This is a genomic window from Pusillimonas sp. SM2304 (assembly GCF_031628915.1).
Lineage (GTDB): Bacteria > Pseudomonadota > Gammaproteobacteria > Burkholderiales > Burkholderiaceae_B > Pusillimonas_C.
The window spans coordinates 1,439,389-1,550,406 of the sequence record NZ_JAVLUJ010000001.1 but is presented as its reverse complement, the minus strand read 5'-3'; the positions used below and the strand labels follow the sequence as shown (position 1 = coordinate 1,550,406).

117 protein-coding genes and 1 riboswitch (1 of these 118 only partly in view) are annotated in these 111,018 nt (G+C 61.0%); of the genes, 46 read left to right on the top strand and 71 right to left on the bottom strand.

Going from position 1 to position 111,018, the window contains the following annotated elements:
• Positions 1-97: 97 nt before the first annotated feature.
• Entirely contained in the window at positions 98-1,801 is a 1,704-nt protein-coding gene (locus tag RE432_RS07180; protein ID WP_310932609.1) for a DEAD/DEAH box helicase, read from the top strand.
• A 130-nt stretch (positions 1,802-1,931) separates the two neighbouring features.
• Here the strand turns inward: RE432_RS07180 and RE432_RS07175 are convergent, their stop codons facing one another.
• Positions 1,932-2,261 carry a DHCW motif cupin fold protein gene (locus RE432_RS07175; RefSeq protein ID WP_310932607.1) on the bottom strand — a complete coding sequence of 110 codons (330 nt, stop codon included), beginning with the start codon at positions 2,259-2,261 and terminating at the stop codon, positions 1,932-1,934.
• 155 nt (positions 2,262-2,416) lie between these two features.
• Between RE432_RS07175 and RE432_RS07170 the strand changes: the two genes are divergently transcribed.
• Genes RE432_RS07170 through RE432_RS07160 form a run of 3 tightly spaced genes read left to right on the top strand, consistent with a single transcriptional unit; the run spans position 2,417 to position 4,649 of the window.
• Entirely contained in the window at positions 2,417-3,199 is a 783-nt protein-coding gene (locus RE432_RS07170) for a fumarylacetoacetate hydrolase family protein (protein WP_310932606.1), read from the top strand.
• Between the two features lie 56 nt (positions 3,200-3,255).
• The gene (locus RE432_RS07165; protein ID WP_310932605.1) at positions 3,256-3,423 is read left to right on the top strand and encodes a hypothetical protein; all 168 of its coding nucleotides are present in this window, start codon (positions 3,256-3,258) and stop codon (positions 3,421-3,423) included.
• The gene (locus tag RE432_RS07160; RefSeq protein ID WP_310932604.1) at positions 3,420-4,649 is read left to right on the top strand and encodes an SAM-dependent methyltransferase; all 1,230 of its coding nucleotides are present in this window, start codon (positions 3,420-3,422) and stop codon (positions 4,647-4,649) included. Before RE432_RS07165 ends, RE432_RS07160 begins: the two co-directional genes overlap by 4 nt.
• Here RE432_RS07160 and RE432_RS07155 read toward each other — a convergent pair.
• Positions 4,644-5,552, bottom strand: a complete 909-nt coding sequence (locus RE432_RS07155; protein ID WP_310932603.1) for a LysR family transcriptional regulator — start codon at positions 5,550-5,552, stop codon at positions 4,644-4,646. The two genes, RE432_RS07160 and RE432_RS07155, sit on opposite strands and share 6 nt — an antisense overlap.
• Before the next feature lie 72 nt (positions 5,553-5,624).
• On the opposite strand from RE432_RS07155, the gene RE432_RS07150 reads away from it, so the two are divergent.
• Genes RE432_RS07150 through RE432_RS07140 form a run of 3 tightly spaced genes read left to right on the top strand, consistent with a single transcriptional unit; the run spans position 5,625 to position 8,405 of the window.
• Positions 5,625-6,884 (top strand): CoA transferase, encoded by a 1,260-nt coding sequence (locus tag RE432_RS07150; protein ID WP_310932601.1) that lies wholly within the window; start codon positions 5,625-5,627, stop codon positions 6,882-6,884.
• Between the two features lie 23 nt (positions 6,885-6,907).
• Positions 6,908-7,372 carry a MaoC family dehydratase N-terminal domain-containing protein gene (locus RE432_RS07145; RefSeq protein WP_310932599.1) on the top strand — a complete coding sequence of 155 codons (465 nt, stop codon included), beginning with the start codon at positions 6,908-6,910 and terminating at the stop codon, positions 7,370-7,372.
• Positions 7,373-7,418: 46 nt separating this feature from the next.
• Positions 7,419-8,405: a tripartite tricarboxylate transporter substrate binding protein gene (locus RE432_RS07140; RefSeq protein ID WP_310932597.1), complete on the top strand. Its 987-nt coding sequence runs from the start codon at positions 7,419-7,421 to the stop codon at positions 8,403-8,405.
• Here RE432_RS07140 and RE432_RS07135 read toward each other — a convergent pair.
• Together RE432_RS07135 and RE432_RS07130 are read right to left on the bottom strand one after the other, a co-directional pair.
• On the bottom strand, positions 8,402-9,577 hold the full coding sequence (locus RE432_RS07135; RefSeq protein ID WP_310932596.1) for a tRNA CCA-pyrophosphorylase: 1,176 nt from the start codon (positions 9,575-9,577) through the stop codon (positions 8,402-8,404). The genes RE432_RS07140 and RE432_RS07135 overlap by 4 nt on opposite strands.
• Positions 9,574-11,712 (bottom strand): transglycosylase SLT domain-containing protein, encoded by a 2,139-nt coding sequence (locus tag RE432_RS07130; RefSeq protein WP_310932595.1) that lies wholly within the window; start codon positions 11,710-11,712, stop codon positions 9,574-9,576. Before RE432_RS07130 ends, RE432_RS07135 begins: the two co-directional genes overlap by 4 nt.
• A gap of 67 nt (positions 11,713-11,779) precedes the next feature.
• Between RE432_RS07130 and RE432_RS07125 the strand changes: the two genes are divergently transcribed.
• On the top strand, positions 11,780-12,418 hold the full coding sequence (locus RE432_RS07125; protein WP_310932594.1) for a 5-formyltetrahydrofolate cyclo-ligase: 639 nt from the start codon (positions 11,780-11,782) through the stop codon (positions 12,416-12,418).
• 69 nt (positions 12,419-12,487) lie between these two features.
• Here the strand turns inward: RE432_RS07125 and RE432_RS07120 are convergent, their stop codons facing one another.
• Complete coding sequence (locus RE432_RS07120) at positions 12,488-13,279, bottom strand: IclR family transcriptional regulator (protein ID WP_310932593.1); 792 nt, start codon at positions 13,277-13,279, stop codon at positions 12,488-12,490.
• Positions 13,280-13,361: 82 nt separating this feature from the next.
• Here RE432_RS07120 and RE432_RS07115 point away from each other — a divergent pair, with 82 nt between their 5' ends.
• From RE432_RS07115 to RE432_RS07100, 4 genes are read left to right on the top strand one after another with little or no spacing between them, the layout of a single operon-like run.
• Positions 13,362-14,786, top strand: a complete 1,425-nt coding sequence (locus tag RE432_RS07115; protein ID WP_310932592.1) for an amidase — start codon at positions 13,362-13,364, stop codon at positions 14,784-14,786.
• Positions 14,787-14,834: 48 nt separating this feature from the next.
• Positions 14,835-15,788 (top strand): tripartite tricarboxylate transporter substrate binding protein, encoded by a 954-nt coding sequence (locus RE432_RS07110; protein WP_310932591.1) that lies wholly within the window; start codon positions 14,835-14,837, stop codon positions 15,786-15,788.
• Positions 15,789-15,794: 6 nt separating this feature from the next.
• The gene (locus tag RE432_RS07105) at positions 15,795-16,721 is read left to right on the top strand and encodes a glyoxylate/hydroxypyruvate reductase A (protein ID WP_310932590.1); all 927 of its coding nucleotides are present in this window, start codon (positions 15,795-15,797) and stop codon (positions 16,719-16,721) included.
• A 30-nt stretch (positions 16,722-16,751) separates the two neighbouring features.
• A complete protein-coding gene (locus RE432_RS07100) occupies positions 16,752-17,498 on the top strand; it encodes an FMN-binding negative transcriptional regulator (RefSeq protein ID WP_310932589.1) in 747 nt (248 codons plus the stop codon).
• On the opposite strand, the gene metF is transcribed toward RE432_RS07100, so the two are convergent.
• The 5 genes from metF to metK all read right to left on the bottom strand — a co-directional run bounded on the left by metF (position 17,383) and on the right by metK (position 21,663).
• Complete coding sequence (metF, locus tag RE432_RS07095) at positions 17,383-18,222, bottom strand: methylenetetrahydrofolate reductase [NAD(P)H] (protein WP_310932588.1); 840 nt, start codon at positions 18,220-18,222, stop codon at positions 17,383-17,385. The two genes, RE432_RS07100 and metF, sit on opposite strands and share 116 nt — an antisense overlap.
• Positions 18,219-18,557, bottom strand: a complete 339-nt coding sequence (locus RE432_RS07090; protein ID WP_310932587.1) for a phage holin family protein — start codon at positions 18,555-18,557, stop codon at positions 18,219-18,221. Before RE432_RS07090 ends, metF begins: the two co-directional genes overlap by 4 nt.
• A gap of 81 nt (positions 18,558-18,638) precedes the next feature.
• The gene (gene ahcY, locus RE432_RS07085) at positions 18,639-20,057 is read right to left on the bottom strand and encodes an adenosylhomocysteinase (RefSeq protein ID WP_310932585.1); all 1,419 of its coding nucleotides are present in this window, start codon (positions 20,055-20,057) and stop codon (positions 18,639-18,641) included.
• Between the two features lie 72 nt (positions 20,058-20,129).
• Positions 20,130-20,230, bottom strand: a riboswitch (S-adenosyl-L-homocysteine riboswitch).
• A 46-nt stretch (positions 20,231-20,276) separates the two neighbouring features.
• Positions 20,277-20,492 carry a DUF1289 domain-containing protein gene (locus RE432_RS07080; protein ID WP_310932584.1) on the bottom strand — a complete coding sequence of 72 codons (216 nt, stop codon included), beginning with the start codon at positions 20,490-20,492 and terminating at the stop codon, positions 20,277-20,279.
• A gap of 7 nt (positions 20,493-20,499) precedes the next feature.
• A complete protein-coding gene (metK, locus tag RE432_RS07075; protein ID WP_310932583.1) occupies positions 20,500-21,663 on the bottom strand; it encodes a methionine adenosyltransferase in 1,164 nt (387 codons plus the stop codon).
• Between the two features lie 246 nt (positions 21,664-21,909).
• On the opposite strand from metK, the gene RE432_RS07070 reads away from it, so the two are divergent.
• From RE432_RS07070 to xerC, 5 genes are all read left to right on the top strand, one after another.
• Positions 21,910-22,764, top strand: a complete 855-nt coding sequence (locus RE432_RS07070; protein WP_310932581.1) for a lysophospholipid acyltransferase family protein — start codon at positions 21,910-21,912, stop codon at positions 22,762-22,764.
• Positions 22,761-23,651, top strand: a complete 891-nt coding sequence (locus RE432_RS07065) for a lysophospholipid acyltransferase family protein (protein WP_310932579.1) — start codon at positions 22,761-22,763, stop codon at positions 23,649-23,651. Before RE432_RS07070 ends, RE432_RS07065 begins: the two co-directional genes overlap by 4 nt.
• A 721-nt stretch (positions 23,652-24,372) precedes the next feature.
• Positions 24,373-25,284, top strand: a complete 912-nt coding sequence (gene dapF, locus RE432_RS07060) for a diaminopimelate epimerase (RefSeq protein ID WP_310933051.1) — start codon at positions 24,373-24,375, stop codon at positions 25,282-25,284.
• The gene (locus RE432_RS07055; protein ID WP_310932578.1) at positions 25,281-25,967 is read left to right on the top strand and encodes a DUF484 family protein; all 687 of its coding nucleotides are present in this window, start codon (positions 25,281-25,283) and stop codon (positions 25,965-25,967) included. The genes dapF and RE432_RS07055 overlap by 4 nt, the downstream gene beginning before the upstream one ends.
• Before the next feature lie 9 nt (positions 25,968-25,976).
• Complete coding sequence (gene xerC, locus RE432_RS07050) at positions 25,977-26,927, top strand: tyrosine recombinase XerC (RefSeq protein WP_310932577.1); 951 nt, start codon at positions 25,977-25,979, stop codon at positions 26,925-26,927.
• 23 nt (positions 26,928-26,950) lie between these two features.
• Here xerC and RE432_RS07045 read toward each other — a convergent pair whose 3' ends face one another.
• From RE432_RS07045 to RE432_RS07030, 4 genes are read right to left on the bottom strand one after another with little or no spacing between them, the layout of a single operon-like run.
• Complete coding sequence (locus tag RE432_RS07045; protein ID WP_310932576.1) at positions 26,951-27,934, bottom strand: metal ABC transporter substrate-binding protein; 984 nt, start codon at positions 27,932-27,934, stop codon at positions 26,951-26,953.
• The gene (locus tag RE432_RS07040) at positions 27,934-28,833 is read right to left on the bottom strand and encodes a metal ABC transporter permease (RefSeq protein ID WP_310933049.1); all 900 of its coding nucleotides are present in this window, start codon (positions 28,831-28,833) and stop codon (positions 27,934-27,936) included. Before RE432_RS07040 ends, RE432_RS07045 begins: the two co-directional genes overlap by 1 nt.
• On the bottom strand, positions 28,833-29,549 hold the full coding sequence (locus tag RE432_RS07035; protein ID WP_310932575.1) for an ABC transporter ATP-binding protein: 717 nt from the start codon (positions 29,547-29,549) through the stop codon (positions 28,833-28,835). Before RE432_RS07035 ends, RE432_RS07040 begins: the two co-directional genes overlap by 1 nt.
• Positions 29,550-29,559: 10 nt before the next feature.
• Complete coding sequence (locus RE432_RS07030; RefSeq protein ID WP_310932574.1) at positions 29,560-29,709, bottom strand: hypothetical protein; 150 nt, start codon at positions 29,707-29,709, stop codon at positions 29,560-29,562.
• 132 nt (positions 29,710-29,841) lie between these two features.
• Between RE432_RS07030 and RE432_RS07025 the strand changes: the two genes are divergently transcribed.
• The 4 genes from RE432_RS07025 to RE432_RS07010 all read left to right on the top strand — a co-directional run bounded on the left by RE432_RS07025 (position 29,842) and on the right by RE432_RS07010 (position 32,642).
• A complete protein-coding gene (locus RE432_RS07025) occupies positions 29,842-30,312 on the top strand; it encodes a Fur family transcriptional regulator (protein ID WP_310932573.1) in 471 nt (156 codons plus the stop codon).
• A 135-nt stretch (positions 30,313-30,447) separates the two neighbouring features.
• A complete protein-coding gene (locus tag RE432_RS07020) occupies positions 30,448-31,575 on the top strand; it encodes a GTP-binding protein (protein WP_310932572.1) in 1,128 nt (375 codons plus the stop codon).
• 75 nt (positions 31,576-31,650) lie between these two features.
• Positions 31,651-32,094 (top strand): RNA polymerase-binding protein DksA, encoded by a 444-nt coding sequence (gene dksA / locus RE432_RS07015; protein ID WP_310932571.1) that lies wholly within the window; start codon positions 31,651-31,653, stop codon positions 32,092-32,094.
• A 104-nt stretch (positions 32,095-32,198) separates the two neighbouring features.
• The gene (locus tag RE432_RS07010) at positions 32,199-32,642 is read left to right on the top strand and encodes a PaaI family thioesterase (RefSeq protein WP_310932570.1); all 444 of its coding nucleotides are present in this window, start codon (positions 32,199-32,201) and stop codon (positions 32,640-32,642) included.
• Positions 32,643-32,703: 61 nt separating this feature from the next.
• On the opposite strand, the gene RE432_RS07005 is transcribed toward RE432_RS07010, so the two are convergent.
• The 6 genes from RE432_RS07005 to RE432_RS06980 are packed head-to-tail and all read right to left on the bottom strand — an operon-like array spanning position 32,704 to position 37,366.
• The gene (locus RE432_RS07005) at positions 32,704-33,471 is read right to left on the bottom strand and encodes an aldolase/citrate lyase family protein (protein WP_310932569.1); all 768 of its coding nucleotides are present in this window, start codon (positions 33,469-33,471) and stop codon (positions 32,704-32,706) included.
• Positions 33,468-34,268, bottom strand: coding sequence for a 2-oxo-hept-4-ene-1,7-dioate hydratase (hpaH, locus tag RE432_RS07000; RefSeq protein WP_310932568.1), 801 nt, complete (start codon positions 34,266-34,268; stop codon positions 33,468-33,470). The genes RE432_RS07005 and hpaH overlap by 4 nt, the downstream gene beginning before the upstream one ends.
• 4 nt (positions 34,269-34,272) lie before the next feature.
• On the bottom strand, positions 34,273-35,127 hold the full coding sequence (locus RE432_RS06995; RefSeq protein WP_310932567.1) for a fumarylacetoacetate hydrolase family protein: 855 nt from the start codon (positions 35,125-35,127) through the stop codon (positions 34,273-34,275).
• Positions 35,124-35,996, bottom strand: a complete 873-nt coding sequence (locus RE432_RS06990; RefSeq protein WP_310932566.1) for an amidohydrolase family protein — start codon at positions 35,994-35,996, stop codon at positions 35,124-35,126. Before RE432_RS06990 ends, RE432_RS06995 begins: the two co-directional genes overlap by 4 nt.
• A gap of 11 nt (positions 35,997-36,007) precedes the next feature.
• Complete coding sequence (locus RE432_RS06985; protein WP_310932565.1) at positions 36,008-36,388, bottom strand: RidA family protein; 381 nt, start codon at positions 36,386-36,388, stop codon at positions 36,008-36,010.
• A gap of 36 nt (positions 36,389-36,424) precedes the next feature.
• Positions 36,425-37,366, bottom strand: a complete 942-nt coding sequence (locus tag RE432_RS06980; RefSeq protein WP_310933048.1) for a tripartite tricarboxylate transporter substrate binding protein — start codon at positions 37,364-37,366, stop codon at positions 36,425-36,427.
• Positions 37,367-37,652: 286 nt separating this feature from the next.
• Here RE432_RS06980 and RE432_RS06975 point away from each other — a divergent pair, with 286 nt between their 5' ends.
• Positions 37,653-38,291, top strand: coding sequence for a flavin reductase family protein (locus tag RE432_RS06975; protein WP_310932564.1), 639 nt, complete (start codon positions 37,653-37,655; stop codon positions 38,289-38,291).
• Complete coding sequence (locus tag RE432_RS06970) at positions 38,288-39,094, top strand: IclR family transcriptional regulator (protein ID WP_310932563.1); 807 nt, start codon at positions 38,288-38,290, stop codon at positions 39,092-39,094. Before RE432_RS06975 ends, RE432_RS06970 begins: the two co-directional genes overlap by 4 nt.
• Here RE432_RS06970 and RE432_RS06965 read toward each other — a convergent pair.
• On the bottom strand, positions 39,091-39,816 hold the full coding sequence (locus RE432_RS06965; RefSeq protein WP_409079821.1) for an RNA polymerase sigma factor: 726 nt from the start codon (positions 39,814-39,816) through the stop codon (positions 39,091-39,093). The genes RE432_RS06970 and RE432_RS06965 overlap by 4 nt on opposite strands.
• A 198-nt stretch (positions 39,817-40,014) precedes the next feature.
• On the opposite strand from RE432_RS06965, the gene RE432_RS06960 reads away from it, so the two are divergent.
• Both RE432_RS06960 and RE432_RS06955 read left to right on the top strand, forming a co-directional pair.
• Positions 40,015-40,821 (top strand): arylamine N-acetyltransferase, encoded by an 807-nt coding sequence (locus RE432_RS06960; RefSeq protein ID WP_310932562.1) that lies wholly within the window; start codon positions 40,015-40,017, stop codon positions 40,819-40,821.
• A 198-nt stretch (positions 40,822-41,019) separates the two neighbouring features.
• Positions 41,020-42,069 (top strand): asparaginase, encoded by a 1,050-nt coding sequence (locus tag RE432_RS06955; protein ID WP_310932561.1) that lies wholly within the window; start codon positions 41,020-41,022, stop codon positions 42,067-42,069.
• A gap of 12 nt (positions 42,070-42,081) precedes the next feature.
• Here RE432_RS06955 and RE432_RS06950 read toward each other — a convergent pair whose 3' ends face one another.
• The 5 genes from RE432_RS06950 to RE432_RS06930 all read right to left on the bottom strand — a co-directional run bounded on the left by RE432_RS06950 (position 42,082) and on the right by RE432_RS06930 (position 46,962).
• Positions 42,082-43,755 carry an ATP-binding cassette domain-containing protein gene (locus RE432_RS06950; RefSeq protein WP_310932560.1) on the bottom strand — a complete coding sequence of 558 codons (1,674 nt, stop codon included), beginning with the start codon at positions 43,753-43,755 and terminating at the stop codon, positions 42,082-42,084.
• A gap of 71 nt (positions 43,756-43,826) precedes the next feature.
• Positions 43,827-44,819 carry a tripartite tricarboxylate transporter substrate binding protein gene (locus RE432_RS06945; protein WP_310932559.1) on the bottom strand — a complete coding sequence of 331 codons (993 nt, stop codon included), beginning with the start codon at positions 44,817-44,819 and terminating at the stop codon, positions 43,827-43,829.
• A gap of 87 nt (positions 44,820-44,906) precedes the next feature.
• Positions 44,907-45,608: a VOC family protein gene (locus RE432_RS06940; protein ID WP_409079836.1), complete on the bottom strand. Its 702-nt coding sequence runs from the start codon at positions 45,606-45,608 to the stop codon at positions 44,907-44,909.
• A 23-nt stretch (positions 45,609-45,631) separates the two neighbouring features.
• Positions 45,632-46,627: a TRAP transporter substrate-binding protein gene (locus RE432_RS06935; RefSeq protein WP_310932557.1), complete on the bottom strand. Its 996-nt coding sequence runs from the start codon at positions 46,625-46,627 to the stop codon at positions 45,632-45,634.
• A 113-nt stretch (positions 46,628-46,740) separates the two neighbouring features.
• A complete protein-coding gene (locus RE432_RS06930) occupies positions 46,741-46,962 on the bottom strand; it encodes a hypothetical protein (RefSeq protein WP_310932556.1) in 222 nt (73 codons plus the stop codon).
• A gap of 237 nt (positions 46,963-47,199) precedes the next feature.
• On the opposite strand from RE432_RS06930, the gene RE432_RS06925 reads away from it, so the two are divergent.
• The 4 genes from RE432_RS06925 to hslU all read left to right on the top strand — a co-directional run bounded on the left by RE432_RS06925 (position 47,200) and on the right by hslU (position 50,994).
• On the top strand, positions 47,200-48,036 hold the full coding sequence (locus RE432_RS06925; protein ID WP_310932555.1) for an SDR family NAD(P)-dependent oxidoreductase: 837 nt from the start codon (positions 47,200-47,202) through the stop codon (positions 48,034-48,036).
• A 26-nt stretch (positions 48,037-48,062) separates the two neighbouring features.
• Positions 48,063-49,025, top strand: a complete 963-nt coding sequence (locus RE432_RS06920; protein ID WP_310932553.1) for an AraC family transcriptional regulator — start codon at positions 48,063-48,065, stop codon at positions 49,023-49,025.
• Positions 49,026-49,116: 91 nt separating this feature from the next.
• The gene (gene hslV, locus RE432_RS06915; protein ID WP_310932552.1) at positions 49,117-49,650 is read left to right on the top strand and encodes an ATP-dependent protease subunit HslV; all 534 of its coding nucleotides are present in this window, start codon (positions 49,117-49,119) and stop codon (positions 49,648-49,650) included.
• Between the two features lie 12 nt (positions 49,651-49,662).
• Complete coding sequence (hslU, locus tag RE432_RS06910; protein ID WP_310932551.1) at positions 49,663-50,994, top strand: ATP-dependent protease ATPase subunit HslU; 1,332 nt, start codon at positions 49,663-49,665, stop codon at positions 50,992-50,994.
• A 144-nt stretch (positions 50,995-51,138) separates the two neighbouring features.
• Here the strand turns inward: hslU and RE432_RS06905 are convergent, their stop codons facing one another.
• The gene (locus RE432_RS06905; RefSeq protein WP_310932550.1) at positions 51,139-51,441 is read right to left on the bottom strand and encodes a copper-binding protein; all 303 of its coding nucleotides are present in this window, start codon (positions 51,439-51,441) and stop codon (positions 51,139-51,141) included.
• Between the two features lie 126 nt (positions 51,442-51,567).
• On the opposite strand from RE432_RS06905, the gene RE432_RS06900 reads away from it, so the two are divergent.
• Together RE432_RS06900 and RE432_RS06895 are read left to right on the top strand one after the other, a co-directional pair.
• Entirely contained in the window at positions 51,568-51,999 is a 432-nt protein-coding gene (locus RE432_RS06900) for a GNAT family N-acetyltransferase (protein ID WP_310933045.1), read from the top strand.
• 22 nt (positions 52,000-52,021) lie between these two features.
• Positions 52,022-52,564 carry a cob(I)yrinic acid a,c-diamide adenosyltransferase gene (locus RE432_RS06895; RefSeq protein ID WP_310932549.1) on the top strand — a complete coding sequence of 181 codons (543 nt, stop codon included), beginning with the start codon at positions 52,022-52,024 and terminating at the stop codon, positions 52,562-52,564.
• Positions 52,565-52,618: 54 nt separating this feature from the next.
• On the opposite strand, the gene RE432_RS06890 is transcribed toward RE432_RS06895, so the two are convergent.
• Complete coding sequence (locus tag RE432_RS06890; RefSeq protein ID WP_310932548.1) at positions 52,619-53,143, bottom strand: carboxymuconolactone decarboxylase family protein; 525 nt, start codon at positions 53,141-53,143, stop codon at positions 52,619-52,621.
• Positions 53,144-53,215: 72 nt separating this feature from the next.
• Positions 53,216-54,541 carry an aspartate aminotransferase family protein gene (locus RE432_RS06885; RefSeq protein WP_310932547.1) on the bottom strand — a complete coding sequence of 442 codons (1,326 nt, stop codon included), beginning with the start codon at positions 54,539-54,541 and terminating at the stop codon, positions 53,216-53,218.
• 114 nt (positions 54,542-54,655) lie between these two features.
• Here RE432_RS06885 and RE432_RS06880 point away from each other — a divergent pair, with 114 nt between their 5' ends.
• Together RE432_RS06880 and RE432_RS06875 are read left to right on the top strand one after the other, a co-directional pair.
• Entirely contained in the window at positions 54,656-55,579 is a 924-nt protein-coding gene (locus RE432_RS06880) for a MurR/RpiR family transcriptional regulator (RefSeq protein WP_310932546.1), read from the top strand.
• A gap of 12 nt (positions 55,580-55,591) precedes the next feature.
• Positions 55,592-56,608, top strand: coding sequence for a C45 family peptidase (locus tag RE432_RS06875; protein WP_310932545.1), 1,017 nt, complete (start codon positions 55,592-55,594; stop codon positions 56,606-56,608).
• Here the strand turns inward: RE432_RS06875 and RE432_RS06870 are convergent.
• The 7 genes from RE432_RS06870 to nirK form a co-directional block, all read right to left on the bottom strand.
• Positions 56,605-57,465: an N-formylglutamate amidohydrolase gene (locus RE432_RS06870; RefSeq protein ID WP_310932543.1), complete on the bottom strand. Its 861-nt coding sequence runs from the start codon at positions 57,463-57,465 to the stop codon at positions 56,605-56,607. The two genes, RE432_RS06875 and RE432_RS06870, sit on opposite strands and share 4 nt — an antisense overlap.
• Positions 57,462-58,511 carry an oligopeptide/dipeptide ABC transporter ATP-binding protein gene (locus tag RE432_RS06865; protein ID WP_310932542.1) on the bottom strand — a complete coding sequence of 350 codons (1,050 nt, stop codon included), beginning with the start codon at positions 58,509-58,511 and terminating at the stop codon, positions 57,462-57,464. The genes RE432_RS06870 and RE432_RS06865 overlap by 4 nt, the downstream gene beginning before the upstream one ends.
• Positions 58,508-59,485, bottom strand: a complete 978-nt coding sequence (locus tag RE432_RS06860; protein ID WP_310932541.1) for an ABC transporter ATP-binding protein — start codon at positions 59,483-59,485, stop codon at positions 58,508-58,510. Before RE432_RS06860 ends, RE432_RS06865 begins: the two co-directional genes overlap by 4 nt.
• 8 nt (positions 59,486-59,493) lie before the next feature.
• Positions 59,494-60,384, bottom strand: a complete 891-nt coding sequence (locus RE432_RS06855) for an ABC transporter permease (RefSeq protein ID WP_310933044.1) — start codon at positions 60,382-60,384, stop codon at positions 59,494-59,496.
• 53 nt (positions 60,385-60,437) lie between these two features.
• Positions 60,438-61,412 (bottom strand): ABC transporter permease, encoded by a 975-nt coding sequence (locus tag RE432_RS06850; protein WP_310932540.1) that lies wholly within the window; start codon positions 61,410-61,412, stop codon positions 60,438-60,440.
• 15 nt (positions 61,413-61,427) lie between these two features.
• Complete coding sequence (locus RE432_RS06845) at positions 61,428-63,011, bottom strand: ABC transporter substrate-binding protein (protein WP_409079820.1); 1,584 nt, start codon at positions 63,009-63,011, stop codon at positions 61,428-61,430.
• 169 nt (positions 63,012-63,180) lie between these two features.
• A complete protein-coding gene (gene nirK / locus RE432_RS06840; protein WP_310932539.1) occupies positions 63,181-64,659 on the bottom strand; it encodes a copper-containing nitrite reductase in 1,479 nt (492 codons plus the stop codon).
• 241 nt (positions 64,660-64,900) lie between these two features.
• Here nirK and RE432_RS06835 point away from each other — a divergent pair, with 241 nt between their 5' ends.
• Complete coding sequence (locus tag RE432_RS06835; protein ID WP_310932538.1) at positions 64,901-65,632, top strand: Crp/Fnr family transcriptional regulator; 732 nt, start codon at positions 64,901-64,903, stop codon at positions 65,630-65,632.
• Between the two features lie 69 nt (positions 65,633-65,701).
• Here the strand turns inward: RE432_RS06835 and RE432_RS06830 are convergent, their stop codons facing one another.
• The 7 genes from RE432_RS06830 to RE432_RS06800 form a co-directional block, all read right to left on the bottom strand.
• A complete protein-coding gene (locus RE432_RS06830) occupies positions 65,702-66,604 on the bottom strand; it encodes an SUMF1/EgtB/PvdO family nonheme iron enzyme (RefSeq protein WP_310932537.1) in 903 nt (300 codons plus the stop codon).
• A gap of 178 nt (positions 66,605-66,782) precedes the next feature.
• Positions 66,783-67,916 carry a M20 family metallopeptidase gene (locus RE432_RS06825; protein WP_310932536.1) on the bottom strand — a complete coding sequence of 378 codons (1,134 nt, stop codon included), beginning with the start codon at positions 67,914-67,916 and terminating at the stop codon, positions 66,783-66,785.
• Positions 67,913-68,947 (bottom strand): ABC transporter ATP-binding protein, encoded by a 1,035-nt coding sequence (locus RE432_RS06820; protein WP_310932535.1) that lies wholly within the window; start codon positions 68,945-68,947, stop codon positions 67,913-67,915. The genes RE432_RS06825 and RE432_RS06820 overlap by 4 nt, the downstream gene beginning before the upstream one ends.
• On the bottom strand, positions 68,944-69,927 hold the full coding sequence (locus RE432_RS06815; protein WP_310932534.1) for an ABC transporter ATP-binding protein: 984 nt from the start codon (positions 69,925-69,927) through the stop codon (positions 68,944-68,946). Before RE432_RS06815 ends, RE432_RS06820 begins: the two co-directional genes overlap by 4 nt.
• A complete protein-coding gene (locus RE432_RS06810) occupies positions 69,927-70,865 on the bottom strand; it encodes an ABC transporter permease (RefSeq protein WP_310932533.1) in 939 nt (312 codons plus the stop codon). The genes RE432_RS06815 and RE432_RS06810 overlap by 1 nt, the downstream gene beginning before the upstream one ends.
• Positions 70,866-70,875: 10 nt before the next feature.
• Complete coding sequence (locus RE432_RS06805) at positions 70,876-71,853, bottom strand: ABC transporter permease (protein WP_310932532.1); 978 nt, start codon at positions 71,851-71,853, stop codon at positions 70,876-70,878.
• 30 nt (positions 71,854-71,883) lie between these two features.
• Entirely contained in the window at positions 71,884-73,500 is a 1,617-nt protein-coding gene (locus RE432_RS06800) for an ABC transporter substrate-binding protein (protein ID WP_310932531.1), read from the bottom strand.
• Between the two features lie 228 nt (positions 73,501-73,728).
• Here RE432_RS06800 and RE432_RS06795 point away from each other — a divergent pair, with 228 nt between their 5' ends.
• A complete protein-coding gene (locus tag RE432_RS06795; RefSeq protein ID WP_310932529.1) occupies positions 73,729-74,649 on the top strand; it encodes a LysR family transcriptional regulator in 921 nt (306 codons plus the stop codon).
• Positions 74,650-74,701: 52 nt separating this feature from the next.
• On the opposite strand, the gene lipA is transcribed toward RE432_RS06795, so the two are convergent.
• From lipA to RE432_RS06760, 7 genes are all read right to left on the bottom strand, one after another.
• On the bottom strand, positions 74,702-75,697 hold the full coding sequence (gene lipA / locus RE432_RS06790) for a lipoyl synthase (RefSeq protein WP_310932528.1): 996 nt from the start codon (positions 75,695-75,697) through the stop codon (positions 74,702-74,704).
• Positions 75,698-75,892: 195 nt separating this feature from the next.
• Positions 75,893-76,678: an enoyl-CoA hydratase gene (locus tag RE432_RS06785; protein ID WP_310932527.1), complete on the bottom strand. Its 786-nt coding sequence runs from the start codon at positions 76,676-76,678 to the stop codon at positions 75,893-75,895.
• Positions 76,679-76,700: 22 nt separating this feature from the next.
• Positions 76,701-77,417 carry a lipoyl(octanoyl) transferase LipB gene (gene lipB / locus RE432_RS06780; RefSeq protein WP_310932526.1) on the bottom strand — a complete coding sequence of 239 codons (717 nt, stop codon included), beginning with the start codon at positions 77,415-77,417 and terminating at the stop codon, positions 76,701-76,703.
• Between the two features lie 2 nt (positions 77,418-77,419).
• On the bottom strand, positions 77,420-77,695 hold the full coding sequence (locus tag RE432_RS06775) for a DUF493 family protein (protein ID WP_310933041.1): 276 nt from the start codon (positions 77,693-77,695) through the stop codon (positions 77,420-77,422).
• Positions 77,696-77,752: 57 nt separating this feature from the next.
• A complete protein-coding gene (locus RE432_RS06770) occupies positions 77,753-78,616 on the bottom strand; it encodes a D-amino acid aminotransferase (RefSeq protein WP_310932525.1) in 864 nt (287 codons plus the stop codon).
• A gap of 10 nt (positions 78,617-78,626) precedes the next feature.
• The gene (locus RE432_RS06765; RefSeq protein WP_310932524.1) at positions 78,627-79,871 is read right to left on the bottom strand and encodes a D-alanyl-D-alanine carboxypeptidase family protein; all 1,245 of its coding nucleotides are present in this window, start codon (positions 79,869-79,871) and stop codon (positions 78,627-78,629) included.
• A gap of 31 nt (positions 79,872-79,902) precedes the next feature.
• Positions 79,903-80,547 carry an alpha/beta hydrolase gene (locus RE432_RS06760; protein WP_310932523.1) on the bottom strand — a complete coding sequence of 215 codons (645 nt, stop codon included), beginning with the start codon at positions 80,545-80,547 and terminating at the stop codon, positions 79,903-79,905.
• 65 nt (positions 80,548-80,612) lie between these two features.
• Between RE432_RS06760 and RE432_RS06755 the strand changes: the two genes are divergently transcribed.
• Together RE432_RS06755 and RE432_RS06750 are read left to right on the top strand one after the other, a co-directional pair.
• Positions 80,613-81,491, top strand: coding sequence for a biotin--[acetyl-CoA-carboxylase] ligase (locus RE432_RS06755; RefSeq protein WP_310932522.1), 879 nt, complete (start codon positions 80,613-80,615; stop codon positions 81,489-81,491).
• Complete coding sequence (locus RE432_RS06750; RefSeq protein ID WP_310932521.1) at positions 81,488-82,303, top strand: type III pantothenate kinase; 816 nt, start codon at positions 81,488-81,490, stop codon at positions 82,301-82,303. The genes RE432_RS06755 and RE432_RS06750 overlap by 4 nt, the downstream gene beginning before the upstream one ends.
• An 81-nt stretch (positions 82,304-82,384) precedes the next feature.
• On the opposite strand, the gene RE432_RS06745 is transcribed toward RE432_RS06750, so the two are convergent.
• Together RE432_RS06745 and RE432_RS06740 are read right to left on the bottom strand one after the other, a co-directional pair.
• Complete coding sequence (locus tag RE432_RS06745; protein ID WP_310932520.1) at positions 82,385-82,558, bottom strand: hypothetical protein; 174 nt, start codon at positions 82,556-82,558, stop codon at positions 82,385-82,387.
• A gap of 112 nt (positions 82,559-82,670) precedes the next feature.
• The gene (locus RE432_RS06740) at positions 82,671-83,420 is read right to left on the bottom strand and encodes a GntR family transcriptional regulator (protein ID WP_310932519.1); all 750 of its coding nucleotides are present in this window, start codon (positions 83,418-83,420) and stop codon (positions 82,671-82,673) included.
• 250 nt (positions 83,421-83,670) lie between these two features.
• On the opposite strand from RE432_RS06740, the gene galU reads away from it, so the two are divergent.
• The gene (galU, locus tag RE432_RS06735) at positions 83,671-84,510 is read left to right on the top strand and encodes a UTP--glucose-1-phosphate uridylyltransferase GalU (RefSeq protein WP_310932518.1); all 840 of its coding nucleotides are present in this window, start codon (positions 83,671-83,673) and stop codon (positions 84,508-84,510) included.
• A gap of 974 nt (positions 84,511-85,484) precedes the next feature.
• On the opposite strand, the gene RE432_RS06730 is transcribed toward galU, so the two are convergent.
• From RE432_RS06730 to RE432_RS06715, 4 genes are all read right to left on the bottom strand, one after another.
• On the bottom strand, positions 85,485-86,807 hold the full coding sequence (locus RE432_RS06730) for a 3-deoxy-D-manno-octulosonic acid transferase (RefSeq protein WP_310932517.1): 1,323 nt from the start codon (positions 86,805-86,807) through the stop codon (positions 85,485-85,487).
• 97 nt (positions 86,808-86,904) lie between these two features.
• On the bottom strand, positions 86,905-88,893 hold the full coding sequence (locus RE432_RS06725; RefSeq protein ID WP_310932516.1) for a choline BCCT transporter BetT: 1,989 nt from the start codon (positions 88,891-88,893) through the stop codon (positions 86,905-86,907).
• A gap of 94 nt (positions 88,894-88,987) precedes the next feature.
• Complete coding sequence (gene waaC / locus RE432_RS06720; protein WP_310932514.1) at positions 88,988-89,986, bottom strand: lipopolysaccharide heptosyltransferase I; 999 nt, start codon at positions 89,984-89,986, stop codon at positions 88,988-88,990.
• Positions 89,987-89,994: 8 nt separating this feature from the next.
• On the bottom strand, positions 89,995-90,921 hold the full coding sequence (locus tag RE432_RS06715) for a DMT family transporter (protein ID WP_310933040.1): 927 nt from the start codon (positions 90,919-90,921) through the stop codon (positions 89,995-89,997).
• Between the two features lie 91 nt (positions 90,922-91,012).
• Between RE432_RS06715 and RE432_RS06710 the strand changes: the two genes are divergently transcribed.
• Entirely contained in the window at positions 91,013-91,258 is a 246-nt protein-coding gene (locus tag RE432_RS06710) for a hypothetical protein (protein WP_310932512.1), read from the top strand.
• Positions 91,259-91,295: 37 nt separating this feature from the next.
• On the opposite strand, the gene RE432_RS06705 is transcribed toward RE432_RS06710, so the two are convergent.
• From RE432_RS06705 to RE432_RS06660, 10 genes are all read right to left on the bottom strand, one after another.
• A complete protein-coding gene (locus RE432_RS06705) occupies positions 91,296-91,817 on the bottom strand; it encodes a gamma carbonic anhydrase family protein (protein ID WP_310932511.1) in 522 nt (173 codons plus the stop codon).
• A gap of 105 nt (positions 91,818-91,922) precedes the next feature.
• Positions 91,923-92,210 carry a helix-turn-helix transcriptional regulator gene (locus tag RE432_RS06700; protein WP_310932509.1) on the bottom strand — a complete coding sequence of 96 codons (288 nt, stop codon included), beginning with the start codon at positions 92,208-92,210 and terminating at the stop codon, positions 91,923-91,925.
• Positions 92,197-92,529 (bottom strand): type II toxin-antitoxin system RelE/ParE family toxin, encoded by a 333-nt coding sequence (locus tag RE432_RS06695; RefSeq protein WP_310932508.1) that lies wholly within the window; start codon positions 92,527-92,529, stop codon positions 92,197-92,199. Before RE432_RS06695 ends, RE432_RS06700 begins: the two co-directional genes overlap by 14 nt.
• A 362-nt stretch (positions 92,530-92,891) precedes the next feature.
• A complete protein-coding gene (locus tag RE432_RS06690) occupies positions 92,892-94,418 on the bottom strand; it encodes an ABC transporter substrate-binding protein (protein ID WP_310932507.1) in 1,527 nt (508 codons plus the stop codon).
• A gap of 57 nt (positions 94,419-94,475) precedes the next feature.
• Positions 94,476-95,465 carry an oligopeptide/dipeptide ABC transporter ATP-binding protein gene (locus RE432_RS06685; RefSeq protein ID WP_310932506.1) on the bottom strand — a complete coding sequence of 330 codons (990 nt, stop codon included), beginning with the start codon at positions 95,463-95,465 and terminating at the stop codon, positions 94,476-94,478.
• On the bottom strand, positions 95,462-96,469 hold the full coding sequence (locus tag RE432_RS06680) for an ABC transporter ATP-binding protein (RefSeq protein WP_310932505.1): 1,008 nt from the start codon (positions 96,467-96,469) through the stop codon (positions 95,462-95,464). Before RE432_RS06680 ends, RE432_RS06685 begins: the two co-directional genes overlap by 4 nt.
• 50 nt (positions 96,470-96,519) lie before the next feature.
• Entirely contained in the window at positions 96,520-97,350 is an 831-nt protein-coding gene (locus tag RE432_RS06675; RefSeq protein WP_310932504.1) for an ABC transporter permease, read from the bottom strand.
• Positions 97,350-98,291, bottom strand: a complete 942-nt coding sequence (locus RE432_RS06670) for an ABC transporter permease (RefSeq protein ID WP_310932503.1) — start codon at positions 98,289-98,291, stop codon at positions 97,350-97,352. The genes RE432_RS06675 and RE432_RS06670 overlap by 1 nt, the downstream gene beginning before the upstream one ends.
• A 30-nt stretch (positions 98,292-98,321) precedes the next feature.
• Positions 98,322-99,182: an oxaloacetate decarboxylase gene (locus RE432_RS06665; protein ID WP_310932502.1), complete on the bottom strand. Its 861-nt coding sequence runs from the start codon at positions 99,180-99,182 to the stop codon at positions 98,322-98,324.
• Positions 99,183-99,352: 170 nt separating this feature from the next.
• Positions 99,353-100,114, bottom strand: a complete 762-nt coding sequence (locus tag RE432_RS06660; RefSeq protein WP_310932501.1) for an acetoacetate decarboxylase family protein — start codon at positions 100,112-100,114, stop codon at positions 99,353-99,355.
• A 115-nt stretch (positions 100,115-100,229) separates the two neighbouring features.
• Here RE432_RS06660 and RE432_RS06655 point away from each other — a divergent pair, with 115 nt between their 5' ends.
• Entirely contained in the window at positions 100,230-101,018 is a 789-nt protein-coding gene (locus RE432_RS06655) for a helix-turn-helix domain-containing protein (RefSeq protein WP_310932500.1), read from the top strand.
• Positions 101,019-101,056: 38 nt separating this feature from the next.
• Here the strand turns inward: RE432_RS06655 and RE432_RS06650 are convergent, their stop codons facing one another.
• The 3 genes from RE432_RS06650 to RE432_RS06640 all read right to left on the bottom strand — a co-directional run bounded on the left by RE432_RS06650 (position 101,057) and on the right by RE432_RS06640 (position 103,772).
• The gene (locus RE432_RS06650) at positions 101,057-101,842 is read right to left on the bottom strand and encodes an SDR family oxidoreductase (protein ID WP_310932499.1); all 786 of its coding nucleotides are present in this window, start codon (positions 101,840-101,842) and stop codon (positions 101,057-101,059) included.
• Positions 101,843-101,891: 49 nt separating this feature from the next.
• Positions 101,892-102,698 (bottom strand): aspartate dehydrogenase, encoded by an 807-nt coding sequence (locus RE432_RS06645; protein WP_310932497.1) that lies wholly within the window; start codon positions 102,696-102,698, stop codon positions 101,892-101,894.
• Positions 102,699-102,812: 114 nt separating this feature from the next.
• A complete protein-coding gene (locus RE432_RS06640; protein WP_310932496.1) occupies positions 102,813-103,772 on the bottom strand; it encodes a LysR substrate-binding domain-containing protein in 960 nt (319 codons plus the stop codon).
• Between the two features lie 172 nt (positions 103,773-103,944).
• On the opposite strand from RE432_RS06640, the gene RE432_RS06635 reads away from it, so the two are divergent.
• The 6 genes from RE432_RS06635 (at position 103,945) to RE432_RS06610 (ending at position 109,230) form a co-directional block, all read left to right on the top strand.
• A complete protein-coding gene (locus RE432_RS06635) occupies positions 103,945-104,619 on the top strand; it encodes an RraA family protein (RefSeq protein ID WP_310932495.1) in 675 nt (224 codons plus the stop codon).
• A gap of 86 nt (positions 104,620-104,705) precedes the next feature.
• On the top strand, positions 104,706-105,692 hold the full coding sequence (locus RE432_RS06630; RefSeq protein WP_310932494.1) for a tripartite tricarboxylate transporter substrate binding protein: 987 nt from the start codon (positions 104,706-104,708) through the stop codon (positions 105,690-105,692).
• A 43-nt stretch (positions 105,693-105,735) separates the two neighbouring features.
• Positions 105,736-106,716, top strand: coding sequence for a TRAP transporter substrate-binding protein (locus RE432_RS06625; protein ID WP_310932492.1), 981 nt, complete (start codon positions 105,736-105,738; stop codon positions 106,714-106,716).
• Positions 106,713-107,252, top strand: coding sequence for a TRAP transporter small permease (locus RE432_RS06620; RefSeq protein WP_310932490.1), 540 nt, complete (start codon positions 106,713-106,715; stop codon positions 107,250-107,252). The genes RE432_RS06625 and RE432_RS06620 overlap by 4 nt, the downstream gene beginning before the upstream one ends.
• Complete coding sequence (locus RE432_RS06615; protein ID WP_310932489.1) at positions 107,246-108,523, top strand: TRAP transporter large permease; 1,278 nt, start codon at positions 107,246-107,248, stop codon at positions 108,521-108,523. Before RE432_RS06620 ends, RE432_RS06615 begins: the two co-directional genes overlap by 7 nt.
• Positions 108,524-108,525: 2 nt before the next feature.
• Positions 108,526-109,230, top strand: coding sequence for a cysteine hydrolase (locus RE432_RS06610; protein WP_310932488.1), 705 nt, complete (start codon positions 108,526-108,528; stop codon positions 109,228-109,230).
• Here RE432_RS06610 and RE432_RS06605 read toward each other — a convergent pair.
• Together RE432_RS06605 and RE432_RS06600 are read right to left on the bottom strand one after the other, a co-directional pair.
• On the bottom strand, positions 109,227-110,807 hold the full coding sequence (locus RE432_RS06605) for an FAD/NAD(P)-binding protein (protein WP_310932487.1): 1,581 nt from the start codon (positions 110,805-110,807) through the stop codon (positions 109,227-109,229). The genes RE432_RS06610 and RE432_RS06605 overlap by 4 nt on opposite strands.
• Before the next feature lie 165 nt (positions 110,808-110,972).
• Positions 110,973-111,018, bottom strand: the end of a protein-coding gene (locus RE432_RS06600; protein WP_310932486.1) for a tripartite tricarboxylate transporter substrate binding protein. 923 nt of this gene lie beyond the right edge of the window; only the last 46 of its 969 coding nucleotides appear in the window; the start codon falls outside the window, past its right edge — the gene reads right to left on this strand; the stop codon is at positions 110,973-110,975.

Sequence of the window (111,018 nt, the reverse complement as noted above, 5' to 3'; positions counted from 1 at the left end):
TTGATTCGGTCGGCACGATGCTCCAATCAACCAGCGCTCCGGGCTCACTTCCATCGCCCCCGCTATGTGTATGCCGTTCGTTCGGCAAAGGATACTCATGTCTTTCGATACTTTAGGTCTCGCGCCTTCCCTGTTGTCCGCCGTTCTGAAAGCCGGCTTTACCGAGCCCACTTCCGTCCAGGCCGCAGCCATCCCCAAGGCCCTGGAAGGCCACGACCTGATGGTTTCTTCGCAGACCGGCAGCGGCAAGACCGCCGCCTTCATGCTGCCCGCCCTGAACCGTATTTCCCACATGCCTCCCAACAAGGGCTCGGGCGTGCAGGTGCTGGTTCTGACCCCCACGCGTGAACTGGCCATGCAAGTGGCCGACGCCACCAAGCAATACGGCGCCCACATCAAAGACCTGCGCATCGCCGTGGTCGTGGGCGGCATGCCTTACGGCGCCCAGCTCAAGGCCCTGTCGCGCCGTGTGGACGTACTGGTTGCCACCCCCGGCCGCCTGATCGACCACCTGCAAGCCAAACGCGTCAACCTGTCTACCGTACACACCCTGGTGCTGGACGAAGCCGACCGCATGCTGGACATGGGCTTCATTGAAGACATTGAAACCATTGTCGGCCGCACACCGGACGACCGGCAAACCCTGCTGTTCTCGGCAACCCTGGACGGCACTATTGCCCGCCTGGCCGCCAAGATGATGCGCGATCCGCTGCAGATCGAGATCTCGGGCCAGAAGCAGAAGCACACCAACATCACCCAAAGCCTGCTGTACGCCGACGATAACGGCCACAAAATGCGTCTGCTGGACCATCTGCTGCGCGACGCCAGCCTGGATCAGGCCATTGTATTTACCTCGACCAAGCGCGGCGCCGACGATCTGGCCGACCGCCTGGCCGACCAAGGCTTTGCCGCAGCCGCGCTGCATGGCGACATGAACCAACGCCAGCGCACCCGTACCCTGGGCATGCTGCAGAAAGGCCAATTGCGCATCCTGGTCGCCACCGATGTCGCCGCCCGCGGCATCGACGTGCAAGGCATCAGCCACGCCGTCAACTACGACCTGCCCATGCAGGCCGAAGACTATGTGCACCGCATCGGCCGCACCGGCCGCGCCGGCCGCAGCGGGCTGGCCTTCACCCTGGCTGTGCACTCCGAACGCCACAAAGTACGCCGCATCGAGCATTTCATCGGCCAACCCATTCCGGCTGAAGTCATCGAAGGCCTGGAACCCAAGAAAACGGTGCGCCCCACTTACACCGACCGCAAGGGCGGTGGCGGCAAGAGCTTTGGTCCCCGCGGCGGCTTCGGCGGCGGCAAGCCTGGCTACGGCCGCAAGCCGGGCGGCGACCGCGCGCCCTACGGCGACAAGCCCGCTTTCGAAGGCAAGCCCCGTTTTGGCGACAAGCCCGCCTACGAGGGCCGTCCGGCCCGCAACGGCGACCGTCCCGCCTATGAAGGCCGTCCTGCCTACGATCGTTCCGGCGACAGCCGCAAGAGCTTCGGCGGCGAAGAGCGCGGTGGCTACAAGGGCCGCAGCGAGCGCCCAGCGTTTGGCGGCGACCGCCCTACGTTTGGCGACCGTCCCCCGCGCAGCGAACGCCCGGCTTTCGGCGATCGGCCCGCGCGCAGTGATCGTCCAGCCTTCGGCGATCGTCCGGCCCGCGCCGCCCGCCCCGAGTTTTCGCACAAAGGCCCTGGCAAGCCCGCAAGCAGCCGTCCTGCGGCACGCCCCGGCTTTTCCAGCGGCAAGCCCACGTCGACCCGCGGCAAAAGCGCCGCCCGCCGCGGCGACTTTGCCTGATCAGCCCTGAAAAAGCCGGGCTCGCGCCCGGCTGTGCACATGCCCTGATGTCTATTCAGCGGCACCCGTCAGCCCCGCCCTTGATGCGGGGCTTTTTCTTGCCGGTTTGGCCTGGTTTGGCTTGGCGCCGTTAATCGACAATAAACAGCCGTGCGCCCACCGCCGTGCTGGAGCGATGCGCCTCGGCATGATCGGCCACCTGGTAGCTCATGCCCGGCTTGAGCACGAAGCTGCGGCCATCATCCAGCTCGGTATGCAGTTCGCCATCCAGGCACAGCAATATATGCCCCTTCGAACACCAATGATCGGCCAGGTAGCCCGCGGAATATTCAACCATCCGGACTCGCACATCGCCGAACATGCACGTGCGCCAGAACGCAACGCCGCTTTGGCCTTTATGTTCTGATTTTTCTATGGCAGACCAGTCGGTAATCCCGAACGGGATGTCGTGCATGTGCATTCGTTGTCCTTTCAATTGCCTGTGACCATCATATTACGCCGCATGCAAGCGCGCACGCGTGTTGGCAAAAATACTCAGCGGCAAGCATGGCATTAGGACGGGTCCGATTAAGCTGGTAGCATCCTGCTGAATCCGATCACCCACAAAGATAAATAATGCCCAACAAAAAGAAAACGATGTCCGACAAGAAGATAGCAGCCGCAGCGAAACTGCTGCTGGATGCCCGTGCCCGCCAAACCACCATCGCCGGCCTGCCCGACGCATGCAGGCCCGCCACCGCCGAGCAAGCCTATGCCATACAAGATGCGGTCGCCTTCGAGCTGGGCCCCATCGGCGGCTGGAAGGTCGGCGCGAAAGGCATCAGCGACGAACCCACCTGCGCGCCCCTGCCCGCGGCAACCGTCATGGCAGGCCCCGGCAAGCTTGCCTCCGGCCTGTATCCTTTGCGGGGCATCGAAGCTGAAATCGCCTTTCGCCTGCAACATGACCTGCCTTCCAGAGCGCAGCCCTACACCCTGGCCGAGGTGCTGGACGCGGTAGGTTCCGTCCACCCCGCGATTGAAGTCGTCGAATCACGCTATACAGACCGAACGCAGGCCGATCCCTTATCGGGGCTGGCCGATGCAGCCAGCCATGGCGCCCTGATTTACGGCGAAGGACGCAGCACAGATCTTGCCATCAAGCAGCCTGAACAGACCGCCGAGCTGTATTTCGACGCGCAGCAAGTCGTGCATGAAACTGGCGCCAACCCGGCCGTGGATGTATTAAGACTGCTGGTCTGGCTGGCAAACCATGTGGCATCAAGGCACGGCGGCTTGAAGGCGGGCCAGATCGTCACGACGGGATCATGTACCGGGCTGCTCTTCGTGGGCCCCACAGCCCAGGTCAGCGCCCTGCTGCCCGGCCTGGGGCAAGCCGACTTGTCATTCTACGCCTAGGCGGGCGCATCGCCGGCGACTGACGTTGCGCCGTCGGTCGCCGCTACAATAACGGGATGAAACAGCTCCTGCGCAAGCCGCTATTTTTTGCGATCCTGTTGTCGCTGCCCTTGTGGATCGTCTTCAATAACTACATCGTTGCCATCACCGTGGCATTGCTGGTGGCCTTTCTTGCGTCCATGTGCCATACCCTGTACCTGATGACCAGGAAGAAAAAACCATGAAAGCCGCCAGTACGCTGCCTGCCGGGCTGCCTGCGCCGGATGCCGACGCCCGGGCGCACCAGCAAGCCGTTGAACAGTATCTAAGCCAGCGGATTGCCGCGGCCGACGGCGGCTTCCTGCCATTCGAGCAATGGATGGACCATGCCTTGTATGCGCCCGGCCTGGGCTATTACGCCGCCGGCAATACCAAGTTCGGCGCCACGCTGCCTACTGGCGACTTCACCACCGCGCCTGAACTCACACCTCTTTTTGCCCAAACGCTGGCCAACCAGGTGGCACAGGTACTGCGAGCCAGCGATTCATGCACGGTGCTGGAATTCGGCGCGGGCTCAGGCGCCATGGCCGAGGCCATGATTCCGGCATTGCGGGAACACGGCCTGCAACCCGAGTATCAAATACTGGAAGTCTCCGCCGACCTGCGGCACCGCCAGCAAGAGCGGCTGTCCCCCTTCGGGGACGCGGTGCAGTGGCTGACGGCATTGCCGACGGCCTTTTCCGGCTGTGTCCTGGCCAACGAAGTGCTGGACGCCATGCCTGTCACCCTGTTCTGCTGGGACGGCCAGGGCGAGCTGCAGGAACTGGGCGTACGCATGACGCAGGCGGCAGCGGCCGGCGCCCCCTTCGAACTCGCGCAACGCGCAGCGCCGGCAAGCCTGCGGCAGATTTTGGCCCAGCGCATGCCGCCCCTGCCCGGCTATCAGTCAGAGGTCAACCTGCGGGCCGAAGCCTGGGTCAGGCAAATGGGCGACTGGCTGAAACGCGGCGCAGCCCTGCTGATCGACTACGGATTTCCACAGCGCGAGTACTACCACCCGCAACGAACCGAAGGCACCTTGATGTGCCACTTTCGCCACCACGCCCATGCGCAGCCGCTGATCTATGCCGGCCTGCAGGACATCACCACCCATGTGGACTTCACCGCCATGGCGGATGCGGCGCTGGAAGGCGGCCTGGATGTCATGGGCTACACCTCGCAGGCCCGCTTCCTGATGAGCGCCGGCCTGCCGCAGTTGCTGTCGTCCATGAGCAGGCCGCAGGCACATGAAGAAAAGGCCGCCGACAGCGCCACCCTGGCCTCCCAGGCCCAGACCCAGACCCTGTCGGCTGTGCAGAAGCTGCTGTCGGAGGCCGAAATGGGCGAACTGTTCAAAGTGCTGGCGATTGGCCGCGGTATCGACCCGCCCTTGATGGGCTTTATCGGCGGCGACCGCCGCGACCGGTTATAAGGGCGGATTGCCCGTGGTTTCCAGCATGCTGTCGCGCAGATGCGCAACCAGGGGCGAGCTGGTATCCCGCCGGGCCACCAGAGACAACGACAGGCAGTTTTGCGCCCCTTCATCCGACAGCTCGATAAAACGAACATGCTCGGACACATATGAACGCGTCACACCCGGCACCAATGCAATGCCCATGCCGCTGGCCACCAAGCTGACTTGAGTCTGCACCTGGATGGCCTCTTGGTTGATCTTTGGTGTAAACCCCGCCGCGTGGCACAAGGCCAGCGCAACACTGTGCAATCCTGGAACAATGGTGGAGGCATACAACACGAAATCATCGCCACGGCATTCGTTCAGGCCGATTTTCTTGCGTGACGAAAAACGGTGTTGGACTGGTACGGCCAAGACGAGATCGTCCCGCTGAATAATCCATGACTCCAATGCCGGATCATCAGCGATAGGCCCCCGGACAACACCTGCATCAATATGATGATTGCGCACCAGCTCCATCAGCCCCACCGAACTATCTTCGCGCAATTCCAGTTTGACATGAGGATACCGGGCACGAAAAGCATTCAGCGACAAAGGCAGCAGGGAATAGGTGGCCGAGCCGACAAACCCCAAGCGCAAGCTGCCCCACTCGCCCAGCGCAACCAGGCGTGCGGTACGGCAGGCTTGGTCGGCATAGAAAACGGACGCCCTGGCATCTTCAAGCATCGCCTCGCCGGCGGGTGTCAAAGTAACACCTCTTGCACCGCGCTCCAGCAACTGAGTGCCTACCTCTTGCTCAAGCTTTTGGATGGACACAGACAGCGCAGGCTGCGCAATAAAGAGTTTTTCCGCCGCGCGCCGGTAGCCGCCCAACTCGGCAATGGCGATCAATTGCTGGAATTGGCGCAGACTTGCAGACATAATTTTTATATATCACTCAATAGACAAACAATATTAGACCATTATAGATGGCTTGGCTAAGCTCTTTGGACCATGAGCCTACCTTCTTCTACTCAAGCCGCACTAGGCGGCATTCGCGTCCTTGACCTGACCTCTGTTGTCTTTGGACCGTATGCCTCGCAAATTCTGGCTGACTACGGCGCCGACATCATCAAGATCGAATCGCCCACCGGCGACTCTACGCGCCACACCGGGCCTGCCTTGGAAGCGGGGCTTTCAGCCATCTTCCTGGGCATCAACAGAAACAAACGCAGCGTCGTCCTGGACCTGAAACAGGCGTCCGCCAGGGAAGCCTTGCTTGCCCTGGTAGATCAGGCCGACGTATTCATGCACAGCGTACGCCCGCAGAAGCTGGCCCGGCTGGGACTGGACGCCGACACGCTATGCGCGCGCAACCCACGCTTGGTCTATGCAGGCCTGCATGGCTTCGGCAACAAGGGGGCGTATGAAGGGCGCCCTGCCTATGACGATACGATACAAGGGCTAAGCGGCGTTGCCGACCTGATGGCACGCCAGACCGGCACCCCACGCTACCTGCCCACCATCGCGGCCGACAAAACCTGCGGCTTGATTGCCGCTCATGCCATCTTGGCAGCGCTATTTCAACGCGAACGCAGCGGACAGGGGCAATTCGTTGAAATCCCCATGTTCGAAGCCATGACGTCCTATACCCTGGTCGAGCATTTCTACGGCCGCCATCTCCCGGGTAGCGGGGAATCGGCCGGCTACCCACGCATTCTGACCTCCTGGCGCAAGCCGTACCAGACCACGGATGGTTTTATCTGCATCATGCCCTACACCGACGCCCACTGGAAAAGATTTTTCGAGGGCAGTGGCCAGGAAGCGTTAGCAGGCGACCCCCGTTTCAAGGACATCTCGGCACGCACCGACCATATCGACCAGCTTTACCAGGTTGTCGGCATCATCATGCTGCAGCGCTCCACTCAATCATGGCTGGACTTCTGCAGCCAGCATGAAATCCCGGCTACCCGCATCAACTCGCTTGACGACCTGGAGCGCGACGAACATTTGCGCAGCGTAAATTTTTTCACTGATGTGCAGGATGCCAGCAACAACACCTACCGCTTTACGCGCAATCCTGTGCGCATGGAAAAATCCCAAGTTGTTCCCGCTATGCCACCCAAGCTGGGAGAACATACCCGCGAGGTACTCCTTCAAGCCGGCCTGTCGAACCAACAGTTAGCCAGCATGCTTGCTACAGGCGCCATCAGAACACATGGCCCGCAAGATGTATCAACAGCTCAGGCTGAACACCCCGTAGAACACCCATAAAACCAACGATCAAAGGAGACATAATGAGCCATCCCCTTCCCACTCTGGGCCGCGGCTACTACTGGCAGGAGCTGACCGTAGGACAACGCTTCCAGACCTTTCGCCGCACGATTACTGAAACAGACCTTGTCAATTTCATCAGCACCACCGGCATGCTGGAAACTATCTTCATCGACAGCACCTTCGAACGCGGCGCGATCAAGGGCCGTCCCGTACCAGGCGCCCTGACCTATGGACTGATTGAAGGACTGCTTATGCAGGGTATGGTCCAGGGCACGGGCCTGGCCTTGCTGGAAGTACACAAGAAAATGCTGGCGCCCGTTGTAGTGGGCGATACGGTCTGGGCCGAGGTCGAGGTGACTTCCCTGCGTCCAACCTCTACTCAGAACCGCGCCATCGTCGGGTCGCGCATCGACGTAAAAAACCAGCGCAACGAAGACGTCATTACCTACACCGCCACGCGCATGCTGGCGGGCAAACCGGAATAAGCCGGTCTTACAACAATCATAAACAAACACCCAAGGAGAAAACTGTATGTACGCTACTCGACGCAAAATCTGCACCGCCCTGATGATGCTGCCACTGACCCTGGCAGCCGGCGCCCAGGCCAACGCCAAGACAGACGCGTGGCCGGAACGCCCCATCACAATGATTGTTCCATTCCCCCCCGGAGGCCCCACAGACCTGATCGCACGAGTAATCGCCAAGCAGTTGTCCGAGCAAGTTGGACAAGCTGTCGTGGTCGACAACCGTGGCGGCGCAAACGGCACCATCGGCATGACCGCCGCCGCCAACGCGAAAGCGGATGGCTACACCCTTCTTTACAATACCTCGTCGATAGCATTAAGCCCCAACCTGTACAGCAAGCTGGCATTCGATCCCACCAAGGACTTTGATGCGGTGACATCAACCGCCGTCATCCCGATGGTGTTGCTGGTGCACCCATCGGTGCCGGTCGACAATGTCCAGCAATTCATCGACTATGCCAAGAAGAAGCCGGGAGAACTTTCCTACGGCAGCGCGGGCGCTGGCAATGTGACGCACCTTAGCGCGTTCCTGTTCAACCAGTCCACTGGCATCGAAGCCGAACATATACCTTATCGGGGCAGCGCACCGGCCATGACCGATCTGGTCGGCGGCCAAGTGCAGTTCATGACGAATACGCTGAACGATTCCCTGCCCTATATCCATGAAAAACGGCTGAAAGCCCTGGCCATCACCAGCGCAAAACGCAGCGACACCTTGCCGGATGTACCTACCGTGGCAGAGAGCGCGGTGTCGGGTTTCGACATGGGTGCCTGGCAAGGGATCGTCGTGCCCGCAGGCACACCGCCCGCCATCGTAGCGCGCTTGAACACGGAGGTCCGTGCCGCATTGAAATCACAAACCATTCTTGATCAGCTTGCCGCGCAAGGAGCGCAGCCCCTGGGTTCCAGCGCCGAAGAATACGATGCCTATATCCACAGCGAAATCAAACGCTGGGGGGATGTCATTACCGCGGCGGGCGTCAAGCTGGATTAAACTGCACCGCCAGCACGACCCAACTGCTCCAAGCGGGCTTCACGCATAGCTTGCTTGATGCGGGCGGGGTCGCCCTGCTGAGCGCGGGCGATAGCGCCCGCATCAATGGCGCGAACGGCGGCCACGCGCGCGCGCCACGCGGCCTGATCCACATCGCGCACGCATGCAGCGGCGGCGATCAGATCCAGGAACCGTTCGGGCTTGCGCAGGGCGTCGCAACGCTCCATTACATCCAGATGACGGACTCGGCGCCGGGCGGCGGCATCGCCCGCCGATTCGGCCTGCTCCGCCTGTCCGTGCGTGGCGGCCGCTTGCGCATCCACCGCAATCACGGCCAGGACCACCGGCAGCAGCCGCGCATAATCCTGGCACTCACTGGGTGCCTTGACGTGCCGCGCCAGGCCTTGAGGGTCGTCCGATAAGCGGCAGGCCAGCGCAAAACGCGCGGCCAGGCCCAAGCCGGCCTGCGCCGCACGCGCCAGCTCCGGCATCAGCACCTGCTCATCCCAGCACAAGCCCGGCAGCACGCGAGGCAGCGCCCCTGTCTGGGCAAGCACCTGGAACATGCGTCCGGGTTGCGCCACCATCAGGCCCTTGGCCACCTCGCGCCAGACACGCTCGGGAACCAGTGCGTCGACTTCGCCGTCGTCGACCAGTTGCCGCGCCAGGCGCAGGGTTTCAGGCGCGATGGAAAAATCGGAAAAGCGCGCCGCAAAGCGGGCCAGCCGCAGCAGGCGAACCGGGTCCTCGATAAAGGCCTGGCCCACATGGCGCAGCACCTTGGCGCGCACATCGGCCTGCCCATTCAAGGGGTCGACCAGGCGGCCGTCGGGCACCTGCGCAATCGCATTCACGGTCAGGTCGCGCCGCCGCAGATCATCTTCCAGGGTGACATCGGCGCCGGTGTAGAAGGTGAAACCCTTGTAGCCGCGCCCCGACTTGCGCTCGGTGCGGGCCAGTGCGTACTCTTCTTTGGTCTTGGGGTGCAGGAAGACCGGGAAGTCGCCCCCTACCGGAATGAAGCCCTTTTCCGCCATCTGTTCAGGCGTCGCGCCCACCACCACCCAGTCGCGGTCACCGGCAGGCAGCCCCAGCAGGGCATCGCGCACCGCGCCGCCCACAATATAGACATCCAGCCCGGCCACCGCCGGATCATGCGCGCCGTGGGTCAAGGCAAGTCGACCCGCTTGTTGGGCGAAGGCGACACCGTGCCCAGCCGCTTCTTCAGCGAGTGAGGTTGGCCCGAGAACATCATGGCGTAATAGGTGGCATTGGACATGACATTCTTCACGTACAAGCGGGTTTCAGTAAAGGGGATGGTTTCCGCGAAGATCGCGCCCTCGACCGGCGCGGCCAGTTTGGAGCGCCATTGCACCGGCCGGCGCGGCCCGGCGTTATAGCCCGCGGTCGCCAGCACTTCGGAACCATTCAAGTCGTTCAGCACCATGCTCAGATAGCTGGTACCCAGGACCGTATTGGTATCGAAATCGTTCACGGACGACGGCTTGAAATCGGCCATGCCGATTTTCTTGGCCACCCAGCGGGCGGTCGCCGGCATCAGTTGCATCAGGCCCGACGCCCCCACGCGCGAGCGCGCATCGGTGATAAAGCGCGATTCCTGTCGGATCAGCCCATACACCCAGGCCGGGTCCAGATTGATCAGCCGCGCTTTCTCGGTCACACGGCCTTCGAAGGGCGCAATGAAGCGCTGGGAAAAATCGATTTCCTTTTCGGTTTGCAAAGACGTGTTCACGACACGGTCGTAAATGTGCTCCTCGCGCGCCAGTTCGGCGGCCGCCAGCAACTGGCGGTCGGTCATGCCGCGCAAGGCATAATTCCATTCCGGCACCGCTTCCGGGCGCCAACCCAGGTCGAACAGTGCAATCGCACGGCGCAGGCCCGGGTTTTCACGCGCCTGCTTCAGCTCGCCCGCCGTGACCGGCACGGGCGCGGGAGGCAGGGAAGGCGTCTGCCCCAGCTCTTCGCTGGCCAACTGGCCATAAAAATTCAGTTCGCCCGCAATCGATTGATAATGCTGGGTGGCCGCCTGCTGATTGCCTTGGGCCGCCAGGGACCGGGCGTACCAATAGACCCACACGGGTTCGGCCGCCTGCTGCGATGACATCCGCCGTATGGATTTGGCGACCCAATCCCAATCGATGCGGGGCTGACGCAACTCGGACCGCACCTGCCAGGCATGGTTGTAGTCTGTCAGGCGCGCATTGCCCGATTTCCGATACCAGTCAACGGCATTCAGTTCGACGTTCAGCGCGGCCACCAGGCCGAACTGGCTCCAGACCCATTCAATGTCGGCCTTGGGCAGCGTCTTGGCCCACTGGCGTTCAATATAGGCCGCATTCGCTTCGCGCTCTTTGCCATAGGCCAGGCGCGACAAGGCAATCGTGACCAATTCTATGTCGGCACGCGAGCGGGGCGCCGGGCGCCCCGCCAGCCATTTTTTGGGATCCTTCATAAGCGCCGCATAATGCACCATCTGGGCGCCGTCGAACATAATGGCCGCCACCCGCTGCGCATTCGACGTCTTGTTGGTTTCAAGCGTGGCGCGCAGCAGCGTGTCGAGCTCTTTCCAGCCCACGACCTTGCTGTCGGCAAGCTGGTCAAGCATGCTCCAGCACGCCGAGTTGGGCTGGAATGCCTCCATGGCTTGCGCCGCCCTGACCCGCTCGCCCGTCATGTGCAGCGACAGCAGCCGGGAACAACGCTCTTGGGCATTGCTGTTGACCACCGGCCCCAGCTTGACGGCCAAGGGGTAATTGCCAGCGCGTGTCGCCGCAATAATCCAGTCGCCCCTGAGCCGATCGGCTAGATAGCCATCAGGATGCGTCTGCATGAACAACTGCATTTCGGCGTCGGGTACCGGCCGGGTGCGATCTTGCAGTTTCTGGCGCAACGACCAGTACTCGGCATAGGTCCCCAGAACGGGGTCCGTCTTGGCGAGCGGCAGCAGGCTTTCCAGCGCCGTCCATTGTTTCTTCTGCATGGCATCGCGCGCATTGATCACGGCTTCGCGCGCCCTGGGCGGCGTGATCAGTTGAATCGAATCCGCCTTGCCCTGCGCAGGCAAGCTTGCCTGCAGCGACGCCACCTGCACCGCGCCGCCTACGTCGGGGCCGGCCGGCGCCAGGGCGGACGCGGACGCCGGATCAGCCGCAGCACTGGCTGCCGGGGGTGTCGGGCGGTCGGCCGATGCCGCGGTACGGTCCGCGCCGGCACAGCCAGCCAGGCCCACCGACAGCGCCAGCCACAGGCTCATGCGCGAGCGCACGAACGACGGCTCGCCAGACATACTCTGGGTTTTCTGATACCGTTGTCGATTGGTTAACATCTTGACTTGATCCCACATAACATCGCCCATGAATAACAATACAGAGAATAACGCAGTCTCGGTACGCGCACGACTCAAAGAGCTCAGGGCCGCGCAGGCCCCTGTTGATCGCAATCGGGGTGCGCTATTGATCCGGGGCCGTTTGTTCACCTGGCTGGCCACCACGCGCACCGCCTTGCGTGATGCCGGGAAGCCCGTGCCGCAAAATATTGCAGCCTTCTGGCCGACCAGCGACGAGCCCGTGCTGCAGCCACTGCTCGAGCAATGGGTCGAAGAAGAAGGATACCAAGTATCCCTGCCTGTCGTCACCGCTCCCGACGCACCTTTACAATTCAAATTATGGACACCCGGCGCCCCGCTGCAGGCTGGCGCCTACGGCATACAGGAACCTGTCGGCGAGGCCGCCCCGCTACCCGATATCGTGCTGGTGCCGACCCTGGGCTATACCCGCCAGGGCGACCGCATCGGCTACGGCAAGGGCTACTACGACCGCACGCTGGCAGCGCTGAAAGCCCAAGGCCACCGCTTCACCACCATAGGCATCGCCTGGGCCGCGGGCGATCTGGCCGCGGCGGGTATTGCCCATACGCCGGCAGCGCATGATTTTCGCCTGGACGCCATTCTGACCGACAAGGGGTGGGCGGTGCCGGCGCCGGTGTTGGTCTGAGACGTCCGAAAAATCCATGACTCTGACAGTGCCTTCGACGCATGCGGTCTCAGTCTCTGACAATGAATCTCAGCGCAGCGCTGCTGCCGTACGGAAAAGAGCGGGCACCAGTTCCGCCTCGGCACGCGCTGGCGAGTAATCGTCCAGTGATGTAGCAATGCCGATCGCCACTTGCGCGCCGGAAGACACCGTCGCCAGGATCGCCACCGCGATCTGATGCATATGCACCTGATGCTGGGTGATGACATAACCGCTTACCCGGGCTTTTGCGATCTCGCCGAGCAGTGTTTCCAGATCAACAGTCGTGCGCGGCGTGAAGACCAGCGGGGGCTGGCGCAGAAACATGGCCCGCAACTCATCCTCGCTGCATTGGGTCAGCAGCATGCGGCCACTGGCATTCGACCACGCGGGCAAGCGGCGGCCCGGCAGCATCTCGGCCAGCGCGAGTTGCCGGCTGGGCAGGCGCAACAGATAAATCATGTCATCGCCCCTGCGCATGCTCAGGTTGACGGCCAGCCCGCATTGGTCGCGCAGCACCGCCAGATGCGGCGCCACCTGCGCGATCAGCGCATCCCCTTTCAGATAAGAATGGCCCAGTTCGATGGCTTTGGGCGTCAAGCGCAGCCGGCGCGATGCCTGGTCGCGCGCCAAATAGCCCAGTTTCTCCCAGGTGAACACAAAGCGCTGGGCAGCGCTTTTGCCCAGGCCGGTCATCTCTGCAAGTTCGGACAAACCCAGATCGCCAGGCTTGGCCGCAAAAGCTTCCAGCACACGCATCGCGCGTTCGACTGCGGCCACGTATAAGAACTCCTTCTTCCCGGGCGTGGCGCTATCCCTATCCTCTTGTGGAGCATCGCTCATTGGTTTTCCTCCATTGCCGAGCACGGATTTAACTGATAGTATTTTATATTGATAATATGTATTGTATAGCAATACTTCAAATATGACCAAACCTGAACTCTGCGACCGACCTGCAACCGAACTTCGCCAGGAAATCCTGGCTGGCCACCTCAGTGCCCGCGAACTGCTGACTGCTCACATTGAACGTATCGCGCGTTGCAATCCGCAGGTCAATGCGCTGGTGACCCTGGACCTTGACGCCGCCATGGAGCAGGCATGCCGCGCAGACGACATGCAGGCGCGGGGCGAACCACTAGGCCTGTTGCACGGCCTGCCCATCGTTCACAAGGATTGTTTTCTAACGCGCGGTATGCGCACCACCCAAGGCTCTCCACTGTATCGCAACCATGTTCCCACTGTCAGCAGCCTGCTGGTGCAACGCGAACAGGCGGCTGGCGCCATCACGTTGGGCAAGAGCAATATTCCCGAGTTCTGCGCAGGCTCGCATACCGTCAATACCCTTTTTGGCGCGACACGCAATCCCTACGATCTGACCCGGTCGGCCGGCGGCAGCAGCGGCGGCGCCGCTGCTGCCCTGGCCTGCGGCATGTCGGCACTGGCCGACGGAAGCGATATGGGCGGGTCGCTGCGCAATCCTGCCTCGTTCTGCAATGTGGTGGGGCTCAGGCCCTCGCCAGGGCGTGTGCCCCAATGGCCCACCGCCAACCCGTTCAATACATTGACGGTGGTGGGCCCCATGGGACGAACAGTCGGCGACGTGGCCCTGTTGCTGGCGGCGATGGCGGGCCCGGATGCGCGGGATCCTTTGTCCATTGATCAAGATCCGGCGCGTTTCCTGGGTTCGCTGGAGCGTCATGTCGCGGGCAGCCGGGTCGCCTTTGCGCCGACTTGGGGCGGCCTGCCCATCGACCCGGCCGTGTTGCAGGCGATGGAGGCGCAACTGAACGTACTGGATGGCCTGGGCGCCCAGGTGACGGCCATCTGTCCCGATTTTTCGCAGGCTGACGAGGCTTTCCAAACCTTGCGCGGCGTCGCATTCGAGCTGGCCTATGGTGAACTCGCTACACGCCATCCCGAAGCGTTCAAGTCGTCCATCCACTGGAATATCCGCGTTGGCCGCGGCGCCAGCGGCAACGCAGTCGCCATGGCCGACAAGGCGCGCGCCGCGCTTTTCCAGCAGATGCACGACTTCATGCAGTCCTACGACTTCCTGGTCGGACCGGTCAGCCAGGTCCCGCCATTTCCAATCGAGTGGGACTACGTTCAGCGCATCGCGGGCACCCCGATGGCGCACTACATCGATTGGATGCGCTCAGGCTACTACCTGTCTGTCACCGGCCATCCCGCGATCTCCGTGCCTTGCGGATTCACCGAGGACGGCCTGCCGATCGGTTTGCAGATCGTGGGCCGCTATCGCGAGGAACGCGCCCTCCTGGAGTTTGCCCATGCATTCGAGCAAACCGTGCCTTACCACCGCCGCAGGCCCGCGCTACTGGCCGGACATTGACCAAGCCGCTTTTCCCCACCCTAGACCCTGGAGCTTCGTATGAAACGCATGATTAGACTCGCTGTAGCCACCCTTGCTATTCTGTGCAGCACCACCGCACTGTCGCAAACCTACCCATCCAAGCCGTTGACACTGGTCGCGCCTTTCCCGCCGGGCGGCTCGACCGACGTGATCGCACGCCTGTTCGCATCACATCTGTCAGACCGGCTGGGCCAGCCTGTCGTGGTTGAAAACAAGCCCGGTTCCAATGGCGCCATAGGCGCAGCGTCGGTCGCGCGCGCCAAGCCCGACGGCTATACCCTTCTTGTGATGGGGGCTTCGTCCTTCACCATCAATCCGCTGCTCTACAAGAACCTGAACTACGATCCGGTCGACAGCTACGACTATCTGGGTATCGCCGGAGGCACCCAGCTCGTGTTCCTGACCACGGCGGCGACCGGCATTGGCAGCGTGGCCGACATCGTGACCAAGTCCGCCAGCGAGCCCCTGAGCTATGGCTCTTTTGGCACCGGTTCGCTACCCCAGATCGCCGGCGAATACCTGGCGCAGAAGACTGGCGCGCAACTGTTGCATGTGCCTTACAGGGGCAGTTCCCCGGCGATGACGGACCTTATCGGCAACCAGATCCCCCTGTCCATCGACACGGTGGTGGCCGCCATGCCGCAGATTCAGGGCGGCAGGGTCATCCCCCTGGCCGTATCCAGCGGCCAGCGATCGGCCCGGCTGCCTGACGTGCCGAGCGTGCAAGAGACCGGTATCGCAAACTACGACTTCGAAACCTGGTTTGGCATCGTCAGCCCCAAAGGCACACCGCCCGAGATCGTGGAACGGCTATCCCGCGAGATCCGGGAGATGATGAATGAAAAGTCCACGCGCGAAGCGCTGGAAGCCATCGGTTTCGACGCCCGCTATTCGGATCCCCATCAATTCAAAGAACAGGTGACCATGGAGCTCAAGCGCAATGCCGGCATCATCAAGGCAGCCAACATCAAGGTGGATTAAGGAACCATGACGCATATCGCCCTGCTCAGCCAGACGTCGAAACTCGATTACCTGGGCCCGATGCTGCAAGAAGCAGTGCCGGCGCTGCGGTATTCGGTCTGGCCGGACCCCGCCTGCCTGGATGCCGACGTCGCCGTATGCTGGAATACGCCACCCGGCCTATACGAGCGCATGCCCCGCCTGCGGCTGGTGCACAGTATTGCAGCAGGGGTCGACAACATATTGCCGGGAACGGCAAGCGCCGGCTTGCCGGTATGCCGGGTGGTGGATGAGGGCCTGACACGCGGCATGGTCGAGTACGTGTTGTGGGCCGTGTTGTACTTCCATCGATCCTTCGACACCGCCTTGCGCCAGCAACGCACGCGCACCTGGCACCGGCCCACGCTGCGCCTGGCATGCGACTGCCGCGTGGGCGTCATGGGCATGGGCCGCCTGGGCCGCAGCGTCGCGGCGGCGCTTCGAAACCAGGGTTACCGGGTCAGCGGCTGGGCTCGCAGCGCCCACGCCATCGAGGGCGTTCAGGTCCATACCGGCCAAGAGGCGCTGGATGGCTTCCTGGCCCACACAGACATCCTTGTCAATCTACTGCCCCTGACAGCCGACACCCGCGGCATATTGAATGAATCGCTGTTCTCCCGCCTGCCCGCAGGCGCCGCCCTGGTGGGCTGCGGCCGGGGCGAACACCTGGTCGTGGAAGCGCTCGTGGCAGCCCTGCGGCGCCGCCACCTGCGCGGTGCCGTGCTTGATGTGTTTCCGCAGGAGCCGCTGACAGGCGACAGCCCTTTGTGGGCAATGCCCGAGGTCGTGATCACGCCGCACATGGCCACCATGGCCTCGCCCCAGGCCGTGGTGCAGCAAGTATCCGAGAACATTCGCCGCCTGCAGCAAGGGCAGCCGTTGATCAACCTGGTCGATGTGGCCCGAGGCTACTGATACCAGCCGCGCATACTTTCCGAGAGTCTTATGTACACACCCAAGCCCTATCAAAACCACGACCAGGCTGAACTGCATGCCTGCATGCGCCAGTGGAGCTTCGCCACACTCATCACGCATGGCCCGAAGGGCAGTCAAGCCACCCACCTGCCATTCCTGGTCGATGCCGAGAGCGGCCCCCATGGAACGCTCGTCACGCATATTGCGCGGGCCAATCCTCAGTTAGCCGACCTGCTGGCCGGCAGCCCGGCCTTGGTGATTTTCCAAGGGCCTCACGCTTTTATCTCGCCAAGCTGGTATGAGAATCAACAAACCTTTCCTACTTGGAACTACGCTGCGATACATGCGCGTGGCACGCCAGTCTGTATAGAAGAAGCCGAGTCAGTGCGCAGGATACTTGACCGCACGGTGCAGGTGTACGACACGCCCTTGGGGGGTAGCTGGCGATTTGATGCCATGCAGGAAGAACTCATCCTGCCCCGGCTCAAAGCCATCGTGGCGATTCGCATCCCCCTTGACGCGCTGGAAGGCAAGTTCAAGTTCAACCAGGACAAATCGCCCGCCGATCGTCTGGGCGTGATCACGGCGCTAGAGAAATCCAACGACGCCGGCAACCACGCCGTTGCCACGCTGATGCGCCGGCGGGAGCCCCAACCAGCCGCTAGCTCAAATCCAGCCGCTTCCAAAGCGCCATCGTTACATCAGCATTATTCAGCGTATAAAAATGCAGCCCCGGCGCCCCGTTATCCAGCAAATCCTGGGACAAACGCGAAATGACATCTACCCCGAAAGCCTTGATCGACGCCTTGTCATCGCCATAATCCGCTAACCGCAACCGTATCCAGCGCGGGATCTCGGCCCCGCACATATTTGAAAAACGCGACAGCTGCGCATAATTCGTAATCGGCATGATCCCCGGCACAATCGGCACCGCCACACCCTTGGCCTGGGCCCGGTCCACAAAATCATAATAGGCGTCGGCGTTGAAAAAATACTGCGTGATCGCACTATTCGCCCCCGCCCGCACCTTCGTCACGAAATGGTCCAGATCGGCCTCGGCATGGGTGGCCTGCGGATGCATCTCGGGATAGGCCGCCACTTCGATGTGGAACCAATCGCCGCTATGCTCGCGAATGAAGGCGACCAGCTCGCTGGCATAATGCAGCTCGCCGCTATCGCCCCCCATGCCCGACGGCAAATCACCGCGCAAGGCAACAATCCGCTTGATGCCCTGTTCGCGGTACCTGTCCAGGATATCGGCCAGCATCGGCCTGGTCGCACCGATGCACGACAGATGCGGGGCCGCATCGCAGCCCAGATTCTGCATCAGGCGCACGGTATCGGCCGTACCGGCGCGGGTCGAACCGCCTGCGCCGAACGTGACACTGACATAGGCCGGATGCAAGGCCAGCAACTGCTTGGCCGAACGCACCAGCTTTTCTTGCGCCGCAATATCACGGGGCGGAAAAAACTCCAGACTGATCGCTTGCTTACCGCTCATGAAGTCAACAACCTCGACAATAGACCCGACACAATGCTGTAGACGAAGGCGCCCAGCAAGGCCCACCAGAACCCGTTGACCTGAAAGCCCTTGAGCACCGATCCGGCAAACCAGAAGACCAGTGCATTGAGCACCAGCAGGAACAAGCCAAGCGTGACGATCGTAATCGGCAAGGTCAGTAGAATAAGTACGGGCTTGACCAGCGTGTTAAGCAAACCCAGCACCAGGGCGGCGATCAGGGCCGAGCCGAAAGACGCCACCGTAATACCTGGCAAGATATACGCCACGATCAACAAAGCAACAGCGTTCAGAATCCAGACAAGAATAAGTTCCATGGTTGACGCTCCTTTGATTAGCACTGCTCTGAATCGCCGGGCCCAACCGGGCCGCGGCGCACTGCGTTAAAAACGGACGGCTCAGTAGCGGTAGTGCTCGGGCTTGTAAGGCCCGGCCACCGGCACGTTGATATAGTCGGCCTGATCCTGGCGCAGCTCAGTCAACTGCACGCCCAGCTTCTTCAGGTGCAGGCGCGCCACTTTTTCGTCCAGGTGCTTGGGCAGTACATAGACCTGCCCCTTTTCGTAGGCGTCGCCGCGGGTATACAGCTCGATCTGCGCAATGGTCTGGTTGGTGAATGAGGCCGACATCACGAAAGAGGGGTGCCCCGTGGCGCAACCCAGGTTGACCAGCCGCCCCTTGGCCAGCAGGATGATGCGCTTGCCATCGGGAAAAATAATGTGGTCGACCTGAGGCTTGATTTCTTCCCACTGCAGGTCTTCCACCGCAGCAACGTCGATCTCGTTGTCGAAGTGGCCGATATTGCAGACAATGGCCTGATCCTTCATGCGCTCCATGTGGGCCCGGGTGATCACGTGGTAGTTGCCGGTGGCTGTCACGAAAATATCGGCCTTGTCGGCGGCCTCGTCCAGCGTGACCACTTTGTAGCCTTCCATGGACGCCTGCAAGGCGCAGATGGGGTCCACTTCCGTTACCCAGACCTGGGCGCGCAGTGCCGCCAGCGCCTGGGCGCAGCCCTTGCCCACGTCGCCAAAGCCGCAGACCACGGCGACCTTGCCCGCTACCATGACGTCGGTGGCGCGCTTGATGCCGTCGACCAGCGATTCGCGGCAGCCGTACAGGTTGTCGAACTTGGACTTGGTGACCGAGTCGTTGACGTTGATGGCGGGGAAAGCCAGCTCGCCCTTCTTGGACATCTGGTACAGGCGATGCACCCCCGTGGTGGTTTCTTCCGTCACGCCGCGAACCTGCGCCAGGCGCGTGGAATACCACTTGCCGTCGCGCGCCAGCTGGGCCTTGATCGCGGCGAACAGCACGCGCTCTTCTTCGCTGCCCGGCTTGTCGAGCACGGCAATGTCGTTTTCGGCCTTGGCGCCCAGATGCAGCAAGGTAGTGGCGTCGCCACCGTCATCCAGAATCATGTTGGCATGCTGGCCGTTGGGCCATTCAAAAATCTGGTGCGTATATTGCCAGTAGTCTTCCAGCGTTTCGCCCTTCACGGCGAATACCGCTGTTCCGCCCGCGGCAATCGCGGCGGCGGCGTGGTCTTGTGTCGAAAAGATATTGCACGAGGCCCAGCGCACTTCGGCGCCCAGCGCTTTCAGGGTTTCGATCAGCACGGCGGTCTGGATCGTCATGTGCAGGCTGCCGGCAATGCGTGCGCCCTTCAGGGGCTGCGCAGCCGCGTATTCTTCACGCGTGGCCATCAGGCCCGGCATTTCGGTTTCGGCAACGGCGATTTCACGGCGGCCCCAGCCCGCCAGGGCGATGTCGGCAATCTTGTAATCGGTAAAGGTGGCGTCTGTGACAGTATTCATGGGTAATCATCCAATAAACCTGTACCAGACTATGCGCCGAATGCAATAAGCGCTCATCTTCGCCTGGCAAGGGAACGATGAGCGCCGTTGAAACGGAAAAGACATCCTGAGCCTAGCGGGTGGTGGCTGCGGCATATGCCGGCCCCGACGCCGTTGCAGCGCTCCTCAGGAAGCCTAGATTGTAGCGTAATTAGTGTGACAGTTGATGCGGCAAAGGCCTTAGCCTTTGCGCTTGGGATAGCCCTGGGCGGTGATGCGCTGCCATATGCTGCGCTTCTCGTCATCGTCCAGGAATACCCAGTTGGCCACCTCCATGGCGGTGCGTCCGCAACCCCGGCAGATTTCGTCGTACAGCGTGGAACACACCGCCACGCAAGGCGAGTCGGTGGTTTTCAGGCTGTGCGCGTCATCGCGCCGGATGTCGGACGTTTCCATGAAGCAGTCAGGCGGCCTTTTCGAGTACTTGCACCTTGTCGGCGGCTTCCCAGCTGAACTCGGGCTCGGCGCGGCCGAAGTGGCCATATGCCGCCGTCTTGCTGTAGATGGGACGCAACAAGTCCAGCATGTTGATGATGCCTTTGGGGCGGAGGTCGAAGTTTTCACGCACCAGACGGGCGATTTGCTCGTCCGGAATGACGCCGGTGCCCTCGGTGTACACCGTGATGTTGATGGGCTCGGCCACGCCGATGGCGTAGCTGACCTGCACCTGGCACTGGCGGGCAAGGCCGGCCGCCACGATATTCTTGGCCACGTAGCGCGCCGCGTAGGCGGCGGAGCGATCGACCTTGGAGGGGTCTTTGCCCGAAAATGCGCCGCCGCCGTGCGGGCATGCGCCGCCATAGGTGTCGACGATGATCTTGCGCCCCGTCAGGCCGCAGTCGCCCTGCGGGCCGCCAATGACGAACACCCCGGTGGGATTGATCATGAATTTGGTCTTGGGCGTCAGCAGGCCATCGGGAAAGCTGGGCTTGATAATGTGTTCGATCACCGCTTCCTTAATGTCGCTTTGCGATATTTCGGGCGCATGCTGGGTCGACAGCACCACGGTATCGACCTCGACCGGCTTGCCGTCGACATAACGGAACGTAACTTGTGATTTGGCATCGGGGCGCAGCCAGGGCAGGCGGCCATCCTTGCGCAATTCGCTTTGGCGCTGCACCAAGCGGTGGGCATACCAGATGGGCGCGGGCATGAGATCGGGGGTTTCGTCGCACGCATAGCCGAACATCAGGCCCTGATCGCCGGCGCCCTGGTTCAGGATTTCTTCGCTGGTGCGATCCACGCCCTGGGCGATATCAGGCGACTGCTTGTCGTAGGCGACCAGCACGGCGCAACCCTTGTAATCGATGCCGTAGTCGGTGTTGTCGTAGCCGATGCGTTTGATCGTATCGCGCGCGACCTGGATGTAGTCGACGTTGGCAGTGGTGGTGATTTCACCGGCCAGGACGACCAGGCCCGTGTTGCACAGCGTTTCAGCCGCAACGCGGGCATTAGGGTCTTGTTCGAGGATGGCGTCCAGGATGGAGTCGGATATTTGGTCAGCGACCTTGTCGGGATGACCTTCGGAAACAGATTCGGATGTAAACAGGAAATCGTTATTTGCCACAGCGATGCGTCCTTTAAAACACTGGTTGCCCAGCAGGAGGTTGAACGAAACGCGTTGCACCTCGGACGTCTGCTAAGCAGTTGCTATCAGGGCGCGACGCTTTAGCGGATTTTTTGGCGCGATGCCTGAACAGACCGCGCCATCGCCCCGCAAGTTGTCGGTTAACTCAGCGATAAAGATCATTTTAAGCGAAAATACGCCTGCATTTCTTTTTTTCACTTCTTGCGCAAGGGTTATTGCCCGTCTATGTTTCTGGCTTTGTTTCGTTTTCTGGCCTGGTTGCCGCTGCCCATGCTGCACGCCATCGGCCGATTCGCGGGGACGCTGGTCTATATGTGGCCAGGCAAGTACCGCAAAAGACTGCAAGCCAATGCCCGCCAAGCGGGCTACCCGGGCGCCGCGTTCGCGCGCCGCGCCTCCGCCGAAACAGGCGCGATGATCATGGAAACCCCAAAGATCTGGCTGCGCACACGCCAATGCCTGGGCAAAACACACAGCGACGACAACGCAGTGGTGCGCGATGCGCTGGCCGAGGGCCGGGGCATTCTGTATCTGACCCCGCACCTGGGCTGCTTCGAGATCACCGCCCGCTACTTGATACAGCATGGTCCGATTACGGTGATGTATCGTCCGCCGCGCCAGGCGTTTCTGGAGCCGGTCATGGAGCAGGCGCGCAATACATCGGGCCTGAAAGCGGTGCCGGCCACGATGCAGGGGGTGCGCGAGTTCGTCCGTGCGCTCAAGCGCGGCGAGGCGGTAGGCATGCTGCCCGACCAGGTCCCGGGCAGTGGCGAGGGGGTATGGGCGCCTTTTTTCGGCAAACAGGCCCTGACGATGACGCTGGCGGGCCGGTTGGCCCTTCAAACAGGCGTGGCGATTATTTTGACGGCCGGCGAGCGCCTGGCCGATGGCAAAGGCTGGCGCATTCATTACGTACGGCTGCCCGAGCCGCTGCCCACCGATCCGCAAGCGCTGGCTACGGCCATTAACCATGCCATGGAGCAACTGATCAGGCGTTTTCCGCAGCAGTATCTATGGAGCTACAACCGATACAAAATCCCGAAGGATGCGCCGCCGCGTCCAGAGGACACGCTGCCATGACTTTCCACAAGCTGCCTTTGCTTCGTTCCGTTTTTGCTTACTTCGGCCGCGCCTCGGCGGCCACGCGCCGGCGCTGGGCGCGCGTGCTGGGCTGGCTGGCGCCGCGCCTGCTGCGCTCGCGTGCGCATGTGGTGCGCACGAATCTGGCTTTGTGTTTTCCGGACCGCACGCCTGAACAGCGAGAGGCCTGGCTGCGTCGGCATTTTCATTTACTGGCGCGGTCGGTGGTGGATCGCGGGCTGTGCTGGTTTGGCCCGGCGCCGGCGATCATGGAAGCCACGCCAATTACGGGCCTGGAGCATCTGGATGCGCTCTTGAAGGCCAAACGCCGGATCATTATGCTGGCGCCGCACTTTATTGGCCTGGATGCGGCGGCGACCCGCCTGACGCTGTTCCTGAAGGAATCCGCCACGATGTACACGCCGCAAAGCGATGCGGATGTGGATACGCTGGTGCGCGAGGGACGGGGCCGTTTCAACACGGTACATCTGGTCAGCCGCAGCGCCGGCGTGCGAGGGCTGATCCGGCATTTGCGCAATGGGGTGCCGGTTTACTATTTGCCGGACATGGATTTCCGGCGCGCTGGCTCGGTATTTGTGCCTTTTTTTGGGGTGCAGGCGGCGACGCTGCTGGCGACGGCGCAGATTGCGAAGTCATGGGATGCGGCGGTGGTGCCGATTATCAGCCGGCTGGATGAGGAAACAGGACGCTATGCGGTCGAGGTTTTGCCCCCGCTAGAGGATTTTCCGGGCGAGCAGTCGGCTGAAGAGGCGACGGCGCGGCTGAATGCGCTGGTTGAAAGCTGGGTACGGGTGGATCCGCCGCAATATTATTGGGTGCACCGGCGGTTCAAGACGCGGCCCGAGGGCGAGGCGCGGATTTATTGATGCATGGCCGGGGCCGTGTCTTGTGTTGTCGGCCTGGTTTCGATTTTGACCCCTTTGGTTCTTAATGGCCCCTTTGGTTCTTAAGAAAGGCCCTGGCGGCGGGGGCTGTTACGGCTTCGCGCGCTACGACCCTGGCTACGCCAGGGTTGCCCGTTTTTGACGGGTAAATCGGGGCGGGTGCGGAACTCGACCGGTCGGGCCAATGGCCCGACACCCGCCGGTCTCGAGCAGCCGCCCCCTTGCATCCCCGTTTTACCCGTCAAAAACGGCGTGCGCGAGGCGCCTGCACAGCCCCCGCCGCCAGGGCCTTTTTAGGATATGTCGAAGGTGGCCCATCAATGGTTTCTGTGCGCAGTGTCCGCAATGCTGGCACAGACACATGAAGCGCAACATGCTGCTTTCCTACAACGCACAAATTGGCAGCCTGGTCCAATGCTCATCACCACAGTTGTGCTGGGCGGGTGGCGCAGGGCCGGCGGTTAGGCGTGCGCCGCAGGCTTCCGAAGGGAGGCCGGGGGCTTTCGTCGGGCGCTGTCTGAACGAGCGCAGCGAGTGAGTTCGCCCGACGCCCGGCTGGACGAGGAAGATGCGGAAACAAGCACGCCGTAGCCGGTCCTGCGCCACCCGCCCAGCACAACGTCCTCAAGTACATTGACCCGCCAATAAAGCGTACCGAACCACGCCATTCAACCCAAAAATTGCGCCGGACAAACCGCCCGTAATCCGGGATAATGACACCATGATCTGGAATTTCGTGAAAATGCACGGCGCCGGCAACGACTTTGTCGTGCTTGACGGCGTGCGGCAAACTATCGACATGACGCCCGAACGGGCGCGGGCATTGGCTGACCGGCACTTTGGCGTCGGGGCCGATCAGATCCTGCTGGTCGAAACACCCCTGCACCCCGAAGCCGACTTCCGCTACCGCATTTTCAATGCCGACGGCAGCGAGGTCGAGCATTGCGGCAATGGGGCGCGCTGTTTTGTGCGTTTTGTGCACGAACAGGGCCTGTCGCGCCGCAATCCCCTGCGCGCCGAGATCAAGACCGGGATCATCACACTGGACAACACCGGGGCCGACGGCGTGTCGGTCGAGATGGGCCAGACGCGCTTCGAGCCCGAAGCCCTGGCCTTCGATGTGCGGGGCCTGCGGTCCGCCCCCTGCGCGGACGATACGCTCTGGACCCTGCCGCTGGCCAGCCACGACGAGGTCCAGCTTTCGCTGGTGGCCATCTCCAATCCCCATGCGGTACAAGTGGTCGACAACGTCCTGACGGCGCCCGTGGGCGTTGTGGGGCCATTGATCGAGTCGCACCCGCGCTTTGGGCAACGGGTGAACGCCGGCTTCATGCAAGTTGTGGATCGCCACACCATCAAGCTGCGCGTGTACGAACGCGGAGCCGGCGAAACGCTGGCCTGCGGCACAGGCGCCTGCGCCGCCGTGGTCGCGGGCATCCGGCGCGGGCTGCTGGACAGCCCGGTGCGGGTGCATACACGGGGCGGGCCGCTGACGGTGTCCTGGAACGGCACGCACTTGCGCATGAGCGGGCCGGCGGCTACGGTATTTGCCGGCCAGGTCGATATCGACGCCCTTACCGAACAGTTCAATACCAAGGATTTCCTACAACCATGACTGCCGAGAGTCTTTCCGCCGATCAAATCGCACATTTCCTGCAGAACAACCCGTCTTTCTTCCAGGATCACGCTGATCTGTTCGCCAACTTGCGCGTACCCCATCCCAACGAAACGCGCGCCATTTCATTGGGCGAGCGGCAAATCATGACCTTGCGCGCGCGCACCAAAGATCTGGAATGGAAGTTATCCGGACTGGTACACAACGCCAGCGGCAACGAACGGATCAGCAAGACGCTCACCGACTGGTGCTGCCGCATGCTGGCCGAAGACGACGCCACGCAGATTCCCGGCCACATCGTGCGCAGCCTGGGCGACCTGTTCGACCTTCCCACCATTGCGCTGCGCCTGTGGGATCTGTCGCGCCTGCAGGGCAGCGAATTCAATGAAGACGTGACCGACAGCATCCGGACCTATGCCCGCGAGCTGACCGTCCCTTATTGCGGGCCGTTCAAGGACCAGGAGGCCGCAAGCTGGCTGGGCATGCCGCCGGCCTCGCTGGCCATGATCGCCTTGCGGGCGCCGGGGCTGAACGAGCCCATTGGCTTGCTGGTGCTGGGTTCCGACGATGCCGAGCGCTTCACCCCGGACATGGGCACCGCCTTCCTGGATACGATCAATCAACTGGCCAGCGCCAGTCTGTTGCGCCTGCAGGGCCCCGCCAAACCCGACGACTACGCATAACGACCGGCCATGCATGCCCTGCCCGCCCCTATGGAGCAATGGCTTGCGCATCTGCAAGGCCACCGCCGCTATTCGGCGCACACGCTGGCGGGTTACCGGCAAGACCTGCATCATCTGGTGCAGTGCCACGATTCCGTGGCGCTTGACCGCTATACCGAAAGCCACATACGCCAGGCCATCGGCCGGCTGCATGGGCAAGGGCTGAAGCCGCGCAGCCTGGCGCGGGCGCTGGCTGCCTGGCGCGGCTTCTACCAGTGGTGGGCGCCTCAGGCGGGCATGGAATCGAATCCGGCTGCCGGGGTGCGGGCGCCCAAAGCGCCGCGCAGCCTGCCCAAGGCCTTGTCGGTGGAACAGACCCAGGCCCTGCTGGACCGCCCGGGCTTGCCGGAACCCGATACCGCGATCGACTGCCGTGACCAAGCCATGTTCGAAGTGCTGTATTCCAGCGGATTGCGCCTGGCTGAGCTGGTCAGCCTGGATTGGCGCTATACCCGCACAGGCGACTATGAATCGCAAAGCTGGGTTCAATTGAACGAGCAGGAAGCCATCGTGAAGGGCAAAGGCGGAAAGACGCGCAGCGTGCCCCTAGGCGGCCAGGCCATCGCCGCCGTGGCGCGCTGGCTGCACGAGCGCGACCCCCTGGTCGATGGCAGTGCCGGGCCTGATGCCGCCGCGGCCCTGTTTCTTGGCGCGCGCGGCAAACGCATTACCCCGCGCGTGGTCCAGTTGCAGTTGAACAAGCTCGCCATGCGGGTCGGGTTGCCGGTCCATGTTCACCCCCACAGCCTGCGCCACAGCTTTGCCAGCCATATGCTGCAGTCGGCGCAAGACCTACGCGCGGTACAGGAGCTGCTGGGCCATGCCAATATTTCGACCACGCAAATCTACACGCGCCTGGATTTCCAGCATCTGGCCCAGGCCTACGATCAGGCCCACCCGCGCGCCAGCCGCAAGCGCTAGCCGGGCCGACGGCACCGGCCCGCTCAGGGTTTGACGACGCTGTCTTTCAACACATAAATAAGCTGGCCCGCATTCCAGGTGAACATGCCCAGATAGGTCGAGGCGGGCTGATCCGATGGCGCCAGAGCATCGGAATATAAGGCGCCGCCCACCCGGGCGCCTGTTTCGCGTGCAATCTGGCTCACCAGCTTCGGGCTGGCGGAATGCTCGATAAACACGCCTGCAACCTCCATCTTCTTGACGGTGTCGATGAGCGCAGCCATCTCTTTGGCCGACGGTTCGGCCTGGTTGGACAAACCCGCCACCGAGAAAAACCGGATGTTGTAGGCCTGGGCGAAGTAGCCGAACGCGTCATGCGAGGAAATGACCTTGCGCTTGTCGTCCGGGATGTCGGCCAGCGCCAGCTTGATTTCCGTATCGAGCTTTTTCATCTGCTCGGTATACAGCTTGGTCCGGTTCTTGTAGTAGGCACGATGCATCGGCGCCGCCTTGGACAGGCCTTCGGCGATATTCTGCGCGTAGACCATGCCGTTTTCCAGGCTCTGCCAAGCATGCGGATCAACGTCGCCTTCCCGATGGCCGTGATTCTGCTGCGCCTCGCCGGCGCGCAGATGGCGCACCGCCACACCCTCAGACGCCAGCACCCGCGCACCCTTGAAACCGGCGGCTTCCGTCAGGCGCGGCAGCCAGCCCTCGAAATCCAGGCCATTCAACACCAGCACTTCCGCCGCGGCCAAGGCCTTGATATCGGCGGGCGTGGGCTCGAAGGTATGCGCATCGGCATTGGGACCGACGATAGTGACGACTGAAACGTGCTCGCCGCCAATCTCTTTGACCATATCGCCCAGGATCGAGAACGTGGCCACCACCTGCAGCGGCTTGACCGCCGCGGCGGGGCCGATCGCCTGCGCAGCGGAGGCGGAAAGGCCTAAGGCGGCCGCCATCATGGTGCCCAGGACCACCCGGCGGAACCGGTTGAAAGGCCGGATACGAACACTGTTCAACATCAAAGATGCTCCGAAATCCTGGACAGGCGCTGATGACGTGCCCGCGCTTGGCGCGCGGCTTGCATCAGCCCCCCTTGGGGGCCAAAGAAAATAGACAGGAAGTAGATACATCCTGCCGCAATTATGATCGCCGGGGAAGCCGGTACGTTAGCGTAATACGAAAATAGTAGGCCGACGTAAGACACAAAGGCGCCGATACCCGCAGCCAGCACCATTTGCCTGCCCGCCGACCCGGCCCAGAACCGGGCAGCCGTGGCCGGCAGCATCATGATCCCCACCACCATCAGCGTGCCCAGCACCTGGAATCCGGCCACCAGCGTCATGACCAGCAACAGCAGAAACAGCATGTGGATCAGCGAGCCGGCCGCGCCCTGACTGCGCAAAAACAGCGGGTCCATGCACTCGAGCACCAGCGGCCTGAAAATCAGTGCCAGCGACAGCAGCGTAATACTGGATGCGGCCGTCACCAGCAGCAAAGCGCCGTCGTCCAGCCCCAGCACGGTGCCGAACAGCACGTGGATCAGGTCCATATTCGAGCCGCGCAACGAGACCAGCAGCACCCCCAAACCCAGCGACACCAGATAAAACGCGGCAAAACTGGCATCTTCGCGCTGCGGCGTGAGCCGCGCCACGGCCCCCGCAAGCATGGCCACCACCAGGCCGGTAATCATCCCGCCTATCGTCATCGCGCTTAAAGACAGGCCGGCCGTCAGAAAACCCACGGCCACGCCCGGCAAAATGGCATGCGCCATGGCATCGCCCATCAGGCTCATGCGGCGCAGCACCAGAAAAACGCCCAGCGGGCCGGCGGCAAACGCCAGCGCCAGCGAACCAGCCAGGGCGCGGCGCATGAAACCATAATCAATAAAGGGGCCGAACAGCAGGTCGACAAGCCACATCACAGGTAGTCCCCCGCGCACAAATGGCGTGCCAGGTGCAGGTTCTCGGGTGTCAATACGTCGTGGGTGGCCCCCCAGGCCACGGCCTGCCCCGCCAGCAGCAGCGCGCGCGGAAAACAGGCGCGCACCAGTTCCAGATCGTGCAGCACGGCAATGACCGTGCGCCCTTCTCCGTGCCATGCCTGCAACAGTTGCATTAAATCTTCGGTGGTGTCCCGATCAACCGCCGCGAACGGCTCATCAAGCAGCAAAGTGCCGGCATCGTGCAGCAATAGCCTTGCAAACAGCGCCCGCTGCAACTGGCCGCCCGACAGCGTACCGATAATGCGCGAACCGAAATCCGCCAGTCCCACGGCGTCAAGGGCCGACTGGACGCGATCATGCTCAGAGGGGGAAAAACGCTTCCAGGGGCCTACCCGCTGCCAAGCGCCCATGGCCACCAGATCGTAGGCCGTAAGGGGAAAGCTGCGATCAAGCTCGCCTTGCTGCGGCAGGCAAGCCATGTGGGTACGCGCATCGCCTGCCAGGCGAATTCGCCCCCGCAACGGACTGACCAGGCCCATGATGCCCTTGATCAGCGTCGACTTGCCGGCCCCGTTCGGCCCTACGATCGCCGTGAGCGAACCCCGCGCAAATGAGCCCGAAACGTCGCGCACCGCTACCCGGTCGCGCCAACCCAGCGACACCTGATCCAGTTCTATGACGGCGCTTGTCATTTTGCGGCCCCTACCACCAACCCATGGCCCAACCGGTCAGCATCCACAAGAACAGCACGGCCAGCAGCACCCGCGCCATGCGCTGGACGCTGGACGAAAGCAATGCCGAGCCACGGTATCGGCGCGAGCCACCGGCGGTAGAAGAAGGAGAGCGGTGCATGAAAGCAAAAAGGGGGACGGTAGAATAGCGTCCTTGCCGCGCCATTATAGCATTCGCTATGTTATAACATCACCAGGGGTGGCCCAATCCGTCTATGCGGGCCAACCTGATTTTTGCACGAGAGCCAATGCCATGTCTGCCAAACATTCGACACAGCCATCCGCCCTGGCGGCCAAGCTGCTTACTGCCGAATCGCTGTGCGCACAGCGGGGCAAGCGGCTGACCCCGATTCGCCGCAAGGTGCTGGAAATCCTGCTGGCCCAGCACCGCAGCGTCAAAGCCTACGAGCTTCTGGACCTGATCCGCGGCGTTCAGCCCGGCGCCGCCCCCCCCACGGTGTATCGCGCCCTGGACTTCCTGGTCGACGAAGGGCTGGTACACCGGCTTGACGCCATCAACGCCTGGACAGCCTGCCTGGATGCCGCCGGCGAGCCTCATGACCTGCTGATCGTCTGTACCCAGTGCGGCGCCGTCGCCGAACTGAGCGATCCCGCACTGAGCCGCCAGCTTGCCGACAAGGTCGCGGACGCCGGCTTTGCCCTGTCCGGACACGAAACCGAGCTGCGCGCTCTGTGCGCCAACTGCAGGACGCATACGCATTAAAAGCACGGGTTTGCTCTAAAGCGTATGCTGTGCTGTAATCGCACGTTAAGTTTTTTTGCGCGGTACGAATAATTGCCCCTTGGCCGCCAGTCGTATTCCGGTCGCATTATTCAGGCCGTGCTCGCGAGGCACACGATGAAAGCCGCTGTTCAAGCAAACAAAATGGTTCCGGTAACCATACTTACCGGTTTTCTGGGCGCAGGCAAAACCACCCTGCTCAAGCGCATTCTTACCGAGTATCACGGACGGCGCATTGCCGTCATCGAAAACGAGTTCGGGCCCGAAAGCATCGACAACGACCTGCTCGTGCAAGACAGCGAAGAAGAGATCGTCGAACTGAGCAACGGCTGCGTCTGCTGCACCGTCCGCGGCGACCTGATGCGCACGCTGAACGAGCTGCGCGTCAAGCGCCAGGCCGGGCAACTGAACTTCGAGCGCGTCATCATCGAAACCACCGGCATGGCCAATCCCGGCCCCGTGTGCCAGACCTTCTTCATGGATGACGAAATCGCCGACTACTATCGGCTCGATGCCGTCATTACCGTGGTCGATGCCAAGCACGGCATGGAAACACTGGACAAACAGGAAGAAGCCCAGAAACAGGTCGGCTTTGCCGACCGCCTGCTCATTTCCAAGAAAGACCTGGTCAACGACGTCGACTACCAGGCGCTGCGTGCCCGCCTGGTGCGCATCAATCCGCGCGCCACGATCACCCCCGTCAATTTTGGCGAAACCGACCTGGCCGCGCTCCTGGACATCAGCGGCTTCAACCTGAATACCATCCTGGACATCGACCCCGATTTCCTGGCTGACGAACATCCCGACGCCGCGCACGACCATGAACATGGGCATGACCACGGCCACGGCCACGGCCACGGCCATGACCACGATCACGATCATGATCACGCGGGCGAGTGCGGTGCGCATTGTGGGCACCATCACGATCACCACCACGCCCACCACGACGACGAAATCGGCGCCTTTGTCTTCCGCTCCAACAAGGCCTTCGATCCCGAACGGCTCGAAGAGTTCCTGGGCGGCATCGTCCAGGTATACGGCCCCGATCTGCTGCGCTACAAGGGTATTCTGTATCTGAAAGGAATCAATCGCCGCATGCTCTTTCAGGGCGTGCACATGATGATGGGAGCCGAACCTGGCAAGCCCTGGCTAGGCAGTGAAAAGCCCAATACCAAAATGGTGTTCATCGGACGTAAACTCCCCCAAGAGATTTTCACTAGGGGCCTGGAACAATGCTTGGTCTGATCGTGAACCGAACCGCGCGGCATCCGTAGCGCGGTATCGGCTCCAAGCACCAACACTACAAAAAGAGGAAACATCATGGCAAGCAAATCAGCCGCCGCAAAGAATCAAGGTCGTTTGCTGACAGAAAAAGAGTTGTTGGCAATGCCCGAATCTGATTACATGAATCAGGACCAACTGGCCTTCTTCAGGAACCGCCTGAAGGAACTCGAACAGGAAATCCTGAACAACGCCGACGCCACCACCGAAAACCTGCGCGAAACCCAGTTCGTCCCCGATCCGGCCGACCGCGCCACTATCGAAGAAGAGCACGCCCTGGAACTGCGCACCCGCGACCGCGAGCGCAAGCTGCTTAAAAAAGTCCAGCAGTCCATTACGCTGATCGACTCGGGCGAATACGGCTGGTGCGAAGAAACCGGTGAACCTATCGGCATCCCACGCCTGCTGGCGCGTCCAACGGCCACCTTGTCGCTCGAAGCGCAAGAACGCCGCGAAATGCGCCAGAAGCTGTACGGGGACTAGGCAATAGCATAGCCCGGCGCCCTGCCCGGGCGCCGAATCCTGGCGCTCCCCCCGAACCAGCCTGCGTTCGGGCGGCACCTATTTTGTGCAGCCCAAGACAGACAATGCGTCCTATTGCCAACCCCAATTTTGCCGAAAGCGTTGCCGCCAGCTTCCAGAAGCAGGGGGCGATGCACTTGATTCGGGCCACCTTGCCTGTTGTCGAGCACGGGCTGACGGAAATCCACGTCCCGCACTGGGACGGCGTTGAACAACAGCACGGCTTTGTCCACGGCGGGATCGTCGGGATGATTGCCGACTCGGCGGCCGGCTACGCCGCCATGACCATGGCGCCGGCCGGCGCATCGGTCTTGTCGGTAGAATACAAAATAAATATGGTGGCGCCCGCCGACGGCCAGAAGCTGATCGCCCGAGGACGGGTGATACGCCCTGGCAAAACGCTGATCATCACCACAGCGGAAGTCTTTGCCGTGAACGACAGCAAAGAAACCCTGTGCGCCCTGATGCAGCAGACCATTATGGTCATGCACGGCAAAGCCGAGAAATAAACAGCCTTTTTGCCCCGCAGCACACGCAGGGCGCCCTTAACGCTCGGCAGCCTGATACGCGCTAGCCTTTAAAGCGCTTGGCCAGCGCCTCTGCCCCACGCGCCAGCATCGCCATGTCGATACCCACCGCGGTAAACAGGCATCCCAGCTCGATATAGCGATTGGCCAAGCCTTCGTCCGCTGTCAAAATGCCGGGCGCTTTACCGCAGGCAAGAATACGGGCGATGGCATCCTCGATGGCGGTTTGTACGTCCCTGTGGCCCGGATTGCCGGGATAGCCCATATTGGCCGATAAATCTGCCGGCCCGATAAACACACCATCTACACCGTCGACGTTCGCAATGGCTTCCAGGTTCTTCAAGCCCAGGGGCGATTCAATCTGCACCAGCAGACAAAGCTGCTCTTCGCACACCTGCATGTAATCCTTCACTTGCCCGAACCCGCTTGCGCGGCTGGTGCCCCCCACGCCACGAATACCCCGTGGCGGGTAGCGCATGCCCGCCACAGCCAGCGCCGCCTCTTCCGCCGTTTCCACGTAGGGGATCAGTATCGTCTGCGCGCCAATATCGAGCAGGCGCTTTTGCTGTACGACATCCTTCCACATGGGGCGCACAACCGGCGTCACCGGATACGGCGCCGCAGCCTGCAATTGACCGAGCACGGTCGTGATTTCGCTGGGAGAATGCTCCATGTCGAACAGCAGCCAGTCAAAACCGGCGCGCGCGACGATCTCGGCGGCATACGCATTGGAAAGCGTGCACCATAGCCCGAGTTGCGGCGCTTTGTTCTGCAAAGCCTGTTTGAACCGGTTGACGGCCACCTGCGTCATGATCCGACTCCCTCTGCCTTGAAGTACGCCGACACACTGCCAAGCTCGCCAAAGTCGGCATGAATGGTATCGCCCGATGCCACCGGCACAGTGCGGGTAAATGAACCGGCCAAGATGACACTGCCCGCCTCCAGCGATGTACCGAACGCCGCCAGTTTCTTTGCCAACCACTCCACCCCGCGCGCCGGATGGCCCATGACACCGGCTGACACGCCGGTTTCTTCGATAACGCCGTTGCGATACAGAAGGCAGCCCACCCAGCGCAGATCGATGTCCAGCGGGCGAACGGGGCGCCCGCCAAGAATAATGCCCGCCGATGCCGCGTTATCGGCAATGTTGTCGACAATACGCCGTGGATACATGGTTCGCCCATCTACAATTTCCAGCGCAGGCTGCACATACTCGGTGGCGCGCAAAACGTCCTGCAGCGTGACGTCCGGCCCCGCCAAAGGCTTGTCGAGGATAAAGGCGAGCTCTACTTCCACGCGGGGGACGATGAAGCGATCGACGGCAATAGTCTCGCCATCCGGGAAGAACATGCTATCGAGCAGGTAGCCATAATCGGGCTCGTTGATTCCCTGAATGGCCTGCATGGCCTTGGACGTCAGGCCGATCTTGTGGCCGCGAAGCTTCAAGCCCATTGCCAGCTTGGCCGCCAGGACCTCCTTCTGGATAGCGTAGGAGTCACTGATGTCCATTTCGGGAAACGTTGCATCCAGTTGGGGTACAGGCTTTACTTCACGCTCGGCCTTCAGCAGCAGTTGAGCCGCTTTCTTATGTTGTTCGGTGGTGAGCATGGTGCTATCCGTTCTTGACAGGGTTGCGCAAAATACCGATACCGGGCACTTCTACCTCGACCACATCGCCTTCAGACAGAAAGCGCGGGGGATCAAAGCGCACGCCGGCCCCGGTGGGCGTGCCGGTTGAAATGACATCGCCGGGTTCCAGCGTTGTCCATCGCGAAATGTAGTGGATCAAGAAAGCGAAAGAAAACATAAGGTGGGCGGTGGTGTCGCGCTGACGCTCCTCACCGTTTACACGTGTGATCACTTCCAGCTTGTCGAAGCCGCTGAACTCGTCGGCGGTCACCATCCACGGACCGATCGCGCCGCTTTCGTCAAAATTCTTGCCCTGCGTGACATTGAATTTGCCATGCCTGATCCAGTCGCGCACGGTACCTTCGTTCATGCACGTCAGCCCGGCGATGTGGCTTTCTGCATCTTGTAGGGCTATGCGCCGCCCCCGCTTGCCGATGATGATCGCGATCTCGCCTTCGTAATCGAGCTGGGTCGATTCCGGCACCGGGCAGATCAGGGGCCGGCCATGGCCGACCAGGGTCGATGGGAAGCGCGGGAATACGCTGGGATACTGCGGAGGGGCGGTTCCGTCTTTGTATTCTTCGTTGCGGTGGTTGTAATTGACGCCAACGCAAATAATCTTGCCCGGTACAGGCACCGGAGACATAAGTTGCACCGCATCCAGCGCATGATCGGCAGCGGCATCCCGTGCCATCGACCCAAGCTGGCCCAGCGCCCCCTGCTCCAGGACCTCGCGTACCGACTTTGCCTGCACTTTGTCTGTCAGGTCGACAATACCGTCCTCACGCGCAACGCCAAAACGCTGCGCACCCTTGAGCTCAAAAGAAACTATTTTCATGCGCCAAAACCAAAAAAGTCAGAGGGGTTATCCACCAGGATTCTGCGGGCGTTCTCGGCACTGCCCGCATAGCGATACAACTGATTCATTAAATCGCCTTCGTTGGGAGGCTGCTTGACCGATACCGGATGCGGCCAATCGCTTCCCCATACCACCCGGTCAGGCGCGGCCTGGATGCAAGCCTGGGCAATAGGCAGAACATCGTCCCAGGGGAAGCCCGCCCGCGACACCTTTTCGGTGAGCGAGAGCATCACCCAGAAATTGCCGCGCGCCAGCAAACGCAGCAAGGCCTGCAGGCTGGGATCGTCGGCGCCGGCCTCGGGATTGGCGCGCGCCATGTGGTCGATCATCACAGGGATATCAAGCGATTCCATCATGGGCAGTTGGCTTTGGATGCCGCCCGCTTCGGGCTGGAACTTGGCATACCAGCCCATTTCTTTCATTCGGGCGATACAGCGCAGAAAATCCTGCTCTGACATGCTGACGCCCAGCCCCTGGCGGTTGAAGCGGGCCCCGCGCACGCCGGCGGCATGCAGCGTCTGGAGATAGGCATCGCCGGCCTCGAGCAGCACCAGGGCGTTGGCGCAAGCCTTATACTCCGGCCCGGCCACCGCCAGCGCATCAAGCACAACTTGGTGATCGGCGCCATAGGTCGTGGCCTGTACGATAATGCCGCGCTCGATACCCAGCGTCTTGTGCATGCGCAGGGCGGTTTCGATTGTTGCCGTCGGCATTTCGTAGGCCGCCCCCTTTCGGACGGGGTATACGCTGGGTGAACCGAACACGTGGAACTGGCTATCACAGCTGCCTGCCGGCAAGATGTGATCCGGCGCGCGCGGGCTTGGGTCAAATGGCAAGTATTCAGGCATGGGGGTCTCGTTTAATCCAGAATTGCAATAAAGCTGCACTCGATCAGCTTGTCGCCGTCAAGCGGCGCGTCCATCGTGTGGCGGGCAGGCCGCGATTGCGCATCCGGAAACATCTTCAGCCACTCGGCATTCACCGCTTGGCGTTGAGTACGGTCTTTCATCCAGACCGTCATCTTGATGATGTTTTCCGGTGTCCCCCCTGCCGCACGAATAATGCGATCAATATGCGCAAACATCAGTTGGCACTGCGCTTCGAGCGTTTCACCGTACTGGCCGGTTTCCACATCCGTGCCCAAAATACTGCCGGTGTGCACCGTGTTGCCGATACGGCAAGCCGCCGGTATCGGGTTCTTGTGACTGAAGCCTTCTGTGTAAATGCTCGTTCGTTTCATGGCCTGCTCGTTATCAAGGGAATATGTCGATGATTTCTACTTGGCGTTGATGCCCGCCTCTTTAATGATCGGCACCCAGCGCGCGTCCTCTTTCTCGAGATAGGCCTGAAATTCCTGCGGTGTCGCACTGCGTGCCTCGGCCCCCAGCTTCTGGAATTTTTCGATCACATCGGGTTGCGCCAGAATGTCGTGCAATGCCGCGCTCACACGCTGGACAATGTCATCGGGCGTGCCCTTGGGGGCCAGCAGGCCAGTAAAGGTGTACGCCACCAGGCCTTTCAAGCCGGCCTCTTCCAGGGTGGGCACATTCGGCAAAGCCGGGACGCGCTTTTCAGACGTCACGGCCAAAGGCTTGAGCTTGCCCTCTTGGATGAAAGGCAATGCAACGGACACCTGGTCGAAATTGAAGTCGACCTGGCCGCCGATCAAATCCGTCGTGGCAGGCGCATTGCCTTTGTAGTGCACCGTCATCCAGCTTGCCCCGGTTTCTTTCTGGAGCATCTCGCTCATCAGGTGGTTGGACGTCCCCGCCCCGGGCGAAGCCATGTTCAAGGTTTCAGGATGCTTCTTGGCAAAATCGATCAATGCTTCAAAGCTGTCCGCTTCCAGCGAAGGACGCGCCTGCATGACCATGGGCGTCAGCGAAACGGTGCTGATGGGCTCGAAATCCTTCTTCCAGTGATAGGCCGGACGATTGAAGATAATGGGGCTGAACAGCAATGGGCCGTTGGCGGCCAAGAACAAGGTGTTGCCATCGGGCTTTGCGCGGGCTACGTATTCGCCCGCAATCAGCCCGCCAGCGCCGGCCCGGTTGTCAACCACGAATGGCTGCCCAAACGCCTTTTCCAGGCCAGGCGCAATAATGCGTGCCGCCACGTCCACGTTGCCGCCGGGCGGATAGGGCACAACTATTTGCACGGGCCGTGTCGGCCAATCGGCCGCCTGTGCGGATACGGCAGCAAAGGCAAGCATGGCCATGGCTAGTCTACGAATGTTCACGTTACTCCTCCTTAAAAGAATTCTTCTTTATCAAGGTATCAATCGCTTGCGCCGCCGCCAATCCGGACAAGACGAAAAAGTCCAACTATCGGACTTAATGCCAGCAATGCCGTAAGCCCGGGATATATCGGGATGGCAACACAGCACTAATGCACTCATAATTTTCAATGCGCACCCATGCTTTATAGTTCTGTATATGGACGCCGATATCCAGGCCATCCGGCCAGGCCGTATCCCTATCTATTTATTCTTCAGCCCGGAAAACATGAAAATCCTGACTGCATCGCTGAGCCCCGAGCAAACCTACAAACTCATGACCGGCATCGTGGTGCCGCGCCCCATTGCATGGATCACCACGCAATCAGAAAACGGCGTGATCAATGTCGCCCCCTTCAGCTGCTACACCATCGTGTCCAACAAGCCGCCCATGATCGGCGTGAATATCGGCCGAAAGGCCGGCGCCCGCAAGGACACGGGCAAGAACATCCACGACGCGAAGGAATTCGTGGTCAATATCGCCAGCGAGGATTTATTGCTGCCCATGCACCAAAGCGCCATCGAGTATGACGCCGATGTCAGCGAAGTAGACCTGCTTGGGCTGCATACCCTGCCCTCGGAACAAGTCGCCACCCCCCGTTTGGCGGCCGTTCCCGTCAGCATGGAGTGCCTGCTTCATTCGATCACGCCGTTTGGCCAAACCGGCGCGGAGTTTTACGTTGGCGAAGTGGTCGCGCTGCATATACAAGACGACATCATTCGCGACGGGAAAATCGAAACCACCCGCCTTCGCCCTATCTGCCGGCTGGGCGGACCCAATTATGCACATTTGGGGGAAATCATCACCCTGCAGCGCATACAGCAAACTGAAAAAGCGGTCATGCAAGGCACCGCTTCTGGAAAATGAAAACCGACCCGGAAGAGATCAAGGCGGCCAGTGGCAGCCAGACCGTCGCACGCGCCATACAGGTGCTGCGCCTGGTCGCCTGCGGGCAGGAATTGGGGGTGCGCCTGACCGACCTCGTGCAGATGTCCGGCCTGAACCGGCCAACCGTGCACCGCATCCTGAAGACATTGCAGGCCGAGGGGGCTGTCGAACAAGATGCGCTCTCACGCCGCTACCGCATCGGACCCGAGATTACCCTGCTGGGTATCGCCCGCACCCGCAGGTTCCCGTTGATGTCCGTGGCCGGCACCAGCCTGGTGCAATTAGCCCAAAGCGTGGGCGATACCGCCTTTATCAGTATCCGCCACGGGCTGGACTCGATCTGCATCGGCAGGCAAACCGGTCACCATCCGATTCAGGTGCTGTCCATTGATGTGGGCGCGCGCAGGCCATTGGGCGTGGGTGTTTCCGGCGTGGCCCTGCTGTCTTGCCTGTCGGAAGATGAAGCCGCGGCCCTCACGCTGGCCAACAACAAACGACTGGCTTTCCACGGCTTGACGGTGGATGCGCTATCGGAACGCATCATCGACGCACGCAGAACCGGCTACGCCTACACCAGCGTCGGCGTGATGTCGCGCACCCGAGCCGTTGCCGTGCCTGTGCTCAGCGATGCGGGTGAGCCGCTGGCGGCGCTGACGATTACCGCCATGGCCGAGCGGCTGACCGCTGAACGCCTGCCGAGTGTCGTACAGATCATGCAAGGCCAGGCGCAAAGCATCGGTCACCAGTATTCAGAGCAAAGCCGCTTGAGCCAGGGATGCTAGCTGTCTGGGCCTGACGGCATACTACCCAACCGCGCCAGCGTAGCCGCCACCAGGCGATCGCAGTTATCTCCGTCGAAATCAAAGATATCTTTTGCGGTCAGGTCCATATCGCGCGAGAGCCATTCGCGCAGTAAGGCATTGGCGCGGAAATGCCGGCTGCGCACGGTTGCTTGCGGGATATCCAGGCATAGCGCGGTTTCCTCGACCGTCATTTCCTCGACCGAGCGAAGCATGAATACCACGCGAAACGGCTCGGGCAGTTGATCCAGCCGCGCCTCCAGCAGCGCCCGCAGTTCGGTGCGCGTTGCGGCATGATAAGGCGGGTTTGCATCGTCGGCCATCATCACGTCAACCTCGCTCTCTATGTCGTCGGCCATGGGGAACAATCTGTCGCGGCGCTCATGCTTGCGCAGGCGGCCGAAGCATTCGTTAAGCACTAATCGCGACAACCACGTGAGCAGCGCGGCATCGCCGCGAAACTTGCCAATGGACCGATAGGCCTGTAAGTAGGCTTCCTGCAACGCATCTTCCGCCTCGGCATCGCAGCGCAGCGTCGCGCGCGCAAGCCGGTAAAGACGGCGGTTATGCCGGCGCATCATCAGCTCAAACGCCGCCGTGTCGCCGGCTGCGATGCGCTGTGCAAGCTCGGCATCGCCTGCCACGGCGGGCGCATTTTTCGATGCCGCTGAATTCATCATGGACAAGGTCTCCCGCTTCGTCATTCCATTTCCGGACCAAACGCAACAACGGCCGTCCGAGGGGCAGGCGGCGCCGCGTGCATAAAAGGTTAGATGCCGCCGGTGCAGCGTGCGTTCCCGGCACCGTCTGCGCCACCCTTGACCTAAAGTTAACTTAAGGTTTTACATTATTCCCAATTCAACCTTCCATCGAAATGACCGGCCATACCGCCAGGAGATTGCATGACTGATATCGCTTCCTATCTGGAACTCATCCAGTACAAAGGACCGCGCCAACCGACGCTGGAGGTGCTGCACACCCTGCACGTACGGCATACCCATTCCATTTCTTTCGAGGGCCTCTCGCCCTTAACCGGTATGGCGATGAAGCTGGACATCGATTCATTGATGGCCAAGTTCATAAAGCAAAGACGGGGCGGCTACTGCTACGAGCACAATTCCTTGTTCCAGTATGTCTTGCGGGATATAGGCTTTGCGGTAGAGGGGCTAGCCGCGCGCATCCGGATGAACGTTCCGGACGACGTCATGACACCGCGCAGCCACATGCTTCTGCTTGTAGAGGTGGAAGGCGAACAGTTTATTGCCGATACGGGATTCGGCCGCCTAACCCTGACCGCGCCGATCCGGCTTATACCGGATATCGTCCAGGACACCCCGCATGGACCGTACCGCTTGCTACGCCAGGGCGACGAATTTCGCCTGCAGACCAAAGCGACAACTGGCTGGCAGGATCTATATGACTTCAACCTGATGCCGCACTACCCTGAGGATTACGAACTCTACAACTGGTATGCGTCAGCGCATCCAGACTCTATCTTCGTCAACGAACTGATTGCGGCGCGCCCAGACCCGGACGGCCGCCATGTGCTGCATAACAGGCAGTATTCGTTCTACCACCTGGACGGCAGGGTCGAAAGAAGGCTGCTCGACTCAGTCGGCGCCATCAAGGATGTGCTTGAAAATCAGTTTCGGATCGCCACCGCGAACGTGCCCAAACTGGACGCCAGGCTCTTGACGATGCTTGCATAGCGAATCCATGTGCAGGGGACGCTCACCCAAGCACGCGCAAAAACATTTTTAGTATCAATATGTTATGAAGTGAAATTCCCCGTACAAACCCTGATTTACCCCTTTATAAGAAGCGGCAAGACTAGACCGATTTGTCCTATGGACCGCCTGGCTTGGCGAGCCATAGGACTTGGATTTGTCACTGAAAAAGGGATCAAGATGACGCTTAACAAACTGATTTCGGGCCTGCTGTTCATGACGGCCGCCACGACCGCGGCTGCCCAAGGGAAACCGGTCGTACAGTTCATTGCGACAGGCGGCACCATTGCCATGAAGATCGACCCGGTCAAGGGGGCGCCTGTGCCCGCCATTTCCGGAGAAGACCTGCTCGCCACCGTGCCCGACGTGGGCAAATATGCCGACATCCGCGTCAACAGCCTTTCCAATGTGCCTTCGGACTATATGGATCCCCCTCGCTGGGTGGAACTGACCAAGGCGGTGCAGCAGGCGCTGGACCAGCCTGAAGTCGCAGGCGTGATTGTCTCGCACGGTACCGATACGCTCGAGGAAACGGCCTTCTGGCTGGACCTGACCGTCAAGTCCGACAAGCCGGTCACCCTGATCGGCGCCCAGCGCAATGCGTCCTCGCCCGACTTTGATGGCCCCCGCAATCTGTTGAATGCCGTGCGTATTTCCGTGGACGAGCAATCCCGGGGCAAGGGCGTGCTGCTTGCGATGAACAATCAAATCAACGCCGCCCGCTATGTCAGGAAAACGCACACCGCGAATGTGGAAACCTTCAACTCCGGCGATTTCGGTTTCATCGGCGAAGTCTACCCGGATCGCGTGATGTACGCCTATACGCCTGTGCGCAGGCAACACCTGCCGCTCCAGGCGGACGACATGCCGGCGGTCGAACTGGTGGCGATGTATGGCGGCGCGGATGGCGTCGCGCTGCGCAATGCGGTGGATCGGGGCGTCAAGGGCATCGTGGTCCAGGCACTGGGCATGGGCAATATGAACCAGCCCATGTTCGAAGCGGTGAAGTACGCGATCTCGAAGAACGTGCCTGTGGTCATCGCCACGCGTGTCTATAACGGCCGGGTGCTGCCCAACTATGGCTTTGAAGGCGGCGGCAAGACGCTGGCGGACGCCGGCGCCGTCATGGCCGACGACCTGAGCCCGCCCAAAGCGCGCATCCTGCTGATGCTGGCGCTCCAGGGCGGCGTGCAGGACCGGGCCGCCCTGCAGGCGCTCTTCGATAAGTAAGCCGCCTGCTGCTCAGGCCGCCTTGCGGGACGCCGCGGCTTCCCGCTGGCGCTTGGCTTCTTCCAGAAGATAAACCTGGTAGTCGTCCAGGTCGCCGTCGAAGTCCTTCATGCCGCCGCGCGATACCAGCCAGAATTCATCGCATACTGAGCGGAGCAACGCCCGGTCATGGCTCACCAGCATGACCGAGCCTTCGAATTCGTTCAAGGCGACGCTCAGCGCCTCGCGGGTGGCAAGGTCCAGATGGTTGGTGGGTTCGTCCAGCAGCAGCAAGTTGGGGCGCTGCCAGACAATCATGCACAACACCAGGCGCGCCTTTTCGCCCCCGCTCATGCTGCCCACGCTTTGCTTGACCATGTCGCCGCTGAAATTGAACGTGCCCAGGAAGTTGCGCAGGCCCTGCTCACGGCAATCCATGGCGCTTGGGCGCACGCCGGCGGGGGTATCGCGCGCCAGCCGTATCATGTGCTCCAGCGGGTTATCGGCGGGCCGCAGGACGTCGAGTTCCTGCTGCGAGAAATAGCCGATGTTCAAGCCCTTGCCCGTGATGATTTCCCCTGCCGTGGCACGCAACGCGCCGGCGATGGTCTTGACCAGGGTGGACTTCCCCTGGCCGTTGGCGCCCAAGATGCCGATGCGTTGGCCGGCCAATACCGAACGATTGATTTTTTGCACGATCACCGTCGGCGGCGTCCCGGCCGGGGCATCGTCGGCCGGGGGATAGCCGAAGCTGGCATCGGACATAACCAGCATGGGATTGGGCAGGCTGAGCGGCTCTTTGAACTGGAACTGGAAATCGGCGTCGGCCAGCATGGGCGCCACCTTCTCCATCCGTTCCAGGGCCTTGACCCGGCTTTGCGCCTGCTTGGCTTTGCTGGCCTTCGCCTTGAAGCGGTCGATGAACTTTTGCAGATGGGCGACTTTTTCCTGCTGTTTGGCATGCGCGGCCTGCTGCAGCAGCATTTGCTCCGCGCGCATGTCTTCGAACTTGCTGTAATTGCCGCCGTAGCGCACCAGCTTGCCCTGGTCGATATGCAGCGTCACCTGGGTGACGGCATCCAGGAACTCGCGGTCATGGCTGATCACCACCATGGTGCCGGCATAATGCTTGAGCCAGGCTTCGAGCCAGACCAGGGCGTCCAGGTCCAGGTGATTGGTGGGCTCATCGAGCAAGAGCAAATCGGACGGGCACATCAAGGCGCGCGCCAGTTGAAGGCGCATGCGCCAACCGCCCGAAAAGCTGTTCACCGGCCGGTCCAGCTCTGCCGTGCTGAAGCCCAGCCCCAGGATCAGCGCTTGCGCCCGCGCCGGCGCATCGTGGGCGCCGGCGTCATGCAGCGCCATATAGGCGTGCGCCATGCGCATGCCGTCGCCGCTGTCTTCTGAAGCGCTGACTTCGGCCTGGGCGGCCATCAGGGTCGCATCGCCTTCGATCACGAAGTCGGTGGCGCTTTGCTCGGTCTCGGGCATGTCCTGCGCAACTTGCGACATACGCCATTGCGCGGGCATGGACAGTTCGCCGCCATCCTCGGCCAGGCTGCCGTTGAGCATGGCGAACAGGGACGACTTGCCGGCGCCATTGCGCCCGACCAGGCCTACTTTTTCACCGGGGTTAAGCGAGACGGATGTTTTGTCCAGCAATACTTTGCTGCCGCGACGCAAGGTCACGCTTTTGAAGATGATCATGGGGAAAGCCGGGGGGAACTGCGCGAGAACGAGGCCGCCAGTGTAGCATTTCCGCCCCTGCCCAGCCCGCCCTACTTCGTCAAGGACAGCCCCGTCTCTTGCACGAACTTGTTCCAGCGCTGGTATTGCTCGACCGCGTACCGGTCGACCGCGGGCCCGTCCGTTGCCATGACCTCGAAGCCCAGGTCGGCCAGCTTGGCTTTGACCTCGCCATCATTCAGCGCTTGCTGGAAGGCGCCGGTCAACCGGTCGGCGACATCGTCGGGCGTTTCCGCCGGCGCGAATATGCCTATCCACGAATAGGCTTCAAAACCAGGATAGCCGGATTCCTGTACCGTAGGCACATCAGGCAGATCGGGAATGCGCGCGGTGCCGGTAACCGCCAGGGGTTTGATCTGGCCGGCGGCAATCTGCGACTTGAGCGCCGCGTAGCTTAGAAAAGTGACATGGGTGATGTTGCCCAGCAAGGACTGCATGGCGGGGCCGCCGCCGGCGAAGGGCACGTGCAGCATTTCAATGCCGGCCATGCGCTTGAGTTCTTCGGGCGCCAGGTGGTTCAGCGAACCCAGCCCCGTCGACGCATAACTGTACTTTTCGGGCTTTGCCTTGGCGTCCGCAATGAACGCATCAAGCGTGTTTGCCGCGACGTGGCGAGATACCCCGATCACCAGCGGGAAACGCAGCGCAAACGTAATGCCGCGAAAATCCTTGAAGGTGTCGTAAGGCATGGGACGCACAATGGGATTCAGCGAATGGCTGTCGAAGCTGACCAGCAAGGTATTCCCATCGGGCTTGGCCCGCAGCACGGTCTGGCTGGCAATCTGCGTAGCGGCGCCCGGCTTGTTTTCAATGACGATGTTGCGGTCCAGGATCTGGGCAAGCTTGGGCTGAATAATGCGTGCGGCAATATCGGTGCTGCCGCCGGGCGGAAAAGGCACCACAAGCCGAATGGGCTGGTCGTCGGCGGCGTGAGCAGTGCTCAAGGCCGACAGGGCCAGCAGCCCGGCGGCTGCCGCGCTTAAAAGGGCCTTTGCGGCATGGCGTAACGGGGCATGGCGTAGCATCAGATTTCCAGTATAAGGATGACAATTGGACACCCTTTCAATCATAACGCCGTCAGGCGCTCCGCCTTATAACTATGGCTTCCAAGCTTATAACGGCGGAGTGAAGGCGCGTGCGGCGCCATCACGGTATCCGAGCGTCGCCTGCGCGATGGTGGCCATCGGCAGGCCTGGCTCCGGCTGGACCAGCAACTGCAGGTTGGGCAGATCAAGCCTGTAGCCGCCATCATCCAGGGCATGCGCCTGTCCACCGGCAAGCGTGGCCAATGTTGCCGATACGCCCTGCGCATCGGGTGCCTTGATCACAATCCGGTCCAGCGATTTTGCGCCATTGTCATGATGCATGACCGCCGGGTCCCAAACATATTCCGGCGTCAAGTGCTCGCAATAGTAAATACGCAGCCCCGGCACAGGCTGCCGGGCAAAGCGCACGGTATCGAATCGCGCCGTCTGCATCCGGCCCTGAACCTGCAGCGGCCGCTCCAGCCGTTGCACCGGGTTGACGTCGAAACCGCCGCGGCGCAAATGGTCATAGGCCTGGCCTGCATTCTGCGGCCTGAAAACCAAGGCGTCCAGACCAAGCGGCTGCTCGGCGATTTCCTTGCGCGCGGGCGGCTGGCCCGCAGGCCAGCCCAGCAGCTCTATATACGACGACTCGAGCGTAATAAGCCGGTTGATGGACCCCAGGTTATGCACAGACACATCCGTCAGGTGGAACCCGTCCTGCTGCAGGACCTGGGCGCCCTGTGCAAGCTGATCGCGCATCATCAGGACCAGGTGATCAAAATGCATGGACATAGGCGTTGTCGGAGCCCTTAGCTGCCTGTTTTCAGCAGGCAGGCGGCATCCTTGTCGGTCAGCTTGTTTGCTTCCAGCCACGCCTTGGTTTCGTCCGCGCCCGCTTTTTTCAAGGCCGCCATGATCGTGTCGGACGGCGTGGTGTCAAGTGTCATTTTATGCTCGCGCATCCGGGTGTAGTTGGCATTGATGCGTTCTTCCACGCCCGCCCAGGATGCCTGCGAGACGGCATCCGCCGCACTCGTCAACATTGCCTGCTGTGCCTGGCTCAGGCTATTCCAGGCCTCGTTATTGATGATGGTGTAGCTCAGGGGAATCGAATAGCTGACCGCCGTAAAATTGGGCAAGTGGTCCCACAGGCTGCGTCCCGCACCGCCATCGCCCGAGGTCAGTACCGCATTCACTTCATCAGCGGCCAGTTTTTCAGCCAGTGCGGAATAAGGCAGTTGCACGCTTTGCGCGCCCAGGCGCTCGAATACCGATTTGCTGGTGGCGTCATAAGTTCGAATCTTCAGCGCCTTGACGTCGGCCTGGCTGGCCAGCGGCTTGACCGACCAGATGCCTGAAGGCGGCCAGGGCGTTACATAGAGCAGGTGTGCGCCCAGCGCCTTCACACGCTCTTCCAGCGCCGGCTTGGCGCAGGTGTACAAGGCTTTGGCCTGCTCGAAATCCTTGGCGGCGAATGGCAGCGACGACAGCAGGAACAGCGAATCCTTATTGCCAAGCACACCGCCAAACAGCGTACCCATTTGGGTTTTGCCCTGACTGATGGCATCGACCTGATCCCCGCCTTTATAGGGGTTGTTCTTTTCCTGCAGCGTTTCGATCTTGATTTCGCCGCCGGAGCGCTCATTCACAGCCGCGGCGAACTGCAGATCGGCCGCCGCCGTAATCGATGTGGCGGGGTACTCGTTGATCAACTGCAGCGTGGTCTGCGCCCACACTGGCGGCAGCGCGGCGGCCTGCAACAACATGGCACCGGCAAGCACATAGCAATATTGGCTGATTTTCATGCTGGCTTCCTTGGGGTTTTGAACGTTACCGCACTTGTTTTTACCACCCCCGCGCGCATAGCGGTGGGGGTGGAAACCCGTATAAAGCCATCGACCGCTGTGATGACAGGGTTTTATCCGCGTGACGGATAGTTGTCACGCTGCATGCCCTGCACCACCAGGAATACTGCGGTGCCGATCGCCAGCGGGATCCAGGAAGCGGTCACGAGTGAAACCAGGCCCAGCGCGATCGCGACCAGCGAGCCCGCAAAAAGCGCCTTGTTGCGCGGACCGAGCACGGCACCGATAGCGGTGCCAATGAGTATGGCAGCAAGAAGCTGAATGATGTAGTGCATGGATGCCCCCAATTCTGTTTTGATATTCAAGGCGCCAGGCGGCACGAGCCCCGCCTCGCGTCGTCGTCCATACAGGACGGCCCGAGTGTAGCATCGTTCAACCCGGTGACGGGCTGCAGGTCAAAAGGAATGCGATAACTTCCCGGACTTTTAGGCAAGCCCGGCAAGCCGCCGAAACATAAGATTCTCTTCACCGGCCATCTTCACGGCCGGCTTCAACATTCAACGGAGAGATTCATGAGTCAAGTATGGTTCATCACCGGCTCTGGCCGCGGCATCGGCGCCGAAGTCGTACGGGCTGCACTGCAGGCAGGACACCAAGTCGTCGCAACGGGACGAAACCTTGCCCAGTTGCAGGCGTCCTTCCCGGACGCACCCGCCGGCCGCATTGCCTTTGTGGAACTGGACGTCGCCCAGGAAGCGCAGGCCGAAGCGGCCGTTTCCGCCGTGCTGGAACGATTCGGCCGTATCGATGTCTTGGTCAACAATGCCGGTTACGGCTTAATGGCCAACTTCGAAGAGGTAACCTCGCCGCAGATCGAGCATCAGTTCGCAACCAATGTATTCGGCTTGATGCACGTGATGCGTGCCGTGCTGCCGGTCATGCGCCGCCAGCGCTCAGGGCGGATATTCAATATTTCGTCAGTCGGGGGGGCGCTGGGCTTCAAGGGCGCCTCGGTTTATTGTGCAACGAAGTACGCGGTGGAAGGCCTGTCGGCGTCCGTCGCCATGGAAGTCGCACCGTTCGGCATCAAGGTCACCGCCGTTGAGCCGGGCTTTTTCCGCACCGACTTCCTGGATGCCAAATCAGTCAAATACAGTGACCGCCTGATCGAGGATTACTCAGCGGAAGGCACCGTCCAGGATACCTATGAGCATTACAACCATCAGCAGGCCGGGGACCCGGCCAAGCTGGGTGCGGCGCTGGTCAAGCTTGCCGGCATGCCCAACCCGCCTAAGCAGTTCCTGGCAGGCAGCGACGCCGTCGCGATGGTCACCCAATCGCTGGATGCCCGCCTTGGCGAGGTTCATGCCTTCGCAGAGCTGTCCCGCTCGACAGACGGTGTGTTCTGAACCAAGAACTTGTATGCTGGAGTGCTATGAACAAAGCGTTGGTTCCCGTACGGGCGTCAGGCCAAGCGCAAGCCGGCCGGTCTGATATCGCCAGGCTGGCCCGCCTGCTCAGCGTCCATGCGCCCCATGACGGCAGTTTCGAACTGTGCGTCCCCGGGGTGCATGCGCTTCGCGCCTCTCGCCCAAACACAGAGCTGGTGCACGGCTTGCACCGGCCGGCTTTGTGCATCATCGCCCAAGGCGCAAAAACCGTGCTGCTTGGCGAGGATATCTACGAATACGACCCCACACGCATGTTAATCTTTTCCGTCGACTTGCCGATTGCGGCCCAGGTCAAGCTTGCAAGCCCATCGGCGCCCTACCTGTGCTTCCGGCTGGACCTGGACACGCACAGGGTCGCCGAACTGGTGACGAAGGTGTATCCGAATGGGACGCCGCGCGTGCATGACAGCCGCGCGGCCTATCTTGCCCAGGCCAGCGAAGCCATTATCGACGCGTCGGCGCGGCTGCTGGAGCTGATGGCGCAACCCGTCGAGGCCCCCCTGCTGGCGCCGCTGGTCGTGGATGAAATCCTGATCCGGCTGCTGCGCAGCTCGGTGGGCGGACGGCTGGCGCAGTTCGGGCATACGGAATCGAACGCCCACAGAGTGGCCAGGGCGGTCTCGTGGGTGCGCGACAATTTCACCCAGCCTCTGCGGGTGGAAGCCCTGGCCGAACTGGCGCACATGAGCGCATCATCGCTGCACCAGCATTTCAAGTCGGTGACATCCATGAGCCCTTTGCAGTACCAGAAGGCGCTGCGGCTGCAGGAAGCCCGGATGCTGATGATCTCCACAGGCATGGACGCCAATCTGGCCAGCCGGCGCGTGGGCTATTTAAGCGCTTCGCAGTTCAGCCGCGAATATGCGCGATTTTTCGGGGATGCCCCCACCCGGGATATCTCCCGGCTGCGCGGCGCAGATCCGGCCAATGTCAGCTTCGTCCAGTAGGCGGCCCGACGCCGTGCAGTAACATTCCTTCCTGTTTGGCCCCTTGAACTTCCGGCCTTCATCCCCAGCTATAAAGCTCAAAGGAAGATCCATGGAACAATTTCACGCCACCACCATCATCTGCGTTCGCCGAGGCGAAAACGTCGCCCTGGGCGGCGATGGCCAGGTTACCCTGGGCAATATCGTCATCAAAGGCACCGCGCGCAAAATACGCCGCCTTTACAACGACAAGATCCTTGCCGGCTTTGCCGGCGCCACCGCCGACGCCTTCACCTTGCAGGAACGGTTCGAAGCCAAGCTTGAAAAGCACCAGGGCAACCTGATGCGCGCCGCTGTCGAGCTCACCAAGGACTGGCGCACCGACCGCGTGCTGCGGCGCCTTGAAGCCATGCTCATTGTCGCCGACAAAGAGCACACCCTGGTCCTGACCGGCAACGGCGACGTCCTTGAGCCCGAAAACGGCCTGGCCGCGATTGGCTCCGGCGGCGCTTACGCCCAGTCCGCCGCGCTGGCCCTGCTGCAAAATACCGACATCCCCCCTGCCGAGATCGTCAAGAAATCCCTTGAAATCGCAGGCGACCTGTGTATTTACACAAACCAGAACCACATCGTCGAAACACTTTAAGCACCGCCTATTATGTCCGCTACTACTATGACCCCCGGCGAAATCGTCTCTGAGCTCGACAAGAACATTGTCGGACAGAACCGCGCCAAACGCTCTGTCGCCGTTGCGCTGCGCAACCGTTGGCGCCGCCAGCAGGTACCCGAGCCCCTGCGCAACGAAATCGTACCCAAGAACATCCTGATGATCGGGCCCACCGGCGTGGGCAAGACCGAAATTGCCCGGCGCCTGGCCAAGCTGGCCAATGCCCCCTTCATCAAGATCGAGGCCACCAAGTTCACCGAAGTGGGCTACGTGGGCCGCGACGTCGACACCATCATCCGCGACCTGGTCGAAATCTCGGTCAAGCAGGCGCGCGACATCCAGATCCGCCGCGTGCGCACCCAGGCCGAAGACGCCGCCGAAGACCGCATCCTGGATGTCCTGATCTCGCCCGCCCGCAATGCGCAGGGCGAACCCGAGCGCGAAGAAAACACCGCCCGCCAGACCTTTCGCAAGCGTCTGCGCGAAGGCAAGCTGGACGATATGGAAATCGAAATCGAAGTCGCCCAGATGGCGCCGCAGATGGAGATCATGGCGCCCCCCGGCATGGAAGAAATGACCGAACAGCTCAAGGGCATGTTCGCCGGGCTGGGCCGCGACAAGAAAAAAACGAAGAAAATGTCGGTCAAGGAAGCCTTCAAGCTGCTGACCGAAGAAGAAGCCAGCCGCCGCATCAACGAAGATGACCTGCGCGCCACCGCCGTGGCCAATGCCGAACAGAACGGCATCGTTTTCCTGGATGAGATCGACAAAATCGCCACCCGCCAGGAACACTCGGGCGGCGACGTATCGCGCCAAGGGGTGCAGCGCGACCTGCTGCCGCTGGTCGAAGGCACGACCGTCAACACCAAGTACGGTGTCGTACGCACCGATCACATCTTGTTCATCGCCTCCGGCGCCTTCCACCTGTCCCGGCCGTCTGACCTGATCCCTGAACTGCAGGGCCGCTTTCCCATCCGCGTGGAGCTCGATTCGCTCACTGCACAAGATTTCGTGCGCATCCTGTGCGACACCGATTCCTCGCTGACCAAGCAATATCACGCTTTGCTGGCGACTGAAGATGTCATACTGAACTTTACCGACGAAGGCATCCAGCGCCTGGCGGAACTGGCCTTCGACGTCAACGAGCGCACCGAAAACATCGGCGCCCGCCGCCTGTATACGGTCATGGAAAAATTGCTGGAAGATCTATCGTTCGATGCCACGGCCAGCAGCGGCCACACCGTCACCATCGACGCCGCCTACGTAAACGACAAGCTGGAAGAAACCGCCAGCAGCCAGGACTTGGCCCGCTACGTGCTATAAACGGCGAGCACAAGGCGGGCTCAGTCAGTCCGCCTTGTTGAAATTTTGCGCCTGCACGTGCGTGGCAGGCTTCAAGCGAGCTTGGGGAAGCTAGGTGCTGCCTTTGCAGCCGGGCTACCGGCATCAAGGCTTACCCCGGCGGAGCTACTTCGAAATCGCCGTCACCACATACTGCCCGTTTTCACGCTTGGCGGTGAATTTGACCTTATCGCCGGGCTTGATGCCGGCCAGCAGGGCGGGATCGGCCTTGTAGACCAGCGTCATGGCCGGCAGCTCCAGGTCGGAAATGGCGCCATGCTTGATGGTGACTTTGCCGCCCTCGGCATCGACGCGGCGCACCTCTCCTGACGCACTGGCTTCCTGCGCCACGGCATTGACGGAATAGAACGAGGTAAAAGCCAGCGCGGCCGCCAGGGCCTGCGCAACGCGGTGATTCATTACAGGCATAAGCTAAACTCCAAAAAACACCATTCCAGCATAACGCCAAACCAAGGAATACGCTTGTCCAGCGCAACAGAACGTTACCAGCTACGCCCGGCCCACCGTGAAGACATCCCATACATACTGGGCCTGATGCGCGAGATGGCTGAATTCGAAAAGCTCACCGATATTTTCAAAGCGACCGAGGAAACGCTGTGTAACAGCTTTTTCGGCGAACCGCCGGCGGCGCACTGCCTGGTGGCCCACACCGAGAGCCAGCCGGGCGTACCGGTCGCCTACATCATGTGGTTTCACAATTACTCCAGCTTCCTGGACAAACGCGGACTGTATCTGGAAGACCTGTACGTACAGCCCGCCCATCGCGGCCAAGGCCTGGGCAAGATGGCGCTCAAGCATCTGGCCGGACTGGCCATAGAACAGGGCTGCGGCCGCTTCGAATGGGTCGTGCTGGACTGGAACCAGAACGCCATCGACTTCTACAAACACCTGGGCGCCGACGTCTTGCCCGAATGGCGCATCGTCCGCGTCACCGGCGACGCGCTGCAGCGCCTGGCATCACGATAAATCAGCATAGGACATCACCGCCATGGCCACACGTCTTTCCGTCATCACCACTCGCACCGGCGATAAAGGCACCACCGGCCTGGGCGACGGCAGCCGCATCGACAAAGACGCGCCGCGTATTGCCGCGATGGGCGATGTCGACGAACTGAACAGCACCCTGGGCCTGCTGCGCACCGAAGCCCTGCCCCCCGCGATCGACACCGTGCTGGCGCGCGTGCAAAACGACCTGTTCGACCTGGGCGCCGAACTGTGCATCCCTGGCCATGCGGCACTGTCTAAAAACCACGTGCTATTTCTGGAAGAAGCCCTAGCCGAACACAATGCGGCGCTGGGCAAATTGCAAGAATTCATCTTGCCCGGCGGCACCCGCGCCGCCGCACTGGCTCACATCGCGCGCACAGTATGCCGGCGCGCAGAACGTTCAGTCATCACCCTGGATAAAGCCGGGCCCAGCGTCAATGCGCCCGTCAAGCAATACCTCAACCGCCTTTCCGACCTGTGCTTCGTGCTGGCCCGCGCCCTTAACCGCGCCGCCGGCCAGCAAGATGTATTGTGGGGCCGCTAGCCCCATAGCACGAGGCAAGCGGTTCAAGAAGGGCTCAAAAAAAGCACTGCTCAGTTACCTCGCATCATGCGAATGAATCTGCAGCGCCTCCAGGAACCGCGACACCATGTTGTACGTCGCAATCGTCGCCGTCAACTCCACCAGCTCGCGCGGCTCAAAATAAGGCTTCACCGCATCAAAAACAGCATCCGGCACCTGCACGTCGCGCGTCATCGTGTCCGTATACGCCAGCACCGCCTTTTCCTTGTCGCTGAACAGACTCGAACCTTCCCATCCATCCAAGGCATCCAACTGAGCCTGCGTCATCCCCTCTTTCAGGGCGATGGGCGCATGCTGCTCGGCCTCGTACGGCGCCCCGTTCAAATAGGCAATGCGCATAATCACCATTTCGCGCACAGCGCCATTCAACGAACTGTTATGCCGGATACCGGTCAGGTGATTCAGCCAGCCGCGCGCAACCGGCGGGCTTTGCAGCAGCATCTGATACAAATGCAGCACACTGCCGCGCTCGGCAACAATCTGGTCGACCAGCGGGCTGACCTCGGGGTGGGTCAGATCGGCATAGGGTAAACGGGCCATGGTCAAGCTTCCTTAAAACGAAAACAAAAATATACCCCCACGCCGCAGGGCGCGGGGGTATGCAATAGTAAATTAAGCGGGCAGTACCTGGTTCACGGTGCCGGCAAAGCGCGATACGATTTCGCTGATATCGGCCGGGCTGCAGATGAATGGCGGGGCCAGCAATACATGGTCGCCCTGCACGCCGTCTATGGTGCCCCCCATGGGATACATCATCAGGCCATTTTGCATGGCCTGCTTTTTAAGCTTGACGTGGGTCTTTTGCGCGGGGTCCAGCGTGGCCTTGCTGGCCCTGTCCTGCACAAATTCAACGCCTACGAACAGGCCGCGGCCGCGCACATCGCCCACATTGGGATGCCCGCCCAGCACCTGGCGCAGTTCGCTACGCAACTGCTCGCCACGCTGCTTGACGTTGTCCAGCAGGTTTTCATCTTCGATCACGCGCTGCACGGCCAGCGCGGCGGCGCACGCCGTGGCGTGACCCATATAGGTATGCCCGTGCTGGAAGAAGCCGCTGCCCGCGACGATGGCGTTGTAGATTCGTTCGCTGGCCACCATGGCGCCGATAGGTTGGTAGCCCGCACCCAGCCCTTTGGCAATGGCGATGATGTCGGGCGCGACGCCGTCTTCGGCGCAGGCGAACAAGTGGCCGGTGCGGCCCATGCCTGACATGACCTCATCCAGGATCAGCAGGACGCCATGCCGATCGCATACTTCGCGAATGCGCTTCAGATAGGTCTGCACCGGCGCCAGTGCGCCCGCCGTGGCGCCCACGACCGTTTCGGCCACGAAGGCGGCCACGTTTTCAGCACCCAGGTCTTGTATTTGCTGGTCGAGCTCTTGCGCCAGGCGTTCAGCGTACTGCGCTTCGGTTTCACCCGGCAACTGGTCGCGGTAGGCGTAGCAGGGCGACACATGGTGCGCCGGCACCAGCAAAGGCAGGAAAGGTTCGCGGCGCCAGGCGTTGCCGCCGATGGCCAGCGCCCCCAGCGTATTGCCATGGTAGCTCTGGCGGCGCGCAATGAAATGGCGGCGTGTGGGCTGGCCGATCTCGACGAAATACTGGCGGGCCAGCTTCAGCGCGGCCTCGACCGCTTCCGAGCCCCCCGAGACAAAATAGATGCGATTCAGGTCGCCAGGCGCGCGCTCGGCCAGGAAGTCGGCCAGTTCTTCAGCGGGCTGGGTCGTGAAGAAGGACGAATGCGCATAGGCAAGCTGATCGAGCTGATCCTTGGTGGCCTGGATGACCGCAGGGTAGCCGTGCCCCAGGCACGACACCGCGGCGCCGCCCGAAGCGTCGATATACGACTTGTTGTTCTGGTCGAACAGTTCTATACCCTGGCCGCGAACGGCAAAATCGAGCTGCTGTTTGGGATTGCGATGGAATACGTGTGTCATGACGGGCCTGATTCAACAAATGTTTCTTTAATCATATACCGCTCAACAAATAAATCAATATAATCATGTCATCCGCCGCATTACGGGGCTTGCTACGTTGCTGTTTCCTCACACATGACTCAATCGGCCTCCTACCCCCGCTCCCCCCATGCCGCCAGCCCGCGGCCAGGGCCAGATACCGCTCCCGCCAGCCTGGACGCCCTGACCGCCCGCATTCAGCGCGACTTCGCCGGCATGACACCACAATTTCAGGTGGGCGCACGCTATCTGCTGGATTTTCCCGCCGACATTCCAGTGGCGTCCATGCGCAGGATTGCCGAGCAGGCCGGTGTGCAGCCCGCCACGCTGGTGCGGCTGGCCAAGTCGCTGGGCTACCCAGGCTGGCAGGCATTGAAAGACGTCTTTGTGCTGTCCTTGCAACAGCGCCCCAAACGCTACGCGGACCAGGCCCGCAAGCTGATCCGCGGCAAGCACCCGCGCAACGCCCTGAGCCGGGCCGTATCGGCGCAAGCCGACAATATCCGCCTGCTGGAAGAACTGAACGCCGGCCGCCTGCCGCAAGCGGCCCAGTTGCTGTCCCGGGCCCGCCAAGTCCATGTCGCCGGCTTCCGGGCTTCGTTCGCGCCGGCCTTCGTCTTTCAGTACCAATACCGCCTGTTCCGTTCGTCGGTCACGGTACTGCGGGGCGACGCGGGCACGCTGGAAATGGAGTTGCGGGCGATTGCCAAAGACGATATCGTGGTCATCATCGGCTTTGCACCCTACTCCAACGAAGCCATGCGGGTGGCCAAGGCAGCGCATCAGGCAGGCAGCCGTGTGCTGGCGATCTGCGACAGCATCGTGGCGCCGATCGCGCTGGATGCCGACTGCGTCCTGCTGTTCACCACCGACACACCTTCCTTTTTTCCGTCCAGCGCCGCCGCCATTGCGCTGATCGAACTGCTGATCGAACAACTATTGGCCAAGGCGGGAAAACAGGCCATCGCAGGTATTGAACGCGCCGAGAACCAGCTGCACCAGACCGGCGCCTATCTATAAACAGGATGATTCATGTTGTCACTCGTCGAACTCTCGGGCACGCCGTTTCAGCTTGGCTCCACCCTGGGCAAATTCGGGGCACAGGCTGCGCACACTTATCTGATCCACTCCCCTTCCTGGGCTAGCGTCATGGCCTGGCGCGGCAGCAGCGCCGCCAGCGCCATGCTGGCCCTGACCGAACAGCATTTCCCCCTGATCAAGCAAGAAATCGAGGGCCTGGCCGATGGGCTGGAGCTGCCGTTCGATGATGTCTTCCTATGGAATTGCCGGGGCGATCTGTGGTCCATGTCGCCCGATGGCTGCACCACGGTGCAGTTGCCCCAGGACGGGCAGCCGCGCATCACCCACAACGAAGACGGCGACCCCGGGTTTGCCGGGTACTGCGGCATCGGCCTGTTCAGTCCCGACGGCGGCCCCGCCTTCGCCTCCTTCGTTTATCCGGCCTCTATTCCAGGCCATACTTTTGCGGTGACCGCGCACGGCCTGGCCTGCACGGTCAACAACCTGCGTTCACGCCAAGTGGCAGCGGGTGTTCCCCGCATGGCGATCACCCGCGCCCTGCTGAACCAGTCCAGGCTGGACGATGCCCTGGCCCTGCTGCACGACACCCCGAAATCAGGCGGATTCCACCTGACGCTGGCGCAGCGCGGCCGGCCCGATCTGCTGAGCGTGGAGTTCAACGCGGAAGGCGTTTCGGTCCAGCCCGTCGTGGCGCCTTCACTGCATGCCAACCATGTCATCCACGACGCCCTGCGCAAGCATCCGCAACTCGTCACCTCGTCATCGCAATATCGCCAGGAACGCGGCGACGCCCTGCTGGCCGCCGGCGAACGCGACCCCCTGGCCATCCTGTCGGATCAATCGAATCCGGTGTTCCCGATATACCGCTGCGCGCCCGACGACAGCGACCATGAAAACACCATGGCCACCGCCGATATCCGCGTGTCGGCGGAACAAGTCGACTGGCAGGTGTACGAACGGCCAGGCCAATCGGCGCGCTTCAGCCTGGTCGATGCCCGCCTGGGCTAGATCACCGATTTCACAAACTCAGCCACCCTGGCGCTCAACAGCGTCAGGTCGGTTTGCAGCTTACCGAAATTGGCGCTTTTTTCGTAGGTGTCCTCGTCCATGTACAAGGCCCGGTTCACCTCGATCTGCAGGCTGTGCCGGTTCTCGCGCGGACGGCCAATGCGCGCAATCAAGGCAACCCCCTTGAAGGGATCATTGCGCGCCACGGTGTAGCCGCGTTCCAGCAGGAAGTCTTCAATAATGCCGATCAGCGTGGGATCGCAGGTGGTGCCGTCCCGGTCGCCCAGCACAAAGTCGGCCAGCGGCTTGTCAGTATCGATCTCCAGGACCTCGTAGGAGTTCGAGGGCATGGAGTGCAGGTTCAGGTGCCACACCACCCCGAAGCGCTCGTGCGCCGCCTCGATCTGCCGGGCCAGTGCCTGATGATACGGCTGATGGTAGGTGCCAATGCGGTTCTCTACTTCGGCCACCCACAGCTTGCGGTCATAGATGGGCTGCTTGCGTGCCTTGCTCCAGATCAATCCATGGCCCAGCCGTGATTTCTCGCTGGGATGCAGATCGGTCGTCCAGGGTTCGGCCAGGATATTGGGGTCGATATCATCCACTTCCCGGTTCGGGTCGATGTAAGAACGCGGGAAATTAGCCGCCAGCAAGCTGCCCCCGATCGATGGAATCGCCTGCCAGAGCTCGTCGACATAGGTGTCTTCGGCCGAACGCAGCTCCGCCACCGGAATGCAGTACTGAAAGTCGGCCGGATAGATGACCCCGCTATGCGGCGAATCGCACACCAATGGTATGGCGCTGCTGGTGGGCAGCGCCAAGAAGTAGGGATCAAATTCCGAGTCGGCGAATTTCATGATGTCTCCTGAAAAGAGGGGCTGTTTGCCTGAAGGGGGCCGGGCGGCAAATGGCAGGCGCTCAGATGCTGCCTGCCCCCAACGTTGATGTCTTTCAGCAAGGGGCGTTCCACCTTGCACCGATCCATGACGTGCGGGCAGCGCGGATGGAAGGGGCAGCCCGAAGGCGGATCGATGGGCGATGGCAGTTCGCCCTTGATGGGATCGAACTGGCGCTGGCCGGTGCGCAGCACGGGCAATTCCTTGATCAGCGCCTGGGTATACGGGTGGTGGGCACGGCTGAAGATGGTGTCCGTATCAGCCAGCTCTACAACCCGGCCCAGATACATAATCGCCACCCGGTCGGAAATGTGGCTGACCACACCCAGGTTGTGGCTGATGAAGAAGTAAGTCAGGTCGAATTCGCGGCGCAACTGGATAAACAGGTTAAGCACCTGGGCCTGAATGGATACATCCAGCGCCGCCACCGCCTCGTCGCACACGATGACGGCCGGCTGCAGCGCCAGGGCGCGGGCTACGCCTATGCGTTGGCGCTGCCCGCCGGAAAACTGATGCGGATAGCGAAAGCGGTAGGCCGGGTCCAGGCCGACTTTTTGCATCAGCTCGGCCACATAGGCCTCTTTGCCCGACCGCTTCACCAGGCCGTGCACCACCGGCCCTTCGCCGATGATGTCCAGCACGCGCATGCGCGGGTTCAACGAGGAAAAGGGGTCCTGAAAGATCATCTGCACGCCCAGTTCGTACTCGCGCCGTGCCGCGCCGGACAGCTTGTGCACCGGCTTGCCCTTGTACTGGATTTCCCCCGCGCTGGTGGGCAGAATGCCGGTCAGCATGCGGCCCAGGGTGGATTTTCCGCAGCCCGACTCGCCCACCAGCCCGATGACCTCGCCCGCCCTGACATCCAGGTCCACGCCCGCCACCGCCAGCACAGATCGCGGCGGCCCGCCGCCTTTCAGCATGCGCCCCAGGCGTTCGATCAAGTCCACCGGCTGGCTATAGCGGCGCTGCACATCGCGCAGGCTCAGGATAATGTCGGCGTGGCTCATTCCTGCACCCCCTTATGCCAGCAGCTGACCCAATGTCCCGGCGCGGTTTCCTCCAGCACGGGATCGTTGACGCACTGGGCGGTGGCGCGGTAGCAGCGCGCCTGGAACGGACAGCCCGGCGGCAGGTCCAGCAGCGACGGCGTGGAGCCCGGTATCTGGAACAGTTTCTGCCCGCGCGTGGCCGTAGAGGGAATCGAGGAAATCAGCCCGTGCGTATACGGATGCTGGGCAGCGCCGACAATCTGGTCCGTAGGGGCGGTTTCAACGATGCGCCCGGCGTACATGACGGCCAGCCTGTCGGCCAGCCCCGACACAATCGCCAGATCGTGCGTGATCCAGATCAGCGCGGTGCCCATCTCGCGGCACAGCTTTTGCACCTCGTACAGAATCTGCCCCTGTATGGTGACGTCCAGCGCGGTGGTGGGCTCGTCGGCAATGATCAGCTTGGGCTCGTTCAGCAAGGCAATGGCGATCGCAATGCGCTGGCGCATGCCGCCCGATAACTGATGCGGATACACCAGCAGGCGGTCAGCCGGCGACGGAATGCCCACCATGCCCAACACCTGTATGGCACGCGCGCGCGCCGCCTTGCGCGACACCGGGTTATGCGCGCGTATGGCCTCGATCATCTGCGTATCCACCCGCAAGGTGGGGTTCAGCGTCATCATCGGGTCCTGGAAAATCATGGCCATATCGCGTCCGCGCAATTGGCGGTATGCTTCGGCCGACAGGGCCTGCAAGTCTTGCCCATTGAAGTGCAGGCGCTCGGCCTGCATGCGGCCGGGCTCATCGACCAGCTTCATCAGCGAAAACCCGGTAATGCTTTTGCCTGAACCCGACTCGCCCACCAGCCCCAGGATTTCGCCGTGCCGCAATTGCAGCGATACGCCGTCCACCGCCTTGACGATCCCATCGCGCGTGTGGAACCAGGTTCTAAGCCCTTGTACATCCAGTAATAGCGGTGTCGTCGTCATCGCAGGCCCTAGACTTCGTTGCGCGGATTAAGGATGTCGCGCAGATGGTCGCCGACCAGGTTGATGGCCACCACGACCAAGGCCAGCGCAATGCCCGGGAAGAAAGAAATCCAGTAATTGCCCGACAGCAGGAATTCAAAACCGTTGGAGATCAGCATGCCCAGCGAGGGTTCGGTCACCGGCACGCCAACCCCCAGGAAAGACAGCGTGGCTTCCAGCGCAATCGCGTGCGCCAGGTCGATGGTGGCGATCACCATGAGCGGCGGAATACAGTTGGGGAATACATGGCGCCACAAGATGCGGTGCCACGACAGCGACATGCAACGCGCGGCTTCGACATATTCCTTGTTGCGCTCGACGATGGCCGCGCCCCGGGCCGCGCGCGCAAAATAAGCCCATTGCACGGCGATCAGCGCATAGATGACCTTGTCGACGCCCTTGCCCAGCACCGCCAGCAAGACCAGCGCCAGCAGAATGGATGGAAAAGACAGCTGGATGTCGACGATGCGCATCAGCAGCGCATCAATGCGCCCGCCGAAATAAGCCGAAATCAGCCCGACCGCCGCGCCGATCAGGAAGGCCACCGACACCGACACAAACCCCACGAACAGACTGATGCGCAAGCCGTACAGAATGGCCGAGAACACATCGCGCGCCTGCCCGTCGGTGCCCAGCCAATAGGTCAGGCTGCCATCCATGTTGACGCTGCCGGGCGGCATCTTCGAATCCATGATGTCCAGCGTGCCGATATCAAACGGGTTCTGCGGCGCAATCCAGGGCGCAAAAATGGCCAGCGCGAGGCACGCCACCAACAGTATCAGCCCCAGCACCGCCAGCTTGCTGGAACAAAACTGCGCCACAAACACCCGCGCCCGGCTTTCATGCGCCGGCAACACCATGCCAGACCTGTCGGCTGACGGTCCAGCGTTCAGAACTACTTCCTTATCTTTGGTCATGCTGACGCCCCCATCCTTACCCGCGGGTCCAGCACCGTATAGGCAATATCCACCAGCAAATTCAAGGTGGCCAGGAACACAACGGTCAGCATCAGGTAGGCCACCACCACAGGCCGGTCCAGCGTAATAATGGAATCGATCAGCAACTTGCCCATGCCCGGCCACGAGAACACCGTTTCGGTGACCACGGCAAACGCAAATACCTGCCCATATTCCAGCCCGCCGATGGTCACAATGGGGATCAGGATGTTCTTGAGCAAATGCACACCCAGCACCCGCCGTTCACGCAGCCCCTTGGCCCGCGCAAACTTGATGTAGTCTTGCGGCAGGCATTCCCGCGTGGCGGCGCGGGTCACCCTGATGATCAAGGCGCATTTTGCCGTGGCGATGGTGGCGGCCGGCAGAATCAAGTTCTTGAAACCGGCCCAGTTGAAAATACTGAGCTGTATGGGCCCGTAGGTTTCCACCGCCCCGCGCCCACCCGCCGGCAACCAGCCCAGCATGACGGCAAACAGCATGATCAGCATCAGCCCCACCCAGAAATTGGGCAGCGAAAACCCCAGCACAGAGCCGGCCATGACGCTGCGCGCCCCTTTGCTGTTGGGCGTGAGCCCGGCATACACGCCCAGCGGGACGCCGATCACCAGCGACAGGAACATGGCCAGCGTGGCCAGTTCCAGCGTGGCCGGCATGCGTTCCAGAATCAGGTGCATGGCCGACTCGCCGGTCAGGAAGCTGCTGCCGAAATCCAGGTGGGCCGCCTTGCCCAGGAAAATTCCGTACTGCTGCCACAAGGGCAGGTCCAGCCCCAAAGACTGACGGATCAGCTCGCGCTCGGCGTCAGTGGCTTCAGGGCTGGCCAGCATGTTGACCGGGTCGCCCACCACATACAGGCCCGCAAAAACCAGGGCCGACATGACCAGCACCACGACCAGCGTCTGCAGTAACCGACGGACAATAGTCGCTAGCACAGGTTCCGCTGCCCCTTATTGGGCCAGTGTCATGTCTTGGGCCAAGGTCATCTGGTCGGCACGGCCCCCGTAGCGGATATCTTTTTTCATGGCCCATACCGATAGCTCGAACTGCAGCGGCAGAATGCCGTAGTCTTCCATGGCCATGTCGCCGGCCTGTTGCAGCAGTTGCGAGCGCTTGTCGTCGTCGAGCGTTTTAGAGGCTTCGGCCACGAGCTTGTCCATCTCGGGGTTGGAGTATTTGCTCCAGTTGGTGGTACCCAGGCCTTTGGTCGGATCTTTGGTGACGACCAGTGAATTCAGCGGATTGAGCATTTCGCCCGAACTGGCCGCCCAGCCCGCCAGATAGGTGCTGAATGCAAACGCATTGCGCTGCTTGAAGAACACAGGCGGCGCCATGGTTTCGACATCGGTCTTGACCCCGATGCGCGCCCACATGGATGCCACTACCTGCGCAATGCGCTTGTCGTTGGTGTAGCGGCCGTCGGGCGAACCCAGCGACAGCGTAAAGCCTTTCGGATAGCCCGCTTCGGCCATCAGCTTCTTGGCCTGCTCGGGGTCCGCCGGCGCCACCTTGGAATGCTTTTCAGACGTGCCGAAGGCTGGATAGGCCAGCAGATTGGCCGCGGGCAAGCCCACGCCGTCCATAATGCGCTCTACAATGGCCTGGCGATCGATAGCCAGCGACAGGGCCTGGCGCACGCGCTTGTCGGTCAGCGGGTTCTTGCCATCGGTGCCCGACATGCCGGGCGGGACTTCCTGCCCCTGGTTCAGCGCCAGGTAAATCACCCGGACCGAAGGTGTTTCCTGCACGTACAGATTCTTGTCGTTCTTGAGCTTGGGCAGGTCATCGGTGGGCGGGTCTTCGATCACGTCGACATCGCCTGCCAATAGCGCCGCCACACGCGCCGCTGAATTGGAAATGGGCCGATAAATGACCTTGTCCCAGGCGGGTTTCTCGCCCCAGTAGTGCTCGTTGCGTTCGAAGACGATTTCAGCGCCGCGCTTCCAGGACACGAACTTGTAGGGGCCCGTGCCCACCAGGCCGTCGCCGCGATTGAGCTCGACCGTGGTCTTGCCTTCAGGGGCGGGGCCGGCCGCCGCCTTGTGCGACATGATGGGCACCATGGACAGGTTGGCCAGCAGGACCGGCGAAGGGCCTTTGGTGGTGATCTTGATGGTATGCGGGTCGGGCGCTTCGACCTTGTCGACACTGCTCAGATACAGCGAATACGACGACGGGCTGTTGGGCACCTTGGGGACACGGTCATAGGTAAAGATCACGTCCTGGGCGGTGAAGGGCGAGCCATCGGCAAATTTGACGTCGGGACGCAGCTTGAACGTCCAGACGTCGCCGTCGACGGTCCAGGATTCCGCCAGCGAGGGAATGGGCTTGGCGGTACCGTCGGTGCGCACCAGCGGATCGAACAGCGTTTCAGACAGTTGCGTATTGGGCGTCAGCGAGTGGAATTGCGGGTCCATGGAGCTGGGCTCGGAACGCAATGCAATCGTCAGGTCGCGCGCTTGCGCCATGCCGGCAGCGCCCAGAAAACAGGCGGCCATGGCCGACAGAAGGAGGGTTTTTCGAATTGACTTCATGTGTGCTGCCCTTTATACGATGTAGTTAAACGGGTAAGCCAAACACTAAAAAAGCAAAAAGCTCCATGCCAAAGACATGGAGCGAGTGTAGCGAGCTATAGGGTTTTAAATGATCCGTGTTTTCCCGATGAAAAGTAATAGGGATTGTCAGAATCGTTTTACACTTTCCTTACTGCACCGAGCCGATCATATATTCCACGGCGGCGCGCAAGGTCGCATCGTCGGCCGATGACGCCCCCCGCGGCGGCATGGCGCCCTTACCCTTGATGGCCACCTCGAGGATCGAGTCCATCCCTTTCTCGATCAGCGGCGCCCAGGCCGTCTTGTCGCCCAGCTTGGGGGCATTCGCGACACCCGTGCTGTGGCAGGCCACACAAGCCGTCTTGTACAGCTTCTCGCCATCGGGGTGGGTCGACGCCACCTTCTTGGCTGCCGGCTTGGCAGGCGCGGCGGCGGCTTGCTTGGCCGGGGCCGCCGCGGCGGCCGCCTGTTTGGGCGCCGGTGTCAAAGCCGACTTGGCCGTCGCCAGTTTCTTGGCCCGCGCTTCCAGCATGGCGGCGGTTTCCTTGGTGATGGGACCGGTGGCTTTGATTTGCTTCATCAAATCATCGTTCCACTTGCCCTCGACCACAAAGTGGCCGGCCGCGCCCAGCTCGAAGGCCTCGATCAGGTTGTGATTGACATAGGCATACACACCGGGCTGCTTGAAGGTATACAAGGCCGCGCCCGCCGAACCGCCGCGTATGAACCAGGTTTCCAGGTTCTTTTCAGGCGCGTTGGCGAACTTGCCTGTTTCCCAGACCCAGTCGCCGTGCCCGCCGATCAGGTGGGGACGCGTGTCGCGGTTGGCCTGCGAATGGATCATCAAGACGGTTTCGCCCACATTGGCCTTCATGGCGCCTTCGCCGGTCAGGGCGCCGACCTTGCCGTTGAAGACCACGTGCGTGGGGATCAGCTTGCGCATGGCTTCAACCGTGTCGGCGTAGCTGTCGGCCAGTGACGCGTAGTCTTTGTACGTGCCGTCTTCGTTCTTGGGAATGTACAGGTCGAACTCGCCGATGGTGTAGGCGCGGTCGTACTTCAGTTCATTGCCCTCCGGGTCTTTCAGGCCGTCGCGCGGCAACACCATCAAGGTGCCGCTCATGCCCGACACCACGTGCCAGGGCACCATGCCCTCGGGCGCGCAGTGATACACGAAGACGCCGCTGCGGTCGGCCTTGAAGCGCATGGTCGCCTGTTCGCCGGGGGCCACATCGGTCAGCTTGGCGCCACCCAGCGCGCCGGTGGCGGCGTGGAAGTCCACGTTGTGCGGCATGGCATTGCTGGCCGGATTGACCAGCGTGATTTCCACGTAGTCGCCTTCATGCACCACCATGGTCGGGCCCGGCATGGAACCGTCAAAGGTCATGGCCTGCAGCGTGGTTCCTTTGTCGTCGATGACGATTTTCTTTTCCTCTATCGTCATCGTGAATTCGAGCACTTTGGGACCCGTGGTGGCTTTTTGCTCGTGTGCATGCACCATGGGCGGGGCAACCAGATCCACTTTGACGCGGTCCAGCTTATCGGCCAAGTCTGCGGCCCAGGCAGGCGCGCCCACCATCAAGGCGGTCATCATCGCGGCAATCAAGGTCGGACGGAACGCTTTCATTTTGCAACTCCCTTCTAGTCAGTGACTTCATTAATGTCCACAGCTCCATTTGACCTTCCGGAAGGGGTTCCTTCTTTGTTGCAGCGCAAACTCGCGCGTAGATAAATAGGGGTTTATGCGTAGATACAACGTAAGCCGCATCTTGCCATCCTGAAACTGTTGCGAAGAATCAAGGATGTAGACAAATGCCTGCCACACGCCGATGGTAGAATCGAAAGATTGCCAACCGCAGAGGTTTCCAATGCCTTCACAGCTTAGCCGGTCGTTGATCAAGAACCTTGATCTATTCAAAGCCTTGCCCGACGCCGACCTGGACGCGGCCCTGCAAAATGCCCAAGTCTGCCGCCTGGCCGACGGCGATGCCGCTTTCCACCAAGGTGAAGAAGCCACGCGATTTTTCGTCCTGCTGCACGGCCACCTTAAAGTGGTGCAAGTCACCCCCGACGGCGAACAAGTCGTGGTGCGCTACGTCAACCCCGGCGATGTGTTCGGCATTGCGCGCGCCATGCGGCGCAGCCACTACCCCGCCTCGACCGTGGCCGTACAGGAAAGCATTGCCCTGGCCTGGCCATCGTCCGAATGGGATCAGTTCGTATCGGGCAACCCGCACTTTGCCTCCAATGCCCTGCAGACCGTGGGACAGCGCCTGCAGGACGCCCACTCGCGCATCCGTGAACTGTCGACTGAAGAGGTCGAACAGCGTGTTGCCCGGGCCATCTTGCGTCTGGCCGACGAGTCAGGCGAAAAGACCGACGAAGGCATACTGATCAATTTCCCCATTACCCGGCAAGACATCGCCGAAATGACCGGCACGACACTGCACACGGTCAGCCGCCTGCTCAGCGCCTGGAAAGAGCGCGGCCTAGTCAGCAGCGGCCGCAAGCGCATCGTGGTGTCCGACCTGAACGAACTGATCCGCCTGGCCGAAGGGGCGCACCCCGCCGCCAAAGCCTCTGAAAAGCAGGCGGGTTAAGCCCCTTTTCCTCCATGCCGGGGCAGGCATGGCCGCGCCCGGCAAGTCTGCCCCATCACTCCCCCCGGTTTAGCCGATACCCAGCTTCTGCCGCAGGCTCGGCTCGGCCACGCCTGCGCTATCGTCGCGCACCAGCCGGAAACCCAGGTTGCTGGGCGGGATGCCCACCGAGCAGGCCCCGCCCTTGGGGTCCCGGATGAAGTCGGTAATCACACTGCGGTGCGGGCCGGCCACGACGCGCAGGCCGCAGTTCCGCCCTGCCGCCGTATCGCCGTCTTCGGCGATATCCAGGTTTGTGCGGCTATGGCAGGTATCGGTCCAGTCCCACACATTGCCCACCATATCTTGCACGCCCGCCTCATTCTGGCCGAAACTGCCAAAAGGACGGGGGACGGCGTCCACCACCGTGCGGCGCTGCGTTTCCAGTTTGTATTCCGCCAGCCAGCGCTGGGCCGGATCGGCCGGATCGAAGGCCTGCAGCACCACGTCTTCCTGGTAGTCCGGCCCGGCGGCATGCACCCATTCGGCAAATGTCGGCAGGCGGTAGTGATGCCCTGTTTTCCGGGACAGCCACGTGGCATAGTCGGTGGCATCGCGCCAACTGACGCCCACCACCGGCATGTCGGGCGCCACCGCGCCGCGCTGATCCTTGCCCAGCTGCTTGCAGGCTTTGTCCCGCACACACTCGGCGTATTCGGCCTGGCTGACCTGGCGCTTCATGATGAGCAACGCGCGGTCGAATCGCACCCGTGTTTCCGGGGGATTGGCCGGGTAGCCGCCTTTCAGGTATTCGCCGGGCGGGTAGTAATGCAGCTCGCCCGGCTGAATGGACGCCAGTCCGCTTGTCCCGGCCTGCTCAGTCGCGGCCTTATCGATCAGGGCCTGGTCGCCGCCCCGACTGCACCCGCCTGCCAGGGCAGCCATCATGGCAAGTAGAACGATCCTGGAAACGAATCTGGCGGGGAAACGCATGGGGCTAACCTTTCAGTGCTTGCCGGAGACCCGGCGCTACACCTCTATTGAACGCGCCTTCCCCCACCCCGTCTTTGCGGCAGCGCAAAGAGCAATGCACCCAATACAACAAAGCCGCCTTCTTTATGGGCGGCTTTGCAAACCACGGCTGCGGCCCGACGCAACTCAGGCAGCCTGGCTATTGCAGGCCCTGCAGCGTATTCACCCAGAACTGCTGGCGCTGCGCCAGCGTCGAAACCAGAATGTGCTCGTACAGGGTGTGGGCGCCATCGCCATCGGCGCCCAGCCCGTCCAGCGTGGGCAGGCCCAGCGCGGCGGTAAAGTTGGCATCGCTGGCGCCGCCGGTCATGGGGGCTTCGTTCAAGGCCAGGCCTGCCGCGGCGGCATACGCCTGACAGCGTTGGAGCAAGTCCGCGGTGCCCTCGGTACGCGGCATGGGCGGCCGGTTCAGCTCGAAATTGACATCCAGGGCCACATCGGGAACGCGTGCGCGCAGCCCTTCCACTTTGGCACGCAGTTCGTCGGCGGCCTGGGGGTCGGGCAGGCGGAAATCGGCACGTATCTCGCAATGCTCGGGCACCACGTTGACGGTGGTGCCGCCGCTGATTACCCCCACGTTCACGGTCACGCCGCGCTCATAGTCCGTCATGGCCTGCAGGGCCAACACCTGATGCGCAATCTCTTCGATGGCATTGCGGCCTTTCTGATGCTGCATGCCGGCGTGCGCCGGGCGGCCATGGGCTTTCACCGTCACAAAACCGGTGCCCTTGCGCGCGGTCACGCAGCGCCCTTCTTCGGCCCGCGCCGGCTCGCATACCAGGGCATAGCGCGACTTGCGGGCAAAATCCTCGATGTGGGCGCGTGAGCGGTGGCTGCCGGTTTCCTCGTCGGGCAGAATCACCAAATCCACCGGCAAGGGCGTGCCGCCCTGCTCCTGCGCCCGCGCCAGGCCTATCAGGGCCAGGCAGATACCGGCCTTCATGTCGTAGATGCCCGGGCCATACAGCTTGTCGCCCTCGCGGCGCAAGGCATTCTTTTCCAAGGTGCCAATGGGGTGCACGGTGTCGTAGTGGCCCAGCACCAGGATGCCGGGGCGCTCGTCGCCCGCCTGGCGGTTATGGATATGCACCAGCGGCGCACCCTCGGAGCCCATGGAACTGGTTTGCGCATTCAGCTTCAGGGCGCGCGCATCGTCCACAATCAGTTGCGCCATGCCCTGCAGGGCCCCCTGGCTGTATGAGGGCGACTCAAAGCGAACCCAGCGTTCAATCAAGTCAAGTAAGGGTGCCGTATCGATGTCAGGGCGGGTCATAAGCTTCCGTTCTTAGTGATAATGTCGTTGTCGCCGGCCTGCAGCAGGTGGCATGCGGCCTGATGGCCCGATCCGATCGTCCGAAGCTCGGGCGCCTGCTGGCGGCAGATATCCATGGCATGCGGGCAGCGCGGATGAAAAGTACAGCCGGGCGGCGGCGCCAGCGGCGACGGGATCTCCCCCTTGATGGGGATGAACTTGCGCTGCCGGCGCTTGACGTCGGGCATTTCCGCCAGCAAGGCCTGCGTATAGGGGTGGGCCGCCTGCGCATAGACTTCGCGGGTCGGGGCGATTTCCACCACTTTGCCCAGATACATGATAGCCACCCGGTCGGAAATATGCCGGACCACGCCCAAGTCGTGGCTGATGAACAAATAAGTAAAGCCGTGCCGGTCGCGCAGGTCCATGAACAGATTGATGACCTGGGCCTGAATCGATACGTCCAGCGCCGCGACGGGTTCGTCGCACACCAGGAAGCGCGGCTGCACCATCAGCGCCCGGGCGATCCCGATACGCTGGCGCTGCCCTCCGGAAATCTGGTGCGGCAGGCGATTGCGGTACTCGGGGTCCAGCCCCACCTCCAGCAAAGCCTGGTCGACACGCTCTGCGATCTCGCGCCGGGGCGCCAGCTTGTGCACGTGCAGTGCTTCGGCCAGGATCTGATGCAGACGCTGCTTGGGATTCAGCGAAGCCTGCGGGTCCTGAAAAATCATCTGCACGCCCAGCGTGTAGTCCAGCTTGTCCTGGCCTTGCAGCGCGGACGCATCGCGGCCATTGAACAGCACCTGGCCCTGGCTGGGCCTGATCAGGCCGGCCAAGATGCGGCCCAGCGTCGATTTGCCGCAGCCCGACTCACCCACCAGGCCCAGCACCTCGCCCTTGCGGATGTCCAGGCCCACGCCGTTCACCGCATGCACGGTGGGATTGTCGATATGCCGGCCGGCCAGCCTGAACAGGCGCTGGGCCAGGTCGGGTTTCTTGCAGAACTGCTTGTGCAGGTCCTGCAGCTGTATGACGGGTGCGTCGCTCATGCCTGCACCTCCAGGGGGTAATGACAGCGATAGCGGCGTTCGCCCCTTGCGGTGACCTCGGGCGCCTGTTGCGCACAGAGATCGCCGCGCCGTGGGCAGCGCGGCCGGAAAGGACAGCCGGTTTCGCGGCTGGTCAGGGTGGGCGCCATCCCTTCAATCTGCGCCAGGCGCGCGCCCGGCGCGGCAGCGCCCGGCATGGACTCCATCAAGCCCTTGGTATAAGGGTGCACCGGGTTGGCCAGCACGTGCTCCACGCTGCCGTACTCCACAATGCGGCCGGCATACATCACCGCCACCTGATCGGCCAGCTCGGCCACGACGCCCAGGTCGTGGGTGATCCAGATCATGGCCGTGTTCTGCTCGCGGCACAGTTTCTGCATTTCGAACAGAATCTGCGCCTGTATGGTCACGTCCAGCGCGGTCGTGGGCTCGTCGGCAATAATCAGCTCGGGCTTGTTCAGCATGGCGATCGCAATCGCCACGCGCTGGCGCATGCCGCCCGAGAACTCATGGGGATAATTGTCCAGCCGGCTGGCAGGCGACGGGATGCCCACCTGGCCCAGCGCCTCGGTACAGCGCGCGCGGATCTCGTCGCGCGATACGCGGGGATAGTGGGTATAAATGGCCTCGGCCATCTGCTCGCCCACCTTCAGCACCGGGTTCAAGGTCATCAGCGGGTCCTGGAAGATCATCGCAATGCGGTCGCCGCGCAGCGCCCGCATTTGTTCTTCGCGCAGGCCGCGCAACTCCTTGCCGTTAAAGCGCACCGAGCCGGACACCACTTCGCCGGGCGGGTCGATCAGGCCCAGCAGCGAGAAGCCGGTCACCGACTTGCCGGAGCCCGATTCGCCCACCAGGCCCAGGATTTCACCGCGCTTGACGGTCAGGTCCACGCCATCCACGGCCAGCCAGGCGCCGGCCTCGGTATGAAAGGCCGTTTGCAGGCCTTGCACGTCCAGTAAAACAGGAGAGGTACTCATCAGCGTCGAGGGTCCAGGCTTTCGCGCAGGCGGTCGCCTGCGATATTGATGGAAAGAATCAGCAGCAACAGCGCAATCCCCGGGAAGATACTGATCCAGTAATCGCCCGACAGCAGATACTCGAAGCCGCTGGCGATCAGCAGGCCCAGCGAGGGCTCCGTCACCGGCACGCCGACGCCCAGGAACGACAGCGTGGCTTCCAGCGTGATCGCCGTGGCGATCTGGATCGTGGCAAACACCATCACCGGCCCGATGCAGTTGGGCATCAGGTGCACCAGCATCACGCGCCAGGCCGGAAAGCCCAGATTCTGCGCCGCTTCGATATATTCCTTGCGCCGTTCCTGCAGGGCCCGGCCGCGCATGATGCGGGCATAGTGCGCCCACTGCACCACCACCAGGGCGATAATCACCTTGTCGATGCCCCGGCCCAGCACGGCCAGCAGCACCAGCGCCACCAGCATGGTGGGGAAGCCCAGGATGAAGTCCACGGCGCGCATCACGACGGTGTCTATCCAGCCGCCGCGATACGCTGCCAGCAGGCCCAGCGTGACGCCGATGGCCACCGAAATCAGGACCGCGCCCAGTCCCACGAACAGGCTGATGCGCAGCCCATACAGAATGGCGCTGAGCATGTCGCGCCCCTGCGCGTCGGTGCCCAGCCAGTAAGTAATGGTTTCGTCGAAATTGGCGGATCCCGGCGGCAGGCGCCCGTCCAGCAGATCCAGGGCCAACAGGTCATAAGGGTTCTGCGGCGCAAAGAACGGCGCCACGATCACACAGAAAATCAGCAGGCCCAGCGCCATCAACGAGCGCTTGGCCGACGGTTTGGCGCGCAGCTTGCGCAGTATGCCCGCGCGCTGCGGCGTCTGTTGCAAAGGCGTGACGCGCGGCACCGCGGGCTCGCCGGGCGTTTCCGCCTTGGAAGTTTCAGTCAGCATGCTAGACATATCAGGCAGTGGGCTCCAGCAGTTGGACCCTTGGGTCAAGGACGGCATACAGCATGTCCACTACCAGGTTGATGATCACGAACAGCAAGGTCACCAGCATCACGTAAGCCACAATGACGGGGCGGTCCAGCTGGTACACGCTATCGATCAGCAGCTTGCCCATGCCGGGCCAGGAAAACACCGTTTCGGTAATGGTGGAATAGGCGATCAGGGTGCCGAACTCCATGCCGATGACCGTCACGACGGGGATCAGGATGTTGCGCAGGATATGGCGGCGCACGATACGCCCCGGCTTGATGCCCTTGGCGCGCGCGAAGCGGACATAGTCCTGGCTTTGCGCCTCGCTCACGCCCGAAGCGGTCATGCGCAGCACCAAAGCGATGTTGGCAATGGCCAGGTTGACGGCGGGCAAGGCAATGTGGCGCCAGCCCTCGGCGCTGAAAATGCTTAGCGGAACACCCAGCGCCTCAATGGTAGGACCGCGGCCGGATGCCGGCAGCCAGCCCAGCCAGACCGCAAAGAGCAGGATGAACACCATGCCTTGCCAGAAGTTGGGCACGGAAAAACCGAAGATGGAGCCGGCCATAATGCCCCGCCCCAGCCAGCGGTCCCGGTACAGGCCCGCCACCAGGCCCAGCGAGATGCCCAGCACACAGGTCAGCGTGATGGCCACGAAGACCAGCTCGAGCGTGGCGGGAAAGCGCTGCAGGATCAGTTGTACGGCGGGAACGCCGTGCACAAATGAATTCCCCAGGTCGCCGTGCAGCGCGCGCCACAGGAAAATGCCGTATTGCTGCCACAGCGGCAGATCCAGGCCCAGCCGGGCGATCAGCGCGTCGCGCTCGGCCTGGGCGACATCGGGACTGACAAGGAGCTCGATGGGATCCCCAATGGCATACACGGCACAGAACACCACCACCGAGACCGCCAGCAGGACCAACAGGCTTTGCAACAGCCTGCGTACGATAAACAGAGCCAATTCTTACTCCTTCGTCAGCCTTGCCGTGCCTTATTGCGCCGGGGTTGCGCCGGTGGCCATGGTGCGCTGGTCGGCGCGGCCTTCGTAGGCAATGCCTTTGCGATAGGCCCACAGCCCGCTTTCGAAGTGCAGCGGAATATTGGGCATATCGGCCAATGCCATCTTCACGGCCTGCTGCAGCAGCTCGCTGCGCTTGCCGTCATCCAGCGTGCGCATGGCTTCCAGGTAGACCTTGTCCAGCTCGGGGTTGGAATAGCGGCCGTAGTTGCTGCTGCCCACGCCCAGCTCTTTGTTGAACGTGGTGGTCCAGTACTGCAGGAAGTTGCCGGCTTCGCCGGTTTCCGAACCCCAGCCACCCAGCGAAGCGCTCATTTCCCGCTTGGCGCGCTTGGGGAAGTACACCGAGCGCGTCATGGTGTCGACGTTCGTCTTGATGCCGATGCGGCTCAGGTATTGCGCCACGGCCTGCGTCAGTTGGGCGTCGTTGATGTAACGGTCATTGGTGGCCGACAGCGTCAGTTCGAAGCCGTCGGGGTAGCCGGCTTCCGTCAGCAGCTCCTTGGCCTTCTTGGGGTTGTATTCCAGCGCGGGGGCGCCTTCGATGGAACCGAACATGCCTTGCGGAATGAACTGGTTGGCGGGCTCGGCCACGCCGTCCATGATGCGCGCCACAATGGTCTTGCGGTCAATGGCCAGGGACATGGCCTGGCGCACCTTGGCGTTCTGCAACGGATTGTCGCCCTTGGGGGACTTGACCAGCGGACTTTGTTCGCGGCCCGCATCCAGTTGGAAGAACATCACGCGCACCGACGGCTTCACGGTGTGTCCGAACCCGCTTTCCGTGATGCGCTTCAGGTCGCGCGCGGCCGGATTTTCGATCAGGTCGAAATCGCCCGCCAGCAAGCCCGTCAAACGGGGACCGGCGCTGGGCACGGCCGTCATGCGCACTTCGGACCACGCCGGCGCCTTGCCCCAGTATTTTTCATTGCGTTCCAGCACAATGCCGCTGCCCTTGACATAGGATTTCAGCGTGTAAGGGCCGGTACCCACCACCGCGGCGCCGCTGTTGAAATCATTGACCGTGGGCCAGGGCGACGTCACGCCGCAGCCTTCCTGCGGCGCGTACGTCAGCGCGTCGTGCTTGACGATGCCGCTCCAGATCATGGGAATGCGGGCCAGCTCGTTGGGCAGCACGGGATGCGGCACAGCCGTCTTCAGCAACACGGTGCGCTCGTCCGGCGTCTCGATGCTGACGATGCGGCGCACTGCATTGGTGGCGCCGCCGCCGATGCCGGTTTCATTGTTCAGCACCCGGCAAAAACTGAAAACCACGTCCTGGGCGGTAAAAGGCTCGCCGTTGGAAAACTGCGCTTTTTCGTCCAGCTTGAACGTCCAGGTGTTTTCGTCGGTAGCTTCCCAGGATTTGGCCAGCGCGGGTTCCAGCTTCATGTCGGGGCTCATGGCCACCAGCGGCTGGAAAATGTGATAGACCAGCGCCTCGTTGGGCGTCGTCTGGTGATAGTGCGGGTCGACCGCCGTCGGCTCCGACGCCAGACCGATCTTGAGCGTCTGCGCCTGGGCGATGCCGGCAAAGGCACAGGCCACTACGACAGCGATTTTTTTAATCGTGGGATATACCGTCGACATACGTGATTTCCTTAGGGTTGTCTCTGGAAAGAAAAACGGGAACCGCGCAACGCCTGTCCGGCGGGAGCGGCAACGCAGCAAAAGAGGCACATTCTAGACGTCGCTTTCTTTCTATACAATTTCAATAAATCGAGAACTCTTTGCTTATATTAGTAAGCTATACTAGGGTTTACCCCGTGCAACATTTTTGCAACAAAACAATATCCTTCTAAATAACAATCACTTACCATGAAAAGCTTAGCGATTAGGTATTTTTACGAGGTCGCCCTAAAAGGGAGCTTAAGCGCCGCATCCGAGTCTTTACATGTTGCGGTTTCTGCTATAAGCCGGCAAATTTCCACGCTGGAACAAGACGTCGGCAGCCCGCTGTTCCTGCGCAGCGCGCGCGGCATGGTGCTGACCGAAGCCGGCGACATCCTGCTGCGGCATGTGCGCCGCTCCATGCTGGAAACCGATACGGTGCTGGAATCGATCGCCGCCCTGCGCGACGCCGGGCTCAGCCCCTTGCGCATCGCCTGCACGCAAGGTCTGGCCAATGAATTCGTCCCCAGCACGCTGGCGCATTTTGGGCGGCTGTTTCCCGATATCCGCTTCCGCATCTGGGTGGACAGCGCCGAGCAGGCCACCCAACGGGTAGAGTCCGGCGAAGCCGATATCGCCCTGACCTTCAGTACCACGCCCACCACGCCGGCCAGCCCCGTGAAAGTGCTGTATGCACGCGGCGCCCCCGCCCTGGCGGTCATGTCCCAGGACCACCCCTTGGCGCGCCATCGGCGCCTGGACATCCGCGACCTGGCCGACTACCCCATCGCCCTGACGGGCGAGCAGTCGTCGACCTTCAAGCTCTATCAGTTAGCATCGAATATGGTGGGAACGTGGGTGGAGCCCAAGGTATACAGCAATTACGCCGAGGCCTTGCATGCCTATGTGCGCGACAGCCAGGCCATTCTGTTTGCCAGCTATATATCGATTTTCCAGCGCCTGAAGGCCAACCGGCTGGTCGCCATCCCGCTGCTCAATCCGGAAATGCACGCACGCACCGTTCAGGTGCAAGTCATGCAGGGGCGTATGCTGCCCGACGTGATCGAGCAGTTCCTGAGCTTTTCGATCAGGCGATTGAATGAAACTGTGCTGGAGGCGCCGGTTTAGCCCGGCGCCTCAAGGCCGGCCAGCTATTGCTGGCTTGCGGCCGGGTCCTCAATTAAGCGACGCCCGCCTGGTGCGCCTGCTCGTCGGCATGATAGGACGAGCGCACCATCGCGCCCACGGCGGCGTGGGTAAAGCCCATGGCATAGGCTTCGCGCTCGAGCATCTTGAAGACATCGGGATGGGCATAGCGCAACACCGGCAAGTGGTGTTCGGACGGCTGCAGATACTGGCCTATGGTCAGCATATCGACATTGTGCGCCCGCATGTCGCGCATGACATCCAGGATTTCCTCGTCGGTTTCACCCAGGCCCAGCATTAAGCCGGACTTGGTGGGCACAGTGGGATGCAGCGCCTTGAAGTCGGCCAGCAGCTTGAGCGAGTGGTGATAGTCGGAACCGGGCCGGGCCTGCTTGTACAAGCGGGGCACGGTTTCCAGGTTGTGGTTCATGACATCGGGCGGGCCTTCGTTCAAGATGCCCAGGGCCCGGTCGAGCCGGCCGCGGAAGTCGGGCACCAGCACCTCGATGCGCGTGCTGGGCGACAGCTCGCGCACCTGGCGGATGCACTCCACAAAGTGGGCGGCCCCCCCATCGCGCAAATCATCCCGGTCGACCGAGGTAATCACCACATACGACAACTTCATGGCGGCAATGCTGCGCGCCAGGTTGACGGGCTCGTTGACGTCCAGCGGATCGGGCCGGCCGTGGCCCACATCACAGAAGGGGCAGCGGCGCGTGCACTTGTCGCCCATGATCATGAAGGTGGCCGTGCCCTTGCCGAAGCATTCGCCGATATTCGGGCACGAGGCCTCTTCGCACACGGTGTGCAGCTTGTGCTCGCGCAGTATCTTCTTGATATCGTAAAATCGCGAACCGGGCGCGGCGGCCTTGACGCGTATCCACTCAGGCTTTTTCAGGCGCTCGGCCTGGACCACCTTGATGGGAATGCGCGAGGTCTTGTCGCCCGACTTCTGCTTTTGCGTGGGGTCGTAAGGGGCGGGACGCACGGTAGGTTTACGGACGGCAGACTGATCAACAGGTGTAGTCATACAATTTCCTGCGCACAGACCACGGCTGCGCGCTAAAAATGGCGGCGTGCTTCACACCCCCATTATTGAAAAAACGTCGGCGGGCGGCCAGCATGCCGTCCATCAGGCGTAAACAGGTACAAAAAGGCATTTTAACGCGCCGCCCCCCGCCTCGCCTAATCGCCCTGTGGCCGGATCAGGTTTTACTGGGCCGCATCAACGGCCCTTCCAGACCGGATGCCTTTTCTGGGTAAAGGCATCTATGCCTTCGGCCACGTCCTCGGCCATCATATTCTGCGCCATGACCTGGCCCGCGTAGTCATAGGCATCGCCCAGGCTCATGACGCGCTGGCGCTGGAACATGCCCTTGCCGGTGCGCACCGCCACCGGGCTCTTGGCGCAGATAGTCTGCACCAGGGCATCGACCTGCGCATCGAGCTGGTCCAGCGGCACGGCGTGATTGATCAGGCCTTGCGCCGCCGCGTCGTCGGCACTGATGAACTGCCCCGTCATCAACATTTCAAACGCCTTTTTGGCCGAGACATTGCGGGTCAGCGCCACGGCCGGCGTCGAGCAGAACAGCCCCACGTTGATGCCTGAAACGGCAAATTTGGCGGTATCGGCCGCTATGGCCAGGTCGCAGCTGGCCACCAGCTGGCAGCCCGCCGCCGTGGCCATGCCATGCACCTTGGCAATGACCGGCACCGGCAGATTGACGATGCTTTGCATGACGCGGCCGCACTGCGCAAACAACTGTTCGTAGTAGCGCTGATCCGGATTGGCGCGCATTTGCTTCAGGTCGTGTCCCGCGCAAAATGCGCGGCCATTGGCGGCCAGGACCACGCAGCGGACGCTGTCATCTTGCGCAATGGCAGCCAGACTGTCTTGCAAGGCCGCCAGCAAGGCTTCCGACAAGGCATTGAACTGATCGGGCCGATTCAGCGTCAGCGTGACCACACCATCGGCCGTATCCGTCAATAACACATTATTTTCCGTTGCCATGCCTTGTCTCCGTCTTGATGTTCTAGGGATGAATGGCCGCCAGGGCCGGCGGCGAAGTCGGGATGCGGTCCCGCTGGGCGCTGAATGCGGCATTCAGGCGACATGCCAGCAGTTCGCCCGTTTCAGCAACAGTAGCCCGTATGCCGCAAGCCTGCAAATCCACCGTCTGCAGGCCCTCGTAGCCGCAGGGGTTGATGCCCAGGAAGGGGGCCAGGTCCATATCCACGTTCAGCGCCAGGCCATGGTAGGCGCAACCGTTGCGTATCTTGATGCCCAGCGCGGCGATCTTGGCCAACCCGTCGTCGCCCGGCCGGGGCGCCAGGCGGTAGGGGGGCAGCAGATTGGAGACGGGCACATACACGCCCGGCGCGCCCGCCTTGCGGCAAGCGCCTGTTACGCCGAGTTCGCCCAATACCTGTATGACCACGTCTTCCAGCAAGGCTACGTATTCTTTCACAAACAGTTTCAGGCGGCGCAGGTCGATCAGGCAGTACGCCATCACCTGGCCGGGGCCGTGGTAGGTGACTTGCCCGCCGCGATCGCACTGCACGACCTCGATATTGCCGCTATGCAATATGTGTTCGGGCTTGCCGGCCTGCCCCAGGGTATAGACCGGCAGGTGTTCCGCGAGCCAGATCTCGTCGGGCGTCTCGGGCGTGCGCGCTTCGGTGAAGTCGCGCATGGCCTGCCACACCGGCAGGTACGCTGCCGGCCCCGGAAGCCAGGTGCAGTTCGCCATGGCTATAACACGACGGAAACCATGTGGTGGCCGTGCAAGGCGCGGTACAGGTTGTCGAGCTGCTCGCGCGAGGTGGCGCGCACCGTGAAGGTCAGCCCGATGTACTTGCCGCTGCGGCTGGGCCGCATCTCGACCGTGGCCGGATCGAAATCCGGGTCGAACTGGCGCACCAGATCAGTCAGCGTCTGGGCAAAATCCGGGTGCGCCTTGCCCATCACCTTGATGGGAAAGTCGCTGGGATACTCGATAAGAGACTGTTCGGGTGGAATCGCTTGCATCATCACACTTCACTTCGCGCCCGGAGCGGCCAGGCGCCCTGGGCACACATAGATAAGTTACAGCGCGGCAATGGCCTGGTCGTAGCCTTCGCGCAGGCGGGCGTACACGGGGCCGGGCTTGCCCGTTCCCACCGGCTTGCCGTCATAGGTGGTGACGGGCAGCAGTTCTTTGGTTGCCGACGAGAGCATCAGCTCGTCGGCCTGCTCGACTTCCTGCTGCGAAATGGGGCGGGCATTGAAGGGTATGCCCGCCGCGTCGGCCAGCTCTTCAAGCAGGCCATAACGTATGCCTTCCAGAATCAGGTTGCTGCGCGGCGGCGCCAGCAGGACGCCGTCCTTGACCACCCAGATATTGGCGGCCGAGCCTTCCGACAGATAGCCGTCGCGAAACTGCAGCACATCGTCCACCCCGGCGTCGACCGCATGCTGCTTGGCCAGCACATTGCCCAGCAAGGACACGGACTTGATTTCGCAACGCAGCCAGCGGATATCGGGTATGCCCACCGCCGTCAGCCCCCGCTCGCGCGCGTCGGCGCCGGGCCGCGCAAACGGCGATACCATGCAAAATACCGTGGCCGGCGTATTGGCCGGAAAAGCGTGATCGCGCTTGGCGACGCCGCGCGTCACCTGTATGTACACCATGCAATCGCCCAGGCCCGACCGCTTCAGCAGGTCGAGCACCAGGGCTTCCCAGTCGCCGCGCGTCAGGTCCACCTTGATGTCGATGGCCGCCAGGCTGCGCTCCAGGCGCGCCAGGTGGCCGTCCATGCGAAAGGGCTTGCCGTTATAAGCGGGCACCACATCGTAAATGCCATCGCCGAAGATAAAACCGCGATCCAGCACGGATATCTTGGCGTCGCCCAGGCGCACGTATTCGCCGTTCAGGTAAACAATACTGTCGTTATCGACATTGGGAATCATGTTCTGCACCTTACTGAAATAACAAACGGATTTTGTCGTACATCCGGCCGAAAAAACCCGCCTCGGGCACATCGGCCAGCACGTACAGGGGGTCTTCGCGCAGCACCCGGCCGTCCAGCGACAGCGACACCGTGCCCACCTTCGCGCCCGCCTTCAGCGGCGCGATCAATGGTTGCGTGTACTGGGCCACTGGCTTGATTTCGGGGCCCTTGCCGCGCGGCACCGTGACCCAGGTAGGCGTGTTGGAACCCAGGCCGACGTTCTCGGCCTCGCCTTCCCACACCCGCGCCATCACGGCCGGCTTGTCGTTATCGTACAGCTTGATGGTGTCGAAATTCTGGAAGCTCCAGTTCAACAGTTTCAGGCTGTTTTCCGTGCGGGCCGAATCGCTGGCGGCGCCCACGATCACCGACACCACGCGGCGGCCGTCGCGCAGCGCCGTGGTGACCAGGCAATAACCCGCCGACTGCGTATGGCCGGTTTTCAGGCCATCGACCGTCGGGTCCGTCCAGAGCAGGCGATTGCGGTTGTTCTGCTTGATGTTGTTATAAGTGAACTCTTTCTGGCTGTAGTAATGCAGGTACTGCGGGAACCGCGTCACCAGATTCTTGGCCAGCGTACCCAGGTCGCGCACCGTGGTCAGGTGCCGGGGCCCGGGCAGGCCGGTGGAATTTTCAAAATAGGTATCGCGCAGCCCTTGCCGGGCGGCCTCTTCGTTCATGAGCGCGGCAAACGCGTCTTCGCTGCCCGCCACGGCTTCGGCCAGCGCCACCGTGGCGTCATTGCCCGACTGCACGATCACGCCCTTGAGCAGATCGTCGACCGACACCTGGCTGTTCACCTTGATGAACATGCGCGAGCCCTCGGTTTTCCAGGCCTTTTCAGAAACGACGACCATCTGGTCCAGCGCCAGGCGCTTGTGCTCGATGGCATCGAACACCACATAGGCCGCCATCAGCTTGGTCAGCGAAGCGGGCTCTATTTGCTCGTCCAGGTTCTGGGCGGCAATGATCTGGCCGCTGTTCACGTCCAGCGTCAGCCACGCCCGGGCGGTCAGCGCAGGCGCGGGCACCGTGGCCAGCTCGCCAACGGTGGTCACCGGGCCGGTGGCCGGGGTCGCCACGGCGGTTTGCGTACCCGCGACGGGCGCGGAAGCGTCTTGCGCCAGGGCAAAGGCAGACGCCAGCGCCAGCGTCAGGCCAGCGGCAACATGCAGAAATCGGGGGGGGCGACTACGGGAATGTTTGAATGTCATCGGGGTATCGTAAAGGAATTTGAACAGGACGTCATAGCAGCGCAAGCCGCTGTTGCAACAACTGCTTCAGCGCAATGAGCTTGCCATGGAAAAAATGACTGGCGCCGGGCACGACCACCACCGGTAAATCGCGCTCACGCGCAAAATCCATGGCTTCCGACAAGGGCACGACTTCATCGGCTTCGCCGTGCACCAGCAAGGTATCGTCAGGTATGGAGACAGCGCGAAACTTGAAGCGTTCCACAGCGGGGCCGAATAATAATAGCGCATCAGGCACGCGCTGCGACTGATCGGCCAGGGCCGAATACAATTGCGCCGCCACCGATGTGCCGAAAGAGAACCCCGCCAGCACCCACTTGCCGGCGGCGGCCTCGGGGTAGGCCTGGCCGAACTGTTCCACCAACTGCTGCATGTCGGCGGTCTCGCCCACGGCGGCATCGAACTGGCCGGCCGAATCGCCCACCCCCCTGAAATTGGGGCGCACGGCGATCAGGCCCTGCTGCACACAGGCGCGTGCAATGGTCGTCACGATCTTGTTGTCGCGCGCGCCCCCATGCAGTGGGTGCGGATGCAACACCAGGGCCCAGCCGGCAGGCGTGGACATAGGCAGGTCAAGCGCACAGTCTATGGCGCCGGCCGCGCCCTGAAATGAGATTTTCTCGGTACGGGCAAGCATAATCACCAGTTTGAGTTATAAACACAGGCACAGCCATTTTACGCCACGCGTTTTATTCCAGAATCATGACCTCTTCACCGCATCCGCTTTTGCCCGGCCCGGCGCAAATGATGTCCGAACTGTCGGCGGCCCTGTCGCACTTCAGGCAGGTGCAGTGGGTCCAGACAACGCATTCCACCAACGCCGACCTGCTTGCCATGGCGCGCACCGAGAACGGCCCGCTGGCCCGCCCCTGGCTGCTGGGCGCCCATTTGCAGGAACAGGGCCGCGGGCGGGCAGGCCGCACCTGGCAGAACCGTCCGGGCGCCAACCTGATGTTCTCCTGTGCTTTCGACATTTTCCTGCCGCCCGCGCAACTGCCCACGCTGTCGCCGCTGGCCGGCCTGGCCGCCTGCGAGGCCCTGCGCGAACTCATCAGCCCCAGCCAGCGCGGCCACCTGACCATGAAATGGCCCAACGACCTGCTGTGGCAGTCGGCCAAGCTGGCCGGCATACTGGTCGAAGTCACCCGCGCGGGCACCGCCCGCCTGTCGCCCGACCATTATGTGGCCATCATCGGCATGGGGCTGAACCTTGAGGACGCACGCTCGCTCAGCACCTCGCTGAACCGGCAAGTGGCCGACTGGGCGGAGATCACCGGCAAAGATGCGCAGGCCGCCAGCGCCACCGCCGCCGGTCTGGTCGCGAGCATTGCGCAGTCATGGTATGCCTGTCTGAATGAGGTCACCGCGCACGGCCTGGGCTTTCTGCCCCAACGCTACGCCACTATCGATGCGCTGGCCGGGCAGCACATCAACGTGCTGGACAACGGCCGCATCCTGCAGGCCGGCATTGCCTGCGGCGTCAATACCCTGGGGCAACTGCTGCTGCGCACGCCCCAAGGGGAATCCACCATCTCTATCGGCGAAGTCTCGGTGCGTCCGCAAAAGGACAGCATGCCATGATGCTGCTGATAGACGCGGGCAATACACGCATCAAGATTGGCTGGGTCAAGCCCGATACCGGCGAGCGCGAAACCCAGGCACTGGCGCTGGAACATGGCGCGCTCGAACAATTGCCCGCCTGGCTGCAACAGCTGGACGACCGTCCCCGCGCCGCGCTGGGGGTGAGCGTTGCCCAGCCGGGTGTCGCGGCCAGCCTGGATGCCCTCCTGCAGCGGCATTATGCCTTTGCCGCCCGCTGGATACAGGGCGAACCGCAAGCCGCCGGCGTGCGCAACGCCTACGATATGCCCGCGCAACTGGGCGCGGACCGCTGGGCATCCATGCTGGGGCTGGTCCAGCGCGCCACCCGCGATACACCGCTGATGCTGGCCAGTTTCGGCACCGCCACCACCCTCGACACCCTAAGCCCGATCCACGACACCGCCATGCCCGGGGCGCGCTTCCTTTTCGAGGGCGGCCTGATCTTTCCAGGGCCGGCGCTGATGCTGTCCTCGCTGGCCGCCGGCACCGCCCGGCTGCCCCAGGCCAACGGCCCCATCGCCGCCTACCCGACCCACACCCATCAAGCCATCAGCAGCGGCATCGCCGCCGCGCAGGCAGGCGCCCTGCTGCGCCAGTGGCGCGAAGGGCTGGAACGCCATGGCTGCGCGCCCGCCGTATTCAGCACGGGCGGCGGCTGGACCATTGTGGAAGAAGAAGCGCAAAGGACGCTGGCCCGCGCCCAAGCCGACCTGGGTGTGCCGCAAGACCCCATACAATGGCTGCGCGCGCCGGTGCTCGACGGGCTGGCCCGCCTGGCCGTTGAAAGCTGAGTCCGGGACCTTATTGAATCCGCGTGGGGCCGGGTTATGTTATGCCGGGTTATGCCGGGCCGGCCGCGGCCGCGCCGCTGGCTAGCGTTGCGACGCAACAGGCTGGGGCTCGCCCAGCAAAATGGTTTGTTGATTCCGCTCGGACAACATGCGCGGCTCGCGCCCTTGTTCGCTGGGCACGGCGCCCAATAAACCCTGGCCGAAGGCCAGCAGTGCCAGATTCGCCAGCACGACAATCAAAAACAGAGTTCGCATAAACCGGAAGGCCATCGTGTTTCAGTGAACGAGCCTCAAGTTTAATGCAAATGGCGGCCCGCCTGCTTGCCCGCACGGGGCGGGGCACCCGGCGTCACAGGGAACCGGCCCTTTAATTAGTGCTGGTCGAGGTATGCATCGGTTTGAACAGGTGCGACATATCGACGCGGCCATGCTCGCTGACGCCGCCCACGCCGGGGCCGAAAAACAGATGCTCGGGCGTGGTTTCGACCAATTCGGACAGCCCCGAGGCGCGGCTTCTGATGTAGTCGCAAGCGATCCGCATGGCGGCCGCGGCGTCGCCCGCCTGCAGCGCCTCGTAAAGGCTTTGGTGCTGATCCCAGGCGTCGCTGCTCCAATCGGGCGTTGCCTGTTCCTGCAATAGGCGGTACGGATTGATACGCTTGCGGATATGCAGAATCTGCGCCCGCAGGTAGCGATTGCCGCTGCCGGCGTACAGGCATTCGTGGAAAGCCAAGTTGTAGTGCGCGTAGGCATCGGCATCTTGCGCTTCCAGCGCGCGCCGCCCGGCCTCTTGCAACTGGCCGATTCTTTTCTGCTGACCCGTGGTCATGCGCTGACAGGCCAACTGGGCGCACAAGCCTTCGGCAAAGGCCAGCGTTTCGCACATATCCATCAGTTCGCCCGCCGACATCTGCACCACGTATATACCTGCACGCGGCACGATACGCACATAGCCTTCAGCCGACAGCTGCAACAATGCCTCGCGCACTGGCGTGCGCGATACGTCGTATAGCTGGCTGAGCTCAGCCTCGTCCAGCGTCGTGCCAGGGGCCAGCGTACCCGCAACGATAAGCCGCTCGAGGCTGGCGCGCACGCGCTCGGTGTTGGTAGTTACCATAGATGTGGGTCAAAGGGATGAATCAATAGCCTTGACGATTTTACTTAGCACCGCTTTACCACCAAAGCTCGATTACCCGCCACATTGCCCCCTACATACCCGGTTTAAAGCGCAGCCCGAACCGTGGGCATGCTACATGCTAGCTTACCTGCCGAGTACACCCAAGTCATCGTGCGCTGCAGCATTATCATGGCGGTCATACTGATAGCGTATTATTGGTTCGAACCTTTCTGAAGACAAATTCACCCTTATGAAGCCAATTCGCAAAGCTGTCTTTCCCGTTGCGGGCCTGGGCACCCGTTTTTTGCCGGCCACCAAAGCCATGCCCAAGGAAATGCTTCCCATTGTCGACAAACCGCTGATCCAGTACGCCGTGGAAGAAGCCATTGCCGCCGGCATCACCGACCTGATTTTCATTACCGGCCGCAACAAGCGCGCCATCGAAGATCACTTCGACAGCGTCCCCGAACTGGAAGCCGAGCTGGAAGCCAAGAACAAGCAGGAAATGCTGGAAATTGTGCGCAACGTGCTGCCTTCCAACGTGAACTGCATCTATACCCGGCAGCCGGCGCCGCTGGGCTTGGGGCACGCGGTACTGTGCGCCGCCCCCATCGTGGGCAACGAGCCTTTTGTGGTGCTGCTGGCCGACGATCTGCTGGACGCCAAAAAATCCGTCACGCTGCAACTGATCGAAGCGGCGCACGAACAGGACGGCAGCATCATTGCCATTCAGGACGTGGACCGCGAACATACGAATCGCTACGGCATTATTTCGGGTGCCCCCGTGAATGAGCACACCACCCGCATGTCGGGCATTATCGAAAAGCCCAACCCGGCCGATGCGCCCACTACGCTGGGGGTGGTGGGCCGCTATGTGCTGGAACCTGAAATCTTCCAGCACCTACGCCAGACTCAGGCCGGCGTGGGCGGCGAAATCCAGCTTACCGACGGCATAGCCAGTCTGCTCAAGACGCGCAGTGTGTTCGGGCTGCAATACGAAGGGGTACGGTATGACTGCGGGAGCAAGGCGGGGTTCTTCCGGGCGACGGTGGAGCTGGGCAAGAAGTACCATGGCTTGCAGGCGGAGTAGGTAGGTGCTACGTTTATACAATGTATATATGGAGGCAGCCGTGCGGGGTGACTGGAAGCGGTTCCGGCTACGGCGTGCTTGTTTCCGCATCTTCCTCGTCCAGCCGGGCGTCGGGCGAACTCACTCGCTGCGCTCGTTCAGACAGCGCCCGACGAAAGCCCCCGGCCTCCCTTCGGAAGCCTGCGGCGCACGCCTAACCGCCGGCCCCGCTTCCAGTCACCCCGCACGGCCATCATCACCGCGAATACATCTGTAAAGGTGCGTGGGGTTTTCGAATGCCAGGGTTATTCGAACATCGAGGTTATTCGGGGATCAGGGTCATTGGATGCGGGGTTAATCGAATAGCAGAGGTGTTGAATATTACGAAAGATGGGGGCGGTTAACCCATTACTGGACAGCAGCCATGCAGCAGCTTGCTGCCCTACACGAGGAGCGATTCACTGACGCATATCGCCATTGCGATCCTGACGCACAGGAAAAATAGGCAGGTGAATAATTTACACAAACTGCCTGAACACAAAAAAATCTGACACTCCCCGAATACATACAGACACCCATGACCCACCGCCATTGGGCAAAGAAACGCTTGTCTACCAGCGCTCACCTGCTCTAAAGACGCGGTGCCTGGCGCTGGATAGAGCGAGGATTGAGCACGCCGCCGGTCTGGGCCCCGCCGAGGAGGCAAGGCCTCGACTGATCGAGCAACAAGGGTGTTGGCAGCCCGGGGGGCTGCCAACGTTGCGAGTTTCGCGGCCGCCTCGGCGGGGCCCAGACCGGCGGGCAATCCCGGCAACGCCGGGATCGTGCGATTCTCTCGCGGCATCCAGCGCCAGGCACCGCGTCTCTTAAGAATACGCTGACACCGCCACCCGGAACAGCGCCCGGCACCCCCGCCTTCTTAAGAACAAGGATGCTACAAGCCAAGGCACAGCCAAGGAATAAGCGCCAGAAAAGCAAACCTTCAGGCCAGGCAGCTACTTCTTGATCTCGTTCAAGCCCATCACCACCCGCGCCACAGCGCCCGTGTGCTTTTGCACCCAATGCGCGCCCGCCTCGCCCATCCGGGCCAAGCGCTGCGGGTCGTCCAGCAGTTGCAGCGCCGTCTGCAGCGCCGCGTCCGGATCAGTCGTGCGCAACGCGGCGCCCTCGTCCATTGCATCGACCACCGCCTGCTCGAAATTGCGCGTATGCGGCCCCACCAGCACCGGCACCCCGATTGCGCACGCCTCGATCAAATTCTGGCCGCCCAGCGGCGCAAAACTGCCCGCCACAATGGCCACCTGGCACAAGGCGTAATACCAGGGCATCTCGCCCAAAGTATCGCCCAGCAACACCGTTGCTTCGGCGCACGTATGCAGTGCAGTCGAACTGCAATCGCCCGCCGCAATCAACTGCGAGCGGCGCACATAGGGCAGGCCGGCCTTGTCCAGCAGTTCGGCCGCCTCGTCAAAACGCTGCGGATGGCGCGGAATCAGGCAGAACATTACCTTTTCAGACAGATTGCTGCCCTGTGCGCGAGTACGCTTCATCTGCCGACCAATGGCGCGGACAAACAGTTCATCTTCGCCCTCACGCGTGCTGGCAATGACAATCACCTTGCGCGGCAGATCGGCGGCAAAAGCCCTGCCGCGCTGGACCTTGTCGGCCGCCGGCGCCACGTCGAATTTGAAATTACCCGACACCCTGACCGCCGACGCCCCCGCCTGCTCAAGACGCTGGGCATCATGCAAGGTCTGAGCATAGACGGCGTCGAAACTACCGTAAGCCTCGCGCATCACACTGCCGATACGCAAACTCTGGCGCAAGGCGTGGTCCGAGAACCGGGCGCTGGCCAGCATCATAGGCACCCTAAAATACCGGGCGGCCGCCAGCAAGTTGGGCCAAACCTCGCGTTCGATCAGAATGCCGGCACGGGGCCGGTAATGCGCCATGAATCGGCATGTGGCGCCGGGGAAGTCATAAGGCAGCCATTGCTGCACCAGCTTGCCCTGCTTGATGGCCTGTGCAAACGCGCGCGCGCCCTCGGCCCGGCCGGTGACCGTCATGTGCGTCAGCAATACGGCCTCGCCCTGGTCCAGCAAAGCCTGGACCAGCGGCTGCGCGGCCCGCATTTCGCCCAGGCTGACTGCATGCACCCATACGGGTGCCGTCAGCGGACTGGGACTCGCGTAGCGGCCAAAGCGCGCGCCCGAGCATACGCCCCAATCGCCGTCGGAGCGCCGTGCACGCAAGGCCATCCAGCCCAACAAGCCTGGCGTCAAGCCCCGGATCAAAGCCGTATAAAAAAAACGATTCAAGAAATATGCCTATGACCGGCCAAGGAAAGTCCATTTTAAGTCAGATAGGCCACGGCAGGGGCGCGGCCACGCGCCCCCCCTGGAGCTGCCAGCTTGCCTAGGACCCCTGCGGAACCTCGGCCGACGGCGAGCCATGCACCATGTGCAGGTACTGGCGGTGGCGTTCGTACTGGTCCAGAATATCGCCGATCACCGCGTCTCGGCTCCAGCCCATAATGTCGTAGTCCTGCCCGCCCTCGCGCAGGAAAACCTCGGCGCGGAAATAGCGCCGCTCCTCCTGGTCGCGAATGTCGCTGGAGGTCAATACCGGCCGCACCTGCTCCAGCGGCCACACCGCATAGGAAAAGTCCAGATACTCCCCGTGGTGCCGAACTTCCAGGCTGATTGCATTGGTATCGCTGTCTTCATTGAACTGCGCGTCATACCCTTGTTGCTTCAGCTCTTCGGCAACTGCCTGAACGGCGGGCTTGACCACGTCGTTGATAAAGCGCAGGACATGGCTATGCTTGGGCATCATCACCATATTTCTCAGGCGCCGCTGCCACGGTTCGCCCACGCTGGGCACTTGGGTCCGGGTCACCGTTTGGTAGCGAATGCGCCGCTTGGTGGCATCCAGCTTGAGCGCTTTGAACAGCCCCCAAAGCGCCAGCAGCAAAATCACGGAAAACGGCAGCGCACTGGCAATGGTAGCAGTCTGCAACGCGGTCAGCCCGTCGGCCAGCAATAGGGCAATGGCCACCACCCCCATCAGCGAGGACCAGAAAATGCGTTGCCACACCGGCGAATCTTCTGCGCCGCTCGACGCCATCAGATCAACCACCAGCGCGCCCGAATCGGCCGAGGTCACGAAGAACACAACCACCATGATGATGGCGATGGTGGCCGTAATGCTGGACAAGGGCAAACGCTCCAGAAAGGCGAACAGGGCAAGCGAGCTGTCCTGCTCCACCACCTGCGCAAACACCTGGGCGCCATCGTACAGAATCATGTGCAGGGCCGTGTCCCCGAACACCGTCATCCATATCAAGGTAAAGCCGGTGGGCACCAGCAGCACGCCGCTGACGAATTCGCGTATGGTGCGGCCGCGGGAAATCCGGGCAATGAACAGCCCGACGAAAGGCGACCAGGATATCCACCAGCCCCAGTAGAACAGCGTCCAGCCCCCGATCCAGTCATTGGGCTCATACGCATACAGATTGAAGGTCTTGTTGACCAGGTCGGACAGGTACGAGCCCGTGTTCTGCACAAAAGTCTGCAGGATGAAAACGGTGGGGCCCAGGGCGAATACAAACAGCAGCAAGCCCACCGCCAAAGCAAGATTGATCTCGGACAGAATACGTATCCCGCGGTCCAGCCCGCTGGCGACCGAAAGCGTGGCCAGCGCCGTCGCAATAACGATCAGGATGACCTGCGTCATGACACCGACAGGGATACCGAACAGATGGTTCAAGCCGCTGTTGATCTGCGCCACGCCCAGGCCTAGCGACGTCGCAATGCCGAAGACCGTGCCGATAATGGCGAAAACGTCCACGGCATGCCCGATGGGGCCATAGATGCGATCGCCGATCAGCGGATACAGCGCCGACCGCAAGGTCAGCGGCAGCCCATGCCGGTAGCCGAAGAAGGCAAGAATCAGCCCGACGATCGCGTAGATGGACCAGGCATGCAGCCCCCAGTGGAAGAAGGTGATCTTCATGGCCTCGCGGGCGGCCAACACGGTGCCGGCGTCGCCCACCGGCGGACTGACAAAGTGCATGACCGGCTCGGCCACGCCGAAAAACATCAGCCCGATCCCCATGCCCGCCGAAAACAGCATGGCGAACCAGGTGACATCGCGGTAGTCGGGCTGGCTGTGATCAGGCCCCAGCTTGATGTCGCCGTAGCGGCTCATGGCCAGAAACACCACGGAAAGCAGGATAATCGCCACGGCAAGGATATAAAACCAACTGGCGTGCTCCAGGATCCATGCCTGTATGGCGTCGAACATGGACTGGGCCATGTCAGGCGCGACAATCGTGAACGCCACGATGAGCAGTGTGAAAATGGCCGATGTAAAAAATACTGGCGGATGCAATGTTGCTTTCATGTCTGGCGCAGCCCACGATTACCTTGGTGCCCAAAGTATGGCATGGAAGCGCACGGCCTTGGGTTGCCCTGTTGTTTTAGGCTCACGAAAGCGATTAGGCCGGGGCGTCGCCGCCGGTCAACTGGGTATGCGCCGATTCGTCGAAATCCAGCGCCTGGTCGACAGCGCTTAATACCGTTTCCGCCGACGGCGCGCTGCCGCGCTCGCCCAGGCTGGCGGTGTACGCCGGGCCTTCCAGGGGCGTGCGCACAGGGGTGGACGCCTTGTAGATGCCTATGGTGGGCCGCCCCAGCCCCGCCGACAAATGGGTCAGGCCGCTATCGAGCCCCACCATAATGCGCGCGCCCGCCAGCACCCGGGCCACATCCGTCAGGGCCATGCGCGGCAGCACCTGCGCGCGCGCGTTGCCCGCCACCAATTGCTGCGCCCGCGCGGTTTCCGCCGGGCTGCCTGACAGCAGTTTCAGGTCAAGGCCGTGCTCGTGCAAGCGCGTAAATACTTTTTGCCAGTCCTCTTCCGGCCAGAGCTTGTCGTCGCGGCTGGCCGACGGCATGATCACCGCGTAGGACTCGACATCGACCCCGCCAGTGATGCTTTCCAGGCCGAAATCCGGTTCGCCGCTATAGGTATAGCCCAGCGCGGCCGCAGCCAGCTCGCGCTGACGCGTCACGGCGGGCTGCCAGAACTTGACCGTGTGCTTGACGTCATAAAAAAAAGAAGCCAATGGCTCGCGGGCGGATTTACGGTCCAGGCCATGGCGCAAGCCGTGCGTTTGCCGCACCAGCCACACCGATTTCATCAGCGCCTGCATGTCGAGCACGATATCGTACTGGCGGGCGCCCAGGTTCTGGCGCAGTGCGGCGCGGGCCGCGCGCGTTTCGGCCGACCACCAGTGTTTGCGCCAGCGGCGATGCGCCACCGGGATGACCTCGTGCACAGCCGGGTGCCAGGTGGGGATTTCAGCAAAGCCCTCTTCAACGATCCAGTCGATCTGTGCGCCGGGAACGTGCAATGCAATGTCGGAAATGGCCGGCAGCATATGCACCAGGTCGCCCAGGGATGACGTGCGCACAATCAGGATTTTTTTGCTCATGGCACTGATTATAATTTACGCCCGCGCCATTCCACCATGCCTATGGTAATGCCGCTGGCGCAAATCACCGCAATACCCAGCCAGGTCAGCGCATCGGGGAACTGCCCCCAGATCAGCCACCCCAATGCCGCCGCGCTGATGATCTGCAAATACACAAAAGGCGCCAGCATAGACGCGGGCGCGTAGCGATACGCCTGTATCTGCAACAAATGCCCGGCCGCCCCCCAAAAACCGGTGGACACCAGCACCAGCCATTCCGGCAGGCTCAGCGTCGCCAGAAACGGCAGCGCCGACGGCAAATAGAAAGGCAAGGCCACGGTCAGGCAAATACTGCCCACCGCGCCGCTCCATACCAGCGTGGTAAAGGGGCCGTCCACCGCCGCGCGGCGCGTAGCGATGAATTGACAGGCAAACAGGCAAGCCGTCAGCAGTCCGAACAGGGTGCCCACCGGATGCAGGCCCGCGTCCGGACGAATGATGATCAATACCCCCGCAAAGCCCACCCCCGCAGCAATCCAGCGCGACAGGCGCGCCGGCTCTTTCAGCACCCAGGGGGCCACGGCCAGCACCAGCAGCGGCGCCAGGAAATTAATGGCGGTCGCCTCGGCCTGAGGCAAATAGTGCAGCGTGGTGAAAAACGACAAGGTGGCCAGCAGCATGACCGCGCCCCGCGTCACTTGGGCCCAGGGCCGCACGGAACGCAGCACCGACAGCCCGCGGCTGGGCAGCACCAAGCCCAATACCAGCAGCAAATGCACCACATAGCGCACCCAGCACAGCATCAGCAAAGATACCCCGGCGCCCATGACCCACTTGCCGCTGGCATCCAGCCCCGACAATGCCCACGCCGATAAAACCAGCACCGTAATGCCCGCCAGCGGGCGCGTTACACCATAAGCAGGCGCGGAAACCGACACGGGGACAACCCGACCCATCATGAAACTCCAGCAAACAGACCGCTATGACAATGGTTGAACATCATACGCGAATGTGGTGGCGCCGTTGTGAAGGGCAGCCTTGCCGCGCGTGCTGCCGCTCCAATTGATTTACTATGGCGCCATGAACTCGTGGTACATCTTGCCCAACGGCAACATCAAACATATCGACGGCCTGGAACTGCAGCCCGAACAAGACTGGTTTCCCACGCCGGAAAGCATGCAGGCCTTTACGGACGCCATGCGCGCACGCGGCCAGGCCGACGCCCTGATCATCAAGCGCATGATGGACCTGGCCGTCGAAGGCGAGGATTGGGTACGCGAAAACCTGATCTGACCGCAGGACGAAAAACGCCCTCGCCTCCCACGAAGACTCAGATGGGCTTCAAATCGGTTTTATAGCGGGCGGCGCGCTTGGCATAGCCCGCCGCATTGCGGTGCATGTCGGCCACCTGCTCGTCGCTCAGCGTGCGCACCGCCTTGGCGGGCGCCCCCAAGATAAGCGAACGTTCCGGAAACACCTTGCCTTCGGTCACCACTGCGCCGGCGCCCACCAGGCAATCTTTGCCGATCACCGCATTATTCAGCACCACCGCCTGTATGCCGACCAGCGCGCCGTCTTCGATGGTGCAACCGTGCAGCATGGCCTGGTGGCCTATAGTCACCCCCTTGCCTATCGTCAAGGGGCAGCCCGGGTCAGTATGCAACACCGCGCCTTCCTGCACATTCGACCCTTCGCCGACGACAATGGGTTCGTTGTCGGCGCGAATGACCGCGCCGGGCCAGATGCTGGCCCCTTCACGCAGCACCGCCTGCCCAATCACCGTGGCCTCCGCCGCAATAAAAACGGAATCGTGAATCTCGGGGACCAGGTCGCCCAACTGATAACAGGTCATCTACATGCTCCCAGACACCCCCGCCTTCTGGCTGGGGCGGACATCAAATGAGTTGCGCGCACAATGCAGGCAATGGAGCAAAAATCGTAGCATAGTCGTCGGCAATCATATAAACCGGACTTCCAGCCGCTTTCCCAGTGCAGCCGCGTACTTCTGAAGCGTCGCGACGGATGGGGAATGCTTGCCTGTCACCAGCGAATTTTCCAGGCGAGCCACAGCCGGCGCATGGGTGCCCATGCGTTCGGCCACTTGCGCCTGCGTCAGACCGGCTTCAGCGCGTGCCATTAGGATAGCGTCAAGCATCGGCATTTCGTCACGCTCTATGCGCGCATACTCTGCGCGCACTGCGGGGTTCTTCAGCATCTTTTGGATCAGTTGATCATGCGGTTGCATTTTTGATCTCCTTCAAGCGATTCTGGGCAATCCGCCGCTCTTTGGGCGGAGTCTTCTTGGACTTCTTAACGAAACCGTGAAGCATAACGATGCGGCGCCCCACCAGTGCACAGTAAAATACGCGGGCGAAACCCTCAGCCCCTTTCAGCCGCAACTCAAGCAGACCTTCACCAAACACTTTCGTGTGCGGCGCGCCCAAGTTCGGGCCGTGGGTCGTCATTCGAAGCGATAAGGCAATATAGCGAGCTTTCAGCGTTACCGGCAAAGCCAAGAGGTCCGCCTGAACATCCTCGCTGTAATAGTGAATGGTGTAGGCCACGATGAAATATGAACAAATATGTTAACACCGAATACGGAACCCAGGTTTTCTTATACGAGCCCGCATGCCCAATCTGGCCTTGCATCAGCACCTGAACACTATAAGCGGCGAGCCCTGCTCGCCAACACCCTCGGTGAACGGATAGGTCATAACGTATAAATACTATTTCCTTTATGCAGCAAGTTCCGCCATCTACCTCGAACTTCCAGCTTGGACTGGCAGATGCTTAGGCCAATTACGAGAAACCCCAAAAGTCGACATTCAACTTTTGGGGTTAACTCAGATACAGGGCACGAAGCAGGATTCTCAGGGAACCTGGTCTCAGCCACCTTTAAGCCCGGTGCGTACCACACGCACCGTCCTTACTCGAGCGAGGCATTTCCAAAGCAAGTGTTGACGCCGGGATATGCACCGGTCAATTTGGGCGACCGGGCTGCAAGATTCGTGAAATTACCTACCTTGATCATCGGCACATCGTTATACAGCAGGGTCTGTATTTTCTCGTAGATTTTGACGCGCTTTTCCAATGATGGCTCTTGCAGGAACTCAGACACAGCAGCATCCTTCTCGGGCGATGCCCAACCCGTGAGGTACTTGGGATTCAATACTCCGAGGCCCGAGGGATCGACCTGATAGCCGATGAACGTAGCGAAGATATCCCATAACTTCGGGTCGGCCCGCCGTTGGGACAACGAGGCCCAATCCATGACCTGAAGGTCGACATTAAAGCCCGCCGCCTTCATGTACTCTGCTGCTACCTGCGTCATTTTATATAGATGGTCGTACTGACGGCTCGTCAGGATTCTTATCGGGGTTCCGTCGTAACCGGCCTCTTTCAACAGCTTCTGGGCTTTCTCTATATCCCCTTGGTTGTAGTTCCCAGAAACACCCGCCGATGTATACCACGGCGAGCCTTTGGGAAAGAGCGCGCCGTCAACAGAATAAAAATCTTTCGTCCCAAAAGCCGCTATGAGCATATCTTCCATGTTGAGCGAAGCAAGTACGGCTTTTCTTAGCCGGATATCGGACAGTACGCCCGCCCCGACATTCAACATCAACACTTGAAATCCATGTTTGATGAACACAGGCTCCACATTGGCATTCTCGCTGATGCTCTTGAAAAGCTCCACAGGCAATTGGTCCGCATACTGGTACTGCCCTGCAATAATGCCTTCGACTCGAGTGCTCACATCCGGTATCGGTCGAAAACGTATCTCGTCCAAATACTGCTTGACCTCTCCGGAACAAGCGCTTGCAGGCCCGGTGGGTGAGCGGTAATCCTTGAACTTCTCAAGTTGAATATATTGATCGGGTTTGTAATCTTTCAGCTTATAAGGCCCGGTTCCGATAATCCTCTTTAACGGCATATCTACATTATCTCGGGGCATGATCACTGCCGGCGTATTTGAGTAATGGGCAAGCGTCACAAGCAGCGGCGAGTAGGGGCGCGAAAGCTTAATGACCACCGTATGGTTATCCCGTTCAGAAACGTCGCTGATGTACTGGGCAAGATCCTTGCCCTTAGTGGCAACAGTCATCCAGCGCTTCAATGAGGCAACCACATCGGCCGCCTCCATGACTTGCCCATCATGAAATGGAACGCCTTCTCGCAGGGGTATGGTGTATGTCAACCCATCCGAACTGATTTCAGGCAACTCCTTGGCAAGGCCCGGGACAACATTCTGATTCTCGTCAAGGTTGTACAGCATCTCAAAATAATGCTGTGTGATGGTGTACAGGCTGGTTACCAGCGATGCCATGGGATCAAGCGTGGGCGGCTCGCCCGGCATGGCAATATCGATGGAGCCACCGGTTTTCTGAGCCTGGGCGCCCGAGCAGGTAAGGGCGCCAAGCATAATGAAAATACATCCTAGCTTCTTGATTATCATTTTGTCTCCTTGTTTGGACTGACTGACTTAGTTAAGAGATGCGTTATTCATCCACAATCAACAGGAATCGCCCTCGCCCGCCTGAATGTGAATACATGCTGCTACATGCTGATGCCCGACCCTGCGCAAGGGCGGTATCAGTTCCGCACACTCCACGGTGGCATGTGGGCACCTGGTCCGGAACACACATCCGGAAGGCGGGGAATCAGGGCTTGGTATTTCCCCTTTTATGGCTATTCGTTCTTTCCGCTCCCCGACAGAGGGTTGCGGGGATGCCGACAGCAAGGCGCGGGTATAGGGATGTTGAGGGTCTTCGTATATGGCTTTCGTTGGCCCCATTTCAACGATATGCCCCAGGTACATAACGATGATCTCATCGCAAAGGTATTCGACGACGGACAGATCATGAGAAATGAACAATATCGTCAGGTTGAATTCCGCTTGCAAGTCGAGAATCAAATTCAATATTTGCGCCTGAATGGAAACATCCAAGGCGGCTACGGGCTCGTCAGCGACGATGAACTCGGGCCGCATCGCCAATGCGCGTGCGATCCCGATACGCTGGCGCTGCCCGCCAGAGAACTCATTGGGGTAACGCGACCCATATTCCGCAGGTAGTCCAACCTGCTCCAGAAGCTCCTTGACCCGTGCGCCATACAGCTTCCTGGCCGTACCTTTCTCAAGTGAGATAGCCTCTTTCAGAATGTCCGTAATCCGCATCGACGGGTTAAGGCTTGAATAGGGATCCTGAAAAATGATTTGCATGCGTTTTCTATAGGCTTGCATTTCCTTGTGTGAAAGCCCAAACACATCTGTACCGTCAAAAACAGCGCGCCCGCCCGAGGGCTCCGTCAGCCTCAATAAACATTTTCCGACGGTTGTCTTCCCACAACCCGACTCCCCGACCAGCCCGACGATGCTGCCACGATTTATCGAGAAACTGATATCCCGAACAATACGCACATCGCCGCGGCTCGTAGAGTACGACTTGGCTAGGTTGTGGACGGAAAGTAGCGGATTGACCCGCGGCTCTATAACACGGCTCATAGATCGTCATGCCTCCAGCAACGGGTTTGATGGGCGTGCCCAAGATGGGTCAGGTCCGGCTTCTTTGCCGTGCAGGTGTCGATCGTGTGGGAACATCTAGGAGAAAAATTGCAGCCCTGCGGCAAGTTCGAAAGACTTGGGATGTTGCCCGGTATGGGGGTCAGCCTGGCTCGCCCGCCGCCGGCAAGCCTGTCTTGCGCCGCATTGGGAACGCTATTCATCAATCCCAAGGTATAGGGATGCTTTGGATTCCGGAATATTTCTTCTACGGACGCACTTTCAATCACCTGCCCCGCATACATGACCACCACGTCATCCGCCATTTCCGCGACGACACCCAAGTTATGCGTAATAAAAAGAATGCTCATGCCAAGCTCGGATTGAAGCTTGCGCAGAATATCCAGTATTTGAGCTTGGATCGTCACATCCAGCGCTGTCGTGGGCTCATCGGCAATAAGCAGTGACGGATTACAGGCAATAGCCATGGCGATCATCACGCGCTGCCTCATGCCTCCTGACAGATGGTGAGGATATTCTTGAACGCGTTTTTTAGCCGACGAGATTTCAACCAGCTCAAAGAGTTTTTCTGTACGCTGCAAGGCGGCACGATAAGAAACGGATTCGTGCAGCATGATCATTTCTGCGACCTGATTGCCAACCGTCATGAGGGGATTCAGGCTGGTCATTGGTTCTTGAAAGATCATGGCCAGCTCCTTTCCACGAATGGCTCTCATTTCGCGAAGAGACAATTTGGAAAGGTCTATGATCCCCTTTGACTGTGAGCGGTATCGGATCTCGCCGCCGACAATTTTCCCGGGGTGGGAAAGCAGCCGCATGATTGACAGGCTGGTCACTGATTTCCCGCAACCAGACTCTCCCACCACCGCAACAGTCTTTCCTCTCGGCACATTGAAACTCACCCCATCGACAGCCTTGGCAACGTTCGGACGCACAAAAAAATGCGTCTTCAAGTTCGCCACCTCAAGAATATTCTTTGTATCCATAACGCTGTTTTCCTCTCCGCCCCACGAGCGAATTGCGCTGCTTTTCGCACTCAAATATTGTTTTGCAAACGAGGGTCAAGAAAATCCCGCAGGCCATCTCCGATCATCTGCAGCGCCACAACACAGATCACGATGGCAACGCCAGGAAAGACCGTCATCCAGTCCGCGTGGCCAACATACTGACGGCCTGCCGAGATCATGGTGCCCCAAGTGGGGATCTCGGGGCTTACCCCGACGCCAAGGAAAGACAAGCTCGCTTCAGCCAGCATGGCATGAGAAAAAATGAATGAACCCTGGACCAGAATTGGCGACACCAGGTTTCTGAGGATATGGCGAGTCAGGATCACAAACGTCGAGACACCCAGTGCACGCGCAGCCTCGATGTAGGTCAACTCACGAATGACGAGAGTCGACGCCCTGACAATGCGGGCAAATCGGGGGGCGGCAACAAGTCCAAGAACGACGATAACGGTTGTGGTGCTGGGTCCAAAAGCGGCCACCAGCGCAATTGCCAATAAGATATCGGGGAATGCCATCATGGCATCTATGATTCGCGCAATCAGGATATCAGCCCGCCTGAAGAATCCGGCGATCAGCCCCAGCGTGACACCCACAACGGCAGCAAGCAAAGTAACCAGGGCACCTACCGTAAGTGAAATCCGCCCGGCATAAATCAAGCGGCTGAACACATCGCGCCCAAATTCATCGGTACCGAAGAACCAGGTTGTGCCCGGCGGGGACAGCCTGTTCGCAATGGATAGCTTGTAGGGTGAATATGGCGCCAAGTACGGAGCGAATATGGCCGCCAATGCAATAAGCGTAAGGAGCAATAAGCCAACAGCGATACTTTTCCGGCTCAATAGCAGTTTTATTATAAGCATTAGTAGCGCACCCTTTTGTCAACTAAAAGGTAGGTCATATCTATAATGAAATTAACCACTACGTATAGAACAGCAATGGTCAGCAATGCTCCCTGGATAACGGGGTAATCCCGGCGCAGTACCGCCGACACCACTAAGTTTCCGATGCCAGGCAAGCCGAATACCGTTTCGACGACGATTGCGCCGGACACTAACGAGCCTATTACCAAACCTATGACTGTGATGATGGGTATCAACCCATTTCTAAGCGCATGGCGCATCACAACACGCCATTCTGATGCGCCTTTTGACCTCGCCGTCCGTATAAAGTCATTGTTCAGTGCCTCAATCATGCTTGCCCGCGTAAACCGCATGATGATGGCCGACACGATCACCCCAAGCGCCAGGGAAGGAAGCAACAGGTGTCTGACCCGCTCAAGGAAGCCCGAGTCGGGATTCCCATAGCCTGAAACGGGAAGCACACCTAGCTTGACCGCCACAATTTGAATGAGCAGCAAGCTCAGCCAGAAGCTGGGAATGCTCGCAAAAACCATTGCAACCGATGTTGCGATCTGGTCGAATTTACTTCCCCGGTAGTACGCAGCCAGTATGCCTATGGGCAATGCGATTACACAGCCCACAAGCAAAGAGAACAGAGCAAGAAAAAAAGTAGGTTCTGCACGCTCCATGAGCGCGGCCGAAACAGACCGCCTGAGGAAAATGGACTCCCCCAGGTCCCCTTTCAGCAACTGCCCGACATAGTTCAGATACTGAAGATATAGCGGGTCATTCAGCCCGAGCTTCCTGCGCAGTTCGTCTATGTCTTCTGCCGTAGCCTCTACACCCAGCATGACCGAGGCGGGGTCCCCGGGGGCGACACGAACGATCAGGAAAACGGTCGTCACCACGATGAGCATGACAACCAGCATGCCCAGGAAACGATGCAGTAAATATTTTCTCATTGGAAGCCATCAAGATGCTTTGAAGAAACACTAATCAGGAATGTAGAGACGATGCGTTTCGCGCACATCGTCAATATTCAGCATGCCCTCCAGGGTTTCCCTGCGCATCATGGGAGCCGTTAGGTCACTGACCTTTTTCCCTTCTTTGAGCTGTTTCAAATTCTCATGAGCACCGCCCGCTACGGACAAGATCAGCGCAAAAGGCCAGCCGACCACACAACTGCCTACAGAATCGACCTCTTCATGCGTAAGGCTTTCGGTCCAGCCAAGAATCGAGAACCCGATCGGCACGCCCACAGCTTGGCGAAAATGCCTGATGGCATCTATATCAGGGAAGCATTTGTTGATGCCATAGATAACATCCGCCCCCGCCTCGACATACGCTTTGCCACGAACAATCGCCTCTTCCAGGTTGGTTGCATCGGTTCGCGCCTTGATGACAAAGTCCGGATTGCGTCGTGCTGCGACTGCCGCCTTGATCTTTCCCACCGCCTCGTCCAAGCTGATCAAGGTACTCGAGCCAAGAAAAGGACACTGCTTCGGAAACTGCTGGTCCTCGATCTGCATACCTGCCAGCCCGTTATCTTCAAACTCTTGAACGGCTCGCATGACATTGACGGCATTGCCAAAGCCAGTATCCGCATCACCGATCACCGGCACACTGCTGACCCGGGTACAGTTCCGATAGGCGCTTAGCAGCTCCGTCATGGTTACAAGTCCCACATCCGGATAACCCATCGACGCCGCAACCGCATATCCCCCGACACTGACAGCGTCAAAACCCGTTTCACACGCTATTCGAGTCGTCAGGCCGTCGTAAGCAGGGCCAGTTCTGACCGGGAGGTCGGATGCCAACAGTGCACGTAGCCGGGACGGCATATCATTTCTCATGTCTCTATCCTCTTTGGTTGCCGGACGCCTGGAAATCCGCGTCCTTTTCTATTTACTTGTAGGAATAGTTGTACGTTCTAGCTGGAAATAAATCGAACGTTCGATATTTTTTTTGTCATTTACCTTATTAAAAAGCACGCAACAGGTCAATATCTTGGGGTGTTTATCAGTCAAGGCCGGATTGGCTTAGGGCTTGAATGGATAGTTGTTTTTGACTTGCCCCCAATCGTGTAGCTGCACTTAAGCAATTTCTTCACCGGCGCCCAGTGAATCGGGTCGATATCCGAGGCGCCAGTAAAATTTACCGTCCCGGCGCCAGTCCAGAGCTCAGCGCCCCAGCTTTCGCTGGTAAATCGCGTAACTTCAAAGATATCCGGCGCAGTGCCGGCTTTAAGCGACGGAATCACCCTGACGCCGACGCGCTCGGTAATCGATTTTCCTTGCTCGCCATGGTAGACGTCCGGCCTGAACACGCCGGTGGCAAGCAGATGGCCCTGTGGACGTTCCAGCCTGGAAGAAACCAGCGCAGACGACTCATGACGCGTCACATCAATGTGACCGTCCACTTTCGAAACGCCAAGCAGTTCACGCCCGCAGACCGCAGGCGTCATGGACGTGAGAAACTGATGCAGGTCGAGCTTGAATTTCTGACCGTCGTATATAACTTCGACTGCCAGGTTTGCCATAACATAGGTGCCCGCAAGCGAAAAATCTGTCCTGCTGAAGCTGAACGTCGTAACAGGCTCGGCTTCAATCTCGAAAACATCCAGAATCAGCCTGGATAATGAGTCGGCGTCAGAAATATAGGTGAATGAAAGATTCTCAAGTCCCCGATAATTTCTGACAATCTCATCCTCCGGATGATAAGTGGGGGAAGCCAGGGGCAATGAAAAATGATTGTCTTGACTGTTGATCTTTCCACGTACGTTCATGCAGGTTCCAATGTTGGCAGTTATTCTTCACACAAAATAGATTTTCGCTAGCGAATGAAGTGATGATAGATAACGTGCAAAGACAGTCCACACAAAAACGCATTTTGTTCACGATATGAACCTTGATCCAAAACAGACCCAAGGTGCTCAAGCGGTGCATAGGGCACTTAACATACTATCCCTGCTGTCCAAGTCGCATGAAACGGGCATTCGGCTGGCCGAAATCGTTCAAGTCTCGGGGCTGGACCGCGGAACTGCCTACCGCATACTGAAAGCGCTCATCCGTGAAGGTTTCGCAATACGCAGCGATACCAAGCATTACCATTTAGGCGTAGAGGCAATGCATATCGGACTTTCGGCCATGACCCGGGCCCCGCTGATTGGCAGCGTTCTGCCCGCCATGAAGTCGATATCACGCATTACCGGCGATACGACTTATCTGGTGATTAGAAATGGGGACTTTGCTCACGCAATTCACAAGGAACAAGGGGAGTTCCCCTTACGGATTTCCCCAACCGACCTACTCGGATTTCTACTACTTGGGCTTGGGACAGCGGGACAAGCTCTGCTGGCCACGCTGGATGCCGAGGAAATTGAGACGCTATTTCGCAAGCACCATAAATCCTATGAAATCAAGGGCATCTCGGCATTACATCTGCTGGAGATTGCTCAACGAACGCATGCCAGAGGGTATTCAATGACCGATAGCGCCGTGACATCGGGGGTCGCCGGGGTGGGCGTTGCATTTTCAGTCGCGACGGGGAGTTATGCCGCACTAAGCACCGTTGCGACGTCAAATCGGATACCGCCGCAGCGCGCACCCGAAATCGCCATGTTGGTTCGAAGCCATTTGGAGGCGGCGGGCTTTATTGTCCATGCCGGACCGTCGGATCGGCAGGGGTAGTTTCCAACCCCTCGCCCTGCCCTCTGTTTCTGATAACGCTACACGTTGGCGATCAGGCCGCCGTCCACCCGGATGATGGATCCGGTGATGTACGAGGCCTGGCGGCTGGCCAGGAAAGCGGCGGCCGCTCCGTACTCGGCCGGGTCGCCATAGCGCTTGACGGGGATGGTGCCCACGCTCTCCTGAACCACGCTGTCGTAGCTGCGGTCTTCCCTTGCGGCTTTGGCCTTGTCCAGCGCCACAATACGCTGGGTCGCAATGCGGCCCGGCACCAGTACATTGCTGGTGACGCCATCCGGCCCCACTTCGCGCGCCAGTGTTTTCGACCAGCCCACCAGGGCGCTGCGCAGGGAGTTGGACAAGCCCAGGTTGGCGATGGGCGCCACGACACCGGACGAGGCGCTGGTGATGATGCGGCCCCAGTTGCGTTCTTTCATGCCTGGCAGGACCAGGTCGGTCATCGTCACCACCGACAGCACCATGTCGGAAAAATGCCGCTGCCATACGTCGCGCCCGACGTTCTGCACCAGGCTGGGCGGCGGGCCGCCGGTGTTGTTGCACAGGATGTCGATAGGCCCCACCGCCTCGACCACTTCGCCATGCCATTGCGCGAACTGGTCGACCTGCGCCAGGTCCCATTGTTTGCCGACGGCCCTGCCGCCCGCCGATTCGATGTCCCGGCAGGTGGCCGCCAGATAGTCTTCATTGATGTCGCACACCACCACTGTGGCGCCTTCGGCGGCCAGCGCGCGCGCGATCGCGCCGCCCAGCCCGCCCCCGGCGCCGTGCACAAGCGCCACTTTCTGCTTCAATCCTAGATCCATTTGTCCATATTCCTTGTTGCTCGTGTATGTATATATAGAGTGGGAAAGTTCAGGTCCCGACGCTGAGCGGCGCGCGCAGCTTGCGCAGCAAGGCGATCGCGCTCTGGGCCGTGATCCGCCCCGTCTTGGGGTTTTCCGAAGGGATGTTCTGGATTTCCATGGACAGCAGCGCCGAATCGGACACAACCTCGATATGGTGGGTGTTGCGCTGCAGGCTGGGGTCGGCCCAGACTTCAAGCAGGGTCTTGTCGGGGCCCACGCCCGCCAGCGACACGCTGACGGCCACGTTCAGGTTGGCCGGGAATCCGGACGCCGCTTCGCGCGCCGTGCCCGAGAAAATCAGGGTGGGCTCTTTCAGGCTCATGACATCGATGTTCTGCTTTTCCAGAAATGGCGCGCCCACAAACCCTTTGAGCGGCTTGCGCGAAGTCATCTTGACCGACTGGATGGCGCCTTCGGCCGCGCCCAGTATGGCATCCAGCCCCAGGATCGCGCCTGAAGGCACCAGAATCTGCCCGTGATGCTTGCGGGCCAGGTCCACCAGTTCAGGATGTCCCAGCAACGCGCCGCTGCTCAAGCTCAGGACCTTTTTACCCGCCGTCAGGAACGGCGTGGCAATGCGGGGCAAGAGCTGGGCGGGCGCGCATTCGATCACGACGTCGCAGTGCGGCTCAAGCTCATCCAGTAGCACGAACCGGGGCGGCGTCCGGCCCTGCCAGTCGAATTCCGGCGGAGCATCGGGATTCCTGACCCCCACCGCAACCAGCCGTATGCCTTCGATCCCCCGGGCCAGTTGGCTAGCAATTGAACGGCCTATGGCGCCAAAACCGGCCACCCCTACGCGTAAGTCTTCCATCTTTTGTATTCCTGTTCCACAAATATCGTTCGGCCTTATCGCCGGTCAACATCATTCTAGGAAAGGGATACACCGCGAACAAACGATTTGTTATCGTCGCAGCGATTAGCGCAACTAATGGCTGCTTGCCGCTTCCGCCTCTTCCAGCACCCAGGCACGGAATTTTTGTATGGCCGCGCGCTTGGGCGACGACGCGCGCGTCAGCAGGTAATAATCGCCGGCGCTGCGCACAGGCTCTATGCTGGGCAGCAAGACCTCGAACTCGTTGCGCCCCGGGTAGCCGCGCAGCAGCACCTGGGGGATCAGCGCAATGCCTTTATGATCCTGCGCCGCCCGCAGCGAAATATAAAAATGCCCGTATTCGGGCTCGTGCCCGGACGGTTTGTATTCCACTCCGTAGGCCTTCAGCCATTCGCGCCAGGCATTGGGGCGGCTGGCCGTATGCACCAGCGGCGCCGACTTGAAGTCGGCCACATGACGGATGGCCGGCTGCGTCGCGCACCAGGCCTTGGCGGCCACCGGCACCATGACATCGTGGAACAGCAAATCGGCCTCGATGTCGTTCCATTTTTCCAGCATGACCAGGTCAACAGCGGGAAAGTGAGCCGGATAGCGTTGCCCCGGCAGCTTTCCCACCCGCAGCGCGACGTCGATATTGTCGGACTGCATATCAGCCGGCCGAATGTCAGACACCACGCGCACCTCGATATCGGGATGCCGCGACGTGAACGACGCCAGCCGGGGCATCAGCCAGAGCGTCCCGATGGTGGGTATGGTGCTGACGGTCAGCGTTTGCTGATGGTCGGGGCTGGTCAGGTCGCGCATGGCCTTTTCCAGGCCATCCAGCAACACGTGGCAGGCTTCGTAAAACTGCTGTCCCGCAGCGGTCAGTTCGATATGGCGCGCATGCCGGATGAACAACGGCGCGCCCAGGAACTCTTCAAGCTTGCGTATCTGCAAACTGATGGCGCCCTGCGTAACGAACAGCTCTTCGGCTGCCTGCGTAAAGGAAAGATGCCGGGCCGCCGCTTCAAAATAGCGCGTGGCCAGCAAAGGGGGAAGGCGTCTGCTCATGGGTCCGTGGGTGGTATGCCAAGGGCATGCAAATCTGCCATTAGCCAAGCTAATAGCATCGCATACTTTAAATCGTTTGTCCCCCTTTGTCCGCCTTACTAACATAAACCACACATCAGCAATGCCCGGCGTCGGGCCATTGCCGCCGTTCACCGCAAACAGGAGTCAAGTAATGGTTAGCAAGGAAGAGAAAAGTTCGATACGCGAACGTTTTCTAAAGGTCGACACGTCGAACGTGGCCGACGTACTGGATGAAATGGGCTACCCGGACCAGGGGCTGGCGGCCGCATTCCAGCGCCAGACCGGGTCTGAGCGCCTGGCCGGCTGGGCCTACACCATACGCGGGCAGATGACGCCTTATGGTTTCGGCGGCGATGCCGACAAAATGAAAGCCTGCGCGTCCCTGTCCGATGGCGATGTATCGGTCTGGTCGGGTGACGGGGATGGCATCTGCTACTTCGGCGAGCTGATCTCCATCGGCATGAAGGAAAAAGGCAGTGTCGGCGCCATCGTCGATGGCGGACTGCGCGACACCAGTTGGATCAACGCCCTGGGCTTTACGGTCTTTGGGCGCTTTCGCACCCCGGTGCAATCCATCAGCCGCTGGAAAGTCAATGCCTGGAACGTACCCGTGTACATGGAGGGCGCCACAGGCCGTCGCGTTGCCGTCGCGCCGGGCGACTTCATCCTGGGCGACGACGACGGCGCGCTGGTGATCCCGCAAGCGCTCGTGAAAGAAGTACTGGAAAAATCGGAGCGCCTGACCGAGCAGGAAATCGCCATCCGGCGGAGCCTGAGCGAAGGCATGTCGCTGGCCGAAGCCCTTGAAAAATACGGCCACGTCTGACGGCAAGCCAGTCTGGCCGGGCCCTGAACGGCACGCATAAACCGCCACAGGTCCGGCCAGGCCACACACCCACGGAGGAGAACAATATGAAAACACAAAGAAGCAAACACTTTGGAACCCTGGTCAAGGGCGGCCTGCTCGCCCTGGCGCTGGGCATTGCCAGCACAGCGCACGCGTGGCCCGACCGCGCCCTGAAAATGATCGTCCCATTCCCCGCGGGCGGCATCAACGATACCGTGGCTCGGCTGACGGCCACCCACCTGGGCGAAGAGCTGGGCGCGACCATCGTGGTCGAGAACCGGGCAGGCGCGGGCGGCACCATTGGCACCATGGCCGCTGCCAGCAGTCCGGCCGACGGCTACACCATCTTGCTGGGCGCCAGCAGCACGGTTGCCGTGGCGCCCAGCCTGTACAAGAACCTGGGCTATGCCCCCGAAAAAGACCTGTTGGCCCTGGGCGGCATCGGCTCGGCCGCCAGCCTGCTGGTCGTTGGATCCAACTCGAAATGGAGCAGCCTGGCCGAACTGGTCGAGGCCGACAAGAAGGCGCCCGGCACCATCAACTACGGTTCGGCCGGCGCAGGCACCAGCCACCACATCAAAACCGAGATGCTCAAGCTGCGCACCGACGCCAAGTGGGTGCACATTCCCTATCGTGGCGGCGCCCCCGCCATGACCGACTTGATGGGCGGGCAAATCGACTTCCTGCTGGAACCCTTGCCCACCGCCTTGCCCTACGTGGAATCCGGCCGCGTCAAGGCATTGGGCGTGACCACGCGGCAACGCGCCGCCGTCCTGCCCGACGTCAAGACCCTGGATGAACAAGGCATCAGCGGCTTTGACGCCACCTTGTGGTTCGGCGTATTTGCCCCGGCCGGCGTGGACGATGCGATCGCGCAGAAAATAGGCGACGCCCTGCAACGCGTCTTTGCGCGCGATGCCGTCAAGAAAGACTTTGAAAAGCGCGGGCTGGATACCTACGACGGAACGCCCGAACAATTCAAGGAATTCGTCAACGCCGAGATCAAGCTCTGGGGCGACGTGATCCAGAAGGCGGGAATACCGGTACAGTAGCTTCATTCTTATATGACGCCTCATCGTCAACATTGGAGACAACATGAAAACCACCTTCGGGGCACTCTTACTGGGACTGTGCTTTAGCACCGGCGCGCTTGCGCAGAAAACCATCAATGCCAACTTCGGCCACGGATTTCCCGCCAATTCCATCCATCACCAGGCGGCCGTGGAGTTTCAGGAAGAGGTTGAAAAGCTCAGCGATGGGAGCATAAAGGTCCACGTCTTCCATTCCGGCCAGTTGGGCAGCGCCCGCGAGATGTTCGAGGGCCTGCAGCTAGGCACACAGCAAATCACCTGGGTCCCCACGGCACGAATCAGCGGCTTTGCACCGCAATTGCAATTGTTCGACCTGCCTTTCCTGTTCAAAGACATGGCATTCCTGGAGCAGGTGCTCGATGGTGACGTCGGTCAGCGTCTGCTGGACTCCTTATCGACGCAGCAAGTGACCGGGGTCGGGTTCTATATCGATGGTTTCAAGGCCATGACCGCCAACAAGCCGTTGCGCTCGCTTGACGACTTCAAAGGCGTCAAGTTCCGCACCATGGAAAGCGATATCGTGATGTCGTTCTATCGCTCGCTAGGCGCAGACCCCGTCCCCATGGACTATGCCGAGGTATACAACGGCCTGCAGATGGGCACCATTGATGGCCAGGAAAACCCCATCGTCCTGATCAACGACATGAAGTTCCACGAAGTGCAGAAGCATCTGACCGTGTCCGAACATGCGGTGCTGGCCGGCGTCCTGGTCTACAGCAGCCAATGGCTCGAACGCTTGTCACCCGAGCATCAGGATCTGCTCAAGCAGGCAGGCCAGAATCTGATCAAGCGTCAAAGGGAAATGGCCCGCACAGCCGAAGCAAACGACCTGGCAACCATCGAGAAATCCGGCACCACCGTCGTTCGCTTGACCGACGACGAAAAGGAGCCCCTACGTAACGCCTCGCAAAGCGTGGAAGCGCAATACGTGAAAGCGCACGGCAACGAGCTGCTGGCACTGATCAAGGCCGAGGCCGCTAAATGAGTACGCGTAGCGCACGATGGCACTGGGTCAGGCGCCTGGAAGAAAATTTTATCGGCTTGCTGCTTCTGGCGATCACAGCCGTTATCTTCATCAATGTCGTGATGCGCTACGCGTTTCAATCCAGCCTGAGCTGGGCCGAGGAGTTCGCCAGGTACGGCGTGATCTGGATTACATTCATCGGCAGCAGTGTCTGCATCTACCGCGGCTTGCATATTGCCGTGGACGTGTGGAGCCACAAGCTGGGGCCGCGCCTGGACCGCCGATGGCTCATGGGCGTGAATGTACTCAGCGCGCTCGGTTGCGGCGTGTTTTTCTGGTATTCGCTGCAACTGGTCATCAAGGCCATCCACACCGGACAGAAAACCATCGCTCTGGGCTTGCCCATGTGGCTGGTGTATGGATCCATGTCGCTCGGCAGCGCCTTGATGTGCGTTCGGTTCCTGGCATTGGTCAAGCCGGCGCCCCGGCTTCCCGATAACGCAAGCCCGTCCACTGACGCGCAAAGCAATACAGACAGGGGTACCGGCTCATGCTGACGCTAAGTATCGTATTGATCGGCCTGATGCTGCTCAGAGTGCCGCTGTTCATTGTCTTTCTGTTGTCGTCCCTGTTGTATATAGGCCTGTTTACCAGCATCCCCACCAATATCGTCATTCAACGAACTTTTTCGGGCCTGGACAAATTCCCCTTGATGGCTGTGCCGATGTTTATCCTGGCCGCCAATGTCATGTCGCAGGGGGGGATGTCGTCACGCATTATCGATTTTGCCAAATCGCTGGTCAGCCCCTTGCCTGGCGGCCTGGCCCTGGCTACCGTTTTTGCATGCATGCTATTCGGCGCCGTTTCAGGCTCCAGCCCGGCCACGGTCATCGCCATCGGCAGCATTATGTATCCCGCCCTGCTCAAAAGCGGATATTCATCCAAGTTTTCGGTCGGCCTGGTCAGCGCCAGCGCGTCCGCTTCGGCCATCATTCCCCCCAGCATCGGAATGATCATTTACGGCACGGTCGCCAGCGTATCCATTGGCCAGCTGTTCATCGCCGCTGTCGTGCCCGGCATTCTATATGGCATGATGTTCATGGCTTATGCGCTGGCTTACTGCCTGTGGTTCGATTACCGAAGCGATGAGGCCTATCGCTGGGCGCATATCAAGCGCACGTTTGTCCAGGCCATCTGGGCGCTTGGCGTGCCGGTCATCATCATCGGCGGCATCTACGGCGGCGTCATGACGCCGACCGAAGCAGCTGCGGTGGGCGCGGTGTACACCATCTTTGTCGCCATGGCTGTGTATAGGGAAATCGACTTCAAGCAGCTGCTCGCCATTGCGATCGACTCGGCCGCCGTGACGGCGCAGATCATGATTCTGATCGGCGCGGCGTCGGCCCTATCGTGGCTGCTGACCGTCGAACGCGTTCCCACCGAGATAGGGCAATGGCTAACGGACGCCATGAACTCCAAAATCGCCATGCTGCTCATGATCAATCTGATCCTGATCGTCGCAGGCATGTTCCTGGACCCCACATCGGTCACGGTCATCTTCGCCCCCCTGTTCCTTCCCATTGCCCAGGTCATCGGGGTCGACCCCATTCATCTTGGAATCATCATTCTAGTCAATGGCGCCTTAGGCATGTTCACGCCACCCTTCGGGTTCAACCTGTTCGTCGCGTCCTCCCTGTTCAAGCAGCCTATGTTGCGCCTGGCGGCTGCCGTCTTCCCCTTCATCATCCTGACACTGATCGTCGTATTGATCGTGACGTTCGTCCCGCCGGTATCGCTATGGCTACCGCAAACATTGGGCATGAGGTAGTTATGACAAATCACTCAAACACAACGTCCGGGGCGGCCCGCCTTCCCAACGAGCCGCTGGCCGGCACGCCACTTGCGCTGACGCTACGCGAACAATTGGCACAACGCAGCGCCCTGCTTGTTATTGACATGCAGAACGACTTTACGTCCGACACGGGCCTGCTTGCGCAGCGAGGCCGCGATCCGATGCTGGCCCGCGGAATTATCGACCAAGTCAATGCACTGGTCGAAGGCGCCAGGAAGGCGGACAAATTGATTGTGTGGGTGGAAACCGCGCATAGCTTCCAGGACGCCCTGCCGAACTACTTGTCCGTCCACTTGCGCGATCTCCCGCAGGAACAGTGGACAACCGATCAGTTGCTGGTCAGCGAAGGCAGCAAGGGCGCCGGCTGGCATCCCGACATGACGCCGCGCCGGCCGAATGAGCCGCTGGTCACAAAAAACATGTACTCTGCCTTCAGGGGCACGCGGCTATCGCAGATTCTGGACGCCCACGGCGTACGCACATTGGTGTTAGCCGGGTGCAACACCAATGTCTGCATTCACAGTACAGCAACCGATGCCTTCTTTGACGGCTACTACCCCGTCCTGTGCGAAGATGCCTGCGCCACGTCCAATGCAGCGCTTCACGACGCCTTCATCAACACCCACAAGCATTTCTATGGGCTGACGGCTACCCGGCAAGAAATCGAGGCAAATTGGCGCTAATTTGAAGACGATGCTGCCAGGGTAGCCGCGCTGGGCATCTGCGGCACGGGCGCCGTCAGCTCCGCAGCGATGCGCCTGGCCTGGTCCAATGCCAGGCGGGCGTTTACGTCCAGGGACATGGTCCAGAAGTAGGTGCCCACGGCAAGGCTGCCCAGCACGCTGATGCCCCGGACCACATCGCCGTTCGTGTCCAGCAAGCAGCCCGTATCGAAATCCAGCCGGAATCCGCCATAAGGATCGGCGCTGGCGATCCTGCGCTGCAGCAGCGATTGCACCAGAGGGTCGCTGGATGCCGTGACGTCGGTCGACATGCCTGTTGCATTCACAATGTAATCAACGCGGCGGCTCGCCCTGTTGCCGTCGGCGCCAGGCAGGCGAATGTCAAACCCCTCGCCTGCGGGGTGGATCGACAGGCCGCTGTTGCCCGCATGGATATGCAAGCCGCCCTCTTCCAGATAACGCTTGATCTTCAGGGCGTTGGCCATGGGGAAGGTGGCGCGCCGCGTCATCCACAATGAGCGCCATTCGGTATAAAAACGGCGCCTTTCGGCATCGCGCATCAGCCGCCATGCATGCTCAATGGCGCCATTGAGCGAAATGGCGATGGCTTGCCAACTGCGCGGCCGCGTGGACGACGCCGCGATTTCGCATCCGAGCACCAGCTCCGGATTGCCGTCGTAGCCTAGTATGTCGGTCAGGTCCAGCGCATCTCCCGATGCGGCAAGCCGCTGGCTCAACAAGGAAAACAGCGTATCGAGCGTCAGGCCTTGCGCGTGACACTGCACAAGGGAAGCAATTTCTTCCGCGGTGGGCGGCGCCACTGGTATGGATGGCGCGACGGTGCTGCGCACGGCGGGAAGACGGCCGCTGCGCGACACGGCCAGCATGGGGCCGGCGTGGCCCGATTCCTTGAGCGCCACGATGGCGTCAATGGCGCTGAGGCTGGTGCCGATAATGCCTACACTGGCGTTGCGCCCTACCCGGCTGACCAGCTCTGTCACGGGATAAGGGCTGTTGAAGTAGCCGCTGCACCCTTGCAGTTCGGCATAGCTGGCGGCGGGCAGGTTTCCATTGCACAGCACCACCCGCCGCGCGCTGAATACGCCTTCACGCGTTTCAAGGCGGATAAGGCCATCGTCCGGGCTCAGCCCAATGCCATCGACACGCGCCGCCACCCGCTGGATATACACGCCCAAATTCTGGGCGGACGCGCACAGGTCGCGCCAGACATCCTGCAAATACTCGCCAAACAGCGGGCGCGGCAGGAAAGCGCCGGCATCCAGCTGCAGCACGCCATGCTTGCAAAGCATGCCAGCGCCCCGGCTTTCAACCCACCGTAGAAAATGGCCGCGATCCTCGGCATAGGCGGACATTTTTCCCGCCGGGATATTCAGCAGGTTGGTGGGCAGATCGGCGGCATAGGGCTCGCCGGGGCCAACGTCGGGCAAGGGCTCGAAGACAATGATCCGCCGGGCGCCATCCCCTTCCGCAGGATCAAGCGCCGCCACCAGTTGCGCCAGAAACGATGTTGCCGTCGATCCCCCGCCCACGATGGCCAGGTCAGCGGATTTCTTCATGTCAGCTCCTGTCTGGACCGGGCCCTGGCATGCCTTGGCTCGGTCCCGTCCCATTTCTTTCCCGCATCCTGTCTACATCAAGCGTGTGCTTTTCCGGATTCACCTGCCATCCACGGGTGCGGTCCGCGATCGGCCCTCGCATTCATGCTTGATCCAGACACGGCATTATTTAAGGTCGGCGTTCTTGACGACATCAGACCAAATGTCGACT

Excerpts from the sequence above, each read along its gene's own strand:
- RE432_RS06610 (WP_310932488.1), top strand. The coding sequence starts at position 108,526 with ATGACAAATCACTCAAACACAACGTCCGGGGCGGCCCGCCTTCCCAAC.
- RE432_RS07090 (WP_310932587.1), bottom strand. The coding sequence starts at position 18,557 with ATGGAACTTATTCTTGTCTGGATTCTGAACGCTGTTGCTTTGTTGATC.
- RE432_RS06880 (WP_310932546.1), top strand. The coding sequence starts at position 54,656 with ATGACTCAATCGGCCTCCTACCCCCGCTCCCCCCATGCCGCCAGCCCG.
- RE432_RS06740 (WP_310932519.1), bottom strand. The coding sequence starts at position 83,420 with ATGGTAACTACCAACACCGAGCGCGTGCGCGCCAGCCTCGAGCGGCTT.
- RE432_RS07155 (WP_310932603.1), bottom strand. The coding sequence starts at position 5,552 with ATGTCTGCAAGTCTGCGCCAATTCCAGCAATTGATCGCCATTGCCGAG.
- RE432_RS06900 (WP_310933045.1), top strand. The coding sequence starts at position 51,568 with ATGCGCGAGATGGCTGAATTCGAAAAGCTCACCGATATTTTCAAAGCG.
- RE432_RS06975 (WP_310932564.1), top strand. The coding sequence starts at position 37,653 with ATGAAAATCCTGACTGCATCGCTGAGCCCCGAGCAAACCTACAAACTC.
- RE432_RS07080 (WP_310932584.1), bottom strand. The coding sequence starts at position 20,492 with ATGGAAACGTCCGACATCCGGCGCGATGACGCGCACAGCCTGAAAACC.
- lipA (WP_310932528.1), bottom strand. The coding sequence starts at position 75,697 with ATGACTACACCTGTTGATCAGTCTGCCGTCCGTAAACCTACCGTGCGT.
- RE432_RS07055 (WP_310932578.1), top strand. The coding sequence starts at position 25,281 with ATGACTGCCGAGAGTCTTTCCGCCGATCAAATCGCACATTTCCTGCAG.
- RE432_RS06875 (WP_310932545.1), top strand. The coding sequence starts at position 55,592 with ATGTTGTCACTCGTCGAACTCTCGGGCACGCCGTTTCAGCTTGGCTCC.
- RE432_RS06925 (WP_310932555.1), top strand. The coding sequence starts at position 47,200 with ATGAGTCAAGTATGGTTCATCACCGGCTCTGGCCGCGGCATCGGCGCC.
- RE432_RS06745 (WP_310932520.1), bottom strand. The coding sequence starts at position 82,558 with ATGCGAACTCTGTTTTTGATTGTCGTGCTGGCGAATCTGGCACTGCTG.
- RE432_RS06775 (WP_310933041.1), bottom strand. The coding sequence starts at position 77,695 with ATGCAAGCGATTCCACCCGAACAGTCTCTTATCGAGTATCCCAGCGAC.
- ahcY (WP_310932585.1), bottom strand. The coding sequence starts at position 20,057 with ATGAATACTGTCACAGACGCCACCTTTACCGATTACAAGATTGCCGAC.
- RE432_RS06760 (WP_310932523.1), bottom strand. The coding sequence starts at position 80,547 with ATGCTTGCCCGTACCGAGAAAATCTCATTTCAGGGCGCGGCCGGCGCC.
- RE432_RS06635 (WP_310932495.1), top strand. The coding sequence starts at position 103,945 with ATGGTTAGCAAGGAAGAGAAAAGTTCGATACGCGAACGTTTTCTAAAG.
- RE432_RS06990 (WP_310932566.1), bottom strand. The coding sequence starts at position 35,996 with ATGCCTGAATACTTGCCATTTGACCCAAGCCCGCGCGCGCCGGATCAC.
- RE432_RS06905 (WP_310932550.1), bottom strand. The coding sequence starts at position 51,441 with ATGCCTGTAATGAATCACCGCGTTGCGCAGGCCCTGGCGGCCGCGCTG.
- RE432_RS06630 (WP_310932494.1), top strand. The coding sequence starts at position 104,706 with ATGAAAACACAAAGAAGCAAACACTTTGGAACCCTGGTCAAGGGCGGC.
- RE432_RS06865 (WP_310932542.1), bottom strand. The coding sequence starts at position 58,511 with ATGAGCCACGCCGACATTATCCTGAGCCTGCGCGATGTGCAGCGCCGC.
- RE432_RS06615 (WP_310932489.1), top strand. The coding sequence starts at position 107,246 with ATGCTGACGCTAAGTATCGTATTGATCGGCCTGATGCTGCTCAGAGTG.
- RE432_RS06960 (WP_310932562.1), top strand. The coding sequence starts at position 40,015 with ATGACTGATATCGCTTCCTATCTGGAACTCATCCAGTACAAAGGACCG.
- RE432_RS06715 (WP_310933040.1), bottom strand. The coding sequence starts at position 90,921 with ATGGGTCGGGTTGTCCCCGTGTCGGTTTCCGCGCCTGCTTATGGTGTA.
- RE432_RS06690 (WP_310932507.1), bottom strand. The coding sequence starts at position 94,418 with ATGATAATCAAGAAGCTAGGATGTATTTTCATTATGCTTGGCGCCCTT.
- RE432_RS06770 (WP_310932525.1), bottom strand. The coding sequence starts at position 78,616 with ATGATTCCCAATGTCGATAACGACAGTATTGTTTACCTGAACGGCGAA.
- RE432_RS06705 (WP_310932511.1), bottom strand. The coding sequence starts at position 91,817 with ATGACCTGTTATCAGTTGGGCGACCTGGTCCCCGAGATTCACGATTCC.
- RE432_RS06800 (WP_310932531.1), bottom strand. The coding sequence starts at position 73,500 with ATGTCGACGGTATATCCCACGATTAAAAAAATCGCTGTCGTAGTGGCC.
- RE432_RS07005 (WP_310932569.1), bottom strand. The coding sequence starts at position 33,471 with ATGACGCAGGTGGCCGTCAACCGGTTCAAACAGGCTTTGCAGAACAAA.
- RE432_RS06820 (WP_310932535.1), bottom strand. The coding sequence starts at position 68,947 with ATGAGCGACGCACCCGTCATACAGCTGCAGGACCTGCACAAGCAGTTC.
- RE432_RS06765 (WP_310932524.1), bottom strand. The coding sequence starts at position 79,871 with ATGACATTCAAACATTCCCGTAGTCGCCCCCCCCGATTTCTGCATGTT.
- nirK (WP_310932539.1), bottom strand. The coding sequence starts at position 64,659 with ATGAAAGCGTTCCGTCCGACCTTGATTGCCGCGATGATGACCGCCTTG.
- RE432_RS07045 (WP_310932576.1), bottom strand. The coding sequence starts at position 27,934 with ATGTTGAACAGTGTTCGTATCCGGCCTTTCAACCGGTTCCGCCGGGTG.
- RE432_RS07125 (WP_310932594.1), top strand. The coding sequence starts at position 11,780 with ATGAATAACAATACAGAGAATAACGCAGTCTCGGTACGCGCACGACTC.
- RE432_RS07130 (WP_310932595.1), bottom strand. The coding sequence starts at position 11,712 with ATGTCTGGCGAGCCGTCGTTCGTGCGCTCGCGCATGAGCCTGTGGCTG.
- hslU (WP_310932551.1), top strand. The coding sequence starts at position 49,663 with ATGTCCGCTACTACTATGACCCCCGGCGAAATCGTCTCTGAGCTCGAC.
- RE432_RS06855 (WP_310933044.1), bottom strand. The coding sequence starts at position 60,384 with ATGGTGTTGCCGGCGCATGAAAGCCGGGCGCGGGTGTTTGTGGCGCAG.
- RE432_RS07175 (WP_310932607.1), bottom strand. The coding sequence starts at position 2,261 with ATGCACATGCACGACATCCCGTTCGGGATTACCGACTGGTCTGCCATA.
- RE432_RS06895 (WP_310932549.1), top strand. The coding sequence starts at position 52,022 with ATGGCCACACGTCTTTCCGTCATCACCACTCGCACCGGCGATAAAGGC.
- RE432_RS07170 (WP_310932606.1), top strand. The coding sequence starts at position 2,417 with ATGCCCAACAAAAAGAAAACGATGTCCGACAAGAAGATAGCAGCCGCA.
- RE432_RS06650 (WP_310932499.1), bottom strand. The coding sequence starts at position 101,842 with ATGGATCTAGGATTGAAGCAGAAAGTGGCGCTTGTGCACGGCGCCGGG.
- RE432_RS07030 (WP_310932574.1), bottom strand. The coding sequence starts at position 29,709 with ATGCACCGCTCTCCTTCTTCTACCGCCGGTGGCTCGCGCCGATACCGT.
- RE432_RS06785 (WP_310932527.1), bottom strand. The coding sequence starts at position 76,678 with ATGGCAACGGAAAATAATGTGTTATTGACGGATACGGCCGATGGTGTG.
- hpaH (WP_310932568.1), bottom strand. The coding sequence starts at position 34,268 with ATGCTCACCACCGAACAACATAAGAAAGCGGCTCAACTGCTGCTGAAG.
- RE432_RS06655 (WP_310932500.1), top strand. The coding sequence starts at position 100,230 with ATGAACCTTGATCCAAAACAGACCCAAGGTGCTCAAGCGGTGCATAGG.
- RE432_RS06995 (WP_310932567.1), bottom strand. The coding sequence starts at position 35,127 with ATGAAAATAGTTTCTTTTGAGCTCAAGGGTGCGCAGCGTTTTGGCGTT.
- RE432_RS06845 (WP_409079820.1), bottom strand. The coding sequence starts at position 63,011 with ATGAAGTCAATTCGAAAAACCCTCCTTCTGTCGGCCATGGCCGCCTGT.
- RE432_RS06930 (WP_310932556.1), bottom strand. The coding sequence starts at position 46,962 with ATGCACTACATCATTCAGCTTCTTGCTGCCATACTCATTGGCACCGCT.
- RE432_RS06830 (WP_310932537.1), bottom strand. The coding sequence starts at position 66,604 with ATGCGTTTCCCCGCCAGATTCGTTTCCAGGATCGTTCTACTTGCCATG.
- RE432_RS06965 (WP_409079821.1), bottom strand. The coding sequence starts at position 39,816 with ATGACGAAGCGGGAGACCTTGTCCATGATGAATTCAGCGGCATCGAAA.
- RE432_RS06950 (WP_310932560.1), bottom strand. The coding sequence starts at position 43,755 with ATGATCATCTTCAAAAGCGTGACCTTGCGTCGCGGCAGCAAAGTATTG.
- RE432_RS06810 (WP_310932533.1), bottom strand. The coding sequence starts at position 70,865 with ATGCTGACTGAAACTTCCAAGGCGGAAACGCCCGGCGAGCCCGCGGTG.
- metF (WP_310932588.1), bottom strand. The coding sequence starts at position 18,222 with ATGAGCGGTAAGCAAGCGATCAGTCTGGAGTTTTTTCCGCCCCGTGAT.
- lipB (WP_310932526.1), bottom strand. The coding sequence starts at position 77,417 with ATGGCGAACTGCACCTGGCTTCCGGGGCCGGCAGCGTACCTGCCGGTG.
- RE432_RS07065 (WP_310932579.1), top strand. The coding sequence starts at position 22,761 with ATGACTTTCCACAAGCTGCCTTTGCTTCGTTCCGTTTTTGCTTACTTC.
- RE432_RS07180 (WP_310932609.1), top strand. The coding sequence starts at position 98 with ATGTCTTTCGATACTTTAGGTCTCGCGCCTTCCCTGTTGTCCGCCGTT.
- RE432_RS06665 (WP_310932502.1), bottom strand. The coding sequence starts at position 99,182 with ATGAGAAATGATATGCCGTCCCGGCTACGTGCACTGTTGGCATCCGAC.
- RE432_RS06685 (WP_310932506.1), bottom strand. The coding sequence starts at position 95,465 with ATGAGCCGTGTTATAGAGCCGCGGGTCAATCCGCTACTTTCCGTCCAC.
- RE432_RS07160 (WP_310932604.1), top strand. The coding sequence starts at position 3,420 with ATGAAAGCCGCCAGTACGCTGCCTGCCGGGCTGCCTGCGCCGGATGCC.
- RE432_RS07100 (WP_310932589.1), top strand. The coding sequence starts at position 16,752 with ATGTACACACCCAAGCCCTATCAAAACCACGACCAGGCTGAACTGCAT.
- RE432_RS06920 (WP_310932553.1), top strand. The coding sequence starts at position 48,063 with ATGAACAAAGCGTTGGTTCCCGTACGGGCGTCAGGCCAAGCGCAAGCC.
- RE432_RS06755 (WP_310932522.1), top strand. The coding sequence starts at position 80,613 with ATGACCTCTTCACCGCATCCGCTTTTGCCCGGCCCGGCGCAAATGATG.
- RE432_RS06645 (WP_310932497.1), bottom strand. The coding sequence starts at position 102,698 with ATGGAAGACTTACGCGTAGGGGTGGCCGGTTTTGGCGCCATAGGCCGT.
- RE432_RS06675 (WP_310932504.1), bottom strand. The coding sequence starts at position 97,350 with ATGCTTATAATAAAACTGCTATTGAGCCGGAAAAGTATCGCTGTTGGC.
- RE432_RS07115 (WP_310932592.1), top strand. The coding sequence starts at position 13,362 with ATGACCAAACCTGAACTCTGCGACCGACCTGCAACCGAACTTCGCCAG.
- RE432_RS07165 (WP_310932605.1), top strand. The coding sequence starts at position 3,256 with ATGAAACAGCTCCTGCGCAAGCCGCTATTTTTTGCGATCCTGTTGTCG.
- RE432_RS07145 (WP_310932599.1), top strand. The coding sequence starts at position 6,908 with ATGAGCCATCCCCTTCCCACTCTGGGCCGCGGCTACTACTGGCAGGAG.
- xerC (WP_310932577.1), top strand. The coding sequence starts at position 25,977 with ATGCATGCCCTGCCCGCCCCTATGGAGCAATGGCTTGCGCATCTGCAA.
- RE432_RS06835 (WP_310932538.1), top strand. The coding sequence starts at position 64,901 with ATGCCTTCACAGCTTAGCCGGTCGTTGATCAAGAACCTTGATCTATTC.
- RE432_RS06885 (WP_310932547.1), bottom strand. The coding sequence starts at position 54,541 with ATGACACACGTATTCCATCGCAATCCCAAACAGCAGCTCGATTTTGCC.
- RE432_RS06945 (WP_310932559.1), bottom strand. The coding sequence starts at position 44,819 with ATGCTACGCCATGCCCCGTTACGCCATGCCGCAAAGGCCCTTTTAAGC.
- RE432_RS06890 (WP_310932548.1), bottom strand. The coding sequence starts at position 53,143 with ATGGCCCGTTTACCCTATGCCGATCTGACCCACCCCGAGGTCAGCCCG.
- RE432_RS06940 (WP_409079836.1), bottom strand. The coding sequence starts at position 45,608 with ATGCATTTTGATCACCTGGTCCTGATGATGCGCGATCAGCTTGCACAG.
- RE432_RS06870 (WP_310932543.1), bottom strand. The coding sequence starts at position 57,465 with ATGAAATTCGCCGACTCGGAATTTGATCCCTACTTCTTGGCGCTGCCC.
- RE432_RS06700 (WP_310932509.1), bottom strand. The coding sequence starts at position 92,210 with ATGCAACCGCATGATCAACTGATCCAAAAGATGCTGAAGAACCCCGCA.
- RE432_RS06750 (WP_310932521.1), top strand. The coding sequence starts at position 81,488 with ATGATGCTGCTGATAGACGCGGGCAATACACGCATCAAGATTGGCTGG.
- RE432_RS07040 (WP_310933049.1), bottom strand. The coding sequence starts at position 28,833 with ATGTGGCTTGTCGACCTGCTGTTCGGCCCCTTTATTGATTATGGTTTC.
- RE432_RS06980 (WP_310933048.1), bottom strand. The coding sequence starts at position 37,366 with ATGGCCATGCTTGCCTTTGCTGCCGTATCCGCACAGGCGGCCGATTGG.
- RE432_RS07140 (WP_310932597.1), top strand. The coding sequence starts at position 7,419 with ATGTACGCTACTCGACGCAAAATCTGCACCGCCCTGATGATGCTGCCA.
- RE432_RS07105 (WP_310932590.1), top strand. The coding sequence starts at position 15,795 with ATGACGCATATCGCCCTGCTCAGCCAGACGTCGAAACTCGATTACCTG.
- hslV (WP_310932552.1), top strand. The coding sequence starts at position 49,117 with ATGGAACAATTTCACGCCACCACCATCATCTGCGTTCGCCGAGGCGAA.
- dksA (WP_310932571.1), top strand. The coding sequence starts at position 31,651 with ATGGCAAGCAAATCAGCCGCCGCAAAGAATCAAGGTCGTTTGCTGACA.
- RE432_RS06640 (WP_310932496.1), bottom strand. The coding sequence starts at position 103,772 with ATGAGCAGACGCCTTCCCCCTTTGCTGGCCACGCGCTATTTTGAAGCG.
- RE432_RS06625 (WP_310932492.1), top strand. The coding sequence starts at position 105,736 with ATGAAAACCACCTTCGGGGCACTCTTACTGGGACTGTGCTTTAGCACC.
- RE432_RS06660 (WP_310932501.1), bottom strand. The coding sequence starts at position 100,114 with ATGAACGTACGTGGAAAGATCAACAGTCAAGACAATCATTTTTCATTG.
- RE432_RS06670 (WP_310932503.1), bottom strand. The coding sequence starts at position 98,291 with ATGAGAAAATATTTACTGCATCGTTTCCTGGGCATGCTGGTTGTCATG.
- RE432_RS06725 (WP_310932516.1), bottom strand. The coding sequence starts at position 88,893 with ATGAAAGCAACATTGCATCCGCCAGTATTTTTTACATCGGCCATTTTC.
- RE432_RS06680 (WP_310932505.1), bottom strand. The coding sequence starts at position 96,469 with ATGGATACAAAGAATATTCTTGAGGTGGCGAACTTGAAGACGCATTTT.
- RE432_RS07025 (WP_310932573.1), top strand. The coding sequence starts at position 29,842 with ATGTCTGCCAAACATTCGACACAGCCATCCGCCCTGGCGGCCAAGCTG.
- waaC (WP_310932514.1), bottom strand. The coding sequence starts at position 89,986 with ATGAGCAAAAAAATCCTGATTGTGCGCACGTCATCCCTGGGCGACCTG.
- RE432_RS07110 (WP_310932591.1), top strand. The coding sequence starts at position 14,835 with ATGATTAGACTCGCTGTAGCCACCCTTGCTATTCTGTGCAGCACCACC.
- RE432_RS06825 (WP_310932536.1), bottom strand. The coding sequence starts at position 67,916 with ATGACCCGCCCTGACATCGATACGGCACCCTTACTTGACTTGATTGAA.
- RE432_RS06860 (WP_310932541.1), bottom strand. The coding sequence starts at position 59,485 with ATGACGACGACACCGCTATTACTGGATGTACAAGGGCTTAGAACCTGG.
- RE432_RS06795 (WP_310932529.1), top strand. The coding sequence starts at position 73,729 with ATGAAAAGCTTAGCGATTAGGTATTTTTACGAGGTCGCCCTAAAAGGG.
- galU (WP_310932518.1), top strand. The coding sequence starts at position 83,671 with ATGAAGCCAATTCGCAAAGCTGTCTTTCCCGTTGCGGGCCTGGGCACC.
- RE432_RS07010 (WP_310932570.1), top strand. The coding sequence starts at position 32,199 with ATGCGTCCTATTGCCAACCCCAATTTTGCCGAAAGCGTTGCCGCCAGC.
- RE432_RS07020 (WP_310932572.1), top strand. The coding sequence starts at position 30,448 with ATGAAAGCCGCTGTTCAAGCAAACAAAATGGTTCCGGTAACCATACTT.
- RE432_RS06970 (WP_310932563.1), top strand. The coding sequence starts at position 38,288 with ATGAAAACCGACCCGGAAGAGATCAAGGCGGCCAGTGGCAGCCAGACC.
- RE432_RS06955 (WP_310932561.1), top strand. The coding sequence starts at position 41,020 with ATGACGCTTAACAAACTGATTTCGGGCCTGCTGTTCATGACGGCCGCC.
- RE432_RS07120 (WP_310932593.1), bottom strand. The coding sequence starts at position 13,279 with ATGAGCGATGCTCCACAAGAGGATAGGGATAGCGCCACGCCCGGGAAG.
- RE432_RS06985 (WP_310932565.1), bottom strand. The coding sequence starts at position 36,388 with ATGAAACGAACGAGCATTTACACAGAAGGCTTCAGTCACAAGAACCCG.
- RE432_RS06815 (WP_310932534.1), bottom strand. The coding sequence starts at position 69,927 with ATGAGTACCTCTCCTGTTTTACTGGACGTGCAAGGCCTGCAAACGGCC.
- RE432_RS06605 (WP_310932487.1), bottom strand. The coding sequence starts at position 110,807 with ATGAAGAAATCCGCTGACCTGGCCATCGTGGGCGGGGGATCGACGGCA.
- RE432_RS07150 (WP_310932601.1), top strand. The coding sequence starts at position 5,625 with ATGAGCCTACCTTCTTCTACTCAAGCCGCACTAGGCGGCATTCGCGTC.
- RE432_RS07035 (WP_310932575.1), bottom strand. The coding sequence starts at position 29,549 with ATGACAAGCGCCGTCATAGAACTGGATCAGGTGTCGCTGGGTTGGCGC.
- RE432_RS07070 (WP_310932581.1), top strand. The coding sequence starts at position 21,910 with ATGTTTCTGGCTTTGTTTCGTTTTCTGGCCTGGTTGCCGCTGCCCATG.
- RE432_RS06620 (WP_310932490.1), top strand. The coding sequence starts at position 106,713 with ATGAGTACGCGTAGCGCACGATGGCACTGGGTCAGGCGCCTGGAAGAA.
- RE432_RS06935 (WP_310932557.1), bottom strand. The coding sequence starts at position 46,627 with ATGAAAATCAGCCAATATTGCTATGTGCTTGCCGGTGCCATGTTGTTG.